Source organism: Cedecea sp. AS113, from assembly GCF_037152415.1.
In the GTDB taxonomy this organism is placed as follows: domain Bacteria; phylum Pseudomonadota; class Gammaproteobacteria; order Enterobacterales; family Enterobacteriaceae; genus Cedecea.
Genome location: NZ_JBBCMI010000016.1, coordinates 1 through 111676, shown reverse-complemented (window position 1 = coordinate 111676; position 111676 = coordinate 1). Strand labels below are relative to the sequence as shown.

At 52.8% G+C, this 111676-nt stretch carries 105 protein-coding genes, 1 rRNA gene and 1 riboswitch; of the genes, 56 read left to right on the top strand and 50 right to left on the bottom strand.

Features of this window, described 5'->3' with window-relative positions:
• A 5S ribosomal RNA gene (gene rrf, locus WFN87_RS17955) occupies nt 1–104 on the top strand; the annotation flags it as partial.
• 89 nt (nt 105–193) lie between these two features.
• Here rrf and mobB read toward each other — a convergent pair.
• A complete protein-coding gene (gene mobB, locus WFN87_RS17950) occupies nt 194–718 on the bottom strand; it encodes a molybdopterin-guanine dinucleotide biosynthesis protein MobB (protein ID WP_336709084.1) in 525 nt (174 codons plus the stop codon).
• A complete protein-coding gene (gene mobA / locus WFN87_RS17945; RefSeq protein WP_336983454.1) occupies nt 700–1284 on the bottom strand; it encodes a molybdenum cofactor guanylyltransferase MobA in 585 nt (194 codons plus the stop codon). Before mobA ends, mobB begins: the two co-directional genes overlap by 19 nt.
• A gap of 73 nt (nt 1285–1357) precedes the next feature.
• Here mobA and WFN87_RS17940 point away from each other — a divergent pair, with 73 nt between their 5' ends.
• From WFN87_RS17940 to dsbA, 3 genes are all read left to right on the top strand, one after another.
• Nucleotides 1358–1627 carry a YihD family protein gene (locus WFN87_RS17940; protein ID WP_008457378.1) on the top strand — a complete coding sequence of 90 codons (270 nt, stop codon included), beginning with the start codon at nt 1358–1360 and terminating at the stop codon, nt 1625–1627.
• An 84-nt stretch (nt 1628–1711) separates the two neighbouring features.
• Nucleotides 1712–2698: a serine/threonine protein kinase gene (locus tag WFN87_RS17935; protein WP_336983455.1), complete on the top strand. Its 987-nt coding sequence runs from the start codon at nt 1712–1714 to the stop codon at nt 2696–2698.
• 27 nt (nt 2699–2725) lie between these two features.
• Entirely contained in the window at nt 2726–3349 is a 624-nt protein-coding gene (dsbA, locus tag WFN87_RS17930; RefSeq protein WP_336983456.1) for a thiol:disulfide interchange protein DsbA, read from the top strand.
• A 15-nt stretch (nt 3350–3364) separates the two neighbouring features.
• Here dsbA and WFN87_RS17925 read toward each other — a convergent pair whose 3' ends face one another.
• Nucleotides 3365–4273, bottom strand: a complete 909-nt coding sequence (locus WFN87_RS17925) for an acyltransferase (protein ID WP_166879432.1) — start codon at nt 4271–4273, stop codon at nt 3365–3367.
• 446 nt (nt 4274–4719) lie between these two features.
• On the opposite strand from WFN87_RS17925, the gene polA reads away from it, so the two are divergent.
• Together polA and WFN87_RS24170 are read left to right on the top strand one after the other, a co-directional pair.
• Nucleotides 4720–7506: a DNA polymerase I gene (polA, locus tag WFN87_RS17920; RefSeq protein WP_336983457.1), complete on the top strand. Its 2787-nt coding sequence runs from the start codon at nt 4720–4722 to the stop codon at nt 7504–7506.
• A gap of 165 nt (nt 7507–7671) precedes the next feature.
• Nucleotides 7672–7719 carry a spot 42 RNA, inhibition of DNA synthesis gene (locus WFN87_RS24170; protein WP_071892919.1) on the top strand — a complete coding sequence of 16 codons (48 nt, stop codon included), beginning with the start codon at nt 7672–7674 and terminating at the stop codon, nt 7717–7719.
• Between the two features lie 119 nt (nt 7720–7838).
• On the opposite strand, the gene yihA is transcribed toward WFN87_RS24170, so the two are convergent.
• Nucleotides 7839–8474, bottom strand: a complete 636-nt coding sequence (gene yihA, locus WFN87_RS17915) for a ribosome biogenesis GTP-binding protein YihA/YsxC (protein WP_008457383.1) — start codon at nt 8472–8474, stop codon at nt 7839–7841.
• A 449-nt stretch (nt 8475–8923) separates the two neighbouring features.
• Here yihA and yihI point away from each other — a divergent pair, with 449 nt between their 5' ends.
• Both yihI and hemN read left to right on the top strand, forming a co-directional pair.
• A complete protein-coding gene (gene yihI / locus WFN87_RS17910) occupies nt 8924–9439 on the top strand; it encodes a Der GTPase-activating protein YihI (protein WP_008457385.1) in 516 nt (171 codons plus the stop codon).
• Between the two features lie 190 nt (nt 9440–9629).
• Complete coding sequence (gene hemN, locus WFN87_RS17905) at nt 9630–11003, top strand: oxygen-independent coproporphyrinogen III oxidase (RefSeq protein ID WP_336983458.1); 1374 nt, start codon at nt 9630–9632, stop codon at nt 11001–11003.
• Between the two features lie 28 nt (nt 11004–11031).
• Here hemN and WFN87_RS17900 read toward each other — a convergent pair whose 3' ends face one another.
• The 4 genes from WFN87_RS17900 to glnA form a co-directional block, all read right to left on the bottom strand.
• Nucleotides 11032–11154: a YshB family small membrane protein gene (locus WFN87_RS17900; RefSeq protein ID WP_008457389.1), complete on the bottom strand. Its 123-nt coding sequence runs from the start codon at nt 11152–11154 to the stop codon at nt 11032–11034.
• Nucleotides 11155–11266: 112 nt separating this feature from the next.
• Nucleotides 11267–12682 (bottom strand): nitrogen regulation protein NR(I), encoded by a 1416-nt coding sequence (gene glnG / locus WFN87_RS17895; RefSeq protein ID WP_008457391.1) that lies wholly within the window; start codon nt 12680–12682, stop codon nt 11267–11269.
• Nucleotides 12683–12690: 8 nt separating this feature from the next.
• Nucleotides 12691–13740 (bottom strand): nitrogen regulation protein NR(II), encoded by a 1050-nt coding sequence (gene glnL, locus WFN87_RS17890; RefSeq protein ID WP_008457392.1) that lies wholly within the window; start codon nt 13738–13740, stop codon nt 12691–12693.
• Between the two features lie 137 nt (nt 13741–13877).
• The gene (gene glnA / locus WFN87_RS17885; protein ID WP_008457394.1) at nt 13878–15287 is read right to left on the bottom strand and encodes a glutamate--ammonia ligase; all 1410 of its coding nucleotides are present in this window, start codon (nt 15285–15287) and stop codon (nt 13878–13880) included.
• A 376-nt stretch (nt 15288–15663) separates the two neighbouring features.
• Here glnA and typA point away from each other — a divergent pair, with 376 nt between their 5' ends.
• From typA to fabY, 5 genes are all read left to right on the top strand, one after another.
• Nucleotides 15664–17487: a ribosome-dependent GTPase TypA gene (typA, locus tag WFN87_RS17880; protein WP_336983459.1), complete on the top strand. Its 1824-nt coding sequence runs from the start codon at nt 15664–15666 to the stop codon at nt 17485–17487.
• A 148-nt stretch (nt 17488–17635) separates the two neighbouring features.
• Nucleotides 17636–18232: a glucose-1-phosphatase gene (yihX, locus tag WFN87_RS17875; protein ID WP_166995819.1), complete on the top strand. Its 597-nt coding sequence runs from the start codon at nt 17636–17638 to the stop codon at nt 18230–18232.
• A complete protein-coding gene (locus tag WFN87_RS17870; protein ID WP_008457398.1) occupies nt 18229–19101 on the top strand; it encodes a virulence factor BrkB family protein in 873 nt (290 codons plus the stop codon). The genes yihX and WFN87_RS17870 overlap by 4 nt, the downstream gene beginning before the upstream one ends.
• Entirely contained in the window at nt 19098–19535 is a 438-nt protein-coding gene (dtd, locus tag WFN87_RS17865) for a D-aminoacyl-tRNA deacylase (protein ID WP_336983460.1), read from the top strand. The genes WFN87_RS17870 and dtd overlap by 4 nt, the downstream gene beginning before the upstream one ends.
• 37 nt (nt 19536–19572) lie before the next feature.
• Nucleotides 19573–20514, top strand: a complete 942-nt coding sequence (fabY, locus tag WFN87_RS17860) for a fatty acid biosynthesis protein FabY (protein ID WP_008457400.1) — start codon at nt 19573–19575, stop codon at nt 20512–20514.
• 13 nt (nt 20515–20527) lie between these two features.
• On the opposite strand, the gene WFN87_RS17855 is transcribed toward fabY, so the two are convergent.
• Nucleotides 20528–22210, bottom strand: a complete 1683-nt coding sequence (locus tag WFN87_RS17855) for an AsmA family protein (RefSeq protein WP_336983461.1) — start codon at nt 22208–22210, stop codon at nt 20528–20530.
• A gap of 122 nt (nt 22211–22332) precedes the next feature.
• Nucleotides 22333–23724 (bottom strand): nucleobase:cation symporter-2 family protein, encoded by a 1392-nt coding sequence (locus WFN87_RS17850; RefSeq protein WP_336983462.1) that lies wholly within the window; start codon nt 23722–23724, stop codon nt 22333–22335.
• A gap of 228 nt (nt 23725–23952) precedes the next feature.
• On the opposite strand from WFN87_RS17850, the gene gltS reads away from it, so the two are divergent.
• The gene (gltS, locus tag WFN87_RS17845) at nt 23953–25155 is read left to right on the top strand and encodes a sodium/glutamate symporter (RefSeq protein ID WP_213716157.1); all 1203 of its coding nucleotides are present in this window, start codon (nt 23953–23955) and stop codon (nt 25153–25155) included.
• On the opposite strand, the gene recG is transcribed toward gltS, so the two are convergent.
• Genes recG through gmk form a run of 5 tightly spaced genes read right to left on the bottom strand, consistent with a single transcriptional unit; the run spans nt 25152 to nt 31023 of the window.
• On the bottom strand, nt 25152–27233 hold the full coding sequence (recG, locus tag WFN87_RS17840; protein WP_336819421.1) for an ATP-dependent DNA helicase RecG: 2082 nt from the start codon (nt 27231–27233) through the stop codon (nt 25152–25154). The two genes, gltS and recG, sit on opposite strands and share 4 nt — an antisense overlap.
• 3 nt (nt 27234–27236) lie before the next feature.
• A complete protein-coding gene (trmH, locus tag WFN87_RS17835; protein WP_336983463.1) occupies nt 27237–27926 on the bottom strand; it encodes a tRNA (guanosine(18)-2'-O)-methyltransferase TrmH in 690 nt (229 codons plus the stop codon).
• Between the two features lie 4 nt (nt 27927–27930).
• Nucleotides 27931–30051 (bottom strand): bifunctional GTP diphosphokinase/guanosine-3',5'-bis pyrophosphate 3'-pyrophosphohydrolase, encoded by a 2121-nt coding sequence (spoT, locus tag WFN87_RS17830; protein WP_166995804.1) that lies wholly within the window; start codon nt 30049–30051, stop codon nt 27931–27933.
• Between the two features lie 18 nt (nt 30052–30069).
• Nucleotides 30070–30345, bottom strand: coding sequence for a DNA-directed RNA polymerase subunit omega (gene rpoZ / locus WFN87_RS17825; RefSeq protein WP_008457417.1), 276 nt, complete (start codon nt 30343–30345; stop codon nt 30070–30072).
• Between the two features lie 54 nt (nt 30346–30399).
• Nucleotides 30400–31023, bottom strand: a complete 624-nt coding sequence (gene gmk, locus WFN87_RS17820) for a guanylate kinase (protein WP_008457418.1) — start codon at nt 31021–31023, stop codon at nt 30400–30402.
• 257 nt (nt 31024–31280) lie between these two features.
• Here gmk and ligB point away from each other — a divergent pair, with 257 nt between their 5' ends.
• Nucleotides 31281–32969 (top strand): NAD-dependent DNA ligase LigB, encoded by a 1689-nt coding sequence (gene ligB, locus WFN87_RS17815; protein WP_336983464.1) that lies wholly within the window; start codon nt 31281–31283, stop codon nt 32967–32969.
• Here the strand turns inward: ligB and WFN87_RS17810 are convergent.
• Nucleotides 32966–33583 carry a trimeric intracellular cation channel family protein gene (locus tag WFN87_RS17810; RefSeq protein WP_008457422.1) on the bottom strand — a complete coding sequence of 206 codons (618 nt, stop codon included), beginning with the start codon at nt 33581–33583 and terminating at the stop codon, nt 32966–32968. The two genes, ligB and WFN87_RS17810, sit on opposite strands and share 4 nt — an antisense overlap.
• A 186-nt stretch (nt 33584–33769) precedes the next feature.
• On the opposite strand from WFN87_RS17810, the gene WFN87_RS17805 reads away from it, so the two are divergent.
• On the top strand, nt 33770–34159 hold the full coding sequence (locus WFN87_RS17805; protein WP_008457423.1) for a hypothetical protein: 390 nt from the start codon (nt 33770–33772) through the stop codon (nt 34157–34159).
• Nucleotides 34160–34204: 45 nt separating this feature from the next.
• Here the strand turns inward: WFN87_RS17805 and WFN87_RS17800 are convergent, their stop codons facing one another.
• Nucleotides 34205–35068, bottom strand: coding sequence for a YicC/YloC family endoribonuclease (locus WFN87_RS17800; RefSeq protein ID WP_008457425.1), 864 nt, complete (start codon nt 35066–35068; stop codon nt 34205–34207).
• 125 nt (nt 35069–35193) lie between these two features.
• Between WFN87_RS17800 and rph the strand changes: the two genes are divergently transcribed.
• Both rph and pyrE read left to right on the top strand, forming a co-directional pair.
• On the top strand, nt 35194–35910 hold the full coding sequence (gene rph, locus WFN87_RS17795) for a ribonuclease PH (protein WP_008457427.1): 717 nt from the start codon (nt 35194–35196) through the stop codon (nt 35908–35910).
• Between the two features lie 64 nt (nt 35911–35974).
• A complete protein-coding gene (gene pyrE, locus WFN87_RS17790) occupies nt 35975–36616 on the top strand; it encodes an orotate phosphoribosyltransferase (RefSeq protein WP_008457428.1) in 642 nt (213 codons plus the stop codon).
• 37 nt (nt 36617–36653) lie between these two features.
• Here the strand turns inward: pyrE and slmA are convergent, their stop codons facing one another.
• The 3 genes from slmA to coaBC all read right to left on the bottom strand — a co-directional run bounded on the left by slmA (nt 36654) and on the right by coaBC (nt 39018).
• A complete protein-coding gene (gene slmA, locus WFN87_RS17785; protein ID WP_008457430.1) occupies nt 36654–37250 on the bottom strand; it encodes a nucleoid occlusion factor SlmA in 597 nt (198 codons plus the stop codon).
• A 120-nt stretch (nt 37251–37370) separates the two neighbouring features.
• Nucleotides 37371–37829 (bottom strand): dUTP diphosphatase, encoded by a 459-nt coding sequence (gene dut / locus WFN87_RS17780; protein WP_336983465.1) that lies wholly within the window; start codon nt 37827–37829, stop codon nt 37371–37373.
• On the bottom strand, nt 37807–39018 hold the full coding sequence (gene coaBC / locus WFN87_RS17775; RefSeq protein ID WP_008457434.1) for a bifunctional phosphopantothenoylcysteine decarboxylase/phosphopantothenate--cysteine ligase CoaBC: 1212 nt from the start codon (nt 39016–39018) through the stop codon (nt 37807–37809). The genes dut and coaBC overlap by 23 nt, the downstream gene beginning before the upstream one ends.
• A 165-nt stretch (nt 39019–39183) precedes the next feature.
• Between coaBC and radC the strand changes: the two genes are divergently transcribed.
• The 4 genes from radC (at nt 39184) to mutM (ending at nt 41378) form a co-directional block, all read left to right on the top strand.
• Nucleotides 39184–39861, top strand: a complete 678-nt coding sequence (gene radC / locus WFN87_RS17770) for a RadC family protein (protein WP_336709077.1) — start codon at nt 39184–39186, stop codon at nt 39859–39861.
• A gap of 214 nt (nt 39862–40075) precedes the next feature.
• Nucleotides 40076–40312 (top strand): 50S ribosomal protein L28, encoded by a 237-nt coding sequence (rpmB, locus tag WFN87_RS17765; RefSeq protein ID WP_008457442.1) that lies wholly within the window; start codon nt 40076–40078, stop codon nt 40310–40312.
• A gap of 20 nt (nt 40313–40332) precedes the next feature.
• Nucleotides 40333–40500, top strand: coding sequence for a 50S ribosomal protein L33 (gene rpmG / locus WFN87_RS17760; RefSeq protein ID WP_002436700.1), 168 nt, complete (start codon nt 40333–40335; stop codon nt 40498–40500).
• Between the two features lie 68 nt (nt 40501–40568).
• Nucleotides 40569–41378, top strand: a complete 810-nt coding sequence (gene mutM / locus WFN87_RS17755; protein WP_166995796.1) for a bifunctional DNA-formamidopyrimidine glycosylase/DNA-(apurinic or apyrimidinic site) lyase — start codon at nt 40569–40571, stop codon at nt 41376–41378.
• Here mutM and coaD read toward each other — a convergent pair whose 3' ends face one another.
• Nucleotides 41379–41858 (bottom strand): pantetheine-phosphate adenylyltransferase, encoded by a 480-nt coding sequence (coaD, locus tag WFN87_RS17750; protein WP_008457448.1) that lies wholly within the window; start codon nt 41856–41858, stop codon nt 41379–41381. It lies immediately after the preceding gene.
• Between the two features lie 8 nt (nt 41859–41866).
• Nucleotides 41867–43144 carry a lipid IV(A) 3-deoxy-D-manno-octulosonic acid transferase gene (waaA, locus tag WFN87_RS17745; protein ID WP_166879358.1) on the bottom strand — a complete coding sequence of 426 codons (1278 nt, stop codon included), beginning with the start codon at nt 43142–43144 and terminating at the stop codon, nt 41867–41869.
• 372 nt (nt 43145–43516) lie between these two features.
• Between waaA and rfaQ the strand changes: the two genes are divergently transcribed.
• The 7 genes from rfaQ to WFN87_RS17710 all read left to right on the top strand — a co-directional run bounded on the left by rfaQ (nt 43517) and on the right by WFN87_RS17710 (nt 50773).
• Nucleotides 43517–44584, top strand: a complete 1068-nt coding sequence (rfaQ, locus tag WFN87_RS17740) for a lipopolysaccharide core heptosyltransferase RfaQ (protein ID WP_336983466.1) — start codon at nt 43517–43519, stop codon at nt 44582–44584.
• On the top strand, nt 44584–45708 hold the full coding sequence (locus WFN87_RS17735; RefSeq protein WP_336983489.1) for a glycosyltransferase family 4 protein: 1125 nt from the start codon (nt 44584–44586) through the stop codon (nt 45706–45708). The genes rfaQ and WFN87_RS17735 overlap by 1 nt, the downstream gene beginning before the upstream one ends.
• A complete protein-coding gene (gene rfaP, locus WFN87_RS17730) occupies nt 45701–46498 on the top strand; it encodes a lipopolysaccharide core heptose(I) kinase RfaP (protein WP_336983467.1) in 798 nt (265 codons plus the stop codon). Before WFN87_RS17735 ends, rfaP begins: the two co-directional genes overlap by 8 nt.
• Nucleotides 46499–46518: 20 nt before the next feature.
• Complete coding sequence (waaB, locus tag WFN87_RS17725; RefSeq protein ID WP_336983468.1) at nt 46519–47586, top strand: lipopolysaccharide 1,6-galactosyltransferase; 1068 nt, start codon at nt 46519–46521, stop codon at nt 47584–47586.
• 14 nt (nt 47587–47600) lie between these two features.
• Nucleotides 47601–48611, top strand: a complete 1011-nt coding sequence (locus WFN87_RS17720) for a glycosyltransferase (protein ID WP_336983469.1) — start codon at nt 47601–47603, stop codon at nt 48609–48611.
• 98 nt (nt 48612–48709) lie between these two features.
• Nucleotides 48710–49483: a glycosyltransferase family 25 protein gene (locus tag WFN87_RS17715; RefSeq protein WP_336983470.1), complete on the top strand. Its 774-nt coding sequence runs from the start codon at nt 48710–48712 to the stop codon at nt 49481–49483.
• Between the two features lie 39 nt (nt 49484–49522).
• Complete coding sequence (locus WFN87_RS17710) at nt 49523–50773, top strand: O-antigen ligase family protein (RefSeq protein ID WP_336989465.1); 1251 nt, start codon at nt 49523–49525, stop codon at nt 50771–50773.
• A 34-nt stretch (nt 50774–50807) separates the two neighbouring features.
• Here the strand turns inward: WFN87_RS17710 and rfaC are convergent, their stop codons facing one another.
• From rfaC to rfaD, 3 genes are read right to left on the bottom strand one after another with little or no spacing between them, the layout of a single operon-like run.
• Nucleotides 50808–51773, bottom strand: coding sequence for a lipopolysaccharide heptosyltransferase RfaC (gene rfaC / locus WFN87_RS17705; RefSeq protein WP_336983472.1), 966 nt, complete (start codon nt 51771–51773; stop codon nt 50808–50810).
• Nucleotides 51773–52822: an ADP-heptose--LPS heptosyltransferase RfaF gene (gene rfaF, locus WFN87_RS17700; RefSeq protein ID WP_336983473.1), complete on the bottom strand. Its 1050-nt coding sequence runs from the start codon at nt 52820–52822 to the stop codon at nt 51773–51775. The genes rfaC and rfaF overlap by 1 nt, the downstream gene beginning before the upstream one ends.
• A gap of 16 nt (nt 52823–52838) precedes the next feature.
• Nucleotides 52839–53771: an ADP-glyceromanno-heptose 6-epimerase gene (rfaD, locus tag WFN87_RS17695; RefSeq protein WP_336983474.1), complete on the bottom strand. Its 933-nt coding sequence runs from the start codon at nt 53769–53771 to the stop codon at nt 52839–52841.
• A gap of 215 nt (nt 53772–53986) precedes the next feature.
• On the opposite strand from rfaD, the gene kbl reads away from it, so the two are divergent.
• Nucleotides 53987–55183 carry a glycine C-acetyltransferase gene (gene kbl, locus WFN87_RS17690; protein WP_166995775.1) on the top strand — a complete coding sequence of 399 codons (1197 nt, stop codon included), beginning with the start codon at nt 53987–53989 and terminating at the stop codon, nt 55181–55183.
• Nucleotides 55184–55193: 10 nt separating this feature from the next.
• Nucleotides 55194–56219, top strand: coding sequence for an L-threonine 3-dehydrogenase (gene tdh, locus WFN87_RS17685; protein WP_008457475.1), 1026 nt, complete (start codon nt 55194–55196; stop codon nt 56217–56219).
• Nucleotides 56220–56258: 39 nt separating this feature from the next.
• Here the strand turns inward: tdh and WFN87_RS17680 are convergent, their stop codons facing one another.
• Genes WFN87_RS17680 through gpmM form a run of 3 tightly spaced genes read right to left on the bottom strand, consistent with a single transcriptional unit; the run spans nt 56259 to nt 60017 of the window.
• Entirely contained in the window at nt 56259–57149 is an 891-nt protein-coding gene (locus tag WFN87_RS17680; RefSeq protein WP_336983490.1) for a divergent polysaccharide deacetylase family protein, read from the bottom strand.
• Nucleotides 57150–57197: 48 nt separating this feature from the next.
• The gene (envC, locus tag WFN87_RS17675) at nt 57198–58460 is read right to left on the bottom strand and encodes a murein hydrolase activator EnvC (protein ID WP_336983475.1); all 1263 of its coding nucleotides are present in this window, start codon (nt 58458–58460) and stop codon (nt 57198–57200) included.
• A 9-nt stretch (nt 58461–58469) separates the two neighbouring features.
• Complete coding sequence (gpmM, locus tag WFN87_RS17670) at nt 58470–60017, bottom strand: 2,3-bisphosphoglycerate-independent phosphoglycerate mutase (protein ID WP_336709070.1); 1548 nt, start codon at nt 60015–60017, stop codon at nt 58470–58472.
• Between the two features lie 247 nt (nt 60018–60264).
• Between gpmM and WFN87_RS17665 the strand changes: the two genes are divergently transcribed.
• The 5 genes from WFN87_RS17665 (at nt 60265) to cysE (ending at nt 63406) form a co-directional block, all read left to right on the top strand.
• Nucleotides 60265–60696, top strand: coding sequence for a rhodanese-like domain-containing protein (locus tag WFN87_RS17665; RefSeq protein ID WP_166995768.1), 432 nt, complete (start codon nt 60265–60267; stop codon nt 60694–60696).
• A gap of 21 nt (nt 60697–60717) precedes the next feature.
• Nucleotides 60718–60969, top strand: coding sequence for a glutaredoxin 3 (gene grxC, locus WFN87_RS17660; protein WP_008457480.1), 252 nt, complete (start codon nt 60718–60720; stop codon nt 60967–60969).
• Between the two features lie 56 nt (nt 60970–61025).
• Nucleotides 61026–61493, top strand: coding sequence for a protein-export chaperone SecB (gene secB / locus WFN87_RS17655; RefSeq protein ID WP_008457481.1), 468 nt, complete (start codon nt 61026–61028; stop codon nt 61491–61493).
• Nucleotides 61493–62512, top strand: a complete 1020-nt coding sequence (gpsA, locus tag WFN87_RS17650; RefSeq protein ID WP_336983476.1) for an NAD(P)H-dependent glycerol-3-phosphate dehydrogenase — start codon at nt 61493–61495, stop codon at nt 62510–62512. The genes secB and gpsA overlap by 1 nt, the downstream gene beginning before the upstream one ends.
• 78 nt (nt 62513–62590) lie before the next feature.
• Nucleotides 62591–63406, top strand: coding sequence for a serine O-acetyltransferase (cysE, locus tag WFN87_RS17645; RefSeq protein ID WP_008457483.1), 816 nt, complete (start codon nt 62591–62593; stop codon nt 63404–63406).
• On the opposite strand, the gene trmL is transcribed toward cysE, so the two are convergent.
• From trmL to cpxR, 3 genes are all read right to left on the bottom strand, one after another.
• Nucleotides 63403–63876 carry a tRNA (uridine(34)/cytosine(34)/5-carboxymethylaminomethyluridine(34)-2'-O)-methyltransferase TrmL gene (gene trmL / locus WFN87_RS17640; RefSeq protein WP_008457484.1) on the bottom strand — a complete coding sequence of 158 codons (474 nt, stop codon included), beginning with the start codon at nt 63874–63876 and terminating at the stop codon, nt 63403–63405. The genes cysE and trmL overlap by 4 nt on opposite strands.
• Before the next feature lie 102 nt (nt 63877–63978).
• On the bottom strand, nt 63979–65349 hold the full coding sequence (gene cpxA / locus WFN87_RS17635; RefSeq protein WP_008457485.1) for an envelope stress sensor histidine kinase CpxA: 1371 nt from the start codon (nt 65347–65349) through the stop codon (nt 63979–63981).
• Entirely contained in the window at nt 65346–66044 is a 699-nt protein-coding gene (gene cpxR, locus WFN87_RS17630) for an envelope stress response regulator transcription factor CpxR (protein WP_008457487.1), read from the bottom strand. The genes cpxA and cpxR overlap by 4 nt, the downstream gene beginning before the upstream one ends.
• Nucleotides 66045–66195: 151 nt before the next feature.
• Here cpxR and cpxP point away from each other — a divergent pair, with 151 nt between their 5' ends.
• From cpxP to WFN87_RS17605, 5 genes are all read left to right on the top strand, one after another.
• Nucleotides 66196–66705, top strand: a complete 510-nt coding sequence (cpxP, locus tag WFN87_RS17625; protein WP_336983477.1) for a cell-envelope stress modulator CpxP — start codon at nt 66196–66198, stop codon at nt 66703–66705.
• A gap of 123 nt (nt 66706–66828) precedes the next feature.
• A complete protein-coding gene (fieF, locus tag WFN87_RS17620; protein ID WP_008457498.1) occupies nt 66829–67731 on the top strand; it encodes a CDF family cation-efflux transporter FieF in 903 nt (300 codons plus the stop codon).
• A gap of 182 nt (nt 67732–67913) precedes the next feature.
• Nucleotides 67914–68876: a 6-phosphofructokinase gene (pfkA, locus tag WFN87_RS17615; RefSeq protein ID WP_008457500.1), complete on the top strand. Its 963-nt coding sequence runs from the start codon at nt 67914–67916 to the stop codon at nt 68874–68876.
• 151 nt (nt 68877–69027) lie between these two features.
• A complete protein-coding gene (locus WFN87_RS17610; protein ID WP_008457502.1) occupies nt 69028–70017 on the top strand; it encodes a sulfate ABC transporter substrate-binding protein in 990 nt (329 codons plus the stop codon).
• A 100-nt stretch (nt 70018–70117) separates the two neighbouring features.
• Nucleotides 70118–71422: an SLC13 family permease gene (locus WFN87_RS17605; RefSeq protein ID WP_336983478.1), complete on the top strand. Its 1305-nt coding sequence runs from the start codon at nt 70118–70120 to the stop codon at nt 71420–71422.
• Between the two features lie 47 nt (nt 71423–71469).
• On the opposite strand, the gene tpiA is transcribed toward WFN87_RS17605, so the two are convergent.
• Complete coding sequence (gene tpiA, locus WFN87_RS17600) at nt 71470–72237, bottom strand: triose-phosphate isomerase (protein ID WP_336983479.1); 768 nt, start codon at nt 72235–72237, stop codon at nt 71470–71472.
• Between the two features lie 108 nt (nt 72238–72345).
• Nucleotides 72346–72945: a DUF1454 family protein gene (locus WFN87_RS17595; protein ID WP_166879449.1), complete on the bottom strand. Its 600-nt coding sequence runs from the start codon at nt 72943–72945 to the stop codon at nt 72346–72348.
• Nucleotides 72946–73062: 117 nt separating this feature from the next.
• Between WFN87_RS17595 and WFN87_RS17590 the strand changes: the two genes are divergently transcribed.
• The gene (locus WFN87_RS17590; protein WP_336983480.1) at nt 73063–73482 is read left to right on the top strand and encodes a DUF805 domain-containing protein; all 420 of its coding nucleotides are present in this window, start codon (nt 73063–73065) and stop codon (nt 73480–73482) included.
• A 1-nt stretch (nt 73483) separates the two neighbouring features.
• On the opposite strand, the gene fpr is transcribed toward WFN87_RS17590, so the two are convergent.
• The 4 genes from fpr to WFN87_RS17570 all read right to left on the bottom strand — a co-directional run bounded on the left by fpr (nt 73484) and on the right by WFN87_RS17570 (nt 77837).
• Nucleotides 73484–74230: a ferredoxin--NADP(+) reductase gene (gene fpr / locus WFN87_RS17585; RefSeq protein ID WP_008457514.1), complete on the bottom strand. Its 747-nt coding sequence runs from the start codon at nt 74228–74230 to the stop codon at nt 73484–73486.
• 99 nt (nt 74231–74329) lie between these two features.
• The gene (gene glpX, locus WFN87_RS17580; protein WP_213716132.1) at nt 74330–75340 is read right to left on the bottom strand and encodes a class II fructose-bisphosphatase; all 1011 of its coding nucleotides are present in this window, start codon (nt 75338–75340) and stop codon (nt 74330–74332) included.
• A gap of 106 nt (nt 75341–75446) precedes the next feature.
• The gene (glpK, locus tag WFN87_RS17575; RefSeq protein WP_008457520.1) at nt 75447–76961 is read right to left on the bottom strand and encodes a glycerol kinase GlpK; all 1515 of its coding nucleotides are present in this window, start codon (nt 76959–76961) and stop codon (nt 75447–75449) included.
• 21 nt (nt 76962–76982) lie between these two features.
• Nucleotides 76983–77837, bottom strand: a complete 855-nt coding sequence (locus tag WFN87_RS17570; protein WP_336983481.1) for an MIP/aquaporin family protein — start codon at nt 77835–77837, stop codon at nt 76983–76985.
• A gap of 435 nt (nt 77838–78272) precedes the next feature.
• Between WFN87_RS17570 and zapB the strand changes: the two genes are divergently transcribed.
• Complete coding sequence (gene zapB / locus WFN87_RS17565; protein WP_008457532.1) at nt 78273–78512, top strand: septal ring assembly protein ZapB; 240 nt, start codon at nt 78273–78275, stop codon at nt 78510–78512.
• Nucleotides 78513–78575: 63 nt separating this feature from the next.
• Here the strand turns inward: zapB and rraA are convergent, their stop codons facing one another.
• From rraA to priA, 7 genes are all read right to left on the bottom strand, one after another.
• The gene (gene rraA / locus WFN87_RS17560) at nt 78576–79061 is read right to left on the bottom strand and encodes a ribonuclease E activity regulator RraA (RefSeq protein ID WP_008457535.1); all 486 of its coding nucleotides are present in this window, start codon (nt 79059–79061) and stop codon (nt 78576–78578) included.
• Between the two features lie 95 nt (nt 79062–79156).
• Nucleotides 79157–80083 (bottom strand): 1,4-dihydroxy-2-naphthoate polyprenyltransferase, encoded by a 927-nt coding sequence (gene menA, locus WFN87_RS17555; protein WP_008457540.1) that lies wholly within the window; start codon nt 80081–80083, stop codon nt 79157–79159.
• A 77-nt stretch (nt 80084–80160) separates the two neighbouring features.
• Nucleotides 80161–81495 (bottom strand): HslU--HslV peptidase ATPase subunit, encoded by a 1335-nt coding sequence (hslU, locus tag WFN87_RS17550; protein WP_336983482.1) that lies wholly within the window; start codon nt 81493–81495, stop codon nt 80161–80163.
• Between the two features lie 9 nt (nt 81496–81504).
• Nucleotides 81505–82035, bottom strand: a complete 531-nt coding sequence (hslV, locus tag WFN87_RS17545; protein WP_008457544.1) for an ATP-dependent protease subunit HslV — start codon at nt 82033–82035, stop codon at nt 81505–81507.
• Between the two features lie 89 nt (nt 82036–82124).
• Entirely contained in the window at nt 82125–83168 is a 1044-nt protein-coding gene (ftsN, locus tag WFN87_RS17540; RefSeq protein ID WP_166879279.1) for a cell division protein FtsN, read from the bottom strand.
• A gap of 89 nt (nt 83169–83257) precedes the next feature.
• Complete coding sequence (gene cytR / locus WFN87_RS17535) at nt 83258–84292, bottom strand: DNA-binding transcriptional regulator CytR (protein WP_008457548.1); 1035 nt, start codon at nt 84290–84292, stop codon at nt 83258–83260.
• Nucleotides 84293–84453: 161 nt separating this feature from the next.
• On the bottom strand, nt 84454–86652 hold the full coding sequence (priA, locus tag WFN87_RS17530) for a primosomal protein N' (protein WP_336983483.1): 2199 nt from the start codon (nt 86650–86652) through the stop codon (nt 84454–84456).
• 206 nt (nt 86653–86858) lie between these two features.
• On the opposite strand from priA, the gene rpmE reads away from it, so the two are divergent.
• Entirely contained in the window at nt 86859–87074 is a 216-nt protein-coding gene (gene rpmE, locus WFN87_RS17525) for a 50S ribosomal protein L31 (RefSeq protein ID WP_008457552.1), read from the top strand.
• 105 nt (nt 87075–87179) lie between these two features.
• On the opposite strand, the gene metJ is transcribed toward rpmE, so the two are convergent.
• Nucleotides 87180–87497 carry a met regulon transcriptional regulator MetJ gene (metJ, locus tag WFN87_RS17520; protein ID WP_008457553.1) on the bottom strand — a complete coding sequence of 106 codons (318 nt, stop codon included), beginning with the start codon at nt 87495–87497 and terminating at the stop codon, nt 87180–87182.
• A gap of 276 nt (nt 87498–87773) precedes the next feature.
• On the opposite strand from metJ, the gene metB reads away from it, so the two are divergent.
• The 3 genes from metB (at nt 87774) to metF (ending at nt 92490) form a co-directional block, all read left to right on the top strand.
• Nucleotides 87774–88934, top strand: a complete 1161-nt coding sequence (gene metB / locus WFN87_RS17515; protein WP_039289182.1) for a cystathionine gamma-synthase — start codon at nt 87774–87776, stop codon at nt 88932–88934.
• Nucleotides 88935–88936: 2 nt separating this feature from the next.
• Nucleotides 88937–91369, top strand: coding sequence for a bifunctional aspartate kinase/homoserine dehydrogenase II (locus tag WFN87_RS17510; RefSeq protein ID WP_336983484.1), 2433 nt, complete (start codon nt 88937–88939; stop codon nt 91367–91369).
• A 230-nt stretch (nt 91370–91599) separates the two neighbouring features.
• Nucleotides 91600–92490: a methylenetetrahydrofolate reductase gene (metF, locus tag WFN87_RS17505; RefSeq protein ID WP_336983485.1), complete on the top strand. Its 891-nt coding sequence runs from the start codon at nt 91600–91602 to the stop codon at nt 92488–92490.
• Nucleotides 92491–92560: 70 nt separating this feature from the next.
• Here the strand turns inward: metF and WFN87_RS17500 are convergent, their stop codons facing one another.
• The 3 genes from WFN87_RS17500 to argE form a co-directional block, all read right to left on the bottom strand.
• Nucleotides 92561–94294 carry a phosphoethanolamine transferase CptA gene (locus WFN87_RS17500; protein ID WP_336983486.1) on the bottom strand — a complete coding sequence of 578 codons (1734 nt, stop codon included), beginning with the start codon at nt 94292–94294 and terminating at the stop codon, nt 92561–92563.
• A gap of 340 nt (nt 94295–94634) precedes the next feature.
• Nucleotides 94635–97286 carry a phosphoenolpyruvate carboxylase gene (ppc, locus tag WFN87_RS17495; protein ID WP_166879269.1) on the bottom strand — a complete coding sequence of 884 codons (2652 nt, stop codon included), beginning with the start codon at nt 97284–97286 and terminating at the stop codon, nt 94635–94637.
• 235 nt (nt 97287–97521) lie between these two features.
• Nucleotides 97522–98673, bottom strand: a complete 1152-nt coding sequence (argE, locus tag WFN87_RS17490) for an acetylornithine deacetylase (RefSeq protein ID WP_034808745.1) — start codon at nt 98671–98673, stop codon at nt 97522–97524.
• A 186-nt stretch (nt 98674–98859) separates the two neighbouring features.
• Here argE and argC point away from each other — a divergent pair, with 186 nt between their 5' ends.
• The 5 genes from argC (at nt 98860) to oxyR (ending at nt 104518) form a co-directional block, all read left to right on the top strand.
• Entirely contained in the window at nt 98860–99864 is a 1005-nt protein-coding gene (argC, locus tag WFN87_RS17485) for an N-acetyl-gamma-glutamyl-phosphate reductase (protein ID WP_166995753.1), read from the top strand.
• A gap of 16 nt (nt 99865–99880) precedes the next feature.
• Nucleotides 99881–100657, top strand: a complete 777-nt coding sequence (gene argB / locus WFN87_RS17480) for an acetylglutamate kinase (RefSeq protein ID WP_156107012.1) — start codon at nt 99881–99883, stop codon at nt 100655–100657.
• 30 nt (nt 100658–100687) lie between these two features.
• Complete coding sequence (locus WFN87_RS17475; RefSeq protein ID WP_336983487.1) at nt 100688–101905, top strand: argininosuccinate synthase; 1218 nt, start codon at nt 100688–100690, stop codon at nt 101903–101905.
• 78 nt (nt 101906–101983) lie between these two features.
• Nucleotides 101984–103357, top strand: a complete 1374-nt coding sequence (gene argH, locus WFN87_RS17470) for an argininosuccinate lyase (RefSeq protein WP_008457569.1) — start codon at nt 101984–101986, stop codon at nt 103355–103357.
• Nucleotides 103358–103600: 243 nt separating this feature from the next.
• Nucleotides 103601–104518: a DNA-binding transcriptional regulator OxyR gene (oxyR, locus tag WFN87_RS17465; protein ID WP_008457571.1), complete on the top strand. Its 918-nt coding sequence runs from the start codon at nt 103601–103603 to the stop codon at nt 104516–104518.
• On the opposite strand, the gene sthA is transcribed toward oxyR, so the two are convergent.
• Nucleotides 104501–105901, bottom strand: a complete 1401-nt coding sequence (gene sthA, locus WFN87_RS17460; protein WP_008457573.1) for a Si-specific NAD(P)(+) transhydrogenase — start codon at nt 105899–105901, stop codon at nt 104501–104503. The two genes, oxyR and sthA, sit on opposite strands and share 18 nt — an antisense overlap.
• A gap of 196 nt (nt 105902–106097) precedes the next feature.
• Here sthA and fabR point away from each other — a divergent pair, with 196 nt between their 5' ends.
• Nucleotides 106098–106739 (top strand): HTH-type transcriptional repressor FabR, encoded by a 642-nt coding sequence (gene fabR / locus WFN87_RS17455; protein WP_039289193.1) that lies wholly within the window; start codon nt 106098–106100, stop codon nt 106737–106739.
• A gap of 11 nt (nt 106740–106750) precedes the next feature.
• Complete coding sequence (locus WFN87_RS17450; RefSeq protein ID WP_008457577.1) at nt 106751–107107, top strand: YijD family membrane protein; 357 nt, start codon at nt 106751–106753, stop codon at nt 107105–107107.
• A 40-nt stretch (nt 107108–107147) separates the two neighbouring features.
• Here the strand turns inward: WFN87_RS17450 and trmA are convergent, their stop codons facing one another.
• Entirely contained in the window at nt 107148–108248 is a 1101-nt protein-coding gene (trmA, locus tag WFN87_RS17445) for a tRNA (uridine(54)-C5)-methyltransferase TrmA (protein ID WP_008457579.1), read from the bottom strand.
• Nucleotides 108249–108372: 124 nt separating this feature from the next.
• A riboswitch (cobalamin riboswitch) is annotated at nt 108373–108560 on the top strand.
• A 69-nt stretch (nt 108561–108629) separates the two neighbouring features.
• On the opposite strand from trmA, the gene btuB reads away from it, so the two are divergent.
• Complete coding sequence (btuB, locus tag WFN87_RS17440) at nt 108630–110477, top strand: TonB-dependent vitamin B12 receptor BtuB (RefSeq protein ID WP_336983491.1); 1848 nt, start codon at nt 108630–108632, stop codon at nt 110475–110477.
• On the top strand, nt 110422–111273 hold the full coding sequence (gene murI, locus WFN87_RS17435) for a glutamate racemase (RefSeq protein WP_336983488.1): 852 nt from the start codon (nt 110422–110424) through the stop codon (nt 111271–111273). The genes btuB and murI overlap by 56 nt, the downstream gene beginning before the upstream one ends.
• Nucleotides 111274–111676 lie beyond the last annotated feature (403 nt).

Genomic DNA, 111676 nt, shown 5'->3' with positions numbered 1-111676 from the left:
AGCGCGGTGGTCCCACCTGACCCCATGCCGAACTCAGAAGTGAAACGCCGTAGCGCCGATGGTAGTGTGGGGTCTCCCCATGCGAGAGTAGGGAACTGCCAGGCATCAAATCAGCATTAACCCCGACCGAAAGGCCGGGGTTTTTTGCTTTTTAAAGATTAAAACAGACCATAAGCCGCATATTTTCTCCGTATTACTGCAGTTCTACCCATTCATAGATAAAATCAGCGATCTCCTCTGCATTATTAAGATCCAATACAGGGACAGAAGCGGTGAGCGGCACATCGCTGGCTATAGCAATGACATGCCGATCGATCTCTAATGCTTCAGCTTTATGGCCAGTTTCCTGCCTGAATAAAAGGATCTTAGCCACGGCTTCGTGTTTGAAACCTTCGACCAGAATTAAATCCAGTTTGCGGTTATCCATTCTTGAGGCGAGATAATGTAAATCCAGATTAGGCTCTTCGGGGGTTTCAGTCATTAGTGCCCAGCGCTTCTGGCTGGCAACAATGGTCTGCGCGGCGCCAGCTTTACGGAGTTCATAGCTATCCTTCCCGGGTTTGTCCACATCCATATCATGATGCGTGTGCTTAATGAGTCCGGGCCTGATGCCTTTATCCAATAGCAGTGGGATTAGCTGCTTCAGTAATGTGGTTTTTCCTGTTCCGCTCCAGGCTGAAATAGCCAGTAAAGGCGGCGTTATCCTTTTTTCTGCCATTGTGAAAGCTCATCGAGAGTATTTATATTGGTAAAACAAGCAGCCTGGCCATCAAAAGAGACTGAATGTCCTCCTGCGCTCAGTAAGAAATGCATCACTCGCCTTTCGCCAGCGAGCAGATATTCTCTCAATGGCAAACAAAGCGAATGATGAAGCAAAGCTACGCCGGGGTGATCCCGTAGCCCATCATTTGCCCATATTGCCAACGCGCTCCCACGCGCTTGCCAAAGCCTGAGTGCAACATCGGCAGGAATATTGGGGGTATCGCAAGGGCAGAATAGCAGCCACTCACTTTCAGTTTGTTCCATCACGGCTAACATACCGGCCAATGGTCCCTGGTAACCACTCATTGAGTCCTGAATAACCGAAATCCCGCTTTGCTGATAGATCTCAAGGTTTCTGTTGGCACTGATGACAACATCGCCTACCTGTGGTTTTAATACATTGAGGACGTGCTGGAAAAGTGGCTGGCCGTTAAGCAGGGCTAATCCCTTATCATTGCCGCCCATTCTGCTTCCCCTGCCACCGGCTAGCACAACGCCGGTGACTTCTGTTAATCGCTGCACGAATATCGCCTCTTTTAATGTGGGTTTGAGCCTGCTAACGTGTTGTCTTTCACATGTGATAAGGGACACCAACATGAAATGTAAGCGCCTTAACGAACTTCTTGAGCTGCTTCAGCCTGCATGGCAAAAAGAGCCAGATCTGAACCTGATACAATTCTTGCAGAAATTGGCCGCTGAGTCAGGCTATCGCGGTGAACTGGCTGAGCTCACTGACGATGTACTGATCTATCACCTGAAAATGCGTGATTCTGCAAAAGATGATGCGATCCCTGGCCTTAAAAAAGATTATGAAGAAGACTTCAAAACGGCACTGCTGCGCGCTCGCGGTGTCATTAAGGAATAAAAGAGTAAAAGCTTGTAAGTCGAAACACTTAAGCGGTTTTGAAATGTTATCCTGAAGCATTCGTATTTACTTCCGGTTGCCGGGATGACAGACAACGCATTTAATTTCCAGACCCTACATCCGGATACAATCCTCGATGCTCTTTTTGAACAAGGCATTCGGGTGGATTCGGGACTGACACCGTTAAACAGTTTTGAAAACCGCGTTTATCAATTCCAGGATGAAGAACGCCAGCGTTTTGTGGTCAAGTTTTATCGCCCACATCGCTGGTCCGCGGCGCAAATTGAAGAAGAACATCACTTTGCGCTGGAACTGCTAGCCGATGAAGTGCCTATGGCTGCACCTCTTTGTTTTGCTGGAAACACTCTTCTGCAGCATCAGGGCTTTATGTTTGCCGTGTTCCCAAGCCTGGGAGGGCGGCAATATGAAACTGATAACATCGACCAGATGGAATGGGTGGGCCGCTATCTTGGCCGCATTCATCAAACGGGTCGTCGGCAGCTCTTTCAGCATCGTCCAACCTTTGGTCTGGATGAATATCTCTTCCAGCCGCGCGAGCTATTTGAAAATAGCGAGCTCATTCCCCGCGCTCTTAAGAAAGATTTTCTGACTGCAACGGATGCGTTGATAGAGGAAGTTAAACGCACCTGGCACACTGATTTTGAACCACTGCGCCTGCACGGCGATTGCCATCCTGGCAATATCCTCTGGCGCGACGGACCGCTGTTTGTTGACCTTGATGATGCTCGTAATGGCCCAGCGGTGCAGGATATCTGGATGCTGCTTAATGGAGATAAAGCCGAACAGCGGATGCAGTTAGAAACCATTATTGAAGCTTACGAAGAGTTTTCGTCATTTGATACCAGCGAGCTAACCCTGATTGAACCGTTGCGCGCTATGCGCATCGTCTATTATCTCGCGTGGCTAATGCGACGCTGGGATGACCCCGCATTCCCCCGAAATTTCCCGTGGTTTAGTGAAGAAGATTTCTGGAGAAGACAGACTGTAAGCTTTACAGAGCAGGTCCGGGTTCTACGAGAACCTCCATTACAATTAACGCCAATGTATTAATCAGTAAAATTCAGGAGAGAGTTGATTATGAAGAAGATTTGGCTGGCGCTGGCAGGCATGATCCTGGCATTTAGCGCCTCTGCGGCACAGTTTACCGACGGTAAGCAGTACATCACCCTGGATAAACCGGTGGCTGGTGAACCACAGGTATTAGAATTTTTCTCATTCTACTGCCCACACTGCTACCAGTTTGAACAGGTTCTTCATGTGTCTGATAACGTGAAGAAAAAACTGCCTGAAGGCACCAAAATGACCAAGTATCACGTTGAGTTCCTTGGCCCATTAGGTAAAGATCTGACTCAGGCCTGGGCTGTTGCTATGGCGCTGGGCGTAGAAGATAAAATAACCTCCCCAATGTTTGAAGCCGTTCAGAAAACTCAAACCGTGCAGAATGATGCCGACATCCGCAAAGTGTTCATCGACGCGGGTGTGAAACCGGAAGGGTACGATGCGGCCTGGAACAGCTTTGTGGTGAAATCTCTGGTTGCTCAGCAAGAAAAAGCGGCAGCCGATCTCCAACTGCAGGGCGTCCCGGCTATGTATGTTAACGGCAAATATCAGCTGAATATGCAGGGCATGGACACCAGCAGCATGGATATCTTCGTGCAGCAGTATGCTGACACCGTGAAATACCTGGTTGAGAAGAAATAAGATTAAAAAAGCCGGTCATTGACCGGCTTTTTTATCCCCAGAGAGTAGCGTTTCCAGCTGCTTATCTTTCTCGCTCCACAGCATATTCAGCCAGAGCTGAAAACGGCGCTTAAAGCTTTTATCGTTAACATAATCTCCGTGAAGCTCTTCGGTAATCGGCACCAAAGAAACCCGCACAACGATTTTTGTCATTTTGCCTGAAAGCATATCGTAGAACGGCAGAAGACTATTGTCCGGGTAACACAGCGTAACGTTCAGCATCTTATCAAACTGTTTGCCCAGCACATTCATCGCCATCGCTATACCTGCCGCTTTCGGCGGTAACAGGTAGTTAAACGGTGAACGGGTCTGCTTCTTTTTCTCAGCAGTGAAGCGCGAGCCCTCAACGAAATTCACAATAGTGGTAGGGTGAGCACGAAACTTCATGCATGAACGACGGGTCGTTTCGACATCTTTACCCCTGCGTTCAGGATGACGCAGCAAATAAGCTCTTGAATAACGTTTCATAAACGGCATATCCAGCGCCCAGCAGGCCAGCCCCATAAAAGGAACCCAGGCAAGCTGCTGCTTAAGAAAATACTTGTTCATGGGGATATGTTTGCGGAATAACACGCAAAGGATCACGATATCTGCCCAGCTCTGATGGTTGCTGATTAACAGATACCAGTTCTTTTTATTCAGGCCTTCTAATCCCTCGACATCCCATTTCAAATAAGGATTGAGGCGCAGCAGCAATGCGAGCCCTTCGCACCAGCAGTACATCATGAAATCAGCGAATACCGAGATCGAGCGCCAGATAGACGGAACGGGCAGCATCAGCTTAACGATCCCGGCTAAAATGATAGGAACAGAGCAGGCAACCGTGACCAGAATAGTCAGTGCAATGCTTAACACCAATGTGATCGCGGCGAGTAATCTCGACATAGGTAATGTTTTTGCTGGTTAGGGTGTATGGAATGCTGATATTAGCGGCAATAAGGGGCGGATCTTACCAGAAAACCGATAATGGCGACTCGCCAAATGAACAGGATTTTCACCGATCGCATTTATGGGGAGAACAGTGGCCCGTTTTTCTTACTCGCCTGAGTATATATCCACATCAAACGATCGTTGGTTAATTCAGTAAGGCTAAACTCACATTCATTTAACTTACTGAAATTAAAATGTATTTAATAAAGGATCAATAAAAATAATGCCGTGAAATTAGTTAGTTAAAAAAATATACACAAAGTTATCCACAAAAACGATCTCACGCAGGATCCCCCAATCCTGGAATTCTTTTCAGCATATTGCGCCCAATAGTTCATGTTTTTGGCCAGGCTATGGCATCCTTTAGCAATACATTAATCACAGGCATGGAACGGAACATTATGGTCCAGATCGCAGACAACCCGCTTATCCTCGTTGATGGCTCTTCCTATCTTTATCGGGCATATCATGCCTTCCCACCGTTGACGAACAGCCGTGGCGAGCCAACAGGGGCGATGTACGGTGTGCTGAACATGCTGCGTAGCCTGATTTTGCAATACCAGCCGACGCACGCTGCCGTAGTGTTTGATGCCAAAGGCAAAACGTTCCGTGATGAGCTGTTTGAGGACTATAAATCGCACCGTCCCCCAATGCCGGACGATCTCAGAGCGCAGATTGAGCCGCTGCATGCGATGGTTAAAGCGATGGGCCTGCCTTTACTGGCCGTCTCAGGTGTTGAAGCTGATGATGTTATCGGTACGCTGGCGCTGGAGGCTGAAAAAGCCGGCCGCCCGGTATTGATCAGTACCGGTGATAAAGACATGGCGCAGCTTGTGACGCCGGGCGTGACGCTGATTAACACTATGACCAATACCATCCTTGGGCCGGAAGAGGTACTGACCAAATACGGCGTACCTCCGGAGCTGATTATCGACTTCCTGGCGCTGATGGGGGACTCTTCGGACAATATTCCTGGCGTACCGGGCGTGGGCGAGAAAACAGCGCAGGCGCTGCTTCAGGGGCTGGGTGGGCTGGATACGCTTTACGCCAATCCTGAAAAAATTGCCGAACTCACCTTCCGTGGCGCGAAAACGATGGCCGCTAAGCTGGAGCAAAGCAAAGAGCTGGCCTACCTCTCCTATAAGCTCGCCACCATTAAGACCGACGTTGAGCTGGAACTGGGCTGCGAGCAGCTTGAAGTCCAGCAGCCGGCGGCAGACGAACTGCTGACACTCTTCAAGCAGTATGAATTCAAACGCTGGATAACCGACGTAGAGGCCGGGAAATGGATGCAGGCCAAAGGGGCTAAGCCGGCCGCACAACCGCAGAAAGCCGGTGAGGTTGAAGCCGAACCTGAAGTGCCAGCCAGCCAGCTCTCTTATGACAACTACGTCACTATCCTGGACGAGCGCGTACTGCTTGAATGGATTGAGCGGCTGAAAAAAGCGCCGCTGTTTGCGTTTGATACCGAGACCGACAGCCTGGACAACGTCAGTGCCAATCTGGTCGGGCTTTCCTTTGCGACAGAACCGGGTGTGGCCTGCTATATCCCCGTTGCGCATGACTATCTCGATGCGCCGGAGCAAATTTCTCGCGAACGTGCGCTGGAACTACTTAAGCCGCTGCTGGAAGATGAGAAGGCGCTGAAAGTCGGGCAAAACCTGAAATACGACCGTGGCATCATGCAGAACTATGGCATTGAACTGCGGGGTATCGCTTTTGACACCATGCTGGAATCCTACACGCTGGACAGCGTCGCAGGCCGCCATGATATGGACAGCCTGGCCGATCGCTGGCTGAAGCACCAAACCATCTCGTTTGAAGAGATTGCCGGCAAAGGCAAAAAACAGCTGACCTTTAACCAGATCGATTTGGAAACTGCCGGGCGCTATGCGGCAGAAGATGCGGATGTCACCCTGCAGCTGCACCTGAAGATGTGGCCGAAACTCGAGAAGGTTGCAGGCCCATTAAGCATCTTTAAAAACGTTGAAATGCCGCTGGTGCCGGTAATTTCGCGCATTGAACGCAACGGCGTGAAAATCGATCCGGCTATTTTGCACGCGCATTCTGGTGAGCTGACTAAGCGCCTGGCCGAGCTTGAACGCAAAGCTCATGAAATCGCCGAAGAAGAATTTAATCTCTCTTCTACAAAGCAGCTGCAAACCATTCTCTTTGAAAAGCAGGGAATTAAGCCGCTGAAGAAAACGCCGGGCGGAGCGCCTTCTACGTCCGAAGAGGTGCTTGAAGAGCTGGCGCTGGACTATCCGCTGCCGAAAGTGATCCTGGAATACCGTGGCCTTGCGAAGCTGAAATCCACCTATACCGACAAGCTACCGCTGATGATTAGCCCGATAACCGGGCGCGTGCATACGTCTTATCACCAGGCAGTTACGGCCACCGGGCGTTTATCTTCTACCGATCCTAACCTGCAGAACATTCCTGTTCGCAACGAAGAAGGGCGCCGTATTCGCCAGGCCTTTATTGCGCCTGAGGACTACGTGATTCTTTCTGCGGACTACTCGCAAATTGAACTGCGTATCATGGCCCACCTCTCCCGCGATAAAGGCCTGTTAAGCGCCTTTGCCGAAGGCAAAGATATCCACCGTGCCACCGCTGCGGAAGTGTTTGGTCTGCCGCTAGAAAGCGTCACCGGCGAACAGCGTCGCAGTGCGAAGGCAATTAACTTTGGTCTGATCTACGGCATGAGCGCCTTTGGCCTTTCCCGCCAGCTCAATATTCCGCGGAAAGAGTCCCAGAAGTATATGGATCTCTACTTCGAGCGTTATCCGGGTGTGCTGGAGTATATGGAGCGTACGCGTGCTCAGGCGAAAGATCAGGGTTATGTTGAGACGCTGGATGGCCGCCGTCTCTATCTGCCGGACATCAACTCCAGCAACGGTGCTCGCCGCGCCGGCGCGGAACGTGCTGCGATTAACGCCCCTATGCAGGGTACTGCCGCCGATATTATCAAGCGCGCGATGATTGCAGTCGACGGCTGGCTGGAGACAGACAAGCCACGTGTGAAAATGATCATGCAGGTGCACGATGAACTGGTGTTCGAAGTGCACAAAGATGACGTGGAAGCGGTGTCTAAAAAGGTGCATGAGCTGATGGAAAGCAGCATGAAGCTCGACGTGCCGTTGCTGGTGGAAGTCGGCAGTGGCAAAAACTGGGATGAGGCGCATTAATCGACAATTGCTCAGGTCATGTTTTTGTAACTAAGCAACATAAGTCATAGCTTTTTGTGATGATGATTCAAGAATGTGATGCAAAAAGTGAAAAAAAACTACAAAAAATGCTTTTTTGAGCGATTAAAAAGGAGTAAAGTTATTCGCGTAGGGTACAGAGGTAAGATGTTCTATCTTTCAGACCTTTTACTTCACGTAATCGGATTTGGCTGAATATTTAGCCGCCCCAGTCAGAAATGACTGGGGCGTTTTTTATTGCGCGAAAGAAAAGAAAAACGCGGCAGGGCCGCGTTGTGAACTGAGAGTGAGCAGACGATCCTTGAAGGGACGAATTACTCTTCAGCCGCTTCCTCTTCCACCGCCGGCGGAAGATCGTTGTACCAGCTATCCAGCTTCAGGCGCAGTTTATCAACGCCGGTTTTCTTCAGGGAAGAGAACGCCTCGACCTCGATATTTCCACCAAACGCCAGAATCGCTTCACGCACCATATTCAGCTGTGCTTTACGCGCGCCCGATGCAAGCTTATCGGCTTTGGTCAGCAGCAGCATGACTTCGATATTGCTGGCTACTGCCCACTCAATCATCTGCTGATCGAGATCTTTCAGTGGATGACGGATATCCATCAGCACGACCAGGCCTTTCAGACTGTTACGCTTTTGCAGGTATTCCCCCAGCGCGCGCTGCCATTTGTGTTTCACCTCTTCCGGGACTTCGGCATAGCCGTAGCCAGGTAAATCTACCAGGCGTTTGCCTTCGGCAACTTCAAACAGGTTGATGAGCTGCGTACGGCCAGGGGTTTTACTGGTACGCGCCAGGCTTTTCTGATTGGTCAGCGTGTTCAGCGAGCTGGATTTCCCCGCGTTAGAGCGGCCTGCGAAAGCAACCTCAATACCGGTATCAGAAGGCAGATGGCGAATGTCCGGTGCGCTGAGCACGAACTTAGTCAGTTGATAGTTCCAGTTTTTCAAAACGGTTGTCTCCGTCAGGTAATCATTTGCCGGGGATTATACCTGAACGAGCAGAAAACGCCGTGTTTCTCGCCAGAAGCAGAAGGCTTACAGCGAAGTGGATTGATTTTGTAAGTCATTTGCTATGGTAAATGGCAGATATCCCGGTGAATATTGGCAACGATTTATTCAAGAGTGCTTTATTTTCAAATAATTAACTGATTAGTTCATTGTGGGGGAAGCCATGAACGTGGGCGGCCACCTTGTTAATAACAAGCGTAGCGGTAAAGTGAGTGTGTCGGCGAAGGAAGGACAGGGTTGTCTCAAGCTAACATGGAATATTTGCTCCTTTACGGGGGCCAGAATAAGAAAAAGGCGACGGGTTAACCTGTCGCCTTTTTTCTTTGCTTGCTTTCTGCTAGATTCCGCCGCAATTCTATACTGAATAAAATGGCTTAAGACGACTTATCATGAAGCAACCAAACTCGGCACCACAAGGTAAAAAACCGGCAAAAGCACGCCGTAAATCACGCGAAGAGCTTGACCAGGAAGCGCGTGAGCGTAAGCGCCAGAAAAAACACAGCGGCCACGCAGCGGGGAGCCGCGCGAATGGTGGCAATCAGGCGAAAGGCGGCAAATCATCGGGTCAGGCGAAAGACCCTCGCATTGGCAGTAAAAAACCTATTCAACTGGGCGTAACCGATGCAGCACCGGTCGCTAAACAGCACAAACCGAAGAGCGAGAAACCTATGCTAACACCACAGGCTGAGCTGGATATGCTGGAAAACGATGAGCGCCTGGATGGGCTGCTGGAGCGTCTGGAAGCAGGCGAAACCCTTAGCAAGGAAGAGCAGTCCTGGGTGGATGCGAAGCTCGACCGCATCGATGCACTAATGGAACAGCTCGGCATCGCCTGGGAAGACGATGAAGAGGAAGAAGAAGAAAAAGCGGATGATTTGATGCGTCTGCTGAAGGGCGGTAACTGACGTTTACTCCTATGGGATTACCTGTTCTTATTATGGTTATTCCGCTGGTGTGTTATCTGCTGTGGTTATTCGTTAAACTACGGCGGCTGTCGCGGCTGCAGAATTCGCTGCGGCGAAGGGTTATGGCTCGTGGAATGAGCGGGCCAGCTTCGCCTCGTCGGCGCCGGCGACAACACCGCAAGGAGTGAGTATGTCTGAGCAGTTAATCGACTGGGATCTGGCTCTGATCCAGAAATATAATTATTCAGGGCCGCGTTACACCTCTTATCCAACCGCACTGGAATTTTCTGAAGCCTTTGGCGAACCGGCATTTTTGCAGGCGGTTGCCCGTTACCCGGAGCGGCCGCTGTCGCTTTATGTGCATATCCCGTTCTGCCACAAGCTTTGCTATTTCTGTGGCTGCAATAAAATTGTGACCCGCCAGCAGTACAAGGCCGACCAGTATCTCGATGCTCTGGAGCAGGAAATCATCCATCGCGCGCCGCTGTTTGCGGGCCGGCAGGTTAGCCAGCTGCACTGGGGCGGCGGGACGCCAACTTATCTGAGCAAAGCGCAAATAAGCCGCCTGATGGCGCTGTTGCGTGGCAATTTCCATTTTAATGATGACGCGGAACTGTCTATTGAAGTTGACCCGCGTGAAATTGAACTGGATGTGCTCGACCATCTTCGGCAGGAAGGCTTTACCCGCCTTAGTATGGGCGTTCAGGACTTCAATAAAGAAGTGCAGCGCCTCGTCAACCGCGAGCAGGACGAAGCGTTTATCTTCGCGCTGATCGAACGTGCGCGGGCGTTGGGGTTTACTTCCACCAACATTGACCTGATTTACGGCCTGCCAAAGCAAACGCCGGAAAGCTTTGCCTTCACGCTCAAGCGCGTAGCCGAGCTAAGCCCGCATCGCCTTAGCGTTTTCAACTATGCGCACCTGCCGACGCTATTCGCCGCCCAGCGCAAGATTAAAGACGCTGATTTACCGAGCGCGCAGCAGAAGCTGGATATCCTGCAGGAAACCATCGACTCGCTGACGGGGTCTGGTTACCAGTTTATCGGGATGGATCACTTTGCCCGCCCGGACGATGAACTGGCGATTGCCCAGCGGGAAGGCAAACTACACCGTAATTTCCAGGGGTATACCACTCAAGGGGATACCGATCTGCTGGGGCTTGGCGTGTCGGCAATTAGCATGATTGGCGACTGTTACGCGCAGAACCAGAAAGAGCTAAAGCGCTATTATCAGCAGGTGGATGAGCAGGGCAATGCGCTGTGGCGTGGCCTGGCGCTCACGCGGGACGATTGCATTCGCCGCGATGTTATCAAGGCGCTGATCTGCAACTTCCAGCTTAACTTCGCCGACATTGAGCAGGTATGGTCGCTGACGTTTGCGGATTACTTTGCCGAGGACTTAGGCCTGCTGGCGCCGCTGGCGAAAGATGGGCTGGTGGAGGTCAGTGAGCAGGGGATTCAGGTGACCGGCAAGGGACGCCTGCTTATTCGCAACATTTGCATGTGTTTTGATGCCTATCTGAGGCAAAAGGCGCGCCTGCAGCAGTTTTCCAGAGTGATATAAAAAAGGCGGGGTTTCCCCGCCTTCTCTTTTAGCTAAAGAAGCTCACCAGTAACGCGCACATCACCGCGGCTACTGCCGTCTGCGGCGAATGGCCAGCGGCTGCACCAGCTTCAGCGCCGCGCGTGACCATGTGAATTACGGATTCCAACATAACTGACTCTCCTGCCTGAACGCGCCCGATCATACTTAACCCGGCGCGGCAGTAAAGTACAAAATAGCAGCAATTTGCGGGCTGATTTGCTTCTTTACAAAATGGCCGAACGTTACTCCATACCCAGCTCTTTTAGCTTACGAGTCAGCGTGTTTCGGCCCCATCCTAGCAGGCGAGCCGCTTCTTGTTTATGCCCCTGAGTATGTCTCAGCGCAGTGGTTAGCAGCGTGCGTTCCATTTCCGGCTGAGCCTCAGAAAGCAGATCCTGATGGCCGGAGCGCAACGCTCGTTCCGCCCACTGTGCTAACAGCATGGCCCAGCTGTCCGGGTTGGTCTGCGTGACCCCGCCGCTTTCGGTCACTGTCGTTTCAAACAGCTCGCTCGGGAGATCCTGAATAAGCACTTCCTGACCCGCTGCCATGACCGTCAACCAGCGACAGGTATTTTCCAATTGGCGCACGTTGCCGGGCCAGGCGAGACGCGTTAAGGCGTTTTCCGTTTCCGGATGCAGCAGCTTTGCTTCCACGCCCAGTTCGCGCGCGGCCACTTGCAGGAAATGGCGTGCCAGACGCGGAATATCTTCCCGACGCTCGCGAAGCGGAGGCAGATGCACGCGGATGACGTTCAGACGGTGGAACAAGTCCTCACGAAACTTGCCTTCCTGTACCCGCTGCTCAAGGTTCTGGTGGGTTGCCGCAATGATGCGGACATCCACTTTTACCGCCGCGTAGCCGCCCACGCGGTAAAACTGTCCGTCGGCCAGCACGCGCAGCAAACGAGTCTGAACGTCCAGCGGCATATCACCTATTTCGTCGAGAAACAGCGTGCCGCCGTCAGCCTGTTCGAAGCGCCCCTGGCGAATCTGGTTGGCGCCGGTGAAAGCCCCTTTTTCATGCCCGAACAGCTCTGACTCGATTAAATCTTTGGGAATAGCCGCCATATTGAGCGCGATAAACGGCGATTTAACCCGCGGGCTGTGGCGGTGCAGCGCGTGCGCCACAAGCTCTTTACCGGTCCCGGATTCGCCGTTAATCAGTACGCTGATGGAGGAGCGCGACAGACGGCCAATAATACGAAACACGTCCTGCATCGCCGGGGCTTCGCCGATGATGTCGGTCGTTGGCCCGTTATCCGGCGCATTTCGCGGCTGCTGCTGTTCCTGATAGTGGCTGATAGCGCGTTCAACCAGCGCTACCGCCTCGTCGATATCAAACGGTTTTGGCAGATAATCGAAAGCCCCTTGCTGATAGGCGCTAACGGCTGCGTCTAAATCCGAATGCGCGGTCATGATGATGACCGGCAGCATCGGGTGGCGCTGCTTAATCTGCTTTAACAGGGCAAGACCGTCCATGCCGGGCATACGAATGTCCGACAGCAACACGTCCGGGGTTTTGGTCGCCAGCGCGTCCAGCACCTCATTGCCACTCTCAAAGGTGGTGCAGCTTAATCCGGCTCCGGTTAACGCGCGCTCAAGGACCCAGCGGATGGAGCTATCGTCGTCAACGACCCAAACTATCCCTCGTTGCATAATGACCTCTACTTCCGAATAGGCAGGTAAACCGAAAATTCGGTATGACCAGGCCAACTGTTGAATTCGATTTTCCCCGAATGCTGGTCGATGAGGCTACGCGCGATGGAAAGACCCAGCCCGGTGCCGCCTTCTCGCCCACTGACCATCGGGTAGAACAACGTGTCCTGCAAATGTGCCGGGATACCCGGGCCGTTATCTTCAATATCTATGCGTGCCGCGAGGCGGTAGCGAGAACCGTGCAGCGTCAGCTGGAAAGCGGTACGGGTACGCAAGATAATCTCGCCCCCTTCGCTACCCAGCGCCTGCAGCGCATTGCGTACGATATTCAGTAAAACTTGCTCAATTTGGTCAGGGTCGTGCGCAAACTCCGGCAAACTCGGATCGTAATCCCGCACAAGAGTGACGTTATCCGGCAGCTCCATCGACACGAGTTTCACCACGCGTTCGGCAACTTTATGAATGCTTTCGGTGACGTGCATGCCCGGCTGCTGAGGCCCTAGCAGACGATCCACCAGATTACGTAGGCGGTCCGCCTGCTCAATAATGACTTTGGTGTACTCCGTCAGCGACGGGTCGGGGAGCGCTTTACTCAGCAGTTGCGCCGCGCCACGTAAGCCGCCTAACGGATTTTTAATCTCATGCGCAAGGCCACGAACTAAATCTCGGGCAGCAATCTGCTGCGCGTGTTGCAGCTGTTCCTGACTCAATCGGCGCTGATTATCCATCGGCGCCATTTCCATCAGGATGTACCCTTCCGGCAGCTTTTGTGCCGTCAGAGAAAGAATGTGCGATCGGCCATCAATGACCAGCGTTACTTCGTTGTCGGTAAACCCCTGGCCTGCCATCAGGCTTTCCTGCATGACGCCAATATTCAACGAGAAATAACTCAATAGATCCGGCAAAGGTGTGCCGTACAGCTTGCGTGAACTCTGCGCCAGCAACTGCTGAGCCGCAGGGTTGGCGTAGTGAACCGCCAGCTCGTCATCCACGAGCAGGATGCTGTTGATGAGAGAATTCAGAATCTGCCCAGCATCGGGCAGCGCGCCAGTTGCCATACAGCAGTCTCCGTGCACCGTTTTAGTGCATTATAGTCTTTGAGTGACAAAAAACAGCGTCACAGGAGGATCCGATGGAGAAAAAAGCCCATCCGAAGATGGGCCAAAGTTTCCACGGCAACAAAAAACAACTTCAATTAGACGCTGTAGTACAGCTCGAACTCTACCGGATGCGGAGTCATGCGCACGCGGTCGTTTTCTTCAGTGCGCAGAGCGATGTAAGCATCGATAGCGTCGTCGGTGAATACGCCGCCCGCAGTCAGGAACTCACGGTCTTCGCTCAGTGCATTCAGTGCTTCTTCCAGAGAGCCAGCAACCTGTGGGATCTCTTTCGCTTCTTCTGGCGGCAGGTCATACAGGTTTTTATCCATGGCTTCGCCTGGGTGGATCTTGTTCTTAATACCGTCCAGACCGGCCATCAGCAGCGCTGCGAAGCACAGGTATGGGTTAGCCGCTGGGTCCGGGAAGCGCACTTCGATACGACGTGCTTTCGGAGACGCAACCACCGGGATACGGATAGAAGCAGAACGGTTACGGGCAGAGTAAGCCAGCATAACTGGAGCTTCGTAGCCTGGGACCAGACGCTTGTAGGAGTTGGTGGTTGGGTTCGCCAGGGCGTTGATCGCTTTAGCGTGTTTGATAACACCCCCGATGTAGTACAGCGCTTGCTCAGACAGGCCAGCATATTTGTCACCGGAGAACAGGTTTACGCCGTTCTTGGACAGGGACATGTGGCAGTGCATGCCGGAACCGTTATCGCCAAACATTGGTTTTGGCATAAAGGTCGCGGTTTTGCCGTAAGCGTGAGCCACGTTGTGTACAACGTATTTGTAGATCTGAATTTCATCAGCTTTTTTGGTCATGGTGTTGAAGCGGGTTGCCACTTCGTTCTGACCAGCGGTCGCCACTTCGTGGTGATGAGCTTCAACAACCAGGCCCATCTGCTCCATGGTCAGACACATAGCAGAACGCAGGTCCTGAGAAGAGTCGACCGGTGGCACTGGGAAGTAACCGCCTTTCACCGCTGGACGGTGGCCTTTGTTACCGCCTTCGTATTTGGTGCCGGTGTTCCATGCGCCTTCGATATCATCGATAGCTACGTGGGAGCCGGAGATAGAGCTGCCGAAACGAATGTCGTCGAACAGGAAGAATTCTGGCTCTGGCCCGAACAGAACGGTGTCTGCGATGCCGGTAGAGCGCAGGTAGTCTTCAGCGCGTTTTGCAATAGAACGCGGGTCACGGTCGTAGCCCTGCATAGTGCCTGGCTCGAGAATGTCACAGCGGATAATCAAGGTAGAGTCCGCGAAGAACGGGTCGATTACCGCCGTCGTTGGGTCTGGCATCAGCACCATGTCGGATTCGTTGATACCTTTCCAGCCACCAATCGAGGAGCCGTCAAACATTTTGCCTTCTTCGAAGAAGTCAGCATTTACCTGATGAGCAGGAATAGTGACGTGCTGTTCTTTACCTTTAGTGTCGGTAAAGCGCAGATCAACAAACTTAACTTCATGCTCATTCAGCATCGTCAAAACGTGTTCAGCGGACATACTTAAACTCTCCCGGATTGGTGTAGTCGTCGTGGTAACGAGGTAATCAAACACTTCTTAATGTGGCTTTTCGCCATAAAATGTTTAAAGCGAAATCTGTGCCAACTTTTAAATCACCCTAAAAAGGCGCTATCATGCGCACCATAGTGCAAAAGGGCTGCACCAGGATGAATAATTTGCACCAATATAGTGCTTCAGTATGAAACCTGAGCACCATATTGGTGCAATTTACGTTATGGCTCCCTTTTTAGCTCCGTGAAAGCGATCACAAACCCTTACTTTCTGCATTGTTTGTAAAGGTTCTTTGTGATCCTGTTCTGTCCTTCGATTAATACGTGTACAATAACGCGCTATTTCTAATGCCTGAGGCAAAGTTGTGATCGAAAATCTGCGTAATATCGCCATCATCGCGCACGTTGACCACGGTAAAACTACCCTGGTTGATAAGCTGCTGCAGCAGTCTGGTACCTTCAGTGAGCGTGCTGAAACTACTGAACGCGTGATGGACTCCAATGACCTGGAGAAAGAGCGTGGGATTACCATCCTCGCTAAAAACACCGCTATCAAATGGAATGACTATCGTATCAACATCGTTGATACCCCAGGACACGCCGACTTCGGTGGTGAAGTTGAGCGCGTAATGTCAATGGTTGACTCCGTTCTGCTGGTGGTTGACGCAATGGATGGCCCAATGCCGCAGACGCGCTTCGTAACCAAGAAGGCGTTTGCCCATGGTTTGAAGCCGATCGTGGTTATCAACAAAGTTGACCGCCCTGGCGCGCGTCCTGACTGGGTTGTGGATCAGGTCTTCGACCTGTTCGTTAACCTTGATGCGACCGACGAACAGCTCGACTTCCCAATCATCTATGCATCCGCACTGAACGGCATCGCGGGTATGGATCACAATGATATGGCGGCGGATATGACGCCACTGTACCAGGCCATTGTCGATCGCGTACCGGCACCAAGCGTTGACCTCGATGGTCCACTGCAGATGCAAATTTCCCAGTTGGACTACAACAACTACGTTGGCGTAATCGGCATCGGCCGCATCAAACGCGGTAAAGTGAAGCCAAACCAGCAGATCACTATCATTGATAGCGAAGGGAAAACCCGTAACGGTAAAGTCGGTAAAGTACTGACTCACCTGGGTCTGGAGCGTATCGAGTCTACCGAAGCTGAAGCTGGCGACATCATCGCTATCACCGGCCTGGGCGAACTGAACATCTCCGACACCATTTGCGATCCGCAAAATGTTGAAGCGCTGCCAGCGCTGTCCGTAGATGAACCAACCGTTTCCATGTTCTTCAACGTCAACACCTCTCCGTTCTGCGGTAAAGAAGGTAAGTTCGTGACCTCTCGTCAGATTCTGGATCGTCTGAACAAAGAGCTGGTTCACAACGTTGCGCTGCGCGTTGAAGAAACCGAAGATGCGGACGCATTCCGCGTTTCCGGTCGTGGTGAACTGCACCTGTCTGTTCTTATCGAAAACATGCGTCGTGAAGGTTTCGAGCTGGCGGTATCCCGTCCGAAAGTTATCTTCCGCGAAATCGACGGCCGTAAACAAGAGCCGTTCGAGAACGTGACTCTGGACGTTGAAGAGCAGCATCAGGGTGCCGTGATGCAGGCGCTCGGTGAGCGTAAAGGCGACCTGAAAAACATGAATCCAGACGGCAAAGGCCGCGTGCGTCTTGACTACGTTATCCCAAGCCGTGGTCTGATCGGCTTCCGTAACGAATTCATGACCATGACCTCCGGTACCGGTCTGCTGTACTCCACCTTCAGCCACTATGACGATATCCGTCAGGGCGAAGTGGGCCAGCGCCAGAACGGCGTACTGATCTCTAACGGTCAGGGTAAAGCGGTTGCGTTTGCGCTGTTCGGTCTGCAGGATCGCGGCAAGTTGTTCCTGGGCCACGGGGCTGAAGTTTACGAAGGCCAGATCATCGGTATTCACAGTCGTTCTAACGACCTGACCGTAAACTGCCTGACCGGTAAGAAGCTGACCAACATGCGTGCTTCCGGTACTGACGAAGCGACCACCCTGGTTCCTGCGCAGAAAATGACCCTGGAGCAAGCTCTGGAGTTCATCGATGATGACGAACTGGTAGAAGTGACTCCGCTGTCCGTGCGTATCCGTAAGCGCCACCTGACTGAAAACGACCGTAAACGTGCGGGTCGTGGTAGCAAAGAAGCTTAAGTTTCTTTTCTGCAGTCTGCTGAAGCCCTGCCTGTAAAGGCGGGGCTTTTTTATTTCTGCCTTAGAATGCGCAACCTCGCCTTCCTCTGATAGTCAAAGTCAGCCTTTCCCGCTACAGTTATTTCTCCATGTCGGAAAGGAGGTGCGCATGCTGTATATCTTTGATTTAGGTAACGTCATCGTTGATATCGACTTTAATCGCGTGCTCGGCGTCTGGAGCGATTACAGCCGGGTGCCGTTAGCCAACCTGCAGAAAAGTTTCGCGATGGGAGAAACCTTCCATCAGCATGAACGTGGGCAGATAACGGACGAAGTGTTTGCCGAACGCTTATGCCACGAGATGGACGTGGCGCTGAGCTACGAGCAGTTTGCCGCGGGCTGGCAGGCGATTTTCATTGGCCTGCGCAAAGAGACCATTGGCGTCATGCAGAAGCTGCGCGAGCAGGGGCATCGCGTGGTGGTGCTTTCCAACACCAACCGCCTGCATACGGGTTTCTGGCCTGATGAATACCCGGAAGTGGCGCAGTCGGCCGATAAAATCTACCTCTCCCAGGAAATGGGGATGCGCAAGCCGGACGCGGAAATCTACCTTAAGGTGCTAGAGGAAGAAGGCTTCTCTGCCGATCAGGCCGTATTCTTCGATGATAATGCCGACAATATTCACGGTGCACGAGCGTTGGGCATCACCAGCATTCAGGTGATCGACAAGCAGACTATCCCCGACTGGTTTGCTAAACAGGGATGATTAAAAGCGTGCCCCGTAAAACTGTGCATCGCCTCAGGCCTCTCTGGGCCTGGGGCAAACTGCTGTGGCAGCGTATCGACCAGGACAACATGACGACCCTGGCGGGTAACCTTGCCTATGTGTCATTGCTGTCTCTGGTGCCGCTGGTGGCGGTTGTCTTTGCGCTGTTTGCCGCCTTCCCGATGTTTGCCGATATCAGCGTTCAGCTGCGCCACTTCATTTTTGCCAATTTTATGCCCGCCACTGGCGATGTAATTCAGCGTTACATCGAACAGTTTGTCGCTAACTCCAACAGAATGACGGCGGTGGGGGCCATTGGTCTGATCGTCACCTCGCTGCTGCTGATGTATGCGGTAGATAGCGCGTTGAACACTATCTGGCGCAGTAAGCGCGCGAGGCCAAAGGTGTACTCCTTTGCCATTTACTGGATGATCCTGACGCTCGGGCCGCTGCTGGCCGGGGCCAGCCTGGCGATAAGCTCTTACCTCCTTTCTCTACGCTGGGCCTCAGAACTCAACAGCATGCTTGATGAAGTCCTGCGTATTTTTCCTCTGCTGCTGTCCTGGCTTGCGTTCTGGCTGCTCTACAGCCTGGTGCCGACGACCAGCGTGCGGGCAAAGGACGCCATGATAGGCTCGCTGGTTGCCGCGCTGCTGTTTGAACTGGGTAAGAAGGGATTTGCCCTCTATATCACCATGTTCCCCTCTTACCAGCTGATTTACGGCGTGCTGGCGGTGATCCCCATATTATTTGTCTGGGTCTACTGGACCTGGTGTATCGTGTTGCTGGGGGCGGAAATCACCGCTTCGTTGGGCGACTACCGTAAATTGCGACAGGCTGCAGAGCAGGAAGAACTGGAAGAACAATGATTGCATTAATTCAGCGCGTTACCCGTGCCAGCGTCACCGTGGAGGGTGAAGTGACGGGTGAAATTGGTCCCGGACTTTTGGTGTTGCTGGGTGTCGAAAAAGAAGATAACGAACAGAAAGCCAATCGCCTGTGCGAGCGTGTATTAGGGTATCGAATTTTCAGCGACGAGCAGGGCAAGATGAACCTGAACGTCCAGCAGGCGGGCGGCAGCCTGCTGGTGGTGTCTCAATTTACGCTGGCGGCGGACACGGAACGCGGGATGCGTCCGAGCTTCTCCGGTGGCGCAGCGCCACAGCAGGCTGAAACCCTTTATGAATATTTTGTCGAGCGCTGCAAACAACAAGGTATCGACGCCCCAACCGGGCGTTTCGCCGCCGATATGCAGGTTTCGCTAATTAATGACGGGCCGGTGACGTTCTGGCTGCAGGTGTAACCCTCGCCATCCGGCTCGCGCAACGAGAGAACAATGTATGTATCACCTTCGTGTGCCACAAACAGAAGAAGAACTAGATCGTTATTACCAGTTCCGCTGGGAAATGTTGCGCAAACCGCTGCATCAGCCAAAAGGTTCCGAGCGCGATGCCTGGGATGCAATGGCGCATCATCAGATGGTGGTCGATGAAGAGGGCAATACCGTTGCCGTGGGCCGCCTCTATATCAATGCCGATAACGAAGCCGCGATTCGCTTTATGGCGGTGCACCCGTCGGTTCAGGATAAAGGCTTAGGGACGCTGGTGGCGATGGCGCTGGAGTCCGTGGCGCGCCAGGAAGGCGTTAAGCGCGTGACCTGTAGCGCACGTGAAGATGCCGTTCCATTTTTTGCAAAGCTTGGCTTTGTGAATCAAGGGGAAATCACCACCCCGCAAACCACGCCGGTACGCCACTTCCTGATGATTAAGCCGGTCGCTACGCTTGATGACATCTTGCATCGGGGCGACTGGTGCGGACAGCTTCAACAGGCCTGGTACGAACATATTCCGCTGAGCGAGAAAATGGGCGTGCGTATTCAGCAGTACACTGGGCAAAAATTTATCACCACGATGCCGGAAACGGGCAACCAAAACCCGCACCACACGCTTTTTGCGGGGAGTTTGTTCTCGCTGGCCACGTTAACCGGCTGGGGGCTTATCTGGCTGATGCTGCGTGAGCGGCATCTCGGCGGGACGATTATTCTGGCCGATGCCCATATCCGTTATAGCAAACCGATCACCGGAAAACCGGGGGCTACGGCTGACCTGGGGTCGCTGAGTGGCGATCTCGACAGGCTGGCCCGGGGCCGCAAAGCTCGCGTAGCGCTTGAAGTCGAGCTTTACGGCAATGACACGCCCGGCGCGGTGTTTGAAGGCGTCTATCTGGTGCTGCCAGCTAAGCCGTTCGGCCCTCTGGAAGAGGGCGGAAACGAAGAGGAATAGGTTAGGATACAAGCTACGCGCCGGGCACATCTCCGTGGCGCATAGTCTGCTGAATCTGTTGCCCACTGGCGCTGGTGGCCTGCAAGGTGCCATTTACGGTGGGCTTCAGCGCAGTACCTGCGGCCACCTGCCCGGTCGCCGAAAGCTGCAGATTTCCGTTCCCCTCGAGCGGCAGAGCGGGCCAGCCCCAGGCGTGTAACACATTCACCGGCACGCTCTGGCCCTTCAGGCTAACGCTCACCGCACGCAGAGGCGTCTGGCTTACGTTTGCCCTGGCTTCCAGTAAGCCTTCACCCGCGAACGCACTTAGCTCCGTGATCGCGATCTGGCTCTGGTTCGCCGTCAGCGACAGCGACGGGCGCCGCACGTCAATGCGGTTAAAGGTGGCCGCCGCGGCATTAAACGAGGCATTGCCGGACCAAATACCCCACTGATGATCTCGTGCCAGCTGGATATTGGTGGCGGTGCCATCCAGCCCGGTGAGCTGGAATGGCCAGTTCGGGTCGATATCGATAACCAGATTACGGTTTGCCGAAAACTTTTTCACCGTAACGCTGTTCAACCAGTCAGGCAGTTTCTCCATCCACAGGGCCTTCCAGTTGGACGGGAGTGTGTATTCCAGCCCGCCTACGACCACTTCATCCATCACCGCTTGATTACCGTCGCGCAACCATTGCCCGGAAGCTCGAACCAGGCCGCCCTCCCAGCGCGAACTAAATTGCCGGAGCGTGGCACCTGCCGGGGCAAAATCGACGTTCACGATCGGATCCTGCAAATGCAGAGAACCGTTAATGAATTCGCTGGCGTTCATCGACAGCTGGCCGTCATCGCTTTGCCATCCCCCGTTCGCCAGCGACAGATTCCGCAGGCTAAGGGCAAGGTCGCTTACCGCCCACTCTTTCCCTTCCAGTCGTGCATCGGTTATTTCAAGGCGATCGATAGTTAACGAGGGAACAGATGTTACTGGCGCAAGAAAATCGGTGAGTGATTTTGCCGTTTGAAGGCGAATGTCATTGAGGCGCAGGCTGCCCACCTGCCATGAGCCGTCGGCGTTGCGGTGGGCATTACCCGTCAGCGAGCCGCGAGCAACGTCCGCCCCGATAGTGGTCAGCGTGACCTGTTCATTATCCAGCGTCCCTTGCAGCAGGACGTTGCTGGCGTTAATCCCGTTGAGCGTCAGAGAACCTGCGCTGAAAGCGATAGTGGCCTTGTTACCCAGCACTTTTCCGGCCTGCGGCAGCCAGGGGGCCACGCCGCCTTCAACGCGCTGGGCGCTGAGATTCCACTCGCTATCCGGGCTGTTAATCGCCATACCCTGCAACTGCAGCTTATCTGCCTCAAGCGGGAGTGGAACCGCATTTGCGCTGAGATTTAACGTCCCTTGCTGGAGCAAAATAGTGTCGACATAGAGAGGCTGAGAAAACTGGCGCGTACTCAGGCCAATATCCACGCTCTTCGCGACCAGAGTCGCAGGCTGGCCGGTGCGGCCAAAAGTAACGTTATGGAACACCAGATGGGTGGGCGAAGACCAGTCATGCGCCATCTCATTGAAAGAGAGGTGGTAGCTCGTTTTTTCATTCACCCAACTGCTGATTTGGCCCGCGCCCCAGCGGGTTTGCAGCAGGATGTAAAAGGCAACCAGCGCCAGTATCACAAGGCCCAACAGGATAAGAACCAGCTTTCCGAGGAATTTCATTGCCTTCCACCCCTTTCAGTTTCGCTAAGGGTGTTATGCCCGATTTACCGCTGTAGCTCAAGGAGGGGATTGTCAAAGGAGATTTCGCGCCGGCAAAAAATCATTGCCGGCGCGTATGGGCGTTACTCTTTTTCTGGCGGGAAAATCAGATTAAGCACGATGGCCGTGATCCCACCGGCAGCAATGCCCGAAGAGAGTAGGGTTTTCAGCCAGTCAGGCGCGAACTGAAGGATCAGTGGCTGCTGGGACACGCCAAGGCCAACGGCGAGCGACAGGGCGATGATCATAATCGCACGGCGATTCAGCGGTTCGCGGGAGACAATACGCACCCCGGAAGCGGCAATGGTGCCGAACATCACAATCGTTGCGCCGCCGAGAACAGGTTCAGGAATATGCTGTACAAAGCCGCTTACTGCCGGGAACAGGCCCAGCAAGATCAGCATCAGGGCGACAACAAAGCCCACATAGCGGCTGGCAACGCCGGTCAATTGAATAACCCCGTTGTTCTGGCCAAAGCAGGAATTCGGAAAGGTATTGAACACGGCAGAAACGCAGGAATTCAGACCATTAGCCAGTACGCCGCCCTTCAGGCGTTTCATGTACAGCGGGCCGGAAACGGGCTGTTCGGAGACGTCGGAGGTGGCGGTGATGTCGCCGATGGTTTCCAGCGAGGTCACCATAAACACCAGCATCAGCGGGATCAGCAGGCTCCAGTCGATGCCAAGTCCGTAATACAGCGGCGTAGGAACCATGATGAGGTCGGTGTTCGCGGCCTGAGTCGTGGCTGGCAGCATGTCCAGAGCCCAGGCGAGCAGATAGCCCACGGCCATCGCGATGACCAGGGACGCGACGCGCAGGTACGGATTACGCTGGCGGTTCAGCAGGATAATAACCAGCAGAACTGCGCCTGCCAGCAGCAGATTTTTCGGTGCGCCGAAAGTGTGATCGGCCATGGCGCCATAGCCACCGCCGATAGAGGTCAGCCCAACCTGAATCAGGGACAGACCGATAATCATGACCACCACGCCGGAAACCAGAGGAGTGATGATACGACGAGCAAGATGCAGCACGCGTGAAATCAGCATTTCCGTGCAGCTGGCAAGCATCAGCGTGCCAAAGAGTGCCGCCATCATCGTCGGCACGTCCGCACCGCCATTTTTCAGCGCCATGCCGCCCATAATCAGCGGAGAGACAAAGTTAAAGCTGGTGCCCTGAATCGACAGCAAACCTGAACCTACTGGCCCCCAGGCTTTGATTTGAATAATCGAAGCCACGCCAGAGGCAAACAAAGACATGCTGATAATGTGCTGTGTGTCCGATGCCGGTAACCCCAACGCCTGGCAAATTAACAATGCCGGTGTAATCACAGCCACAAACATCGCCAGCAGGTGTTGGCAGGCGGCAAAAAGGGTTTGTGGCAGCGGCGGGCGGTCTTCAAGGCGATAAATTAGTTCGCTCGGGCGAGTCTGCGCAACCGGTTGCGCATTATCTGACTCTACGGCATTCACGGACATCAGTGACGATCTCATGGCTGGAAAAGCGCTAATTTTAACGGACTGAACGGCAAAAGCAAACGATTGCTAGCTTGATGGGATAAGAGCGAAATGTCATGAATTGAGCATTAGTTATAACGAAGGCGCATTTTTTGGTTAAAATGCGCCGGCTGATTTCATCCATGAAGGAAATAACAGCGAAGGATAATTAAGCGCGAATGATGGATGCGCAATAAAAGGAGCCCTGCAATGTTTCATCTTGATACCCTTTCTACCCTGGTGGCCGCCACGTTAGTGCTGCTTCTGGGGCGTAAAATGGTCCACTCGGTCCCTTTCCTCAAAAAATACACTATTCCTGAACCCGTGGCCGGTGGGCTGCTGGTGGCGATAGCCCTGCTTGTCCTGAAAAAGAGCATGGGCTGGGAAATTGAGTTTGATATGAGCCTCAAAGATCCTTTGATGCTCGCTTTCTTTGCCACAATCGGCCTGAATGCGAATATCGCCAGTTTGCGCAAAGGCGGGAAGGTGGTGGGGATTTTCCTGTTTATCGTCGTTGGGCTACTGGTCATGCAGAACGCCATTGGCATCGGTATGGCCAGCATGTTGGGGCTCGATCCGCTGATGGGGCTGCTGGCCGGTTCGATAACGTTGTCCGGCGGGCACGGTACCGGTGCAGCCTGGGGCAAACTCTTTACCGAACGCTATGGTTTCCAGAATGCGACGGAAGTCGCTATGGCCTGTGCGACTTTTGGCCTGGTGCTGGGCGGTTTAATTGGTGGCCCGGTTGCCCGCTACCTGGTTAAACATTCGTCTACGCCGAATGGTGCGCCTGAAGACAACGAGATCCCAGGCGCGTTTGAAAAGCCAGATGTCGGGCGGGTCATTACCTCTTTGGTGATGATTGAAACCATCGCCCTGATTGCTATCTGCCTGACGGTAGGGCGTGTCGTTGCTGGGTTATTGCAGGGCACACCTTTTGAGCTGCCGACGTTTGTCTGCGTGCTGTTTATTGGCGTGATTCTCAGTAATTTGCTCGCGGCCGTGGGTTTCTATCGTGTCTTCGAACGGGCAGTTTCCGTACTGGGCAACGTCAGCCTTTCGCTGTTCCTGGCGATGGCGTTAATGAGCCTTAAACTTTGGGAACTGGCCTCTCTGGCGTTACCGATGCTGGCTATTCTGGCCGTACAAACGTTGTTTATGGCGCTGTACGCCATTTTTGTCACCTGGCGTTTGATGGGCAAAAACTACGATGCGGCGGTGCTGGCCGCTGGTCACTGTGGTTTTGGCATGGGCGCCACACCGACGGCGATTGCTAATATGCAGGCGATTACCGAGCGATTTGGTCCGTCGCATATGGCATTTTTGGTGGTGCCGATGGTGGGGGCGTTCTTTATCGACATCGTGAATGCGGTGGTGATCAAGCTGTTCCTGATGCTACCGCTGTTTGCTTAAGCGTTGGAGTAACGCTCGGTTTCCGGCATCCAGCGTTCGATCAGCGCCTTAGCCTGTTCAGGATAGCGTTCGTGGATATGGCGCGCCAGGCGCTGAACCTGCGGGATCATTCCCTGGTCCCGCAGCAGATCGGCCACTTTGAATTCTGCGTTACCCGTCTGGCGAGTTCCTAGCAGCTCGCCAGGCCCGCGGATCTCCAGGTCTTTTTGCGCAATCACAAAACCATCATTACTGTCTCTCAGCACCTGCAGGCGAAGCTGTGCCGTTTTGGATAGCGGGGATTTATACAGCAGCACGCAGTGAGAGGCCACGGCGCCACGGCCAACACGGCCGCGGAGCTGGTGGAGTTGCGCAAGCCCTAAACGCTCAGGATTTTCGATGATCATCAGGCTGGCGTTGGGCACATCCACGCCGACTTCAATCACCGTGGTGGCGACCAGAAGATGCAGTTCGCCCTGCTTGAAGGCCTGCATTACCGCCTGTTTTTCCTGTGGCTTCATGCGCCCGTGTACCAGACCAACGTTAAGCTCCGGGAGGGCGGTTTTTAGCTCTTCCCAGGTCACTTCCGCAGCCTGGGCTTCCAGCAGTTCAGACTCTTCAATCAGCGTACAAACCCAGTATGCCTGACGTTTTTCGTCGCGGCAGGCGTTGCGTACTCGCTCAATTATCTCGCTGCGGCGGGTGTCCGCTATTGCCACGGTAGTGACTGGCGTTCGTCCCGGCGGCAATTCATCGATGACTGAGGTATCGAGGTCAGCATAGGCAGTCATCGCCAGCGTGCGTGGAATCGGCGTTGCGGTCATGATCAGCTGATGAGGATGGAAGCCCTGAATCTGACCTTTTTCCCACAGCGCCAGGCGTTGATGCACGCCAAAACGGTGCTGCTCATCAATGATAACCAGCGCCAGCCCGGCAAACTGAACCTGCTCCTGGAAAATAGCGTGAGTGCCAACCACCATCGAAACCTGGCCGCTGGCAATGGCTTCCTGTTGCGCAATCCGGGCTTTGCCTTTTTGCTTCCCTGCCAGCCAGCCTACCTCGATACCTAATGGTTCAAACCACTGACGGAAGTTATTGGCGTGTTGCTCAGCCAGCAATTCTGTGGGGGCCATCAGGCCAACCTGCTTACCGTGTGCGATAGCACGAAGGGCTGCCAGGGCGGCAACCAGCGTTTTACCGGAACCTACGTCGCCCTGCACCAGACGCATCATAGGTACGTCCAGCGCCATATCTCGTTCTATTTCTGCGACGACTCGCTCCTGAGCTCCGGTAGGCTTAAAGGGCAGGGCAGCAAGTAACTGGTTTTTTAGTGCGTCGTGATTAACCAGCGGTAGCGCATGATAGCGCTGTGCCCCGGCTCGTAGCGCCAGCATACTCAGATTATGGGCAAGTAGCTCTTCGAGGATTAATCTCTGCTGAGCCGGGTGTTTACCGGTTTCCAGATCGGCCAGTTTCATGTCCGGCGGCGGCCTGTGCAAGGTGCGTAATGCCTCCGGCAGGCTCATCATGCCCTGACTCAGTTCGGCGGGCAGAAGTTCGGTAATTGCGCAGGTATCCAGCAGCTCGAGTGCCTGATCGGTCAACTTACGTAGCGTAGCCTGGCGGATTCCCTCGGTCGTCGGGTAAACCGGCGTGAGCGTTTCCTGCAGATCCGGCGTACTGAGGTCGCCCTGAATGCGGTATTCAGGGTGGAACATCTCGGCACCGTATTTGCCGCGTTTGGCTTCACCGTAGGCGAGCACGCGCTTGCCGGCAGAAAGGCTGTTTTTCATCGCGGCGTTGAAATTGAAAAAACGCATCGTGAGAATGCCGGTGCCGTCGCTAATCTGGCAGGTCATCATCCGGCGTCCGCCGAAGGTGATATTGCTGTTCAGCACTTCGCCTTCCACCGTGGCGTACAGGCCCGGCTGAAGGTCGTTAATGGGGTAAAGATGGGTACGGTCTTCGTAGCGAAGCGGCAGGTGCAGCAGCAGATCCTGGATGGTATGCAGGCCTATTTTGGCCAGCTTTCCGCTCTGGCTGGCGCCTACTCCGGCAAGCGTGCTTAGCGGTATGGCATCCAGCAGGCGGCCTTTCATGGCTTATTTCGCCGACTGCATCGTGGCCCACCATGCGGCATCAGCTTCTATCTCACCGTGCTGATTCACATGTGGGTACGGTAAGCCTTTCCGGCGGGAAACGTTCGCCAGCACAGGATAGCCACCTTCAAACAGCAGTCTCTGCTGCTCAGCTTCCGGTAACGTACTGTTTTCACGCTGATACATGCCTGCGTTTTGGCGCTGGCGCTGGGCTTCGTACAAAATCAGCGCCGAGGCGACGGACACGTTCAGGGATTGCACCATACCGATCATAGGAATAATGATGTCCTGATCGGCAAGCGCGAGCGCCTCTTCGGTAATGCCGGTTTTTTCCTGACCCATCAGAATGCAGGTGGGGCGAGTGTAATCTATCTCACGGAAGTCGACGGCTTTATCGGAAAGATGAGTCGCCAGAATTTGCATGCCGCCGCTTTTGAGCTGCCGGACGGCTTCGCCGATAGTTTTGTGTGTTTTGACTTGAACCCAGGAATTACTTCCTGCGGCGGAAGACGCCATGGTGCGCATACGGCTCCCTGGCCAAACGGCGTGCACTTCATGCACGCCTACGGCGTCGGCGGTACGGATGATGGCGGAGACGTTATGGGGCTTGTGCACCTGCTCCATACAAACGGTCAGGTCCGGCTGGCGTCTGGCGAGCATCTCGCAAATACGCGCATAACGTTGAGGATTCATAACTCTAGTTTCTGTTGCGGGTCACTTTAATCACATCCGGCATCACGCGAATCTTGCGCATGATGTTCGCCAGATGGACGCGATCCCGGGCTGTCAGGCGAATGAAGGCGCTGTATACGCGGCCGTCTTTCTCTTCGGTGTTCAGGCTCTGGATGTTAGAGCCCGCAGTGTTTATTGCCGCGGTCAGGTTTGCCAGCGCACCCTGGTGGTTAAACATGTCCACCTTGATCTCGGTGATAAACTCTTGCTCGATCTCTTTATCCCATTCCACGGCCATAAACTTCTCGGGCTCTTTCTGGTAGCCACGAATGTTTCGACAAGACTCATGATGGATAACCAGCCCTTTACCTGGGCTGACGTGAGCGACGATAGGATCTCCCGGAATTGGGCGGCAGCACTTGGCAAAGGTAATCAGAACGCCGTCTGCACCTTTGATTGGCAAGTTGCTGTGATTTGCTGAAGGCGCTGTGCCTGACTGAGCAGCAACCGGTGATTCCCCTTGCAGGTTTTTCGCCACGACGACGCTCATTGCGTTCCCGAGGCCAATTTCGGCCAGCAGGTCGTCAAGTGACGCAAGCTTCATGCGGTCCAGTTCACGCTGGAGATTTTCGGCAGGAATTTCAGCCAGTTTACGGCTGCCACCGAGCGCATGGTTGAGCAGGCGACGCCCTAAACTGACGGAATCATCACGCTTCAGATTTTTCAGCATTTGGCGAATTTTGGCGCGAGCTTTGGAACTGACAACAAAATTAAGCCATGCGGCGTTTGGACGCGCCCCGGGTGCGGTGATGATTTCGATAGTCTGCCCGCTGGTCAACGACTGTGAAAGCGGGTAAGGCTGGCGATCGACGCGAGCGCCTACGCAGGCGTGACCGATATCGGTATGTACCGCGTAGGCGAAGTCCACCGGCGTTGCACCTGCGGGCAGCTCTACAATGCGGCCTTCCGGGGTGAAAACGTAAATCTCATCCGGGAACAGATCGGATTTTACGCTCTCGATGAATTCAAATGAACTACCGGCGCTTTGCTGCAGCTCCAGCAGGCTTTGCATCCAGCGCTGAGCGCGGATTTGTGCCGTCGTGCTGCTTTCGCCTTGCTCTTTATAAGCCCAGTGCGCAGCAACCCCCATTTCCGCCATCTGATCCATGTCTTCAGTACGGATTTGCACTTCAACCGGGACGCCGTGCGGCCCAATCATTGAGGTGTGCAGGGACTGATAGCCGTTCGCTTTCGGGATGGCGATATAGTCTTTCACCCGCCCTGGACGAGGTTTATAGAGGCTGTGCATCTGCCCGAGGACGCGATAGCAGGTATCCATGTCATGGACAATGACGCGAAACGCGTAGATATCCATGATCGAATGGAAACGCTGTTCTTTGAGCGTCATCTTGCAGTAAATGGAGTAAAGGTGCTTTTCGCGACCGCTAACGCGGCAGGCAATGCCTGCCTCCTGAAGACGCCCGTCGATTTCAGAGAGGATTTTTTGAATCATCTCTTTGCGGTTACCTCGCGCCGCTTTTACCACTTCTTTAATAACGCGGTAGCGGTTCGGATAAAGCGCTTCAAAGCCAAGCTCTTCCAGTTCGGTTTTCAGGTGATGAATACCGAGACGGTGAGCGAGTGGGCTATAAATTTCGAGGGTTTCACGGGCAATACGGCGGCGTTTATCTGGGCGCAATGACCCAAGCGTGCGCATATTGTGCGTGCGGTCGGCAAGCTTGATCAAAATGACGCGAATATCCTGCACCATCGCCATGATCATTTTGCGGAAGTTTTCGGCCTGAGCCTCTTTCTTATCGCGGAACTTCAGTTTATCTAGCTTAGAAACCCCTTCCACCAGTTCGGCAACGCTTTTGCCAAACAGCTGTTCCATATCCTGGTAGGTGGCCGGGGTGTCTTCAATCACGTCATGCAGAAGCGCTGCCATTAGCGTTTCATGGTCGAGTTTCATCTCGGCCAGGATACAGGCAACGGCGACGGGATGGGTGATATAGGGTTCACCGCTTGAACGTGTTTGTCCCTCGTGAGCATCACGTGCGACAAGGTATGCCTGCCGGAGGCGCTTAATTTGCTCCTCTGGCAGATAGTTTTGAATCAGCTGATTCAGGCTTTCAAACAGATACAAGGGCTACCCGCAGGCTAATTAACGACGACCTTCAGCAATAGCAGTCACGGCCTGCAGTTCTGCGGCTTCCTGCTCTTGCTGTTCCTGGCGCTCACGAACATCGAGAATCTGGTTGGTGATCAACCCTTCTTCGATTTCACGCAGTGCGATAACGGTCGTTTTATCGTTTTCTTCCGGTACCAGCGGATCTTTACCGCCAACCTGCATCTGACGAGCGCGACGCGCGGCCACAAGTACCAGGTCAAAACGGTTACCAATTTTCTCTACAGCGTCCTGAACGGTTACGCGTGCCATAATTAAAATGCTCCACAGGTGAAGAAATGACTGGGCATGATACTGAAACTGGTGTCAGTCTGCCAATAGTTTGCTGATTAAAGCGTCATGTCGCATCTTTTGGCGACCCATTCGTAGACGCTCGGCACGAATGATTATCTTTAAATCAGACAGGGCAGTGTCGAAGTCATCATTAACGATAAGGTAATCATACTCCGCATAGTGACTCATTTCTGCAACGGCTTGCGCCATGCGTTTTGCAATCACCTCTTCGCTATCCTGACCGCGACCACGCAGGCGCCGGTCCAGCTCGTCTTTTGACGGCGGCAGAATAAAGATACTGCGGGATTGCGGCATTTTCTTACGAATTTGCTCTGCACCCTGCCAGTCGATATCTAAAAACACATCTACGCCGGTCGCCAGCACATTTTCGATCGCCTGGCGGGATGTACCGTAGTAGTTACCAAATACTTCCGCGTGCTCAAGAAAAGCGTCTTCAGCGATCATCTGCTGGAATTCGTCTTTGCTGACAAAGAAGTAATGTTCCCCGTGATTTTCACCTGGGCGTTCACCGCGAGTGGTGTGCGAGATGGAAACCTGGGTGTCATACAGCGGTTGCGTCTTTAACAAAGCCTGGATGAGGCTGGATTTACCCGCGCCACTTGGAGCGGAAACAATATAAAGCGTGCCTTGAGCCATGAGTTCTAACTTAATCGGTATGCATAAAGGGAAGAGCGTCTACCGGCATATTATACACACCGCTGCCCCAGTACGTAGGTTTTGTCATTGCCAGGTACGTTTTTTCTCGTGTTTTACGCGATGTTTTCCACCTTTTTGTCATTCTCGATGCAACGAGATTAGTTTTTAGGGACGTATCTCGTACGCAGGATCTTTCATGCTCGCGATTGATGCTGGACACGGTTATACCTCCCCGGAGAAAGGAAATGGAGGGTGGTATGAAAGGGGTCGCGTTAGCAGTTTTTGTCATTTTACTGGGGGTTTCATCAACGGTAATGGCATCGTGTCCAGCATGGTCTGATGTCAGAACACAGAAGGAGATTGAACGCCTTACGCACCAGCTATCCCTCTGGGATGACGCCTATTACCAGCAGGGAAAAAGTTTGGTGAGCGATGCCGTTTACGATGACTTAAAGGAGACATTGTCTGTCTGGAGGCGCTGCATTAAACAGGGGCAAGAGGCGGAATCTGCAAGGATGGGAGCAGCAGGAAACTCGTCTCATCCTGTTGCGCATACAGGGCTGAAAAAGTTACCGGATAAACGTGCAGTCGAGCTATGGGCTGCAGGCCGACAGAACTTATGGGTTCAGCCCAAAGTAGATGGGGTGGCTATCACACTGGTCTATCAACAAGGGCGGCTGGTGAAAATGCTAAGCCGTGGCAATGGCATTAAAGGAGAGGACTGGACGCATAAAGCTGCCGGTATTGATGCCATACCCCTTCATCTTGCCGGATCTCTTGCGAACAGTGTGCTGCAAGGCGAGCTTTTCCTGAAACGGGAAGGCCATATTCAAAGCCTGGCTGGAGGTGTGAATGCGAGATCTAAAGTTGCCGGGGAAATGCTTCGTACCGGGGCGGTTAGCGATCCAGACGCGCTGGGCATTTTTATCTGGGCATGGCCAGATGGCCCCAAAAGCCATGCTGAAAAAGGCAGTATATTGCGTGATGCCGGGTTTTCTCTGACGGCTCTATGGTCCCGGCCTGTAACAAACATTGATGAAATTGCCCGCTTACGTGAGGGGTGGTTTCGCCAGTCTCTTCCCTTTGTCACGGATGGCATTGTGATTCGTCAGGAACGTGAACCCGAGGCTAAATTCTGGCAGCCGGGGCAGGGGGAGTGGGCCATCGCGTGGAAATATCCTCCTGCTGAGCAAATCGCCGTGGTCCATAACGTTGATTTTGCCGTAGGGCGAACGGGTAAGGTGTCCGTCGTGCTTGAATTGGAAGAGGTTCAGCTCGACGATAAACGTGTTCGACGAGTGAATATCGGTTCACTAAAGCGCTGGCAGGAATGGGATGTTGTGGCCGGTGATAAAGTAAAAATAAGTCTGGCGGGACAGGGAATACCTCGGATGGACGAAGTCGTCTGGCGCGTCAGCCAGCGAGACTCATCCATACCGGAAATGGTGGCTTTTACACCGGTGACTTGCCTTTATGCTTCATCTGAATGCGCAGAACAATTTATTGCCCGTCTGACGGGGATGAGCCAAAAGCAAGTTCTGGATTTGGCTGGCGTTAGTCAAAGCACCTGGCGCCATTTACACATGACGTCACGCTTTCAGCACGTTTTTTCATGGCTGGATTTGAACAAGACAATTCTGTCTGGTTTACCGGGAATTTCAGTGAAAAAAGCCGAGCTGTTATGGCATCAGTTTTCTCTGTCCCGAAAACAGCCGTTTATCCGCTGGGTATTGGCCTTAGGGATGCCGCTGCCGCGAAGTTCGCATGCCGTTCTTAAAGACAAGCACTGGCAGCAGCTTGGCGACTGGGATCAATCCCGATGGCAAACTTTACCCGGAGTGGGGGCTAAGCGGGCAAGTCAGTTAGTCGATTTTATGAAGCATCCACAGGTGATTGCCCTGGCCGCCTTCCTTGGCCAGCATAACATCCCGGGTTTTGGTCATTAGTGATCGGCGTGTTTGTAATGGAATACAGGTAGACCAAGCCGCAGGCGCAGTGCCAGTAGCCGAGAGCTAAAGCCGAACAATAAGGTTGCTATAACCACGACGTCATGGCTGCTGACGTAGTGCTGCAGCGCGATATACAGCACGGCTGAAGCAAAGGCGATACCAGCGTACAGTTCTTTCTGGAACACGAGGGGAATTCGTTTGCAGAACATATCTCTTAGCACACCGCCAAAGACGCCGGTGACAACGGCGGCAATGGTTGCAATGATTGGGCCTTCGCCCATATCCAAAGCAACCTGCGCACCGATAATAGAAAAGACAACGAGACCCAGCGCATCCAGTACCAAAAAGAGTTTGCGTAGGTGCGGCATTACGGGAGCCATGATGGTTGTGAGTACTGCCGCAACGGCAACAATCACTACGTACTCAGGGTGTTTCACCCAGCCGAGGGGATAGTGGCCCAGCAGAATATCGCGGACAGAACCGCCGCCCAGCGCCGTGGCAGTGGCGATAATAATGACGCCAAACGTATCCATGCGACGACGCCCGGCGGCCAGGGCCCCGGTCATGGCTTCCGCCGTAATACCAATCAAATAAAGAATGTGTAGCAGCATATTTGTCCCCTCAGAATACCGGCAGAGGGTAACGTTTTGTGCACTATGTCACGATTGAGATTTTCTAAGCTGAATGAATATGGATTAGTTTTATTTATCCAAAATATAAAATTTGTCCTTTATATTTGGGTGTTGTCAGGTTCTTTTAAAATTAAATGGATTAGTAGAAGTATTTAAGGAGGCGCAATGAAAATATCGGCGATGTTAAAAGCGCTAGCAAATGGCGTCAATCCAGAAACTGGAGAGGTGCTTGGCGCTAAATCAACAGCCAATAAGCCGGAAGCGATAAGAGCGCTGTTTGCCCTGGCTGAGGAGCTGTCGGTGAGCCCGGAAAAACAGAAAAAGCCCAGGCTAACCCCTGAGGAGAGACAGCAGCGTAACCTTGCCGAAGGGCGTCCGGCTAAGTCTCACTTTCCCTGGGCCGAAGAAGAGAAACTGATCCTTGCAGAGCGATTTGAGCAAACTGGCGCTATCGAAACCCTGGGGGATGAGTTTGAACGTTCTCCGAGAGCGGTAGCTATTCAGCTTGAAAAGATGAGGCTTATCACTGCGGAGCAGCTATTGGCGTATACCTAGTACGCATCAAAAGAAAAAGCCTGCTGAACGCAGGCTTATGTCACGCTATTCGATATTCTGAATCTGTTCGCGCATCTGCTCGATCAGGACTTTCAGCTCGATAGCTGAATTGGTCACGTCGGCATTGATAGACTTGGAGGCCAGAGTATTCGACTCGCGGTTAAACTCCTGCATCATAAAGTCGAGGCGACGACCAACGGCTTCTTTCTTTTTCAGGATGTTGTAGGTCTCTTTGACGTGGGCTTCCAGACGGTCCAGCTCTTCCGCGACGTCAATGCGCTGTGCCATCAGCACCAGTTCTTGTTCAAGGCGGTTGTTCTCAAGCTGAACTTCGGCCTCTTCCAGCTTGTTAACCAGGCGCTCGCGCTGCCATTTCACTACTTCTGGCATTTGAGCACGGACTTTAACCACTTCGGCGCTGACGCCTTCCAGGCGTTGTTCAATCAGCCCTTTCAGGGCCTGACCTTCGGTTTCACGGGCAACAATAAAGTCGTCCAGGGCGCCATCAAGGGCGGAAAGGATTTCAGCGGTAATCGCATCAAGATCCTGCTCCTGAGCGGCCATCACGCCTGGCCAGCGTAGAATATCAACCGGGTTGATTTCACCTTCATCGCTTTGCATTTTGACCCAGTTAGCGGCCTCAACCAGCTGCTTAGCCAGCTTTTCATTAAGAATCAGCGATCCTTGTGAACGGGCATCGGGCTCAAAGCGCAGGTTGCACTCAATTTTTCCGCGGGTGAGGCGGTTGCGAATGCGCTCACGAGCAACAGGCTCAAGACTGCGGAACTGTTCCGGCATGCGGATATACGTTTCAAGATAGCGCTGGTTTACCGAGCGTAATTCCCAGGAGGCGGAGCCCCATTCACCTTTTACTTCACGCCGGGCGTAGGCGGTCATACTGCGGATCATAGTACGTACCCGTTTTCAGCTAATGTATGGGGGGATTATAGCCATCAGGGGTCTTGCAGGATAGGAATAAGCGCCTGAAGTCCGTATAATGCGCAGCCACATTCGTTTTAGCCGGAGAAAAGCCCATGCGTCCATCAGGTCGTAGCGCCGAACAAGTGCGCCCAGTTACCCTGACCCGTCATTACACTAAACACGCTGAAGGTTCCGTGCTTGTCGAGTTCGGTGATACCAAAGTGTTGTGCACCGCGACCCTTGAAGAAGGCGTGCCTCGCTTTCTGAAAGGCCAGGGTCAGGGCTGGATCACCGCTGAATACGGCATGCTGCCGCGTGCAACCCATAGCCGTAATGCCCGTGAAGCGGCAAAAGGCAAACAAGGTGGCCGTACTCTCGAGATTCAACGTCTCATCGCCCGTTCATTACGCGCAGCGGTGGATCTAAAAGCATTAGGTGAATTTACTATCACCCTCGACTGCGACGTTCTGCAGGCCGACGGCGGCACTCGCACCGCGTCCATCACCGGTGCCTGTGTAGCGCTGGCCGATGCGTTAAACGGTCTGGTCGCTTCTGGCAAACTGAAAACTAATCCTATGAAAGGGATGGTTGCGGCGGTTTCCGTTGGTATCGTCAACGGTGAAGCTCTCTGCGATCTGGAATATGTCGAAGACTCGGCAGCCGAAACCGACATGAATGTTGTCATGATGGAAGACGGGCGCATGATTGAGGTGCAGGGTACTGCGGAAGGTGAGCCGTTCTCCCACGAAGAGTTATTGGCGCTACTGGCGTTGGCTCGAGGGGGCATTGATTCCATCATCGCGTCGCAGAAGGCGGCGTTAGAAAATTAATTTTTTAAAAGCGACTGAGAAGTCGCTTTTTTATGTCCGTGTCACAATGCTAAGGAGCAAATCCATGAAACCGTATCAGCGCCAGTTTATTGAGTTTGCGCTTAACAAACAGGTACTCAAGTTTGGCGAATTCACGCTGAAATCCGGGCGCACTAGCCCCTATTTCTTCAACGCCGGGCTGTTTAATACCGGGCGCGATCTGGCGTTATTAGGGCGTTTCTATGCTGCCGCTCTGATGGACTCCGGCATCGATTTTGATCTGCTCTTTGGCCCGGCTTATAAAGGTATTCCTATCGCGACAACGACCGCGGTGGCACTGGCTGAGCATCACGAGCGCGATGTGCCTTACTGCTTTAACCGCAAAGAAGCGAAAGATCATGGCGAAGGCGGTAATTTGGTGGGCAGTGCGCTTCAGGGCCGCGTTATGCTGGTGGACGACGTGATAACGGCTGGGACCGCTATTCGTGAGTCAATGGAGATCATTGCCGCGAACGGTGCGAGCCTTGCCGGGGTGCTTATTTCTCTTGACCGACAGGAGCGTGGCCGTGCGGATATCTCCGCCATTCAGGAAGTTGAGCGCGACTATCAGTGCAAAGTCATTTCGATCATCACGCTCAAAGACCTGATTTCTTACCTGGAAGAGAAGCCAGAAATGGCGGACAAGCTGGCTGCAGTGCGTAAATATCGCGAAGAGTTCGGCGTCTAAGTCGGAAAATAAATAAGGGCCTTCCGGCCCTTATTGACTAGTAAAGCTGAGCAGCAATCAGCGGCCAGCGGGTATCAAAATCATCCGTAGGCAGATAGCGGAAATCACTTCTCACAAATCGTGACAGCATTCCTTCACAGAAAGCCAGTAGCTGGCTCGCCAGCAAGGATTCATCGGTGCTAAACCCTTCGCCTTCGCGCATTTTCTTTTCACGCATGACCTGGCGCAGCTGAACCTCAATGCGTTCAAATAGCTGGTTGATGCGATCCTGCAGGCGATCCTGCTCAAACATCAGCGCGTGCCCGGTGAGGATACGCGTCAGACCTGGGTTCCGTTCACCAAAACCCAACACCAAAAGTACGATCAACCGCAGGCGGGCCAGCGTGTCTTTTTCATCTTTTAGAATCAGGTTAATGCGGGTAATCAGGCTATCTTCGATAAACTCAATCAGGCTATCGAACATTTTCATTTTGCTGGGAAAATGCCGATAAAGTGCGGCTTCGGACACGCCAACGGTTGCCGCTAGTTTAGCGGTCGTAATGCGTTGGCTGCCGTCGCTGGATTCGAGCATTTGGGCCAGAGACTGAAGTATTTCCTCGCGACGATTCCTTTTCGCGGTCTGTTTTTCTGCCATGTTCTAAAATACCCCTGAAAAATACCTTGTCAGGTAAGCACCGAACCGCGCCCACAAACGCTTGGTTTGCGGTCTGTTTTAACGTTATCTACGCGGTAGGGTTACGTTGATAAAACGGTATTACTGGCGGCCTGAATGACCAAATCCGCCTTCGCCACGGTCGCTGACGTCAAAATCTTCAACCAGGTTAAATTCGGCCTGCACAACAGGTACAAAGACCATCTGCGCAATGCGTTCGCCGGGCTGAATGGTGAAGCTGTCCTGGCCGCGGTTCCAGACAGAAACCATCAGCTGGCCTTGATAATCGGAGTCAATCAGCCCCACCAGGTTACCCAGCACAACACCGTGTTTGTGGCCCAGGCCGGAACGAGGCAGGATGACCGCTGCCAGAGAGGCGTCAGCAATGTGAATAGCCAGGCCGGTTGGCAGCAGCGTTGTTGCACCAGGTGCAAGTTCTACGGCGTCATCCAGGCAAGCGCGCAGGTCAAGACCGGCAGAGCCGGAGGTGGCGTAAGTTGGTAACGGGAATTGCTGACCAACTCGCGGGTCCAGAATTTTAACGTCGATTTTTTTCATCATAGCGGGTAACGATCTCGTCCAGTAAAAGGTGGCCAAGGAGTGCTTTACGCTCAAGCGGTAAGACTTTGTCTCCCTCCTGCCAGAAAAGGTGCAATGCGTTATTATCGCTATTAAACCCTTGATTATTCTGAGATACGTCATTAGCGCAGATCAGATCCAGGTTTTTAGCGGCACGCTTTTTCCGGGCGTATTCTTCCACATTATTTGTTTCGGCGGCAAACCCTACTACATAGGGACGTCCTTCAGAAAGCGCCGCAACACCCGCAACAACATCCGGGTTTTTGACCATTTTTAGCGTAATTTCATCGCCTTGCTTTTTAATTTTCTCGTCAGCAACCACGGCTGCTCGATAGTCGGCAACGGCGGCACAGCCAATGAATATATGCTGCCCGGTGACGCGTTTTTGGACCACTTCATTCATTTCCAGCGCCGTAGTGACGTCAATGCGGTTGACCCATGCCGGAGTAGGCAGATTTACCGGGCCTGAAATCAGGGTTACGTTTGCCCCGCGCGCTGCCGCTGCGGCGGCTATAGAAAACCCCATCTTTCCTGAGCTGTCGTTAGTAATGTATCTGACGGGATCCAGGCGTTCGCGCGTTGGGCCGGCGGTAATCATGACGTTCAGATGTTGCAGATCTTTGACTACGGAGAAATGTTCAACGGCCATATCAACCAGCGTTAGCGGATCTAACATTCGGCCTGGTCCAATATCACCGCAGGCCTGACTTCCGCTATCCGGGCCCCAAATCAGGAGACCACGAGCGCTTAGCACGTCCAAATTATGTTGAGTGGCGGCCGCGCGGAACATTTGTTGGTTCATTGCCGGAACAACGGCAACCGGTGCGGCGGTTGCCAGGCAAATAGTGCTGACCAGGTCGTTTGCCATGCCTGCGGTCACGCGCGCAATCAGGTCTGCTGTCGCAGGTGCGAGTATCACTAAATCTGCCCATTTGCCGAGTTCGATGTGGCCCATGGCGGCTTCTGCTGCGGGGTCTAGCAAACTGTCGGACACAGGATAACCGGACACTGCTTGCAAACTTAGTGGCGTGATGAAGGCCTTCGCCGCCTCGGTCATTACCACTCGTACATCCGCTCCGCGATCGCGCAGACGACGAACCAGCTCAGGTGTTTTATAGGCCGCAATACCGCCGCTCACACCAAGAACAATTTTCTTGCCGGAAAGTCCCATCATGATTTTTATCCGTTGGAAGTCACAGTCGAATGGCCATTTTATCACAATCCCTGACAGGCGACTTTTTGCAGTTTGCGAGGCACTACGCAAGACCAAAACCCGCTCATCGCCTGATAATAAAAAAGGCCGCATCATGAAAGTGTTAAGAGAGGGAGAGGTGCGATGGACAGGGATAATGAGATTGAAAACGCGTATTTACCCAGGGAAAAGCTGCTGCAATTCGGTGTGGGTGCTCTCACCGATACTGAGCTGCTTGCGCTCTTTTTACGTACGGGCCACCAGGGAATGCACGTTTTGGTTTTTGCCAATATGCTGCTGCGTGAGTTTGGTTCCCTGCACCGCTTGTTGTCGGCAGATTATTCCCATTTCAAGGGCGTGAAGGGGATTGGTGAAGCGAAATACACTCAACTAAACGCGATTGCCGAGCTGGCGAGGCGTTATTACTCGTCTCAGGGTATCAAAGAACTCTCATTGCTTACGCCTGGAAAGGTGCGGGAGTATGTGCAGAGTCAGTTGACGACCGAGCAGCGTGAAATCTTTATGGTGCTGTTTTTGAATAATCAGCATCAGGTTATTAAATGTGAGCGGTTGTTTGCCGGAACGCTAAGTCACGTTGAAGTTCACCCGAGAGAAATTGTCCGTGAAGCGATGAAATGCAACGCCGGTGCCATTATACTGGCGCACAACCACCCGTCAGGTAAGGCCGAACCCAGTAAAGCAGACCGGGCTATTACGGAACGCATCGTGAAAGTTTGCCTGTTTATGGAAATTCGAGTGCTTGATCATCTGGTTATTGGTCACGGAGAATACGTTTCTTTCGCTGAACGAGGGTGGATTTAAGCCATCAGGCGCGATCCATTGGGATCTTTGTCTGTTCGGGACTTGAGCACATGCCTCACACAGCGTATACTACGCCACCTTTGAGAATCTCGGGTTTGGCATTATGCGCCTGGCACTGTGGTTCACATTGAACCGCCAGGGACCAGGCTTGCAGCCTGACGAGGCGCCTAACCCTATACGAAGCTCGAGCTAATTTGATTTTTGGAGAATAGACATGTCCCGAGTCTGCCAAGTTACTGGCAAGCGTCCGGCGACCGGTAATAACCGTTCCCACGCACTGAACGCGACTAAACGCCGTTTCCTGCCGAACCTGCACTCTCACCGTTTCTGGGTTGAGAGCGAGAAGCGTTTTGTCACCCTGCGTGTATCTGCTAAAGGTATGCGTGTAATCGATAAGAAAGGCATCGATACAGTTCTGTCCGAACTGCGTGCCCGTGGCGAAAAGTACTAAGTACTTAGAGGAAATAAATCATGGCTAAAGGTATTCGTGAGAAAATCAAGCTGGTTTCTTCTGCTGGTACTGGTCACTTCTATACCACCACGAAGAACAAACGTACTAAGCCGGAAAAACTGGAACTGAAAAAGTTCGATCCAGTTGTCCGTCAGCACGTTGTATACAAAGAAGCCAAAATTAAATAATTCTGGTAACTTTGTTGAAGAAACCCGGCTCAGGCCGGGTTTTTTTATGCCTGCTTCCCGGAGGAGAGATGCCTGAATTACCAGAGGTAGAAACCAGTCGTCGCGGTATTGAGCCGCACCTGGTGGGTGAAACCATCCTGTATGCCGTTGTGCGCAATGCTCGACTGCGCTGGCCGGTTTCTGATGAAATACATGCTCTGAGCGATAAGCCGGTGTTGAGCGTACAGCGGCGGGCGAAGTATTTGCTGCTGGAGCTACCGGATGGCTGGATCATCATTCATCTGGGAATGTCCGGCAGCCTGAGGATCCTCGCGGAAGAACTTCCTGCGGAAAAGCACGATCATGTCGATCTGATCATGAGTAACGGCAAAGTTCTGCGCTATACCGATCCCCGCCGCTTTGGCGCCTGGCTGTGGGTCAAAGAGCTGGAAGGGAGCAATGTATTGTCTCACCTTGGTCCGGAGCCTTTGAGCGACACATTCAGTGCAGAATACCTGCGCGAAAAATCGGCCAAAAAGAAAACGGCTATCAAGCCCTGGCTAATGGATAACAAACTGGTTGTTGGGGTGGGGAATATCTATGCCAGCGAATCCTTGTTCGCAGCGGGGATCCATCCCGACCGTAGCGCACAGTCGCTATCAAAAAAAGAGTCTGAAACTCTGGTCGCAGCTATCAAAGCTGTATTGCAACGCTCAATAGAACAAGGTGGAACCACTTTAAAAGACTTCCTTCAGTCCGATGGCAAACCCGGCTATTTTGCTCAGGAGCTGCAGGTATATGGCCGGGAAGGAGAGCCTTGCAGGGTATGCGGTACGCCGATTTCCGCCGCTAAGCACGCCCAGCGTAGCACTTACTATTGTCGCCGCTGTCAGCGATAGCTATTTAAGCCTTTCGATAAGCGCTTTACAGACATGCTCTGGCAGGAAGTGGGCGACATCTCCGTGATGGCGCGCCACTTCTTTGACAAGGGAAGAAGAGACAAACGACCACTCTTTAGATGGCATCAGGAACACGCTTTCCAGTTCAGGCATGAGATGGCGGTTCATGTGGGCCAGCTGCATTTCATATTCAAAATCAGCCGCGGTACGCAACCCACGCACCAGCACGTTCGCCTGCTGGTTACGTGCAAAGCTTGCCATTAAATCGCTGAAACCGAGAACCTGAACGTTGGGTAAATGCGCAAGTGCCTGCTGCGCCAGCGCAACGCGTTCATCCAGGGTGAACAAGGCATTCTTGCTGGGGCTTGCTGCAATCGCAAGGATCACCTGGTCAAACATACTGGCTGCACGGGTAACGATATCAATATGGCCGTTGGTGATGGGATCGAAAGTCCCCGGATAGATTGCCCGCTTTTGCATATCTGACCTTAGTGTGTTTTAGGGGGGAGATAAGGTTCCAGTAGCTGTAACAGGCGCTGCAATGCACCCTGGTTCTGGTAAAGCACTTCCACAGCATGGCGCCCGTAGAAGTTACGATAATCCTCATCTGTGAGCAAAGACGCAATCTCTTTTACTAATGACTGCTCGTCCGTCACGGTGATTAGGCCATCTGCCTGCGACAGGCGCGCGCAGATATCTTTGAAGTTAAAGGTATGTGGACCCATTAACACTGGAATAGCATGTGCGGCTGGTTCGAGGGGATTATGGCCACCACGCTCAACTAACGAGCCGCCAACAAAAGCCAGATCGGCAATCCCGTACAGTAACATTAACTCACCCATAGTATCGCCAATGACGACCTGCGTACTGGAAGACGGTACCTCTCCAGAAGAGCGAGTTATGTAGCTTAATCCAGCATTTCTGACCAGATTGATGGCATCCGGGAAGCGTTCCGGGTGGCGTGGTACAAGGATCAGCAGTAAGTTAGGAAACTGCTTTAAAAGCGACTGATGAGCTTGCACGACGATGCTTTCTTCGCCTTCGTGCGTGCTGGTAGCTATCCAGACCGGGCGGTGCGGTGCCCACTGCCGGCGCAGCGTCACGGCTCGAGCGGCCAGCTGCGGTGTCACCGAAATATCAAACTTAAGGCTACCGGTAACCGTCAATTGGCTCCGTTTTGCACCTAGTGAGATGAAGCGTTCACCATCTTCTTCGTTCTGTGCGGCGATAAGCGTAATGCGCTGCAGCAGCGTTCTGACAAAGTCACCAAGTTTTGCGTAGCCCTTTGCCGAGCGTGCGGAAAGCCTGGCATTGGCAATCACTAATGGGATATAGCGTTTGTGCAGCGCGGCTATCAGGTTTGGCCAAAGTTCGGTTTCCATAATCAGTACCAGCTTTGGATCGACTTTATCTAGGAAGCGGTTGAGCGCACACGGCAAATCGTAAGGCAGATAGACGTGCTGGACGTCTTCTCCGAAAGCGGACATGACCCTTTCTGAGCCGGTTGGTGTCATTGTCGTGACGGTAATCGGCAATTCTGGATAGCGGTGGCGAAGCGCGCGAACCAGAGGTATGGCGGCCAGCGTTTCCCCAACGGAAACCGAATGCAACATAATACCACCTGGCTTGAGCGGCTTTTTATAGAAGCCGTAGCGCTCGCCAATGCGTTTGCGGTATGCAGGAGCTTTACGACCGCGCACCCATAATCGCAGCCAGATGAGTGGCTGTATGAGGTAAAGCAGTACGGTGTAAAGCAATTGGAGCATAGGATACGGCTGGCATTATGAATGTGCTGGGGATTCTATGTATTTAACCTGAGCTTTGCCATTACTTTTGCGGAAATTGGGCGAAAACCAGGTTGATGGCTTGTGTCAAAGGTATGTATTGCCAGGCAATGGTTGGATTGAGCAGTTGTGCAAAAGTCAAAAGTGAATGGTCTTTGAGTTTAAGGAAAATAAATTATTTTAATTCATATATTTATCAATGAATTGTCTTGGCTTGCGTATCCTTCGGAATGGGAGCGATAAGTGGTACACTACACATAAAAATGAACACGTTGTCAGTGAACAGGTAGCTGTGGAGCCTGGGGCGGTAGCGTATTTTTTATTTTTCAGTATTGCTGATATTAAGAGCTGACGGTGAATACGACATTTAAAAGAATTTTAGTGATTAAAATGCGCTTTCACGGCGACATGTTGCTGACAACGCCTGTGATCAGTACCCTTAAGCGCAACTATCCTGAAGCAAAAATAGATGTCCTGCAGTATCAGGATACCCTTCCCATTCTTTCTGGAAATCCAGAAATAAATGCGCGCTATGGTATAAGCAACAAAGGCGTTAAAACAGGAAAGAAAATCAGTAATTTTCTTTCCTTGATTCGCCGCTTGCGGAGCAATCATTATGACCTGATTGTTAACCTGACCGATCAGCGGAGCGTGGCATGGATGGTTCGCTGCCTTGGGCCGGCAGTAAAAATTTCCCAGGATTACGCTCACCGGCAGTCTTCATTCTGGAAAAAAAGCTTCACTCACCTTGCCCCTGTCGTTGGTAAACATGTCGTTGAAGCTAGCCTCTCAGTGCTCTCTCCTTTAGGAATTACGGATTTTTTTACAGAAACAACGCTGTACTACACTGAGGCCGATTGGCAAAAGATCCGTGAAGTGCTTGATGCTGAAAGCGTTGCTGACAAGTATGTTGTCATTCAGCCCACGGCCCGACAGCTCTTTAAGTGTTGGGACAACGATAAGTTTTCTCAGATCATTGATTACTTGCAGGATGAAGGATTCCCGGTTGTATTGACCTCTGGACCGGGTCGGGACGATCTCGCCTGCGTTAATGAGATAGCTCAAGGATGCAAAATAATGCCCGTTGTGGCGCTTGCCGGCAAAACAACCTTCCCGGAGTTGGGCGCTTTAATCGATCATGCAGCATTGTTTATTGGGGTGGACTCAGCGCCTGGGCATATTGCTGCGGCGGTAAAAACGCCTGTCATTAGCCTGTTTGGTGCAACGGACCATGTTTACTGGCGTCCATGGACAGAGCAAATTACGCAATTCTGGGCAGGTAACTATCAATCTATGCCGTCCCGTGCTCAACTCGACCGCAATAAAAAATATATGTCGGTGATCCCTGCTGAGGATGTGATTGCCGCCATTTCTAAAATGCTTCCTGCCGCTGCGGCGCTATCACCAAGAGACGAAGCATGATGACAGTTGCTTTTTGTCTGTATAAATATTTTCCCTTTGGCGGCCTGCAGCGCGATTTTATGCGTATCGCCGGGGCTGTTGCATCGCGTGGGCATAACGTCCGGGTTTATGTGCAGTCCTGGCAGGGCGAGAAACCTGATGCCTTTGATATCGTCATCGTTCCTGTGCGGTCAAAAACGAACCACGGTCGTAATGCTGAATATTATCAATGGGTGAAGGCTCATCTGAGTCAGCATCCGGTAGACCGCGTAGTGGGTTTTAATAAAATGCCGGGTCTCGATGTTTATTATGCAGCAGACGTTTGTTACGCCGAAAAAGTAGCACAAGAGAAAGGTTTCTTTTATCGCCTGACCGCCCGATATCGGCATTATTCACAGTTTGAAAAAGCCACATTCGAGCAAGGAAAATCAACCAAGTTGCTGATGCTGACTGATAAGCAAATTGCTGATTTTGAAAAACACTATGGTACGGAATCTTCGCGTTTTCTGATCCTGCCTCCAGGTATTTACCCCGATCGTCGATTCGACAACCATCCGCAGGGTAGCCGGGAGCGTTACAGAGAAAAAAACGGCATTGGTGTGAATGGCTACCTCGTTTTGCAGGTAGGCTCCGATTTCTCGCGTAAAGGCGTTGATCGCTCTATTGAAGCGTTGGCTGCTTTGCCTGAGGCCATCCGTAGTCGAACCACTTTGTTTGTTGTCGGGCAGGATAAACCCGGGCGGTTTAAGACATTAGCGCAGAAACGTGGCGTAGAGAGCCGGGTTAGTTTCTTCTCCGGAAGAGATGACGTCTCTGAACTGATGATGGCTGCGGATGTTTTGATTCATCCTGCCTACCAGGAAGCTGCCGGTATTGTCTTGCTTGAGGCGATAGCTGCCGGATTGCCAATCCTTGTGACGGAAGTTTGCGGCTATGCACATTATATTGCAGACGCTGAGTGTGGGGTTGTTATCAAAGAACCGTTTAGCCAGGCATCGCTTAATGCGGCTTTATCTGACGTTCTGGGTAATGCAGAGCAGCGCCTGAGCTGGGCGAGTCACGCTCGTCATTATGCCTCAACCCAGGATATTTATAGCCTGGCCGAAAAGGCAGCAGATATCATAGTGGGAGAGCCGCGTGGTTGAGTTAAAAGAACCTTTTACCTCTCTTTGGAAAGGAAAGGACGTTTTTGCTGAAGTCAGAAAACTTCAGGGGGAAATTTTCCGCGAACTGGAAACACGCCGCACGCTACGTTTCGAGGCCGCAGGAAAAAGCTATTTCTTAAAATGGCACCAGGGAACGTCTATCAAAGAAGTGATAAAAAATCTTATTTCGCTGCGAATGCCGGTTTTAGGGGCCGATCGCGAGTGGAAGGCGATTCACCGGCTGAAAACTCTGGATGTCGACACGATGCAGGGCGTTGGTTTTGGTGAAAAGGGGTTAAACCCAATCAACAAAACGTCGTTCATCATTACTGAAGATTTAACGCCTACGATCAGTCTCGAAGATTACTGTGCTGATTGGGCGACGAATCCACCTGACGTAAAAATCAAGCGGATGCTGATTGAGCGTGTAGCCACAATGGTACGTAAAATGCACGGTGGTGGCGTAAATCATCGGGATTGTTATATTTGCCATTTCTTATTGCATCTCCCCTTTTCTGGTCGGGAAAGCGAACTGAAGGTTTCGGTGATTGACCTGCATCGTGCGCAGATTCGAACAAAAGTTCCTCGACGCTGGCGGGATAAAGATCTCATTGGACTCTATTTTTCATCGATGAACATTGGGCTGACACAGCGTGATATTTGGCGCTTTATGGTGACGTATTCTAATCAGCCACTTAGAGGTGTGCTAGAAACGGAACATGCATTGCTGGCTAAAGCAGAAGATAAAGCGGAAAAAATTCGTGAGCGTACAATTCGTAGATCTCTTTAATTTATTGATGTGTGAAAATCATGAAAATAGCTTTTGTCGGTGAGGCCGTTTCTGGATTTGGTGGAATGGAAACGGTAATTAAAGGCGTCATTAATGCTTTTCAGAATAAAGAACAACCTGATGACTGCAGCATGTTTTTCTTTTGCCGTAATGACAAAATGGACAAGCAATGGCTGGAGAATATTGATGTTAATTATTCTTTTAGCAATCAGAGGATATCCTTTTTCCGAAAGTTGAAACATGTTTCTGCTTTTAGCAAATGGATAAAAGGATATCGCCCTGATGTAGTTATATGCATTGATGTGATTTCCTGCTTACTGGTAAATCAAGCCAGGAAAAAAGCGGGTGTAAATTTTAAAATTTTCTCTTGGCCACATTTCTCACTTGACCATAAAAAGCATGCTGAATATATCGTCTACGCTGATCGGCATTTAGCAATAAGTTCAGGTATCAAGAAACAAATGCAGATGCGAGGGGTTTCGGCATCAGACATTACATTAGTGTACAACCCTGTGAGTCGAAAACCAGACATTATACACGCGCCGGAGAACGGTGAGGTAACCACTTTTCTCTATGTAGGAAGGATGAAATTTGAAGGCCAAAAGAGAATCAAAGATTTGCTTGATGGCCTGGCAAGGGCTGATGGTCAGTGGAAGTTGCATGTCATAGGGGATGGTTCTGATTTTTCAAAATGTAAGGAATATGGTAAGCAGCTCAATATTGACGCCAATATTATCTGGCATGGCTGGCAAGCAGATCCTTGGGGCTTGGTGAAAAATAAAATAAAGTCAGTGAATGCGCTATTGTTAACCTCATCATTCGAAGGTTTTCCTATGACTTTGCTTGAAGCGCAATCTTATGGTATTCCGTGCATCAGTTCTAATTGCGTGACCGGCCCTGAAGATATTATTCAGAATGGCATTAATGGATATTTATATGAGCCATCCGATCTCAATGAATTTATCGGTTTGTTAGATAAAACCATTTCTGGAGATATAATTATAAATCGCAAAAATATACCTTCAACAATATCTGATTTTTATGATGAAGCATACTTTGATAGAATTAATTCGGCTATACTTTATTAAATGTTGAGTGCAAAATGAATTTTTCTTATTTTGACGAGTCCAATGTAATTCGCGATAAAATTGAATTTGATTTTCAGGATGATAATAATCTTGATGCGTTGGCTATTTCGTTTGGTACAGATAAAAATTTCCTGCTAGGATGTGGGGTTGCTATTACTTCAATATTGATTAGTAATCCTCAGCATAAATTCTCATTTCATATTTTTACCGATGAGTTCTCTACGCAAGACAGCGATGAATTTTCAATATTAGCTAAGAGATATAAAATAAAGCTAACTATTTATATTATTGATAGCAGCGAATTGAATGGTTTACCAATAACAAAAAATTGGACTAAGGCGATTTACTATCGATTTATAATTTTTGATTATTTCAATAAAAAATGCGACCGGGTGTTGTATCTCGATTCCGATATTGTTTGTCAGCATTCGTTGGATGAGCTTATTCATCTGGATTTGGATGACAACATTGCCGCAGTAGTTGCAGATGAGTCGAAAGAATGGTGGGAGAAACGAGCGAACCAGTTACGTTCCCCTGCTATTAAGAACGGATATTTTAACTCAGGTGTTCTCTTGGTTGACCCTAATAGGTGGGTTAGCCAAGAAATAACTAAAAAGGCACTGGCTCTGCTTAACGATCGCGAGGTTCAGGAATACATATCGTATCCTGATCAAGATATTATAAATATCTTGCTTGCAGGCCACTTGTATTTTTTAAATATAAAATACAATACACAGTTCAGCCTCAATTATGAATTAAAAGAAAAAGTTGATATCCCAATAAAAACAGAAACTGTTTTTATTCACTATATAGGGCCCACTAAACCTTGGCATGCTTGGGGGAATTACATATCAAGCCAGCCATTTATGCATGCAAAAAAACAGTCGCCATGGAATAATAAAAAACTCCTTGAACCTGTTACCGCAACACAAAGCCGTTACGCTGCGAAGCATTTCTCCAAGCAAAAAAAATACCTTCTTGCTATGGTCTGCTGGGCTAAATATTATTTTTATAAACTCCAGTGACTTTTTAATAAAGAAATGAACCGTTGCGTTAATGAGATTAAACGATTCTGTTTGGTTTGATTTTTATTGTAAATATGACCATGTTAGGGTGATTCATAATGACTGTCCCAGTTTATGTTGTTTCTTTATTAAGAGATGATGAAAGAAGAAACAGAATTAAAAATATATTTTCTGATTTAAATATTGATTTCGTTTTTTTTGATGCTGTTGACGCTAAAGATCCACGTAATAAATCAATAATAGAAAGTATGAGAGTTGCTGGGGAAAGTGCTGATATGACCGATGGTGAAATTGCATGCACACTTAGCCACCAGTTTATATATAAGGATATTGTAGATAAATCATATGAATGGGCAGTCATTCTTGAAGATGATGTGATTGTGGATTCTCGTTTTGCAAAATTCCTATCTTCTTTCAACGAAAATGAATATGATAAATTAAATAATAATAACCTTTACTTACTTGGCGGACAAAAAGGATTGCACGATTATCCAGTGCTTGGGTTGAGCCATTTTAGTAAAATCAATGTAAGTACCTGTACTTTTAAAAGAGTGACCTTCAACAGAGGAAAAATCCGTAGAACATGTAGTTATTTAATGAATAAAGATATGGCACGTAATCTTCTTAAGCTGACGCAATCCTATGGCACTTATCGAGCTGATAGCTGGTTTTTGATGGATGAAAAAAATATAATAAATGATTTCTATCTTGATGAAATCATAGAACATCCAATACTCAATGGGACTAATAGTCATCTTGAAAGCGAACGAGCACTAGTGGCCGAAAAAAAACGTCCGCGTAGTTATATTCAAAAGAAAATGAAAGTAACTCGTTCATGGATAAAAGTTTTCTTTTTCTCATTTTTTAAATAAAAAATTATTCATTTTAATTTAAAAGCTAACATGGGTTTAATGATGAGCTTTATAAAATTCATTGGGTGTGGGTTTATATTCGCTTTGTATTTGATTGGTGTAATATTCATCCCTATTGATCTAAATACAACAACCAAAATAATAAATGCAACAGGCGTTTTATCATTCTTTGTTGTGATATTTAGCCCATGGCATAATTACAGGAAAAGCATTGTTATATTAACATTGGGCCTTTTACTTTTGGGGGCTATAGATCTGATCTGGTATGGAATTTATAAAACCGGTGATGTGATTTACAAAAATGGTTATAGAGGTTATTTAGAAGCAGGAAAGCTTCTGGTTTTTAGTTCATTTACTTTTCTTGCATTAAGCAACATTCGTTTTAGAGTAATATCCAGATTTCATGTGCCGGTTATCTTCCTCACCCAAATAATAATGTTTAGCCGTGCATTTTATCAGTCTTTATATTTGCATTCAGAAAGAATAGCTCTATCAGCGATGGATGGTAACAGTGGCGAAATGGGCGCGGCGACGATTGCAGCTTATGTCGTAACGTTCTTTGGACTATATTCTGCTATTGTTTTTATTAAGTTAGAATCAAAATATAAATGGTTTATCTTTTATGCAAGCTTTGCATTGAGCTTTACAGCAATTATGATGACGGAGACTCGGGCGGCTATTGTTGTCTATCCTGCCATGGTAATAGCTATATTATTCATAGAATATGGCCGACAGAGACAATTTGTAATAAAAAGCTTAAGTGGTTTTCTTGTTTTATTTTTATGCTGCGGATTGTTGTTCAATAAAGAAATTGACAGGCGTTTTAATGAATTGAAAAGTGATGTCTCATTATTTACAAAATCAAACGATAGCATGTCTTCCGTGGGAGCTCGTTTTTCTATGATCCTTGCAGGGTTTAAAAGCGCTCCTCATGGAATAGAATGGCAGTCTCTTGAGCAGCGAGCTGCTAATATTCTTGATTTAAGTAAAAAAGACAGCCGATATGAGGGAGCTGCTCAGTTTCTGAATGTTCATATGCACAATGAAATTGCTGAAGCATTATCTACCAAAGGCATATTTGGTGTCGTATTCTTGGTGATTTTTTATTCTTCGCTAATATATTATTGTATCCGCGAGAAGAAGTATTTATTGTTGGTTTTCCCTGCAACCATTATGCTGTTTGGGATAAGTGATGTTATCACGCACGATAAGCCTATCCCCGCTTCCTGGATAGTATGCCTGCTGCTGTCTGTTTTGTTCTTAAGCAATCAGGACAGAAAAAATATTTAAATGCATTGGGAGTGGATAATATATCCACTCTATTTCATTCTGAAATTGCTTTGAGCTTGCTATTAACATATTCAGGATTAAGTAGTTCTAAATTATTCTTAGGAGAACGGCAAATTTTTTGATTTTTCCCATACCCGCCAATGAGCCCCGGATCTGTCGGTCCGTAAAGCGTTACATTCGGGCGGTCTAATGCTGCGGTAAGATGGCTTAAGCCTGTATCAACGGAAACGACATATTTTGCCCCCGCTAATACTTTAGCCACTTCTTCAAGCGTCATTTTCGGTAAGACGTCTACGAAATCAAACCCTTCAGCCAATCGTTTTGCCCTTGCTTCTTCATGTGGCGCTCCCCATGGAAGCTTAATGCGAATCCCTGAACCCTCCTGCAGGCTAATGAGCTCACGCCAGTGCCTCTCGGGCCAGTGTTTATCATCTCGTGTCGTCGCATGTAAGAATACGGCATATTGGCCATTACCCGCGTTCAGCAAGTTCAGGAAATGCTGCGCAATTGCATAATCGCCCTGCCGATCGGATTGGGTATACCCCAAACTCTTAGCAAAAAGCTCACGTACGCGCTCAACTGCGTGTTGCTGCTTGGCCACGCTGTGTCTTACGTTGTAGAACAGACTGGCTAATGGCTCACGTGCGCTGTTCCAGTCCATGCCGTGCTTGATACCCTGCGCCTTGCGTGTGACCAACGCCGCACTCTTTACGAGCCCCTGGGCGTCGATAATGCAGTCATATTTTCTGGCCTTCAGTGCCTGATAGAATGCTTCACGTTCGGCGCGTGTTTTAGAAGCAAACCAGCTTTTACGCCAGCGACGGATCGCAACCGGAAAGACTTTATCCACGGCGGGGTGCCAGCTCGGAATCTGGGCAAAGCCTTCTTCAACTACCCAGTCGAATTTAATACCTGGAATGGCATGCATCGCATCCGTCAGCGCAGGAAGTGAATGAAGAACATCGCCCATCGAAGACGTTTTAACGAGAAGGACGCGCATTAGTCTTCCTTGCTGCTGGTTAGCAGTTCAGTCAATGTAACCAGCACGCTTTCTGGTGTGATATCGATCAGGCTTTGATGATAGCCCTCAGCGGCATCGCCTTTACGCACTTTATGGTAGCCGCTGATCAAGCGAATAACTCTCGCTTTGTGGGAAAGTGGTGGGGTGAAATCCGGGCTGCTGGGGCCATAAAGTGCGACCAGAGGACGGTTGAGCGCAGCTGCGACATGCATCAGGCCGGAATCATTGGTGACCACACCCTCGCAAGCGGCAAGCAATATCACGGCCTGTTCAAGCTGGGTATCCCCGGCAAGGTTACTGCACCATGCCTGCTGTTCAGTGGTGAGAGCAGCAAGAATCTCTTTACCTGCGTCCTTATCCTTGGCTGAGCCGAAGAGCACAACCTGATAGCCCGCATCGATGAGTTTTGCTGCGAGCGCGGCGTAATGATAGTGCGGCCAACGTTTTGCCGGGCCGAACTCTGCTCCAGGGCAGAAACCAATCATCGGACGCTGTGGATCAAGATTAAAAGCAGCGCAAGTCAGTGTTTTTTCACCTTCACTAACATGTAGTTGAGGCCACAGGAGCGGCTGCGGGAGGTCTTTAGCCGACTGCATTATGCCTTTTTCATAACCCAGGGCGACGTAGCGCTCTACCATCAATGGCCAGGCTTGTTTGTCCAGCTTACGGCTGTCATTCAGCAGGCCGTAACGCATCTCGCCCAACCAACCCGTACGGTGAGGTATGTTGGCAAAAAAAGGCACCAGCGCGGACTTAAACGAGTTTGGCAGAACGTACGCATGGTCATAGCGTTTGTCCCGCAGGCTGCGTCCAAGGCGACGACGCTCTGCGATTTGCAACGCACCGTGACCCAAAGGCATGGCGATGGCTTCGTTCACTTCCTGCATACGCGATAATAGCGGACGGCACCACGCGGGTGCCATCACGTCAATGATCGCCTGGGGATAACGCGCCTTGAGCGTGCGATAAAGACTTTGCGACATCATCATGTCGCCCACCCATGACGGGCCAATCACCAGAATTTTCATGCTTTTCCTGTGCAGCTTATGCGTCGCGATTTAACCATTTCATGTATTCCGCAACCCCTTGGGCAACGGTTTTGAACGGCTTGTCGTAACCCGCAGCGCGCAGATTGGTTAAGTCAGCTTCAGTATAAGCCTGATAGCGACCTTTTAGCTTTTCCGGGAAAGGAATGTACTCGATGCTGCCTTTGTTGTGATACGCCAGCGCTGCGTCTGCCACGGCCTGGAAGGATTCCGCACGACCGGTACCGCAGTTGAAAATACCGGAAACGCCATTTTGCCAGAACCAGAGGTTAACGGCGGCAACATCACCCACATAGATGAAGTCACGCTTGAAGCCGTCGCTGCCTTCAAACAGTTTTGGGTTCTCACCGTTATTCAACTGAGTATTGAGATGGAATGCCACGCTCGCCATGCTGCCTTTGTGGCCTTCGCGCGGCCCGTAGACGTTAAAGTAGCGGAAGCCGGTCACCTGAGAGTTTGCTTCTGGCAGGATCTGGCGAACATATTCATCAAACAGGAATTTTGAGTAACCGTACACGTTTAGCGGCTGTTCATATTCGCGGGATTCGATGAAATCTGCATTGCGCCCGCCGTAGGTGGCGGCAGAAGAGGCATACAGGAACGGAATTTCGCGCTCCAGGCAGTAGTGCAGGATTTCTTTAGAGTACTGATAGTTGTTGTCCATCATGTACTTGCCGTCCCACTCGGTCGTGGACGAGCAAGCCCCTTCATGGAAGATGGCGTCGATATCACCGAACTCTTCCCCGGCCATAATTTGGATCAGGAAGTCTTCCTTATCCATGTAGTCGGTGATGTCCAGATCAACCAGGTTAACAAATTTGGTCCCATCCTTCAGGTTATCTACCACCAGGATATCGCGATAGCCTTTTTCGTTCAGTGACTTAACAATGTTGCTGCCGATCATGCCGGCGCCGCCAGTAACGATAATCATAAATTTAACCTTCAAAAAGTGGGGCTTTCAGGCCATATACCCGATGCGCTAATGGCTCTTATCATACCATTACATTGAAAGACCCGCCTAATGAGCGGAAGTTTTTCACCCTCGTGATTTATCCTGCAAAAATCAGATTCACTGAAGCGTAATCTCGTCTCCTGGTATAGGTTTGGGTAATATATGCCAAAACTTGCCATGCCTGGAGAATCGCGATGCGCGAAGATTTTTACCAACAGCTGACTTCCCAACTCGAAACCGCTCGAGCAGAAGGGCTTTTTAAAGAAGAACGTATTATCACCTCCGCCCAGCAGGCGGACATCACCGTCGCGGACGGTAGCCACGTTATTAACTTCTGCGCCAACAACTATCTGGGTCTTGCTAACCATCCGCAGCTGATTGAAGCGGCTAAACAGGGGATGGATAAACACGGTTTTGGGATGGCTTCGGTCCGCTTTATTTGCGGTACTCAGGACAGCCATAAACAGTTGGAAAGCAAGCTGGCCGATTTCCTGGGAACGGACGATGCGATTCTTTACTCTTCCTGCTTCGACGCCAATGGTGGCCTGTTTGAGACGCTGCTCGGGCCGGAAGATGCCATCATTTCTGACGCACTGAACCATGCCTCAATTATCGACGGTGTGCGCCTGTGTAAAGCACAGCGTTATCGCTATGCCAACAACGATATGCAGGAACTGGAAGCTCGCCTGAAAGAGGCTCGTGCGGCCGGTGCTCGCAATGTGATGATTGCCACCGATGGCGTGTTCTCAATGGACGGTGTGATTGCCAACCTGCAGGGCGTTTGCGATCTGGCGGATAAGTACAATGCGCTGGTTATGGTCGATGACTCCCACGCCGTGGGCTTTGTTGGTGCCAATGGGCGCGGTACGCACGAATACTGCGATGTCATGGACCGGGTTGATATTATTACCGGCACGCTGGGTAAAGCGCTGGGCGGTGCTTCTGGTGGCTATACCGCAGGTCGCAAAGAAGTTATCGAATGGCTTCGCCAGCGTTCCCGTCCTTACCTTTTCTCAAATTCACTCGCGCCAGCCATTGTTTCCGCCTCTATCAAGGTACTGGAAATGCTGGAGTCAGGCGAAGAGCTGCGTGAGCGTCTGTGGTCAAATGCTCGTCTGTTCCGTGAAAAAATGAGCGCTGCCGGATTTACGCTTGCAGGTGCAGATCACGCCATTATTCCAGTGATGCTTGGTGAAGCAGTTGTGGCGCAAAACTTTGCGCGCGAGCTGCAAAAAGAAGGTATTTATGTCACCGGTTTCTTCTACCCGGTGGTGCCAAAAGGTCAGGCGCGTATTCGCACCCAAATGTCGGCGGCGCATACTCCTGAGCAAATTGAACGTGCGGTAGATGCGTTTACGCGCATCGGTAAGCAATTAGGCGTTATCGCTTAAGGGAGCGGTCATGAAAGCATTAGCAAAACTGAAGGCGGAAGAAGGCATCTGGATGACGGATGCTCCCAAGCCGGAAATGGGTCATAACGATCTGCTGATCAAAATTCGTAAAACGGCGATTTGCGGGACCGACGTCCATATTTACAACTGGGACGAATGGTCGCAAAAAACCATTCCTGTTCCTATGGTTGTGGGCCACGAATACGTGGGTGAAGTGGTCGGCATAGGCCAGGAAGTGAAAGGCTTCAAGATTGGCGATCGCGTTTCCGGCGAAGGGCACATCACCTGTGGACACTGTCGTAACTGCCGTGGTGGGCGTACCCACCTGTGCCGTAACACTACCGGCGTGGGTGTGAACCGCCCTGGCTGTTTTGCTGAGTATTTGGTTATCCCGGCGTTTAATGCGTTCAAGATCCCGGACAATATCTCAGACGACCTGGCTTCCATCTTCGACCCGTTCGGCAACGCAGTGCACACGGCACTTTCGTTCGACCTGGTGGGCGAAGATGTGCTGGTCTCCGGCGCGGGCCCTATCGGGATCATGGCGGCGGCAGTAGCAAAGCATGTCGGTGCGCGTAACGTAGTGATTACCGACGTGAACGAATACCGCCTCGAGCTGGCGCGTGAAATGGGAATCACTCGTGCGGTCAACGTCAGCAAAGAAAGCCTGCAGGACGTGATGAGCGAGCTGGGGATGACCGAAGGGTTTGACGTGGGTCTGGAGATGTCCGGCGCACCACCGGCGTTCCGCACCATGCTTGACACCATGAATCACGGTGGCCGTATTGCGATGCTGGGGATCCCGCCGTCAGATATGTCTATCGACTGGACCAAAGTTATCTTTAAGGGGTTGTTTATTAAAGGCATCTATGGCCGCGAGATGTTTGAAACCTGGTACAAGATGGCCGCCCTGATTCAGTCTGGCCTGGATCTGTCCCCGATTATCACCCACCGCTTCTCTATTGATGAGTTCCAGAAAGGCTTTGACGCGATGCGCTCCGGGCAGTCCGGCAAAGTTATCCTGAGCTGGGATTAATCATTGAACCAGAGGGCATCGCGCCCTCTGGTTTTTCAATCAGGCCTGTTTGGCCCAACCCTGCCACTGATGCTGGAGATATTTCACCAGCGCGCTTTGGGCAATACTTTCACTGATGACTTTAAAGTAGGTGGTGGCGTACACCGGCTCAAGAGGCTGTTTCGGTTTACACACCTTCACGCCACGGAACGGGTTACGCGGCGGTGGCAGTTTCCCCGGCTGAGTATTATTCGGCGTTGAGGTATCTACCTGTGGCTCATTAAGCAGGCTGCTCGGCCGCACCAGCGTGATGTCCGGTGGCAGGTTGTACACCATCTGCTGGAGGACACGAACCGTTGAGGGGTGGGGGTGACCGATGGCGATTGCTGACCCGGTTTTGCGAGCAAGCTGGATAGCGCGATTGAACTGAAAGCGGATATCCGCTTCGTTCTGAGTATCGTCGAGGAACACTTTCCGCTTAATCACTTTGACGCGAGTGCCGGCCGCGGCGCGCGTGGCCTGGCTGTTACCGATGGTCATGCTGTCCAGGAAATAGAGATTGTACTGCTCCAGCGACAGCATCACTTTTTGCATACCGAACAGGCTGGAGGTCATCGCGCTGCCCATATGGTTATTCATCCCAACTGCATAAGGGACTTTGTTCACCGCGTCGCGGATAATTCTCTCGATTTCGCTGCTGCTCATGTCCGGGCGGAGCGTATCTTTCTCTAGCGGTTGTTTGCTAAGTGGCGCCATCGGCAGATGGATCAGAACTTCGTGCCCGGCATTATGGGCTTTAGTGGCCATTTCGCGAGCGTGTGGTGCGTTGGGTAGCACGGCGACAGAGACGTTAGTCGGCAGGGCCAGAACCTGGTTTTCCTGTTGAGGACGATAGCCGAAGTCGTCGATGACGATTGAGAGCTTACCGGCCCACGCGGAGGTTGCCAGCATTAGCCCGCTGGCGGCGGCGAAAAAAACGGTGCGGAACTGAGGCAAAACTTATCTTCCCAACCACGGTTGTGGATTCACTGCCTGGCCCTGGCGACGAATTTCGAAATAGAGTGACGGACGGCCCTGGCCGCCACTGCTACCGACCAGTGCAATAGGTTGTCCGGCACGTACCTGGGTGCCGACGCTGACCAACGCGCTCTGGTTGTAGCCGTAGAGACTCATATCGCCTTTACCGTGTTCAATGACGACAACAAGACCATAGCCCTGAAGCCAGTCGGCAAGGATCACGCGTCCGTCGGCAATGGCTTTAACTTCTGTGCCTTCTGACGCCGCAATAACGATACCTTTCCAACGTAGTTCACCTTGCAGCTGTTCGCCATAGCGATGCAGTAACGAACCGCGAACCGGCCAGTATGCCTGCCCACGTGGCGCACCCAGGCCACCTGTTCTCGACATTAATGAACGTTCGCTTTCGGTTGGCTTGTATGTTGTGCCTTTGTTGGAGGCTTCCTGCTGTTTATTACGAACCTGCTCTGCTTCGCGTGCCTCACGCTCGGCTCGAGCTTTTGCCGCTGCTTCTGCACGGGCTATCTGATTTTGTAAGCGCGTCTGGTTCTGGCGCATCTCACTCAGCTTCTGCTGATCCTGCTGAATGGAGGATTCCAGGCCTGCCAGCGTCTTTTTGCGTTCGTTGCGGGCGCTCTCCAGCTTGGCCTGTTGCGCCTGCTGGTCATACAGCAAGGTTTGCTGCTCGCTTTGCTTACTTTCCAGCTCGGTTTTCTGCTGTGCGGCTTCTGCTTTGGTCTGTGTTAACGCTTCGATAGTCTGCTGACGCGCAGCATTAAGGTAACCGAAATAGGCCTGCAGGCGCTGGCCACGCTGGCTTTCTTCGCCGCTAAGAATCAACTGAATACCAGTATGCTGACCCTGACGAAACGCCGCATCTAGCTGAGCAGCCAGGTTACGTTCCTGGGTTGCCTGCTGTTTTTGCAGTTTGGCGAGGGAGTTGTTCAGCGTCGCGATTTGATTGTTTAAATCGGCGAGGGTGTTCTGGGTTTCGCGCAGCTTACGGCTGGCCGCGGAAATCGCTTCTTCCTGAGCTTTGAGCTGAGCGAGTAAAACGGAGCGTTGCTGCTGCTGCTGACGCACCGCACGCTCTTTGGCAGCGATATCCTGTTGAATGGATTGCAGCTGCTGCTTGTCGTCAGCGTGGCTGGAAAAAGGCCATAACAACACGCCAGCGCTAAACACGCTGGCGTAGATAACGGGCTTCACAGCCCATGTCTTTGAAAAAATCGCCTTTCCCCTCATGGGGAGGGATTATTCCACGATGAACAGCGGCTTGCCAGTCATCTCGTGCGGGATTTCCATTCCCATCAGGCTCAACATGGTTGGCGCGATGTCCGAAAGCTTGCCGCCAGCGACAGCTTTCAGGTTTTTTTCACCCACATAGATCAGCGGGACCGGCAGGCTGGTGTGCGCGGTATGGGCCTGGCCGGTAGCCGGGTCGCGCATTTGCTCAGCGTTACCGTGATCTGCAGTGATCAACAGCTGACCGCCAACGGCCTCAACGGCTTTAACCACCTGAGCGACACAGTTGTCGAGGGCTTCAACGGCGGAAATCGCAGCATCATAGACGCCGGTGTGGCCAACCATGTCACCGTTCGGGTAGTTGCAGATGATGGTGTCGTACTTGCCGCTGTTGATGGCACTCAGCAGCTTATCGGTCAGTTCAGCAGAGCTCATTTCAGGCTGCAAATCGTAGGTCGCCACTTTCGGAGAATTCACCAGGACGCGATCTTCACCCGCGAACGGCTCTTCAACGCCGCCGTTGTAGAAGAAGGTCACGTGAGCGTATTTCTCGGTTTCGGAGATGCGTAACTGAGTTTTATTGTGTTTCGCCATCCACTCACCGAAAGTATTGGTCAGTGACGCTGGTGGGTAAGCGCAGGCCGTTTTAATGTCTGCGGCATATTCAGTCAGCATCACGAAGTCGCCAAACTGCACCACTTTTTTGCGGCTGAAGCCGTCGAAATCGCCGTTAACAAAGGCGCGAGTGATCTGGCGGGCACGGTCAGCACGGAAGTTCATGAAGATTAATGCATCGCCGTCGTTCATAGCAGATTCGGCTTCACCTGCGGCGCGAATCACGGTTGGCTTAACGAATTCATCGTTTTCGTCACGAGCGTAAGCGGCTTCCAGACCAGCAACCGCATTGTCTGCCTGGAATTCCCCTTTGGCCTGAGTCATCAGGTCGTAAGCCAGCTCAACGCGATCCCAGCGGTTGTCGCGGTCCATAGCGTAGTAACGGCCAATCAGGGTGGCAACGCGGCCTTTGCCCAGCTCAGCGAACTTGTCGGCAAATTTCTTCAGGGAAGACTCTGCGCTGCGTGGCGGCGTGTCACGGCCATCAAGGAAAGCATGCAGATAAATAGCTTCAGCGCCTCGCTCGGCCGCCAGCTCGATCATCGCCAGAATATGGTCTTCATGGCTGTGAACGCCACCGGGAGAAACCAGACCCATGATATGTACCGCTTTACCGGCGGCAACGGCTTTGTCTACCGCACAGGTCAGGACCGGGTTAGCAAAGAAAGCACGTTCTTTAATTTCAACGTCCAGGCGAGTCAGATCCTGGTAGACGATGCGGCCGGCACCGAGGTTGACGTGGCCCACTTCGGAGTTACCCATTTGCCCGTCTGGCAGGCCGACTTCCAGGCCTGATGCGTTGATCAGGGTATGCGGGCGCTGGGCCCACAGGCTATCCATCACCGGCGTTTTAGCATTAAGAATCGCGTTATCCTGCTGCTCTTCGCGGTGGCCATAGCCATCGAGAATGACCAGGACCATAGGTTTTTTAGTAACCGACATTGCAACAACCTCTGAGTCTAAGACAAAATTTGCGTAATTTTACTACAGCCGATCCGGGCGAATAGCCGCAGAAGATCAAAGAAAGAGGTTGGATAGCGATCGGATTTCATCAGTCTGGTTCTTTTTTTCCGTAACAGCCCGCAGAATCCACATAACATTATTCAGACTGGCTGTAATTGCCACAACGCGAAGGTATACTCCCCACCTGGTTTTCTCATCATTACTTAGTCGGGAGTTATTACCCCCCATGCAAGAAATTATGCAATTCGTTGGTCGCCACCCCATACTTAGTCTGGCGTGGGTTGGCCTGCTGGCCGCGGTACTTTTCATGACCTTTAAAGGCCTGGCCTCTAAAGTTAAAGTGATCACTCGTGGTGAAGCTACTCGCTTAATTAACAAAGAAGATGCGGTGGTGGTTGATGTGCGCCAGCGTGACGACTTCCGTAAAGGCCACATTGCAAATTCACTGAACGTGCTGCCAACTGAAATCAAAAACGGCAACTTGGGTGAACTTGAAAAGCATAAAGCGAAGCCCATTATTGTGGTATGCGCTAACGGTGTTTCTTCACAAGAATCAGCGGCTTTGTTGCACAAGGCTGGTTTTGAGCAGGTTGCGCTGCTAAAAGAAGGTATTGCCGGCTGGAGCGGGGAAAACCTGCCGCTGGTTCGCGGTAAATAATCTGGAAAACTGAGGTAAACCATGGCGAATATTGAGATCTATACCAAAGCGACTTGTCCTTTTTGCCACCGTGCAAAAGCCCTGCTGAACGAAAAAGGCGTGGCGTTTCAGGAATTACCTATTGATGGTGATGCCGCTAAGCGGGAAGAGATGATCAAACGCAGTGGTCGCACCACGGTACCGCAGATTTTTATTGACGCACAGCACATTGGCGGTTGCGATGACTTGTACGCACTGGATGCGCGTGGTGGACTCGATCCCCTGCTGAGCTAGTGCGGTTTGTCTGCCGTGTATCGCAGAGTAAGGACGTTTAAATTTAAGGGTTAACAATGTCAGAACAAAACAATACAGAAATGGGTTTCCAGATTCAGCGTGTTTACACCAAGGATGTCTCTTTCGAAGCACCTAACGCACCGCACGTTTTCCAGAAAGACTGGCAGCCGGAAGTAAAACTGGATCTGGATACTGCATCCAGCCAACTGGCTGAAAATGTTTATGAAGTTGTGCTGCGCGTAACCGTGACCGCTACGCTGGGTGAAGACACCGCTTTCCTGTGTGAAGTTCAGCAGGCGGGTATCTTCTCCGTTGACGGTATCGAAGGCACGCAGCTGGCGCATTGCCTGGGCGCATACTGCCCGAACATTCTGTTCCCATATGCGCGTGAATGTATCACTAGCCTGGTTTCTCGCGGCACTTTCCCGCAGCTGAACCTTGCACCGGTTAACTTCGATGCGTTGTTCATGAATTATCTGCAGCAGCAAGCTGGCGAAGGTGCTGAAAACCATCAGGATGCCTGATGAACAGCCTTAATGCTTCAATGACTGTTATCGGTGCCGGCTCTTACGGCACCGCTCTTGCAATCACCCTTGCGAGAAATGGCCACCACGTTGTGTTGTGGGGTCATGATGCCAAACATATTGCCACGCTGCAGGCCGATCGCTGCAATGCGGCTTTCCTGCCCGATGTCCCTTTTCCCGACACTTTACATCTTGAGAGTGATTTAGCCCTAGCGCTGGCCGCCAGCCGTAATATTCTGGTGGTTGTACCGAGCCATGTGTTTGGGCAAGTGTTGCGCCAAATCAAGCCGCTGATGCGCCCGGATGCACGTATTGTGTGGGCGACAAAAGGTCTGGAAGCTGAAACGGGTCGTCTACTGCAGGATGTTGCCCGTGAGGCGCTGGGGGATGATGTTCCCCTGGCCGTCATTTCTGGCCCAACATTCGCGAAAGAGCTGGCAGCAGGTTTACCGACGGCGATTGCGCTTGCGGCAACCGATGACCCGTTTGCGGATGACCTCCAACATCTTCTGCACTGCGGTAAAAGCTTCCGTGTCTACAGCAATCCTGATTTCATCGGCGTTCAGCTTGGCGGTGCGGTTAAAAACGTTATCGCTATTGGCGCAGGGATGTCGGACGGCATCGGGTTTGGCGCCAATGCGCGTACCGCGCTTATCACCCGTGGTCTCGCGGAGATGACTCGCCTTGGCAGCGCGCTCGGTGCTTCGCCGGAAACCTTTATGGGCATGGCCGGCTTGGGCGATCTGGTGCTGACCTGTACCGACAACCAGTCCCGCAACCGTCGCTTTGGCATGATGCTCGGTCAGGGAATGGATGTAGATGGAGCACAGCAAAAGATTGGCCAGGTGGTTGAAGGCTATCGCAATACCAAAGAAGTGCGCGAGCTGGCGGCTCGGGTAGGCGTCGAAATGCCAATAACCGAGGAAATTTATCAGGTATTGTATTGCGGAAAAAATGCGCGCGAGGCAGCATTAACGTTGCTTGGTCGTACTCGTAAGGATGAACGAAGCGGCAAATGAAGGATCGCTTAATACACCGCAATAACTGAAACGTCCCGACCCTGGTGTCGGGCGTTGTTTTTCTGTCTGGAGAGAGCAATGTCGTCTGAAGAACTGGATTTGGTGTGGAGCAATATTAAAGCCGAAGCGCGAGCGCTTGCGGATTGTGAACCCATGTTGGCCAGTTTTTATCATGCGACGCTCCTCAAGCACGATAATCTTGGAAATGCGCTCAGCTACATGTTGGCCAATAAGCTGGCTTCGCCGATTATGCCGGCCATTGCCATTCGCGAAGTGGTTGAAGAGGCCTACGCTGCCGATCCGCAGATGATTGCCTCTGCCGCTTGCGACATCCAGGCGGTGCGTACGCGTGACCCCGCGGTAGACAAGTATTCAACGCCGCTGCTTTATCTTAAAGGCTTCCATGCGCTGCAGGCGTATCGCATTGGCCATTGGCTTTGGCTGCAGGGGCGACAGGCGCTGGCTATCTTCTTGCAGAACCAGGTCTCCGTCTCTTTCCAGGTTGATATTCACCCTGCGGCAAAAATTGGGTGCGGGATTATGCTTGACCATGCCACCGGGATTGTCATTGGTGAGACTGCGGTCGTCGAAAACGATGTGTCTATTCTGCAATCGGTCACGCTGGGCGGTACCGGTAAAACCAGTGGCGATCGCCATCCGAAAATCCGCGAAGGCGTAATGATTGGTGCGGGTGCCAAGATCCTCGGCAATATTGAGGTTGGAACCGGCGCAAAAATTGGCGCAGGCTCCGTCGTGCTCCAGCCTGTTCCGCCGCATACAACGGCAGCTGGCGTGCCGGCGCGAATCGTGGGTACGCCGGGAAGTGACAAGCCAGCGATAGATATGGATCAGCACTTCAACGGCGCAGGCTTTGAATACGGCGACGGCATTTAGCTTCTGAGAACAGCGCCCTGATACCCTAGCTGGCGCCAGGCTTCATAGACCACTACGGACACCGAGTTAGAGAGGTTCATGCTGCGGCTGTCCGGCATCATGGGAATGCGAATCTTTTGTTCTGGCGGCATGGCGTTCAGTATCTCAGCGGGTAGCCCGCGAGTTTCCGGGCCAAACATCAAATAATCTCCAGCCTGATAGCTCACAGCACTGTGGGCGGGTGTTCCTTTGGTTGTTAAAGCAAACAGGCGCTGAGGGTTTTCGGCTTCCAGAAAGGCGTTATAGTCGCGATGGCGCAGCACTGTCGTAAATTCGTGATAATCCAGCCCGGCGCGACGCAGGCGTTTATCATCCCAGGGAAAGCCCATTGGCTCGATGATGTGCAGGCGGAAACCAGTGTTGGCGCACAGGCGGATAATGTTCCCGGTATTGGGCGGAATTTCTGGCTCAAACAAAACGATATTTAACATACAACCCCCATCAACTAGGGGCGCAGAATAGCAAAATAGCGCCTGAGCAGAAATGAAAACAGGCTCCGTAGAGCCTGGTATTGCGAATGTTTATCCTGTTTGTCAGCGGTGATAAAGCGGCAGCCAGAGCGTCAGACGCAGGCCGCCCAGCGGGCTGTCGTCAGCTTTTACCCAGCCACGATGCTGCTGCACGGCGGTTTCCACGATAGCCAGACCGAGACCTGTCCCCCCCGACTCGCGATCGCGCGCTTCATCCGTACGATAAAACGGACGGAAAATCTGCTCTCTGTCTTCCGGACTGACGCCCGGGCCGTCATCGTCAACGGTGACGGTAATGCCCTGATTATCGACGGAGAAATTCACAGCTATCTTGGTGTGCGAGTAACGCAGAGCATTGCGAACAATATTCTCCAGCGCACTTTCCAGGGCATTTGGGTTACCGTACATCAGCCACGGACCCGGCGGATAGGTGACTTCCAACGACTTACCCATTTGCTCTGCTTCAAACGCAGCGTTATCCAGCATTTCTGCCCAGATTTGGTTCGCTTTCATTGTTTCGCTGACCAGCGCATTTTTTTGCTGATTGCGCGACATCACCAGCAGGTCATTAATCATGCCGTCCAGACGCTGGGCTTCTGTTTCTATGCGCCCCAACTCTTTGCTTTCACCGCTGCGGCGACGCAGTAGCGCGGTTCCAAGCTGCAGGCGGGTCAGCGGCGTGCGGAGTTCATGGGAGATATCCGACAACAACCTCTGCTGCGCCGTCATCATTCGCTCCAACGCAGTCACCATTTGGTTGAAGCTCGCGCCCGCGGCCTGGAATTCCTGTGGCCCAGCCTCGAGTTCTGGATGCTGGCGTAGGTTGCCCTGGGCGACTTCATCTGCTGCATTCTTGAGCTTGCGGGCAGGTTTCGCGAGGCTCCAGGCCAGCCAAAGTAATAGCGGAGAACTTACCAGCATGGTGACAATTAGCAGTAGTAAAGGCCGGTCGAACAGCAGGTTGATAAAGTCAGATTGAGAGCTGCTGGCCGGGCGAATCAGGTAAAGTTGGTAGTTATCTTCACCATCTCGCACCGAAAATGGGCCAACCAGCTCAACTCGCCCATATTTCTTTTTCTGGGGATGATCGGCGTTATCGGACTGGCCGATAAAGTTACGGATGATCTGCATTTCGTTGCGTTGGGCGCCAATGACGCGCCCTTCGCTGGTGACCAGCAGCAAACGCTGGCCTGGAGGTGCCCATTTGTCGATGGCACGGAACAGACGCCGCCACCACATCAAATCATTCGGTGGATCGGTTGCCAGTTCAGCTTCGACGTGTTGCTCAATCATGTAGCCCTGACGTTGCTCATTTTCCATCAGCTCGGTCATCTGGCGTGAATCCAGCTTCGGCAGCATCAAAACTAACATCAGTACCAGAGCCAGTGTCAGCCAGAAGATGGCAAAAATGCGCGCGGTAAGGCTACTTATCATGAAGCGGAAACCATCAGATAGCCGCGACCACGTAAGGTTTTAAACCACGGATGACCGTCTTTGCGATCCGGCAATTTACGACGCAAGTTGGAAATATGCATGTCTATGGCGCGGTCGAACGGTGTTAAGCGTTTACCCAATACTTCCTGGCTCAGATGTTCACGAGAAACCACCTGGCCCAGATGCTGAGCGAGGAGATACAGCAGCGTAAACTCTGTGCCGGTTAAGTCCAGCGCTTGTCCGTCGAAACTCGCTTCCTGGCGGCCTGGATTGAGGCTCAGCCCATCGACTTCTACCGTCGGTGAACTGCTGTCGCTGTTTTGTTGCTGCTCGCTCCAGTGTGAACGACGCAGGATGGCGCGAATACGGGCGACCAGCTCACGATCGTTAAAGGGTTTTGGTAAGTAGTCATCGGCACCCAGCTCAAGGCCGAGTACACGGTCAAGTTCGCTACCGCGAGCGGTAAGCATAATGACGGGTGTCTGGTGTGTCTGGCGAAGTTCTTTCAACGTATCAATACCGTTTTTCTTGGGCATCATTACGTCAAGCAATAACAGGTCGATGCTGTCGTCCAGAAGCGTCAACGCTTGCTCACCATCGTGAGCAACAATCACGTCAAAACCTTCCATGTCGAGCAATTCCTTTAGCAGGGAAGTCAGCTCTCGGTCATCATCAACTAACAGGATTTTATTCATTGTGAAATTACCTCCGAGGCAGAAATTACGTCATCAAGGCGCGCTAATCCATGACTTTACGTTGTTTTACACCCCCTGACGCTAGTTTGCAGCGGGAATCGTAGACTGGCTCTCGTTGAATCGCAGCACACACAGATTTCGGGAGCAAGTGATGCGCAATGTTACCGCTGTCGTCATGGCCTCAACACTGGCATTGATCTCTTTAGCCAGCTCGGCCGATGATTTGCCGACCGGCGTTAACTGGCCACAAAGCGATAATCTGGCAAAACGAAACAACGCTCAGAACCACATGTTTGACGGCATAAGTTTGACTGAGCAACAGCGCCAACAGATGCGAGATCTTATGCACCGGGCAAGGCATGATAGCCCACCCGTTAATGTTAGCGAAATGGAGATCATGCATCGTCTGATCACCGCCGATAAATTTGATGAAGTGGCAGTGAAAGCTCAGGCTGAAAAAATGGCACAAGAACAGGTTGCCCGCCAGGTCGAGATGGCAAAAGTACGCAACCAAATGTACCACTTACTCAGTCCGGAACAGCAAGCCGCTTTAAATGAGAAACACCAGCAGCGCATGGACCATCTCCGTGAACTGTCGGAACTGCAGCAGGGGGTTTCGCTGCAGGCCATGAGTAGTAGCAGTACCCGTAGTAACCAGTAACAAACCCTGTTTTCCTTGCCATAGACACCATCCCTGTCTTCCCCGCCTCACCAGGCGGGTTTTTTTTGCCTGACGCTCAGGTCTGATCCGCTATACTACCGGCATTCACCTGCGGGAGCCCCCATGAATCAACAATATGGGCAGCTGGTTAGCCGGGCTGCAATCGCGGCGACCGTCATGGCGTCGTTGCTACTTTTAATAAAAATTTTCGCCTGGTGGTATACCGGCTCGGTCAGTATTCTGGCGGCGCTGGTGGACTCACTGGTCGATATCGCAGCTTCATTGACGAACTTGCTTGTGGTGCGTTATTCACTCCAGCCAGCAGACGAAGAACATACATTCGGTCACGGCAAAGCGGAATCGCTGGCCGCTCTCGCACAAAGCATGTTCATCTCAGGCTCGGCCCTGTTCCTGTTTTTAACCGGTATTCAGCATCTGGCTGACCCTTCACCGATGAAAGATCCTGGCATTGGCGTGGCGGTGACGATTGTGGCACTGATAAGCACCTTAGTTTTGGTGACCTTCCAGCGCTGGGTGGTACGAAAAACACAAAGCCAGGCCGTCCGGGCCGATATGCTTCATTATCAGTCTGATGTTATGATGAATGGCGCAATTCTTATTGCGCTGGCCCTTTCCTGGTACGGTTGGCATCGTGCTGATTCGCTGTTTGCTTTGGGTATTGGCGTGTACATTTTGTATAGCGCGCTGCGAATGGGTTATGAAGCCGTGCAATCGCTGCTTGATCGGGCGTTACCAGACGAGGAACGTCAGGCTATTATTGATATCGTGAACGCGTGGCCCGGTGTCAGAGGGGCTCACGATCTCCGAACGCGGCAGTCAGGGCCGACCCGCTTTATACAGCTTCATATTGAGATGGAAGATAATTTACCGCTGGTTCAGGCGCATGTTGTGGCTGAACAGGTGGAGCAGGCGATTCTGCAGCGTTTCCCAGGATCGGATGTGATTATCCACCAGGATCCTTGCTCTGTTGTTCCGACGGGACGGCAGGGGCATTTCGAGCTTTAGTTTTACGTTGGAAAGTTGGCGCTGACTGGCAGTTTTTGCATAATGTACCGCCATTTGGCCTGACCTGAATCAATTCAGCTGGGAGCCGTTGTTATACTATTTGGGCAGCGTCGAAGTTTCGGATTGCCCGCAGCGTTTTCCGGCAACAGGATTAATTTTGCTTTCAAAGTTCAGAGGTAGTCATGATCAAAAAAATTGGTGTGTTGACGAGTGGCGGTGATGCGCCGGGCATGAACGCGGCTATCCGCGGTGTGGTGCGTGCAGCGCTGTCAGAAGGTTTGGAAGTTATGGGTGTCTATGATGGCTACCTGGGTCTGTACGAAGATCGCATGGTGCAGCTGGACCGCTACAGCGTGTCCGACATGATCAACCGTGGCGGTACATTCCTCGGCTCCGCTCGCTTCCCTGAGTTCCGCGATGAAAACATTCGCGCCGTGGCTATCGAAAACCTGAAAAAACGCGGCATTGATGCGCTGGTGGTTATTGGCGGTGACGGTTCTTACATGGGGGCGATGCGCCTGACCGAAATGGGCTTCCCTTGCATCGGCCTGCCGGGCACCATCGATAACGATATTAAAGGTACCGATTACACCATCGGTTACTTCACTGCGCTGGAAACCGTGGTTGAAGCGATTGACCGCCTGCGCGATACCTCCTCTTCACACCAGCGTATCTCCATCGTTGAAGTGATGGGGCGTTACTGCGGCGACCTGACCCTGGCTGCGGCTATCGCCGGCGGCTGTGAGTTTGTGGTGCTGCCGGAAGTTGAATTCAGCCGTGAAGATCTGGTGGCAGAAATCAAAGCCGGGATTGCGAAAGGTAAGAAACACGCCATTGTGGCTATTACCGAGCACATTTGCGATGTTGATGAACTGGCTAAATACATCGAAACCGAAACCAAACGCGAAACCCGTGCTACCGTTCTGGGCCACATCCAGCGCGGTGGTTCCCCGGTAGCGTATGACCGTATTCTGGCATCCCGTATGGGGGCTTACTCCATCGAGCTGCTGCTACAGGGCTTCGGCGGCCGCTGCGTCGGTATTCAGAACGAAAAACTGGTTCACCATGACATCATCGACGCGATTGAAAACATGAAGCGTCCGTTCAAAGGTGACTGGCTGGATTGCGCTAAAAAGCTGTATTAATCCAGATAGCTGTCAGTAAAAACCGGGCATGGCCCGGTTTTTTATTGCCTGTTATATCGCCAAAAGTTATAGCCAATCTTTTTTTATTCTTTAATCCTTGAAATAGTTTCTGGCAGGCTGGTCGCATCAAACTTCATAAAGAGAGCGTGCGATGAACAAGTGGGGCGTGGGTTTAACATTACTTTTGGCTTCTGGTGGCGTACTGGCGAAGGATATTCAGTTACTCAACGTGTCTTACGATCCGACTCGTGAACTGTATGAAGAATACAACAAAGCGTTCAGTGCTCACTGGAAGCAGCAAACCGGTGATACGGTCACCGTGCGCCAGTCACACGGCGGATCCGGGAAGCAGGCAACGTCGGTCATTAATGGCATTGAAGCCGACGTCGTAACCCTGGCGCTGGCCTATGACGTTGATGCCATCGCCGAGCGCGGGCGCATTGATAAAAACTGGATCAAGCGCCTGCCAGACAACTCTGCGCCATATACATCCACCATCGTATTCCTGGTGCGCAAAGGCAACCCTAAACAAATTCATGACTGGAACGACCTGATCAAACCGGGTGTGTCTGTCATCACGCCAAACCCGAAAAGCTCCGGCGGCGCGCGTTGGAACTATTTAGCGGCGTGGGGTTATGCGCTGCACCATAACAATAACGATCAAGCGAAAGCACAGGACTTCGTTAAAGCCTTATTCAAAAACGTAGAGGTGTTGGACTCCGGTGCCCGTGGTTCGACCAACACCTTTGTTGAGCGCGGCATTGGTGATGTGCTGATTGCGTGGGAAAACGAGGCGTTACTGGCTACCAATGAGTTGGGCAAAGACAAATTTGAGATTGTGACCCCGAGCGAATCTATTCTTGCGGAACCGACTGTGTCCGTTGTGGACAAGGTTGTTGAGAAGAAAGGGACTCAGGCCGTGGCAGAAGCATACCTGAAGTATCTCTACTCACCTGAAGGCCAGGAGATTGCGGCGAAGAATTACTATCGTCCGCGCGATCCTGAAGTCGCGAAGAAATACGAAAAAGAATTCCCGAAACTGAAGCTCTACACGATAGATGAAGAGTTTGGCGGCTGGGCAAAAGCACAGCAGGATCACTTCTCCAACGGCGGCAGTTTCGACCAAATCAGCAAGCGTTAACGTTAAATGGCCCTGCGGGGCCATTTTTGTTTCCACGGTCTGACATTTACTCGCAGAATATCTTCCCGTAGAGTGCTGAAAAACTCTACAGGAGACAGGTATGTCGCTCTGGTTGTCGGACCCTCTAATCCTGCCCGGCATTATTATCCTTATCACCATTGTCCTTTGGGCCACTTCTGCCCTCCCGGAATACCTGACTGCACTGTTATTTTTTGCCGCGGCGATGGTGGCAAAGATAGCCCCGGCCGAGGTGATTTTTAGTGGTTTTGCCTCGTCGGCCTTCTGGCTGGTGTTCAGCGGTTTTGTGCTGGGGATTGCGATTCGCAAAACGGGTTTGGCCGATCGAGTTGCGCGGGCGCTGTCCGCCCGGCTGACCGACTCCTGGCTACATATGGTCGGCAGCGTCGTGCTTCTAAGCTATGCGCTGGCATTTGTTATGCCTTCAAATATGGGGCGCATTGCCCTGTTGATGCCGATTGTTGCGGCGATGGCGAAAAGAGCGTCCATCGGCGACGGCACCCGCGCCTGGTACGGTCTGGCGCTGGCCGTGGGGTTTGGCACTTTCCAGCTCTCGGCGACGATCTTACCGGCGAATGTGCCGAATCTGGTGATGAGCGGAGCGGCGGAAGGGTCTTATGGCCTGCATCTTAACTATCTGCCTTATTTGCTGCTGCACACTCCGGTGCTTGGCATTCTGAAAGGATTAGTGCTGATAGGCCTGATTGCCTGGCTATTTCCTGGCAAACCGCTGCCGCCAAAGCAAATTGAGAGTCCAGGGCCGATGAGCCCTGAAGAAAAACGGCTGGCGTGGCTGCTGGTCGTTGTGCTCGGGCTGTGGGTGACGGAAAGCTGGCACGGCATTGGTCCTGCATGGATAGGGCTGATTGCCGCCTGTGTGACGCTGTTACCGCGAGTGGGGTTTATCTCCGGCGAAGAGTTTGCCAGCGGGGTGAATGTGCGTACCTGCTTCTATGTGGCGGGCATTTTGGCGCTGGCCACGACTGTGACGCATATCGGTCTTGGGGCACTTGTGGGCGAGAAGCTAATGGCGATTATGCCACTGGATGCCAGCAGGCCGTTCACCAGCTTTGCCGCGCTAACCGGTATCACCAGCCTGCTCAACTTCATCGTCACTGCGAACGGCGTTCCCGCGCTCTATACCACTTTTGCCGAAAGCTTCTCACAGGCGACCGGTTTTCCACTTTTGTCGGTGATTATGATTCAGGTGCTGGGTTACTCAACGCCGCTTCTGCCGTATATGGCGTCGCCGATTGTGGTGGCGATGGGGTTGGGAAAAGTCCCGGCAAGGGAAGGGATGAAGCTTTGCCTGGCGCTGGCCGTGGTGACGTTTTCGATTTTGCTACCGCTGGACTATGGCTGGTTCCAACTGCTGCACAAACTCTAAAAAAACGGCTCCGCAAGCGGAGCCGTTCATCAATATTATTGGCGTGATTACGCTTTTTTCGCTTCAGCTGCTGCTTTAACGATAACCGCGAAAGCGTCAGCTTTCAGGGATGCACCACCAACCAGCGCGCCGTCAATGTCTGGCTGAGCAAACAGCTCTGCTGCGTTTTTATCGTTAACGGAGCCGCCGTACTGGATGATCACTTGCTCAGCCACTTTCGCGTCAGCTTTAGCAATGTGATCACGGATAAATTTGTGTACCGCCTGAGCCTGAGCTGGGGTTGCAGATTTACCGGTACCGATAGCCCAGATTGGTTCGTAAGCGATTACCGCACCTTCGAATGCTGTTGCGCCCTGAGTTTTCAGCACGGCGTCGATCTGGCGTGCACAAACTTCTTCGGTTTTGCCCGCTTCGTTTTCAGCTTCGCTTTCACCGATGCACAGAACTGGCACCAGGCCTGCTGCTTTCAGCACGGCGAATTTCTTAGCGATGAACTCATCAGACTCAGCGTGATAGGTACGACGCTCAGAGTGACCGATGATGATGTATTTAGCACCGATATCTTTCAGCATCTCTGCAGAAACTTCACCGGTAAACGCGCCGGACAGGTTAACGTCTACGTTCTGCGCGCCAAGAATGATGTGGCTACCGGAAGCAGCGTGTTTCGCCAGGTCCAGGTACATGGTTGGTGGGGCGATAGCCACGCCGCAGCCTTCCACGCCAGACAGCTCTTTACGCAGGTTAGCAACAAGCTCGTTAACCATGTGTTTGCTGCCGTTCAGTTTCCAGTTACCCATCACTAAAGGATGTCGCATTTTAATTCTCCACGCGGTAAGCAATAAAAAGAATCACTGCCCGTCGGGCAGCTTGGTCTGTGAAACAGTATAGAGAGTCGGCGGGCGAAAGGCTTTGCTTTTTGTCATTTATTCGCCGCTGTTTAGCGTCTCAGATAGCGTTAGCTTAATCGGTTCAACGGCGAAAGTTAGCCCCTTTTCGCCGTTATCTGCCACGACATAGCGAATAGCACCGTCGTTCTGCGCGAAATAGCGTTTATTTTTGCCGTCGCTGAGTAGTTTGGTCAGCTTCTGCTGGCTTTGCGCTTTGGAAAGCGTTGGCGTGAAGCTGCGGATGATCGCAGCCATGTATTCCAGCGCTTTGCCACGGGCGGCTTTTTGCTCCGGCCCCTGAATGGGGAGCCAGGTTATCTGCATCGACTTAATTTTTAGGGTGCCGAGTTCCAGTGCCACAGAAGCATAAAGGTTTTCGTTGATCTTGGTAGCGGCGCGGGTCAGATTGGCTTTGTCACGGCTCTTCTCCACGGCGCGAAATTCGTTCAGCGGTAGCGACGGATTATCAATATCAAATTTGCCACGAAACTGGGTAATGGTCAGATCGAAAGTGGGTGCGCCGGGGAGCAGATAAGGCGCCGCCGGAAGCTGAGAAACTGCGTCTGACGCAGGATCTGCCCGGCTCACCGCCAAAGGCAGCGCCAGCAGCACGAGGGCAGGCAGCAGGTATTTCATCGACACACTTCTCCTGATGGGTTCATCATCCCGATTAAATCGGCAATCCGTTGGCTTGTCAAAACGGGCGGTGACCAGGGTACACTACGCCGCGATAAAATAATAAGGACCTTACCCATGACCATACAGCAATGGTTGTTCTCTTTTAAAGGGCGTATTGGACGCCGCGATTTTTGGATTTGGATCGGCGCGTGGATAGTCGGGCTGGTTATTCTGTTTACCCTGGCCGGGGCCGAAATCATGCCGTATTCCACGGCGGGCTTCTTCCTCACCGGCTCGCTGATTCCAACTGCGGCGGTGATTGTGAAGCGCCTGCATGACAGGGATAAAAAAGGCTGGTGGGCGTTGCTCTTTATTCCTGCCTGGCTGCTGGTGGCAGGCAACTGGGAAACCTTTGGCACCCTGTGGCAGTGGGGATTGGGGCGTTTTATCCCGACGCTGATTTTCGTCATGGTGCTGATGGACCTGGGCGCTTTTATTGGCACCCAGGGTGAAAACCGTTTCGGGAAAGAGACCAGCGAAGTTAAATTCCGCTGATTTACCAGTAATGCTCGGCGGTCATGTGGCCAGGCCTGCGGCGCAGATGTTTGGCCATCTGCCGGGTATCTTTCAAGAGCTGTTGCGTGTCACGCACCATTTGCGGGTTACCGCATAGCATCACATGGCTGGTTTCAATATCCATCGGTAAACCAACGGCGGCCTCCAGCTCACCGCTTTCTATCAGCGCCGGAACACGCCCGGTGAGCGAACCTGCGACCGTTTCGCGGCTGACCACGGTTTGAATACGCAGTTTGCCCTGGTAGCGTTCTTGTAGTTCAAGCATCAGCGGCAGATAGCTTAAATCGTTGGCATAGCGGACCGCATGGAGCAGCACGATATTCTCAAAACGTTCAAGGTCTTTGCCTTCCTGCAGGATTGAAAGATAAGGCCCCAGCGCGGTGCCGGTCGCCAGCATCCAGAGTGTTTTGCACTCAGGAATTTCTTCCAGAACAAAGAACCCGGCGGCTTCGCTTACCAGCTGCACTTCATCGCCAGGCTTGAGCGCATGCAGACGTGGGCTGAGTTTCCCTTCGGGAACGGTGACCAGATAGAACTCGAGATCGGGATTACTGGGGGCATTCACGTAGGAGTAGGCGCGCTGTACGCGTTCGCCGTCAATTTCCAGCCCAAGCTTGGTAAATTGCCCGGCGGTAAACGCATGCACCGGCGCATGAACCGTCAGGCTGAAGAGAGAATCCGTCCAGTTTTGAACTCTGGTAACTTTACCTGTAACCCACTCCGCCATGTTGTACTCCCGTCGTTGCTTTTTACCTATCTTCACCAGAATGTGGCAGCATTTCCAGCCCAAACGAGCCGGAAAGCTCGAACCAACAAACGAGAAACGTTACAGAATATGCTTCTGTACCTCGGTATCTTTACGATCGAGATAATGAATAGACTGAATGCGGCGGATCGTACGGGATTTACCGCGAATCAGCAGCGTCTCCGTGGTGGCCATATTGCCTTTACGGGTGATCCCTTCCAGCAGATCGCCTTTGGTGATGCCGGTAGCGGAGAAAATAACGTTGTCGTTACGCGCCATTTCATCGAGCTTCAGCACGCGTTCAGCCTCAATGCCCATTGCTTTGCAGCGCGCCAGTTCCTGTTCGCCGATGCGGCGGTTTTCTTCACTGTCGCCTTTTACGTGGTGGCGAGCCAGCAGGCGGCCCTGCATGTCGCCGTCCAGCGCGCGGATTACTGCCGCTGAAACCACACCTTCCGGCGCACCGCCGATGCCGTAGAGGACATCCACTTCGCTGTCCGGCATGCAGGTCAAAATAGAAGCCGCTACGTCGCCATCCGGAATAGCGAACACGCGCACGCCAAGCTTTTGCATCTCTTTGATCGTTTCGTCGTGACGTGGCTTGGCCAGAATGGTTACGGTCAATTCGCTAAGCGGTTTTTCCAGCGCAGCGGCGATGCGGTGAAGATTGTCCTCGAGGCTGAGATTAAGGTCGATGACGCCTTTGGCTCCAGGCCCAACAATCAGTTTTTCCATATACATATCGGGCGCATTGAGGAACGTGCCTTTATCTCCCACCGCGAGCACAGCCAGAGCGTTGGCCTGGCCCATCGCCGTCATGCGCGTACCTTCGATGGGGTCAACGGCAATATCTACCGCGTCGCCTTTCCCTGTCCCGACTTTTTCACCAATGTAGAGCATCGGCGCTTCGTCAATTTCGCCTTCGCCAATGACGATCTCACCGTCGATATTGATTTGGTTAAGGACGATACGCATGGCGTTTACCGCTGCGCCGTCGGCGACATTTTTATCGCCGCGGCCAAGCCATTTGTAGCCAGCAAGGGCGGCGGCTTCGGTCACGCGGGAAAATTCGATGGCAAGTTCTCGTTTCATAGCAGACTCATTTAGCAAACAGAATTGCCGGGGAGTTTAGCACAGGCGAGAAAAGGGGCGGGAAAGGCAGAGACTGAAAGGCCCCTTTTCAGGGGCCTTGTAGGGATTATTTCTCTTCGTGATCTTCCCAGGCAAGGGCGCGTTTAACCGCCTTCTGCCAGCCGGCGTAGCGGTAATTACGCTCGGTGGTTTCGATACCAGGGCGGAACTCTTTCTCGATGACGGATTTCTCCTGCAGCTCATCGAGGTTCTGCCAGAAGCCCACGGCCAGACCGGCCAGGTAAGCCGCACCCAACGCAGTGACTTCGCGAACTTCAGGACGCTCAACACGGGTACCCAGAATGTCGGACTGGAACTGCATCAGGAAGTTGTTGGCTACCGCACCGCCGTCCACGCGCAGCGCGTGCAGACGAATACCGGAGTCTGCCTGCATTGCTTCCAGCACGTCACGGGTCTGGTAGGCGATTGATTCCAGAGTGGCGCGAATGATGTGGTTAGAGTTCACGCCGCGGGTCAGGCCGAAAATAGCCCCACGTGCATACGGGTCCCAGTAAGGTGCGCCGAGGCCGGTGAACGCAGGCACAACGTAGACGCCGTTGGTATCCTTCACCTTGTTGGCGAAATACTCGGAGTCGAACGCATCGCCAATCAGCTTCATTTCGTCACGCAGCCACTGAATGGATGCCCCCGCCATGAATACGGCGCCTTCCAGCGCGTAGTTCACTTCACCTTTCGGGCCGCAGGCGATAGTCGTCAGCAGGCCATTGGTGGAGGCCACGGCTTTCTCACCGGTGTTCATCAGCATAAAGCAGCCGGTTCCGTAGGTGTTCTTCGCCATCCCTTCTTTCACGCACAGCTGGCCAAACAGCGCGGCCTGCTGGTCACCCGCGATCCCTGCAATAGGAATACGCGTGCCGCCCTTACCGCCGATGTTGGTCTGGCCATAGACTTCGGAAGACTTGCGCACTTCCGGCAGCATAGCGCGAGGAATGTCCAGCGCTTCCAGCATGCGGTCATCCCAGTCCAGCTCGTGGATGTTAAACAGCATGGTACGAGAAGCGTTGGTGTAGTCGGTGACGTGTACACGCCCCTGAGTCATCTTCCAGATGAGCCAGGTATCCACGGTACCGAACAGCAGTTCACCACGGCGAGCACGCTCGCGGGAGCCTTCGACGTGGTCGAGGATCCATTTAACTTTAGTGCCGGAGAAGTACGGGTCCACCACGAGGCCGGTGTTGTGACGCACGTATTCTTCCATGCCGTTGCGCTTCAACTCTTCACAGATATCAGCGGTACGGCGGCACTGCCAGACGATAGCGTTGTAAATTGGCTTACCGGTTTCGCGCTCCCAAACCACTGTGGTTTCACGCTGGTTGGTGATGCCGATGGCCGCGATTTCGTCTGAGTTGATGTCGGCTTTCGCCAGCACTTCTACCAGCGTGGAGCTTTGGGTGGCCCAGATTTCCATGGGGTCATGCTCTACCCAGCCTGGCTTAGGATAGATTTGCTCAAATTCACGCTGTGCAACGCTAATGATGTTGGCGTCATGATCCAGGACGACGGCACGCGAGCTGGTTGTTCCCTGGTCGAGAGCGACGATGTACTTTTTTTCTGTAGTCATAATCAAGTCCTGAAGTCAGTATTACAGTGCTTTTTGCTGAGAGGTCACCTTGCTGTCCGGCTTGTCTTCTTCGACAACGCAGACGTCGCATGGCAGGTGGCGACCAATCAATTTACGGTAGCCGAATGCGCCGAGGGAAGCGCCGAGAATAGGCGCAAACAGCGGCACCAGGAAGTAAGGAATATCTTTCCCGCCGGTGAAGGCGACGTCGCCCCAGCCAGCCAGCCACGCAAAGGTCTTCGGCCCAAGGTCACGCGCTGGGTTCATCGCAAACCCGGTCAGTGGTCCCATGGACGCGCCGATCACCGCAATCAGCAGGCCAATCAGCAGCGGAGCCAGTGGGCCACGCGGCACGCCGTTGCCATCGTCGGTCAGCGCCAGAATGACGCCCATCAGAATGGCAGTGATCACCATTTCTACGGCGAATGCCTGGACGAAGTTAATGTGTGGGTTCGGATAGGTGGAGAAGATGCCCGCCAAATCCAGGCTTTCTACGCTGCCGCGCACCATATGGTGCGTTTGTTCGTAGTCGAGGAACAGATTGTAATATAAGCCATAAACCAACGCGGCGGCGCAGAATGCGCCAAGGAACTGTGAAAGAATAAACGGCACGACTTTGCGTCCGTCAAAACAAGCGAACAGCCAGAGTGCGATCGTTACTGCCGGGTTAAGATGTGCGCCGGAAACCCCTGCGGTCATATAGATGGCCATTGCCACCCCTAAGCCCCAGATGATGCTGATTTCCCACTGCCCGAACGTGGCACCGGCCACTTTCAATGCAGCAACACATCCCACACCGAAGAAGATCAACAACGCGGTACCCATGAATTCGGCGATGCACTGGCCTTTTAAGGTTGTTGTAGCGGTCTGACTCATAGTGGGGTCCTGAAGGCAAATTGATGATTATTGTTGTCGAGCATCCTTGTCACCTTTATGCCATGTAGGCATGGTGTTAATTTATCGTTAACGAGCACAAACGAGAAATATCGAACTTAAAATGTGCGTGCTGCGTCAAGAAAATGAGCGTTTTCGCGCTAAAAAATGAGCGGTGCCTCATGGGAAAGAGGGGGGAATTACGCGTTTTGTTAACGTGTTTTTTAACAATTCGAATCGACCGTGAACCCTGGCTTTCAGCATAGGCTGAAAAACGTCATGTTACGCAAAGAGCGCGGTAAGCCGCTGGACACGGGCATCCGGGCTACTTACAATCGAGTTACGCTACGTGTTGTGCATACGTTCATAAAGGCGTCGCCGTAGAATCGGGACGAGGATAGCCATCCATCAACGCCTTGCCATTCAGGAGAGTTCGAAATGTCATTTGAAGTGTTTGAGAAACTGGAAGCAAAAGTTCAGCAGGCGGTTGACACGATTACGTTGTTACAGATGGAAATCGAAGAGCTGAAAGAGAAAAATAACGGTCTGGCTCAGGAAGTTCAGCAGGCGCAAAGCAACCATGAAGAGCTGGTGCGTGAAAACAGCAGCCTGAAAGAACAACAGCATGTCTGGCAGGAGCGTTTACACGCGCTGCTGGGCAAAATGGAAGAAGTGTAATTCCTGCTTCCGACAAAAAAAAACGGGCGCCTGAGGCGCCCGTTTTGCTATTCATCGACCGGATTACTCAATATCCAGCGGATCTTCGGAGAGAATGATGCCGGTGTTATCGGCATACAGATGGTCGCCTGAGAAGAAGGTCACGCCACCAAAATTGACGCGCACATCGCTTTCGCCGATGCCTTCTCCCGCGGAGCCAGCCGGGATGGCGGCAATCGCCTGGATGCCAATGTCCAGCTCTTCCAGGTCATCCACCTGTCGCACCGCGCCGTAAACCACAATGCCTTCCCACTCGTTTTGCAGCGCAAGACGAGCCAGTTCCGCATCAATCAGCGCGCGGCGTACTGAACCACCGCCGTCTACCAGCAGGACTCGCCCACGGCCATTCTCTTCGAGCAGATCGTACAGCAACCCGTTGTCCTCGAAACATTTCACCGTGATGATTTGCCCACCAAATGACGAGCGGCCACCAAAGTTGGAGAACAACGGCTCAACGACGTTGACCTCTTCCTGGTAGATGTCACAAAGCTCAGAAGTATCGTATTTCATAGGATTAAGGTTCATTTGCTGCAGGAGTTGTCAGTATATCGCGTTCTGTTAACTGTTGGCAAAATCATCAATTGTTAATTGATATTTGTCAGTCATCACACAACGGTACTGAGGACAACGCCCAGTGCAAACAGCAGATTCGTCAGCAACGCGGCTTTGACGGTGCGTTCCAGCATCGGGCGCATCGCCACGGGATCTTGCTCCCGCATGACGTAGGTAACCTGCTTGAGCAGCAGCGGCGCGGCCAGAACAAATAACCATCCCCACAGGCTCTTGAGCCAGATAAGGTTAAACAGGGCGAGACAGGCCAAAGCCCCGATGAGCAGAGCGGCATGATAGCGGCGTGCAACAATGGGCCCAAGACGTACAGCAAGGGTATTTTTACCGTTCTCACGATCGCTATCGATATCACGCAGGTTATTGATATTCAACACTGCGGTGGCGAGTAACCCACAGGCCGTGGCCGGCAGAATCACCAGCGCCGCCAGCGAATTAGCCTGCAGATACCAGGTACCCGCCACGCTAATCCAGCCAAAGAACACCAGCACTGAGATATCTCCCAGCCCCATGTAGCCATAAGGACGGGTGCCGACGGTGTAGGTAATGGCGGCGACGATAGACAGCAGCCCAAGTAGCAAGAAGCCCATGAAATCGGAGAAGGTATGGCAGGCAAGGGCGACCAGCGACAGACCCGACAAACAAATGAGGATGACGGTGATGACCAGCGCACGTTTCATCTGCGCCTGAGTAATCATTCCTTTTTGCATCCCGCGTAGTGGCCCGAGACGGTCTTCTTTGTCGCTGCCTTTGACCGCGTCGCCATAGTCATTGGCGAGGTTAGACAGGATCTGCAAAAGTCCGGCGGTCAGCAGCGCCAGCAGCGCCACAGCCGGGTCAAAGACACCTTGCCAGTAAGTCAGGGCCGAACCGCAGACGATTGAAGCAAACGCCAGAGGTAGCGTGCGTGGGCGAAGGCTTTCCAGCCAGGCCTGGGTGACACTTGTAGGTTGCGAATCGCTCATTATTTGGTTGCCAGTTTAGATAAAAAAATGGAGGGCATAAGCCCTCCATTTCAAATGAAGAAAATGCGTTAGCCGGATTATAGGATAAAACGGCTCAGGTCTTCATCTGCAACCAGCTCATCAAGATGTTTACCGACGTATTCGGCATCGATCAGGATGGACTGACCATCTAACTCGCTGGCGTCATAGGAGATATCTTCCATCAGACGTTCAAGCACGGTGTGAAGGCGACGTGCCCCGATGTTTTCGGTAGATTCGTTTACCTGCCAGGCAGCCTGAGCAATACGACGAATACCGTCCTCGGTAAAGTCGATGTTCACGCCTTCAGTTGCCATCAGCGCTTTGTACTGTACGGTCACGGAGGCGTTAGGTTCGGTCAGGATGCGCTCGAAATCGTCTACGGTCAGCGCCTGCAGCTCAACGCGGATAGGCAAACGCCCCTGCAGCTCAGGAATCAGGTCTGACGGGCTCGCAACCTGGAACGCGCCGGAAGCGATAAACAGGATGTGGTCAGTTTTTACCATGCCGTGCTTGGTGGATACGGTGCAGCCTTCTACCAGCGGCAGCAGGTCACGCTGTACACCTTCGCGGGACACATCTGGGCCGGAGCTGTTGCCGCCGCGCTTACAAATTTTGTCGATTTCGTCGATAAACACGATCCCGTGCTGCTCAACTGCGTCGATGGCGTCCTGCTTCAGCTCTTCCGGGTTCACCAGCTTCGCCGCTTCTTCTTCCACCAGCAGCTTCATCGCATCTTTGATTTTCAGCTTGCGTGGCTTTTGCTTCTGGCCGCCCAGGTTCTGGAACATGGACTGCAGCTGGCTGGTCATCTCTTCCATGCCAGGAGGTGCCATGATTTCTACACCCATCGGTGCAGCGGCGAGATCGATTTCGATCTCTTTATCATCCAGTTGGCCTTCGCGCAGTTTCTTGCGGAACGACTGGCGAGCAGCCGATGGCTCCTGCTGGGCTTCCGCCTGACCCCAGTTGTTCTTCGCCGGTGGGATCAGCACGTCGAGAATACGCTCTTCGGCCATTGCTTCAGCGCGGTAGCGGTTCTTCTCGATAGACTGCATGCGCACCATTTTGACTGCGGCATCGGTCAGATCGCGGATAATGGAGTCCACTTCTTTGCCCACATAGCCGACTTCGGTGAATTTGGTCGCTTCAACTTTGATGAACGGCGCGTTGGCCAGTTTTGCCAGGCGGCGGGCAATTTCGGTTTTACCCACGCCGGTTGGGCCGATCATCAGAATGTTTTTAGGGGTAACTTCATGGCGCAGCTCTTCATCAAGCTGCATACGGCGCCAGCGGTTACGTAAGGCGATAGCGACGGAGCGCTTAGCGTTGTCCTGGCCGATAATGTGTTTATTCAGCTCGCTAACAATTTCGCGTGGGGTCATTTCAGACATGGGAGATCCTTACGCTTTAGACGGTAATTCTTCGATGGTATGGAAGTGGTTGGTATAAACGCAGATATCACCTGCAATATCCAACGCTTTCACAGCGATATCGCGCGCGCCCATTTCGGTATTTTCCAGAAGGGCGCGGGCTGCGGCCTGGGCGTACGGGCCGCCGGAGCCAATGGCAATCAGATCGTTTTCAGGCTGGATGACGTCCCCGTTACCGGTGATGATCAGCGACGCGCTTTCGTCGGCCACGGCCAGCAGCGCTTCAAGCTTGCGCAGCATGCGGTCGGTACGCCAGTCTTTCGCCAGCTCAACGGCGGCTTTCACCAGGTGACCCTGATGCATTTCCAGCTTGCGCTCAAACAGTTCGAACAGCGTGAAGGCATCCGCAGTACCGCCGGCAAAACCCGCGATCACTTTATCGTTGTACAGGCGACGTACTTTTTTGACGTTACCTTTCATGACGGTATTACCCAGCGTGGCCTGGCCATCGCCGGCAATAACCACATGGCCGTTACGACGTACACTTACTATTGTTGTCACGATCGGACCCCTTTTGCATCAGCTAAACAGGAGCCCTGCGCGGTGCGCAGGGCCTAATGCCATTATAAATGGGGGGCAATTTTGGGGTTTCAACCCCCGGCGGCAAGACGAATACAGCTGGTATGCCCAGCCATCTTCAGCCGATTGATGGTGCCATCGGCATTGTCTTTACCTTTGATTGGCCCAATAACGACGCGGTTCCAGCCGTTGTTGGTGGTAATGCGGGAGTCAAAGCCTTCAAACGCCAGCTGAGCACGAACGGTTTCCGCCTGCTCGCTGCCTTTAAATGAACCACACTGCACCATCCAGCGTTTTTCATCTTTTTTCTCCTGAGCAGCAGGAGCCTGCTTAGCCACTTCTGGCTCACGCGTAATTGGTGCAGGCTGAGCTTCACGCTGAACCGGTTTTGTTTGCTGTGGCGCTTTTTGCTGGCTGTGCGGTGGCGTTTGCAGCAGATCCTGATACGGCTGCTGATTATTTGCCGTAGAGGTTTTCGGCTGTTGCTGCGGCACAGTTTTTGGCTGTTGATAAGGCTGCGTGGTTTGTTGCGTGTTACGCGGCTGCTGGTATGGCTGTTCCGCTACACGCTGCTGAACGCGAGGCTGCTGCGTCTGCGTGTTCCACTGCTGCTGTTGCACAGGCTGAGTTTGCTGCACAATCTGTTTCTGGCGCTGCAGCGTTTGCTGGCGCTGGGCAGGGGTTTGCTCATTCCACGGGACTTCATTTAGCTGCGTAGGCTGTTGGCGCATATCCGCCTGCATTTGCTCCAGCAACTGGCGCTGTTCGTTGGTTAGCTGGCTTTGGTTCATGACTTCGCCGCCGGCGGTAGGTTCAGTAGGCGCACGTACGCCAGGCTGGCGGTTTTCCAGCTCTTTAATGTAACGCCAGCGCTCTTCCGGTTTTGGCGGCAAGCCATTGCCGGTCACTTTGTGGCCAGGGAGCGCGTCAATCTCTTCTTTCTTATGGTGAGTAATAAAGTAAAGAGCGCCGACAAAGGCCACCACGACTGCGGCCGCAATGGCAACCATCGTTGGAGAGACGGAGGGCAGACTACGTTGCTTTTTGCGGGGTGTACTTTTTTTGCGCCGCGTCCCTGCCGATTGCCCGCGGCTTACATAATCTCGTTGTGCCACTATCGTTTCGCTGTCTTTATTCGTTTATCAGTCCGCCATGTTACTTAAGGGGCGGGGCTTTGACCAGTTTATGCAGTCTTAAAAACGGCTCAATTTCTGCTGCCGGGCGCGGCAGTGCTGCCTCGCTCAATAAGATCGCAGTCCAGCAGGCGTGAGCCGCTGTTAACGTTTTGGCCGTTCATGTTGTCCAGCAATAGCAGCATAGCTTCCTTACCAATATCGAAACGGGGTTGTGCGACGGTGGTGAGGGGCGGGTCACAGAACTGCGACAGGGCAATATCGTCGAAGCCCATAATCGATAAATCTTCCGGGACTTTAAGCCCGCTGCGCTTTGCCTGAGAAAGCGCCCCTAGCGCCATCACGTCGCTATGGCAAAAAATGGCGGTTGGGGGTTCGGGCAGGGCAATAAGCTGTGCCAGCGCTGCGGCGCCTGCTTCATAGGTAAAATCACCGCGCGCAATATAGTGAGGATCGACGACGATGCCGTTGCGGCGCAGTGCCTGAACGTATCCCTGTAAGCGATAATGGCAAAGCGGCATTTCTTCAGGCCCGGCAATACAGGCAATGCGCTGATGCCCGAGCTCTTGCAGATAGTAAACGGCGTTAAAGGCGGCGGTCAGATTGTCGATATGCACCGTGGGCAGTTCCAGCTCAGGGGCAAACTCATTGGCCATGACCATCGGCGGCAGATTGCGTTGCTCTTCTTTGCTGGCGTCAAACGGCAGGCGTGAGCCCAGCAGCAGCATGCCATCAATTTGTTTGGTGATGATCAGGTCGATGAAGGTTTTTTCCTGCTGATTTTGGTGGGCGCAATCGCCAATCAGCACGAGATAGCCGTGTGAAGCTGCGGTAACTTCAATCCCGCGAATGATTTCGCTGAAAAACGGATCGCAGATATCCGGCACGATGACCAGAATAGTGCGTGATTCGCTGCGTTTGATGTTACGCCCCAGAGAATGAGGCAAATACCCCACTTCAATCGCCGCCTGTTCCACGCGATTACGGGTACTTTGTGAAACTTTGTCCGGGTTCATTAAGGCGCGGGATACCGTTGCAGTAGACACTTTTGCCTGCACGGCGACATCTTTCATGGTGGCATTCACCACCGGTTTCTTCGGCTTCACTTCTTCTCCTCACATGCACGCCGCCATCGTCAACACTCCTGTGTGTCTGACAGTCATCACATTCTTAGCAGAAGTTGGCTGTAAGCGGTTACAAATTTTTCACAAGAAATGTGATGAGTATTAGATTTTTCGATCGGCTTCGCATAACCAGCCCGATTGTGCTACCCGTCGATAGGGTCAACATCCAGCATCCATTTCACTTTCCGGGCTTCGGGGAGCGTGTTGATCAGCGTGAGTGAATGGCTGACCAGTTTTTGCAGGCGCCCGCGCGATGGATGCTGCAACAAGATTTGCCAGCGAAAACGCCCGCCGCGTTTGGGCTGCAGCGAGGGAACTGGCCCCATGATCCAGAGCTGCTCATCGCGCAGCGGGCTGGCCTCCAGCAGATTACGCAATTGCTGCAAAAATAGCGGGGCCTGGTGGTTGTTCTGATCTTCGGCCCGAATCAATACATGGCTGGTGTACGGCGGCAAAAATACCGTTTGGCGCTCGCTCAATGCCTGGCTGGAAAACGCATCGTAGCCTTTGGTCAGCAGGGTTTGCAGCAAAGGGTGTTCAGGATGGTGCGTTTGCAGCAGGACTTCACCTTGCTTACCGGCTCGTCCCGCTCGACCAGAAACCTGGACGTAGAGCTGGGCAAAGCGTTCGGCGGCACGGAAATCTGCGGAAAAAAGCGCGCCGTCTACGTCGAGTAAGGCGACCAGCGTGACATCAGGGAAGTGGTGCCCTTTAGCCAGCATTTGTGTGCCGATAAGAATTCTCGCGCCGCCCCGGTGCACTTCGGCCAGCTGCTGTTCCAGTGCGCCTTTGCGGCTGGTGGTATCGCGGTCGATGCGGGAAATCGGTACGTTCGGGAACAGCGGCTCAAGGCTGTGTTCAAGCTGTTCGGTCCCCATTCCCACCGGAACCAGATGCGTGGAGCCGCACTGCGGGCACTGCTGCGGGATCGCGCGCTGGCTGTCGCAATGATGGCAACGCAGATGGCGATGGCCCTGGTGCAGCGTGTAGTAATGATCGCACCGTGCGCATTCCGCAATCCAGCCGCATTCGTGGCAGAGCAGGGCAGGTGCGAAGCCGCGGCGGTTAAGGAAAAGGATCACCTGGTTATCTGCGGCAAGATGCTCGCCTATCTTTTTGAGCAGTGCAGGGGCTAAGCCGGCTTTGAGCTGCTGCCCTTTCAGGTCGACAACCTGCTGGTGAGCCGGGCGTGCGTTTCCGGCACGTTTAGTCAGGCGTAGCTGGCGATATTTTCCCACCTGAACATTGTGCAGAGTTTCTAATGCTGGCGTTGCCGAGCCGAGAATGATCGGAATGTTTTCGGCATGCGCCCGGTAAACGGCTAAATCGCGAGCGTGATAGCGCCAGCCTTCTTGCTGTTTATAGGAGCTGTCATGTTCCTCATCGATGACGATGACGCCGAGACGGCAGAACGGCGTGAACAGAGAAGAACGGGTACCAATGACGATGGCCGCCTCACCGCTGCGTGCTTTTAGCCACACGCTGAGCCTTTCACTGTCATTCAGCCCGGAGTGCAGGACTTCAACCGGCGCGTTAAAACGCTCCCGGAAGCGGGCGATAGTTTGCGGAGTCAGGCCAATTTCGGGCACCAACACTAAAGCCTGCTTGCCCTGCGCCAGCACATTTTCAAGCACACTGAGGTAAACCTCAGTTTTGCCGGAGCCGGTGATGCCGGCGAGCAGCCAGGCGGAGAAATGGTCAGATTCGCTGTGGATAGCCCCCACGGCGGTGGCCTGTTCCGTATTCAGTCTCAGCCGCTCACCGGCAACGGCATAGCTTGCCCGCCAGTCTTCTTCCGCAGGCGCCGCGCTTTTTAAATCACACAGGCCTTTTGTTCTCAGCGCCTGTAACCCCGGCTCACTGATTTCCAGCTCGCCGATTTGATGCCGCCAGACGATATTGTGCCGCAGCGCCGCCAGTGCCTGCTGCTGTTTAGGCGCGCGTTTGAGACTGTTCAGATCAACGGCTTTTCCTTCTTCCGTAGCAAACCAGTACCAGAGCGGAGCATGGTGCGCAGGTTTCCCCTGGCGAAGAAGAATTGGCAGAGCGTGAAAGAGCACTTCGCCAATCGGGTGATGATAATACTCCGCAGCCCACAGCAGCACGCGCCAGAGTGACGGCGTGAACAGCGAGCGCCCATCGAGAACTTCACCAACGGGCTTGAGTTTTTCCAGCGGCAGATCGCTCGACTGGCTGACCGACATGACGATACCGACAGCTTCGCGTTGCTTGCCAAACGGCACCTGTACGCGGCAGCCTGCGCTAACCTGCACGCCTTCTGGCAGCAGATAGTCGAAGGTACGGGCCAGCGGAACCGGCAGTGCAACGTGGGCTACGGGCATGAAAGCATCCAGGCTGAAAAAAATGACGTATTAGTGTACACTGAGCGCTTGCAAAATTGCGGATCAGTTTGCACCGGGTGAGCAATTTCTGTATGATTCGCCGCCTTTGATGCGCAGTTTTGGTATCAAAAAACCTAATTTATTAACATCGCGTGGTGTCTGGCGTTAGGGCTGGAAGAGCGACGCGGCCTTTACCGAGGTTTACCATGAAAAAAGATATCCATCCTAAATACGAAGAAATTACTGCAAACTGCTCTTGCGGTAATGTTATCAAGATCCGCTCCACCGTAGGTCACGATCTGAACCTGGACGTATGTGGTCAGTGCCACCCGTTCTACACTGGTAAACAGCGTGATGTTGCTACCGGCGGCCGTGTTGATCGCTTCAACAAGCGCTTCAGCGTACCAGGCGCGAAGAAATAAGTTTCGCACTCTGGAAAGAGAAAGGCGCCTGAAGGCGCCTTTTTTGTGTCTGTTATCCGGTAACGCAATAAGAAAAGGCGCCCGCAGACGCCTTAACATCAGATCTTAATATTCCCACGTATCCGGATCGATCCCCAGTTCACGCATAATGACCTTCGCATCTTCCGGGATTTCATCGCTGCGCTCTTTACGCAGGTCAGCATCGTTCGGCAGCGGCTGGCCGGTGAAGGCGTGCAAAAAAGCTTCACACAGCAATTCACTGTTGGTCGCATGACGCAGGTTATTCACCTGGCGACGCGTGCGCTCGTCGGTGAGGATCTTCAACACTTTCAGAGGAATGGAAACCGTAATTTTCTTTACTTGTTCACTCTTCTTACCGTGCTCAGCGTAGGGGCTGATATATTCGCCGCTCCATTCAGCCATGAGATACCTTAATCCTCTTAATCTATGAAAACGTGCCAAAGCCGGGTAAATCCGCGGCGTTGACGATTATCTCTTTTAGTGTACAGCACAGGATAACCCTTTCCTGAGCGTGAAACTCAGACATATACACTCTAAAACGCATAATTTTAACGGCTATTTGCCTTTTGCTCAATCTATACGCAAAGAGGTTTAGATGTCCAGATGTATTGACGTCTATACTGCGGTTGTTTACTCTGAGGCCTGACTTTTATTCGACCAGCAAGGATCGGGCACACCATGACGCGTAAACAGGCAACCATCGCAGTTCGTAGCGGTTTGAATGATGACGAGCAATACGGCTGCGTCGTTCCACCTATTCACCTGTCCAGCACCTATAACTTTACCGGCTTTAATGAACCGCGTGCCCATGATTATTCACGCCGGGGTAACCCAACGCGCGACGTAGTACAGCGGGCGTTAGCGGAGCTGGAAGGCGGGGCTGGGGCAGTAATGACCAATACCGGCATGTCGGCCATTCATCTGGTCACCACCGTATTCCTGAAACCCGGCGACCTGCTGGTGGCGCCTCACGACTGCTATGGTGGCAGCTACCGCCTGTTCGATAGTCTGGCAAAACGTGGGGCTTACCGCGTTTTATTCGTCGATCAGAATGATGAAGAGGCTTTAAACTCTGCGCTGGCGGAAAAACCAAAGCTGGTACTGGTAGAAAGTCCAAGTAATCCATTGTTGCGCGTCGTGGATATTGCGAAAATCTGTGCCGCAGCGCGTGAAGCGGGTGCGATTAGCGTGGTGGATAACACCTTCCTGAGCCCGGCACTGCAAAACCCGCTGGCGCTGGGGGCCGATCTGGTTCTGCACTCTTGCACCAAGTACCTCAACGGCCATTCGGATGTGGTTGCGGGCGTTGTTATTGCAAAAGATCCTGCCACGGTCACCGAACTGGCATGGTGGGCGAATAACATTGGCGTCACCGGCAGCGCATTTGACAGCTACCTGCTGTTGCGTGGCCTGCGCACTCTGTCGCCACGTATGGAAGTGGCTCAACGTAATGCTCAGGCCATTGTTGAGTTTCTCAAGCAGCAACCGTTGGTGAAAAAGCTGTATCATCCTTCACTGCCGGAAAACCAGGGCCACGAGATTGCGGCCCGTCAGCAAAAAGGGTTTGGCGCGATGCTGAGCTTTGAGCTCGACGGTGACGAGCAAACGCTGCGTCGTTTCCTGGGGGCGCTGTCGCTGTTTACCCTGGCGGAATCGCTGGGGGGCGTGGAAAGCTTGATTTCCCACGCCGCAACCATGACACATGCGGGCATGGCGCCGGAGGCACGAGCTGCCGCCGGCATTTCTGAAACGCTGCTGCGCGTTTCAACAGGTATAGAAGATAGTGAAGATTTAATTGCCGATCTGGAAAATGCCTTCCGGGTCGCTGCCGAGGGGTAAGCATGAGTGTTTCAGCACCAGCAGGGACGCCGGTTCGTCAACTGCACAAGTTTGGGGGCAGCAGTCTTGCCGATGTGAAATGTTACCTGCGCGTGGCGGGTATCATGACCGAATATTCCAGACCGGGTGACATGATGGTGGTTTCGGCCGCCGGCAGTACCACTAACCAGTTGATTAACTGGCTTAAGCTGAGCCAGAGCGACAGGCTTTCCGCGCATCAGGTTCAGCAAACGCTGCGCCGCTATCAGAGCGACCTTATTAGCGGTTTATTGCCGCCGGAAGTGGCGGATGGCCTGATTGCCGGGTTTATCCACGACCTTGAGCGCCTTGCTGTTCTGCTGGACGGTAAAATGAACGATGCCGTTTATGCAGAGGTTGTTGGTCACGGGGAAGTCTGGTCGGCGCGTTTGATGGCTGCGGTGCTGAATCAGCAGGGCGTTGAAGCCGCCTGGCTGGACGCCCGCGATTTTATGCGTGCTGAACGTGCGGCCCAGCCACAGGTTGACGAAGGCCGTTCCTGGCCGCTGCTGCAAAACTTGCTTGCCCAGCACCCGAATAAACGCCTGGTTGTGACCGGTTTTATCTGCAGCAATGAAGCGGGTGAAACTGTGCTGCTGGGGCGTAACGGTTCTGACTATTCAGCGACGCAGATTGGCGCGCTGGCTGGCGTTTCTCGCGTAACTATCTGGAGCGACGTGGCCGGGGTTTACAGCGCGGATCCGCGTAAAGTGAAAGATGCCTGCCTGTTGCCTCTGCTACGCCTGGATGAAGCCAGCGAGCTGGCTCGTCTTGCCGCGCCGGTGCTACACGCTCGTACATTACAGCCCGTATCCGGCAGCGATATCGACCTGCAACTGCGCTGCAGCTATTCACCAGAGCAAGGTTCGACCCGTATTGAGCGCGTTCTGGCGTCCGGCACGGGTGCCCGGATTGTCACCAGTCACGACGATGTTTGCCTGATCGAATATCAGGTGCCGTCGCATCAGGATTTCAAGCTGGCGCAAAAAGAGCTGGATATGATCCTCAAGCGCGGTCAGGTGCGTCCACTGTCGATTGGCGTGCATCCCGATCGTAATTTACTGCAGCTTTGCTACACCTCGGAAGTCGCCAACAGCGTGCTGCAACTTCTCCAGAATGCCAGCCTGCAGGGCGAGCTTCGTCTGCGTGAAGGCCTGGCGCTGGTGGCAATGGTCGGGGCCGGCGTTTGCCGTAACCCGCTGCATAGCCACCGTTTCTGGCAGCAGTTGAAAGATCATCCCGTGGAGTTTATCTGGCAGTCGGAAGACGGCATTAGCCTGGTGGCCGTGCTGCGCGTAGGCCCAACGGAAAGCCTGATTCAGGGGCTACACAAGTCGCTGTTTCGTGCTGAGAAGCGTATTGGTCTGATGCTGTTCGGCAAAGGCAACATCGGTTCCCGCTGGCTTGAGCTGTTTGCCCGCGAACAGGAAATTCTCTCCGCCCGTACCGGGTTTGAATTTGTGCTGGCTGGCGTGGTGGACAGCAGCCGTAGCTTGCTGAATTACGACGGTCTGGATGCCAGTCGCGCGTTGGCCTTCTTCAATGATGAGGCAGTTCAGCAGGACGAAGAGTCGCTGTTCCTGTGGATGCGGGCTCATCCGTATGATGATTTAGTGGTACTGGACGTGACCGCCAGCGAGCAACTCGCCGATCAATACCTGGACTTCGCCAGCCATGGCTTCCATGTGATCAGCGCCAATAAGCTTGCCGGCGCAGGGAACGGCCAGAAGTATCGCCAGATTCGTGATGCGTTTGAGAAAACGGGCCGGCACTGGCTGTATAACGCCACGGTGGGCGCAGGGCTGCCGGTTAACCATACGGTTCGCGACCTGCGTGACAGCGGCGATGCTATTCTGGCTATCAGCGGTATTTTCTCGGGGACGCTTTCATGGCTGTTCCTGCAGTTTGACGGCACAGTGCCGTTTACAGAACTGGTTGATCAGGCCTGGCAGCAGGGGCTAACCGAGCCAGATCCGCGCGTGGACCTGTCCGGTAAAGACGTCATGCGTAAGCTGGTGATCCTGGCCCGTGAGGCGGGTTATGACATCGAGCCGGATCAGGTTCGTGTGGAATCTCTGGTGCCCGCAGGTTGTGAAGGCGGCTCCATTGACCATTTCTTTGAAAACGGTGATGAGCTGAACGAGCAAATGCTGCAGCGGCTCGAGGCTGCCCAGGAGATGGGGCTGGTGCTGCGTTATGTGGCCCGGTTTGATGCGAACGGCAAGGCTCGCGTGGGGGTTGAAGCCGTGCGGGCAGAGCATCCGCTTGCCGCTCTGCTGCCGTGTGACAACGTCTTCGCGATTGAAAGCCGCTGGTACCGTGACAACCCGCTGGTGATCCGCGGGCCTGGCGCCGGGCGCGATGTTACCGCCGGGGCCATTCAGTCCGATCTGAACCGCCTGGCACAACTGCTGTAGTTTCTTTCCCGCACTCTCTTTCTTTGGAAGAGAGTGCGTTTTACTGCATGTCCCTTTCTCTGTTTCTCCTGAAAAAAATTCATCTTATGTGAGAATTCCTCCACATTTTGTGGTGACATTTTCATTGACGCCTTTCGCCTTTTCGGTCATCTTTCTATCTGGACGTCTAAACGTCTGGATAGCAATAAAACGCCACCACACGATAACGATGCGATTGACGAGGTAAGGGTATGAGCTTTTTTCACGCGAATCAGCGGGAAGCGCTGAACCAGAGTCTGGCCGAAGTGGCCGGGCATATTCATGTTTCCTTTGAGTTTTTCCCGCCGCGCAGCAGTGAAATGGAACAAACCCTGTGGAAGTCTATCGACAGGCTAAGCATCCTGAAGCCAACGTTTGTTTCCGTGACCTACGGGGCGAACTCCGGCGAGCGTGACCGTACCCACAGCATCATCAAAGGCATCAAAGAGCGTACCGGCCTTGAAGCAGCCCCGCATCTGACCTGTGTCGATGCAACGCGAGATGAACTGCAGGCGATTGCGCAGGACTACTGGAACAACGGCATCCGCCATATCGTTGCATTGCGTGGTGATCTACCGCCTGGCAGCGGTAAGCCGGATATGTATGCTTCTGACCTGGTGGGGCTGCTCAAGGAAGTCGGCGACTTTGATATTTCCGTTGCGGCCTATCCGGAAGTCCATCCCGAAGCCAAAAGCGCCCAGGCGGATTTACTCAGCCTGCGCCGTAAAATTGAAGCCGGTGCTAACCGCGCGATTACTCAATTCTTCTTTGATGTTGAAAGCTATCTTCGCTTCCGCGATCGCTGCGCGGCCACAGGCATTGATGTCGAGATAATCCCGGGTATTCTGCCTGTCTCAAACTTCCGGCAGGCGAAGAAATTTGCCGATATAACTAACGTGCGTATTCCGTCGTGGATGGCACAAATGTTTGAAGGCCTGGATAACGATGCCGAAACCCGCCAGTTGGTGGGCGCGAACATTGCCATGGATATGGTGAAAATCCTGAGCCGGGAAGGCGTGAAGGATTTCCACTTCTACACGCTTAACCGGGCGGAAATGAGCTATGCGATCTGCCACACTTTAGGCGTTCGACCCAAGCTGTAGACATTGATTTCACATAAAAAAAGCCCCGTTCAACTGTGAGCGGGGCTTTTTACTTTACGGGCTAAAAGCGTTACTGATTACTGCCGCTATCGCCGTAAGGCAGCGCATCGTAATCCCGCAGCGCATTTTTATCATACGGGTTACCAATCCAGCGGGTCGCTTCGACAAACTGCGGGCTGGTGATGGCCCGTGTTGCGTCGTAGCCGTCATAGCTTAAACCGGCTAAATCAGACCAGGTATGAATCAGTTCTGAGCTGCTGTATTTGCGGTTTATATCTCCCGAGAAGTCACGCGGGTGGGCCTGCTGCCAGGTCGGTGACGTCCAGACGATGAACGGGATGGTGTACATATGACGCGTAGGTTTGTTTTCGTTACGCCCCTGGGTCTGATGCGGCGGTGTGTCGTAAACCTCTTCCCCGTGGTCAGAGAAATAGAGCAGGAAGCCGTTAGGATCGCTGGCCTTGTAGTCTTTGATCAGCGTGGAAACCACGTGGTCATTAAACAGGTTGGCGTTATCGTAACTGTTGTAGGATTCTTGCTGATCTTTGGTTAATCCAGCCGGTAAATCGTCCGTTTTACCATCAAACTTGTTCCAGTTTTCCGGGTAGCGGAAGTCATACCGAATATGCGTGCCGAGCAGGTGCACAATAATGAATTTTTTCGGTGCAGGGTCGGCCAGAACCTCTTTAAACGGCGCGAGGACGTTCGTGTCGTATTCGCGCGCGCTCTGGGTACGCTGCTGGTTCATATAATATTGTTTGTCGGTCTGCTTCGAGAATACGGCCAGCATGGTGTTGCGTTCGGTCATGGTCTGCTGGTTAGTGATCCAGAAGGTTTTGTACCCGGCCTGCTTCATCAGGTTCATCAGCGAAGGCTTAGTCAGGTAGAGGTCCGGATCTTTCTCGTCTGCAAACGTCAGCGCCTGCTGCAGAATTTCAATGGTGTAAGGACGTGAAGTGACGACGTCATTAAACACCGTCATTTGCGGGTCAGTTTTATGCAGCTCATCCAGCTCTGGCGTTGTCTGGCGGTGGTAGCCGTACAGGCTCATGCGGCCACGCTGCGTTGACTCACCAATAACCAGTACCAAAGTGCGCGGCGCATTACCGGAGGCGTCTTTCAGGTTAGCCAACGGCGGCAGCGCATTGTTGGACGTTAGCAGGTTATTCAGGCTGTCCAACTGCTGGCGATATTCGGTATAGGCGACGATAAACTGCCAGGGGGCCGCAGGCTCAAGGCGATAAGAAATACTGGAGAAGGATTCGCCAAGGCTGCGTTTGTTGATAAGCCACTCTTTACCCACCGGATTGAGCACCAGGCCGAACAGGATGGCGAAGGAAACCAACCAGCGCCACGGGTTTGGAATATAAACCGGGCGCAGACGGGTCCAAAGAAAGATGGCACCCAGCGTATAGGCAACCGCAATGAGCAGCAGCTTCAGGCTGAAATACTGACTCAGGTATTCGCTGGCCTCGCTGGCGTTTGTTTCGAACATCACAAACAGAACGCTTTGCGAGAACTCCTGCCCGTAGACGACGTAGTAACCCAGGGCGGCGATTGAGGCTGCCCAAAGGATAACGCCAATAACGGCGGCAATAATGCGCGTACGCTGTGGAAACAGAAATACAGGAATAAACCACAGAGAGCTAAACAGTAAGGAGTCACGCAGCCCCGTTGTACCGCTGTAGCCTGTTGTTAAGATGGCAATCTGCAAAACCGAGGAAAAATACCAAAAGTAGAGTAAAACCCATCCAAGGGCTTTAATGCTGAACTTCCGTTCAGACTGTTTCAATGTGAAGTGCATACTCTTGCCTGTGCTATTAAATTATCATTAACCGTAATGAGAAAACCTTAAGTAAGCCTTAGTTATGAACGCTACGGTGGCTTGTACTCACGAAAAAAGTCACCCATTGCTGGGTGACTTTTGCGCACAATATAGAAAATGTGTCGGAATAATGACAGCGTAATTTCAGGCTTGTTCCGGGGATATTTATACGGCCAATGCTTTTGGTTTTTTGTTGTTTATTTGTTGAAGATGGCGGGGGCAATAAACGTGTTAAGCGCGTTGAGTGGCGATGAGCGTTTTCACTAGTTAGAAATAAAAACCCCCGCGTTTGCGGGGGAAATGACGAAGCTAAAAAATCTTAGCCGGTATTACGCATCCCGGCGGCAACCCCGGCGATGGTGACCATCAGGGCTTGCTCTACGCGGGCATCAGGCGCTTCGCCTTTCTCTTCCGACTGGCGCGAGCGGTGCAGCAGTTCGGCCTGCAGGACGTTCAGCGGATCGGTATAGATATTACGCAGGGTAATCGACTCGGCAATCCACGGTAAATCTTCCATCAGGTGTGAGTCGTTGGCGATATCCAGCACGACTTTGATGTCGGCTTCCAACTGGTCACGTAGCTGTTTGCCCAGTTTCCACAGCTCTGGCTTCACCAGGCGCTGATCGTAGTATTCCGCCAGCCAAAGGTCGGCTTTGGCAAACACCATCTCCAGCATGCCAAGGCGAGTGGAGAAGAACGGCCAGTCGCGGCACATTGTTTCCAGCTCGCTTTGCTTGCCTTCTTCCACGACCTTTTGCAGCGCCGCGCCTGCGCCCAGCCAGGCCGGCAGCATCAGGCGGTTTTGGGTCCAGGCGAAGATCCACGGGATCGCACGTAAAGATTCTACCCCGCCGTTTGGACGACGTTTAGCTGGGCGAGAGCCCAACGGCAGTTTGCCCAATTCCAGCTCCGGCGTGGCGGAACGGAAATACGGCACGAAGTCTGTGTTCTCGCGAATATAGCCGCGATACATCTCGCAGGACGTCGCAGAAAGTGAGTTCATGATCTGAATCCACTCTTTCTTCGGCTCTGGCGGCGGCAGCAGGTTAGCTTCAAGGATCGCGCTGGTGTAGAGCGACAGGCTGCTGATGGTGATTTCTGGCAGGCCGTATTTAAAGCGAATCATCTCACCTTGCTCGGTGACGCGCAGGCCACCTTTCAGGCTGCCTGGTGGCTGAGAAAGCAGAGCTGCGTGCGCTGGCGCACCGCCACGGCCAATGGAGCCGCCGCGCCCGTGGAATAACGTCAGGGCGATACCGGCTTTCTCACAGGTTTTGATCAGCGCATCTTGCGCTTCATATTGCGCCCAGGATGCGGCCATCACGCCAGCATCTTTCGCCGAGTCGGAATAGCCAATCATCACCATCTGTTTGCCCTGGATAAAGCCACGGTACCAGTCGATATTCAGCAACTGGGTCATGACGTCGTCGGCGTTATTCAGGTCGTCGAGGGTTTCAAACAGCGGCGCAACCGGCAGGGCGAAGGTACAGCCCGCTTCTTTCAGCAGCAGGTGAACGGCCAGCACGTCTGACGGCGTCTTGGCCATCGAAATAACGTAGGCAGCAATGGAACCGCGTGGCGCTTCGGCTACCACTTTGCAGGTTTCCAGCACTTCCTGAGTGTCAGCGCTTGGCTCCCACTGGCGAGGCAGCAGAGGGCGCTTGGAGTTCAGTTCGCGGATCAGGAAGGCTTGTTTATCAGCCTCTGACCAGCTTTCGTAGTCGCCGATGCCAAGATAGCGGGTCATTTCGCCCAGCGCTTCGCTGTGGCGCGTGCTTTCCTGGCGAATATCAATGCGTACCAGCGGCACGCCGAAGCATTTCACGCGGCGCAGGGTGTCCAGCAACTGCCCGTTAGCGATGATGCCCATGCCGCAGGCCTGCAGGGATTGATAACAGGCGTAGAGCGGATCCCAAAGCTGCTCGTTTTGAATGAGCAGACCTTCCGGCTTCGGCAGACGCTGGCCTTTCAGGCGGGCTTCAAGCCAGGCCTGGGTGGAGAGCAGCTGCTGGCGCAGGCCTTTCATGATGTGGCGGTAAGGTTCCTGGCCCGCATCCGGCCCTGCCAGTTCGCTAAGCTCCGCCGTGCATTCCACCATCGACAGCTCGGAAACCAGGACCGCGATATCGCGCAGGAACAGGTCGGTGGCTTTCCAGCGGCTGAGAAGCAGGACGTGACGGGTGATTTCGGACGTTACGTTCGGGTTGCCGTCGCGGTCGCCGCCCATCCAGGAGGTAAAGCGTACCGGGACGAAGTCCACCGGCAGTTTGTAATTCAGATTCTCTTCGAGCTGTTCGTTAAGCTCACGCAGGTAGTTTGGCACCCCTTCCCACAGACTGTTTTCTACCACCGCGAAGCCCCATTTGGCTTCGTCGACCGGGGAAGGGCGATGCTTACGAATTTCGTCGGTATGCCATGCCTGAGCAACCAGCTGGCGCAGGCGGCGCATGATTTGGTTGCGCTCGTAGTCGGCGAGATCGCTGTGGTCGAGCTGCTTCAGACAGCTGTTCACTTCGACCAGTTTATGAATCAGGGTACGGCGAGTGATCTCGGTAGGGTGAGCGGTGAGCACCAGCTCCAGAGAGAGAGACTCAACGGCTGCCCGAATGTCTGCTTCGCTGATGCCCGGCTGACTTTTCAGTTTTTGCAGCGTTTTAGCGATGACTTCTGGGTTGCTGGCCGCTTCGCCCGTCGCGGAGATGCTGTGGTACTGCTCTGCGGTGTTGGCAAGATTAAGAAACTGGCTAAAGGCGCGGGCGACGGGGAGCAGTTCATCATTTGAGAGGTTCTGCAGCGTGCTCAGCAGCTCCTGACGATTGGCTTCATTACCGGCGCGGGAGGACTTGGATAACTTACGGATCGTTTCTACGCGGTCGAGGATATTTTCTCCCAGCGCATCTTTGATGGTATCTCCGAGCAGTTTTCCGAGCATGCTGACATTACTTCGCAAAGCAGAATAGCGTTCGTTCATATGACTCCAGCCCAATCTATTATGTAACTTAATTTCACCCGTGAAGGTTCAACACCGCCTTTTATAAAGCCACGTCATAAACCATTCGTCAATTGCTACGAAATCGTTTCAGCAAACGAGGAAATGACGCGAATTTATGAAATTTAATTACCAACTTCGCATATAAGCATTTCTTATAGGAATACTGATTATTCCAGATTAAAAAGGGGGTAAAACCCCCTTTTACCGCGATTAATTAATGCCAACAAAAATGATGCACTACCTGAGTGATTAACTCCCGGGTTGGCTTGATGAAGCGGGTATCGATGTATTCATCCGGCTGGTGAGCCTGGTTGATGGAGCCAGGACCAAGCACCAGCGTTGGGCATACGGTCTGGATAAACGGTGCTTCGGTGCAGTAGTTCACCACTTCCGTTTGCGCGCCGAGCAGTTTCTCAACGACCTGCACGAGCTGGTGGTCCGGCGGGCATTCGTAGCCTGGGATCGGCGGATGAAGTTCAGAGACAGTCAGGCGACCAGGCCAGCGCTGGCTTACCGGTTCTAATGCTTCGGTCAGTAAACCGTTCAGATCGTTTAATGTCATACCCGGCAGCGGGCGAATGTCCATGTGAAGTTCGCAACATGCACAAATGCGGTTTGCCGCGTCGCCGCCGTTAATGTGCCCTAAGTTGAGGGTTGGATACGGCACGGTGAAGGCGTCATGGTGATAGCGATCTTTCAGCGTATTGCGCAGCGTGAGAATGTGGCCGATGGCATCATGCATCAGTTCAATGGCGTTAACGCCTCGCGCCGGATCGCTCGAGTGGCCGGACTGCCCCAGAATACGAATGGCGTTAGACAAGTGTCCTTTGTGCGCACGTACCGGCTGTAGCGATGTCGGTTCACCGATGATCGCACAGTCCGGGCGAAGCGAGGTTGTTTCAGCGAAATAGCGTGCACCTGCCATGGTGGTCTCTTCATCGGCGGTGGCCAATATGTAGAGCGGCTTTTTCAGGGTTGTCACATCCACGTCGCGCAGGGCATCCAGAATGAACGCGAAGAACCCTTTCATGTCGGCGGTACCCAGGCCGTAAAGCTTGTTGTCGTGCTCGGTCAGGGTAAACGGGTCCCGCGTCCAGCGGCCATCGTCGAACGGCACAGTATCGGTGTGCCCTGCCAGTAACAGGCCGCCAGCGCCCTGGCCGCTGCTCGCCAGCATATTGAATTTATTGCGAGTGCCTGGCACAGGCTGAATTTCGACGTTAAAACCGAGGTCGCGGAACCAGCCCGCCAGTAAATTGATTAAAGACTCATTGCTTTGATCCAGCGCGCTGTCGGTGGCGCTGATGGAAGGTGTCGCGATCAGGGCGCGGTAGATCTCGATAAAAGGCGGTAATTTCATCTTCACTGTTGACAGGCCTTAGGTTAGGATAGTATCAATATTCATGCATTAATTGTGAATAAAAATACAATAACGTTGAGCGTAAAGGAACAGTTAAGCGTTCCGGTGAATAAAAAACCACGCTAACGGACGTGGGTGAAAGCGTCAGGCTGGCACTCTGAGCAGACCGAAAAGACAAGGTGAACGACCCAGATGTTGAATACGCTGATTGTGGGTGCAAGCGGTTATGCAGGCGCAGAGCTTGTAAGCTATTTGAATCGCCATCCTGATATGAACATAACCGCTTTGACGGTTTCAGCGCAAAGTTCAGATGCAGGAAAATTGATATCTGATTTGCATCCGCAGTTAAAGGGCATTGTTGATCTGCCGCTGCAGGCGATGTCCGACATCAGCGAGTTCAGCGAGGGTGTGGATGTGGTGTTCCTCGCCACCGCCCACGAAGTCAGCCACGATCTGGCTCCGCAGTTCCTGGCGGCAGGCTGCGTGGTGATCGATCTCTCAGGCGCGTTCCGCGTTAACGACCCGGCGTTCTATGAACGTTATTACGGTTTTACCCATCAGCATCCTGAGCTGCTGGAAAAAGCGGTTTATGGCCTGGCCGAATGGCAGGGTGCTGCGCTCAAAGAGAGCAATTTAATTGCCGTGCCGGGCTGCTATCCGACGGCGTCTCAGCTGGCGCTGAAGCCGCTGATTGATGCCGATCTGCTGGATTTGAACCAGTGGCCGGTGATCAACGCCACCAGCGGCGTCAGCGGTGCCGGGCGCAAGGCCGCGATTTCCAACAGCTTCTGCGAAGTTAGCCTGCAGCCTTACGGCGTTTTTAATCATCGCCATCAACCAGAAATCGCTACCCATCTTGGCGCGTCGGTGATTTTCACCCCGCACCTCGGCAATTTCCCGCGTGGCATTTTGGCGACGATTACCTGTCGCCTGAAAGCTGGCGTTACGCAGCAGCAGATTGCGGAGACGTTTAGCCAGGCTTACGGCGACAAGCCGCTGGTTCGCCTGTACGAAAAAGGCGTTCCGGCGCTGAAAAATGTGGTTGGCCTGCCGTTCTGCGACATCGGCTTTGCCGTGCAGGATGAGCACCTGATTGTTGTTGCCACCGAGGATAACCTGCTGAAAGGTGCCGCGGCGCAGGCAGTACAGTGTCTTAATATTCGTTTTGGCTTCGCCGAAACGCAGTCCCTTATTTAACCGTCGGTCGGGTGAAATGATGAATCCTTTAATTATCAAATTGGGCGGCGTGCTGCTGGATAGCGAAGAGGCGTTGGAGCGCCTGTTTACCGCGCTGGTGAACTATCGCCAGTCCCATCAGCGTCCGCTGGTGATTGTTCACGGCGGCGGTTGCCTGGTGGATGAGCTGATGAAGAAGCTGGCGCTGCCGGTACAAAAGAAAAACGGCCTGCGTGTGACGCCTGCCGACCAGATTGACATTATTACCGGTGCGCTGGCGGGCACGGCCAACAAGACTCTGCTGGCCTGGGCGAAGAAGCATGGCATTAACGGCGTTGGCTTGAGCCTCGGTGACGGGGATAGCGTTACGGTGACTCAGCTTGACGAAGCGCTTGGTCACGTCGGCCTGGCTAAACCGGGTTCGCCAAAACTGATTAATACGCTGCTGGAAAACGGCTTCCTGCCGATTGTTAGCTCCATCGGTGTGACCACTGAAGGCGAGCTGATGAACGTCAATGCGGATCAGGCGGCAACGGCGCTGGCCGCAACGCTCGGCGCGGATTTGATTCTGTTGTCCGACGTGAGCGGTATCCTGGACGGTAAAGGTCAGCGCATCGCTGAGATGACGGCGGCCAAAGCCGAACAGCTGATTGAGCAAGGCATTATTACCGACGGCATGATTGTGAAAGTGAACGCGGCGCTGGATGCGGCCCGTACCCTGGGACGCCCGGTGGATATTGCCTCATGGCGCCACGCGGATCAGCTACCCTCTTTATTCAACGGTGTGGCTATCGGCACCCGGATTCTGGCATAGACAAAGAATAGTTTTAACAAGGACAAGACAATGCAAAATCACGGCATCAAAAAAATCGTTCTCGCATACTCTGGCGGCCTCGACACTTCAGCCATCATTCCATGGCTGAAAGAAAACTACGGCGGCTGCGAAGTGGTCGCCTGCGTGGTGGATATCGGTCAGGATCGTGAAGATCTGAAAGGCGTTGAGCAGAAAGCGCTGCGCTCCGGGGCGTCTGAGTGCTACGTGGTCGATGCACGTGAAGAGTTTATCAGCGACTATGTTTACCCTGTACTGCAGACCGGGGCGCTGTATGAAGGCAGCTATCTGCTCGGCACTTCTATGGCGCGTCCGCTGATCGCTAAAGCGCTGGTGGATGTGGCGAATAAAGTGGGCGCAGATGCGCTGTGCCACGGTGCAACCGGTAAAGGTAACGACCAGGTGCGTTTTGAATCTACCTGGGCCGCGCTGGCTCCGCATCTGAAGGTCGTTGCCCCGTGGCGTGAGTGGAACCTGCGTTCCCGTGAAGCGCTGCTCGATTACCTGAAAGAGCGTGATATCCCGACGACTGCCTCACTGGAAAAAATCTACAGCCGTGACGAAAACGCCTGGCACATTTCTACCGAAGGCGGCGTGCTGGAAAGCCCGTGGAATGCCCCGAACAAAGACTGTTGGGTATGGACCGTTGACCCGCAGGAAGCACCGGATCAGGCTGAACAGGTCACTGTGACCGTTAAGCAGGGCAAGGTTGTGGCCGTGAACGGCGAAGCAATGAGCCCATTCAAGTGTCTGGAAACCCTGAACGCTATCGGGGCCAGGCACGGTATTGGCCGTATCGATATCGTTGAAAACCGTCTGGTGGGTATTAAGTCTCGTGGTTGCTATGAAACCCCAGGGGGCACCGTTATGATGGCTGCTCTGCGTGGCGTTGAGCAGCTGGTGCTGGATCGTGACTCTTTCAAATGGCGTGAGCAGTTGGGTCTCGAAATGTCCTACGTCGTGTACGATGGCCGCTGGTTTGCACCTCTGCGTAAATCTCTGCAGGCATCTGCCGAGTCGCTGGCGGAAGAAGTGAACGGCGAAGTTGTGCTGCAGCTGTATAAAGGCCAGGTGACGGCGATTCAGAAAAAATCCCCGAACAGCCTCTACAGCGAAGAGTTTGCGACCTTTGGCGAAGATGAAGTTTACGATCACAGCCACGCGGGCGGCTTTATCCGTCTGTTCTCGCTCTCTTCCCGTATCCGTGCGCTGAACGAACTTAAGAAGTAATTTTTTACCCTCACGTGTTCCCAGGCCGGGAATGCGTGAGGGGCAAACGAATATCAATATGATGAATGGAGCATGATTATGGCACTTTGGGGTGGGCGTTTTACTCAGGCAGCCGATCAACGGTTTAAGCAATTCAATGACTCTTTACGCTTTGACTATCGCCTGGCTGAGCAAGACATCGTAGGTTCTGTCGCCTGGTCCAAAGCGTTGGTCACCGTGGGCGTGCTGACTGAAGCTGAGCAACAGCAGCTTGAGCAGGCCCTGAAAGTCTTGCTGGAAGAAGTGCAGGTTAACCCGCAGGCTATTCTGGAAAGCGACGCGGAAGATATTCACAGCTGGGTGGAAGGCAAGCTGATCGATAAAGTCGGTGCGCTGGGTAAAAAACTCCACACTGGCCGTAGCCGCAACGATCAGGTCGCCACCGACCTGAAGCTGTGGTGCAAAATGCAAATCAGCGAGCTGCTGGCTGCCACCCGCCAGGTACAGCAAGCATTAATTGAAACAGCCGAAGCCAATCAGGATGCGGTGATGCCGGGTTATACACACCTGCAGCGCGCGCAGCCGGTCACTTTTGCTCACTGGTGCCTGGCGTACGTCGAGATGCTGGCGCGCGATGAAAGCCGTTTGCAAAGCACTCTGCAGCGCCTGGACGTCAGCCCTCTGGGCAGCGGCGCGCTGGCAGGCACCGCCTATGAAATTGACCGCGAACAGCTTGCCGGCTGGTTAGGTTTTGCTTCCGCGACCCGCAATAGCCTCGACAGCGTTTCTGACCGCGATCATGTGCTGGAACTGCTGTCCAACGCTTCTATCGGCATGGTTCACCTGTCCCGTTTTGCAGAAGATCTGATCTTCTTCAACACCGGGGAGGCCGGTTTTGTTGAGCTGTCCGATCGCGTGACTTCTGGTTCCTCCCTGATGCCGCAGAAGAAAAACCCGGATGCGCTGGAGCTGATCCGCGGCAAGTGCGGCCGCGTGCAGGGCGCCCTGACCGGTATGATGATGACCCTCAAAGGCCTGCCGCTGGCGTATAACAAAGATATGCAGGAAGACAAAGAAGGCCTGTTCGACGCCCTCGATACCTGGCTTGATTGTCTGCATATGTCCGTGCTGGTGCTGGACGGCATTCAGGTTAAACGTCCTCGCTGCCAGGAAGCCGCTGAGCAAGGCTATGCCAACGCCACCGAGCTGGCGGATTACCTTGTTGCTAAAGGCGTGCCGTTCCGTGAAGCTCACCACATTGTCGGCGAGGCTGTCGTGGAAGCGATTAAACAAGGTAAAGCGCTGGAAGCCTTAACCCTGGCCGACCTGCAGAAATTCAGCGCGGTTATTGGCGACGACGTTTATCCGATTCTGTCGTTGCAATCCTGCCTCGACAAGCGCGCCGCGAAAGGCGGTGTTTCACCTAAGCAGGTTGCTCAGGCTATCGCCGACGCGAAACAGCGCCTGGTCTAATCCCCTCGAAATTTGAACAAAAAAAAAGCGGACATACTGTCCGCTAAAAGTTCACGTTGGCTTTAATAATTCGTCAGGTTCAGAGAACAGAGAGTCTCTGCAGCCGCGCGTCGTTCCGGGGTAAGTCAGAGCGATGCGCCTTGCTGTTGCTGGCTATTATTCACCAACATTGCTTGATAGGGATAATCGTTCGTTGCTATGCTATCTATCGCCATGAACTATCGTGGCGCAGGAGGATAGAGAATGAATATTCGAGATCTTGAATACCTGGTGGCGCTGGCCGAGCACCGCCATTTTCGTCGGGCAGCGGATGCCTGTCACGTTAGCCAGCCGACCCTGAGCGGCCAGATTCGCAAGCTGGAAGATGAACTGGGCGTTATGCTGCTGGAGCGTACCAGCCGTAAAGTGCTGTTCACCCAGGCGGGGTTGCTGCTGGTGGATCAGGCGCGGACGGTGCTGCGTGAAGTCAAAGTACTGAAAGAGATGGCAAGCCAGCAGGGCGAAGCCATGTCCGGCCCGCTGCATATTGGCCTGATCCCAACCGTGGGGCCTTACCTGCTCCCGCAAATTATTCCTATGCTGCATCAGACTTTCCCTAAGCTGGAAATGTATCTGCATGAAGCCCAGACCCATCAGCTGCTGGCGCAGCTCGACAGCGGCAAGCTGGACTGTGCCATTCTGGCGCTGGTAAAAGAGAGCGAAGCGTTTATCGAGGTGCCGCTGTTTGATGAGCCGATGGTGCTGGCGGTTTATCAGGATCACCCATGGGCGAACCGTGACCGTGTGCCGATGTCCGATCTGGCCGGTGAAAAGCTGCTGATGCTGGAAGACGGGCACTGCCTGCGCGATCAGGCTATGGGCTTTTGCTTTGAAGCGGGCGCGGATGAAGATACCCATTTCCGGGCAACAAGCTTAGAGACGCTGCGTAACATGGTGGCTGCAGGAAGTGGCATCACGCTTTTGCCAGCCCTGGCTGTGCCGCATGAACGCCAGCGAGACGGCGTAGTTTATCTGCCGTGTTATAAACCAGAACCGCGTCGTACCGTCGGCCTGGTTTATCGTCCGGGATCGCCGCTGCGCAGCCGCTATGAGCAGTTGGCAGAGGCCATCCGCACGCAGATGGATGGCCATTTCGACTCAGCGCTAAAACAGGCGATTTAAGCCGTTAAGCGCCGCTACCCGATAGGCTTCTGCCATTGTTGGGTAGTTAAAGGTGGTGTTAACGAAGTACTCAATGGTGTTACCGCCACCTTTCTGCTCCATAATCGCCTGGCCGATGTGAATGATTTCGGCCGCGCGCTCGCCAAAGCAGTGGATCCCCAGAATCTCTTTCGTCTCACGGTGGAACAGAATTTTCAGCGTCCCAACGTTCATACCCACGATTTGCGCCCGCGCGAGATGTTTAAACTGCGCCCGGCCCACTTCGTAAGGTACTTTCATCGAGGTTAGCTGTTGTTCCGTTTTGCCCACGGAGCTGATTTCTGGAATGGTGTAGATGCCGGTCGGAATGTCTTCGATCAGATGCCCCGTGGCTTCCCCTTTCACCAGCGCCTGAGCGGCGATACGGCCTTGATCGTAGGCTGCTGAAGCCAGGCTTGGATAACCGATCACGTCACCCACCGCGTAAATATGCGGCAGCGCGGTCTGGTACATGCTGTTGACCTTGATGAGTCCACGGCTGTCGGCTTCGAGCCCGATATTTTCCAGCGCCAGTGAATCTGTATTCCCGGTACGTCCGTTGGCGTAAAGCAGGCAATCCGCCTTCACTTTTTTGCCGGACTTCAGAGAGACAATCACGCCGTCGTCCACGCCTTCAATCTTCTCAAACTCTTCGTTGTGGCGAATAACCACGCCGCTGTTCCAGAAGTGATAGGAAAGTGAATCCGACATTTCCTGATCGAGGAAAGCCAGCAGGCGATCGCGAGTGTTGATCAGATCAACTTTGACGTTCATCCCGCGGAAGATCGATGCGTACTCACAGCCGATCACCCCGGCACCATAGATGATCACGTGGCGCGGTTCGTGATGCAGGCTGAGAATTGAGTCGCTGTCGTAGATACGTGGGTGGGTAAAATCAACTTCTGGCGGGCGGTAAGGGCGAGAACCGCAGGCAATGACAAACTTCTCGGCGGTGTAGGTTTCGACCGACCCATCGTGGCACAGAAGTTCGACAGTGTGCTCATCCACAAAGTGCGCATCGCCCTGCAGCATCTCGCAGCGGTTACGCTCGTAAAAGCCCTGGCGCATGCGGGTTTGCTGGTTAATCACGCTGTCGGCGTGGTTCAGGATGTCGGCAAAAGAGGAGCGAAGAAGGTGAGTGTGGTCGCTGTATAACGGGTTTTGATTGAATTCAATAATGCGGCTGACGGCGTGGCGGAGGGCTTTCGAAGGGATGGTGCCCCAATGGGTGCAACCGCCGCCGACATTGTGGTAGCGCTCAATCACCGCTACCCTGGCTCCTTGTTTCACCAGCCCCATGGCGGCACCTTCGCCTCCGGGACCGGAACCAATCACTATTGCGTCATAATCGTAGGTTTGTGGCATGGTAAGGCTTACCTGTTTTTATACATAAAGGCAACACGATGGTAACATCAACCAGGAATTTCCCCAATTCTCGTTGTGCTTTTTCCCGCCTGGGCAGGTCAATGTTCCGTAAACAATCATTCACAATACACTATAAAAGCGGTAGCTTGATTCTCTGATATAGTTCCAGCTCTGTTTGAAGGATTCAGGCAATATGATGGGTGTAAGAGCGCAACAAAAAGAGAGAACCAGGCGTTCTTTAGTCGAGGCAGCATTTAGCCAGCTAAGCGCCGAAAGAAGCTTTGCCAGCCTGAGCCTGCGTGAAGTTGCCCGCGAAGCCGGTATTGCGCCAACGTCATTTTATCGCCATTTCCGCGATGTTGATGAACTCGGTCTTACAATGGTAGACGAAAGTGGCCTGATGCTGCGGCAGTTAATGCGGCAGGCGCGGCAGCGCATCGCCAAAGGCGGCAGCGTGATCCGTACCTCAGTGTCAACGTTCATGGAGTTTATCGGCAATAACCCTAACGCTTTCCGCCTGTTGTTGCGTGAACGTTCAGGCACGTCTGCGGCGTTTCGTGCCGCGGTTGCCCGTGAAATTCAGCACTTCATTGCGGAACTTGCCGACTATTTAGAACTCGAAAATCGCATGCCTCGCAGCTTCACCGAAGCGCAGGCGGAAGCGATGGTCACGATTGTTTTTAGTGCAGGTGCCGAAGCGCTGGACGTTGATATTGAACAGCGTCGCCAGCTCGAAGAGCGACTGGTGTTGCAGCTACGTATGATCTCGAAAGGGGCTTACTACTGGTATCGCCGGGAACAAGAAAAAATGGCACTGGCTCATTTATCCGAAGAGTGAAGGAACGAGCAATGAAACAGTTACAAGATAGAGGTACGCTGGCGCTGGCGTTAATCGCTGGTCTGTCGATTAACGGATCTTTTGCCGCGCTGTTCAGCTCGGTTGTTCCGTTCTCGATATTTCCTATTATTGCTCTGGTGCTGGCGGTTTGTTGCCTGCATCAGCGCTATCAGAACCGTACGATGCCGGTTGGGTTACCGAGCCTTGCTGCAGCCTGTTTTGTGTTAGGTGTGTTGCTTTATAGTTCAGTGGTTCGCGTTGAATACCCGGCGATTGGCTCTAACTTTATCCCTTCGATTCTGTCGGTGGTTGTGCTGTTCTGGATTTTGTTTAAAGTTCGCTCCCGCAAATCAGAAGCGGCTGAGTAAGCCCGATAAATAGCAAAAAGGACGCCGAGGCGTCCTTTTTCTATTTGCGCGTGAGCAGTACGCCGCATTCCATGTGATGCGTGTACGGGAACTGGTCAAACAGCGCCAGACGGGTGATGCTGTGAGTCTGGGATAATGTTTCCAGGTTCTCGCACAGCGTCTGTGGATTGCAGGAGATATAAAGGATGTGCGGGTAGGCCTGAACCATTTTTACCGTGTCAGCATCCAGGCCGCTGCGCGGCGGATCGACAAAAATGGTTTCGCACTGATAGCTTTTGAGATCGATTCCCTGCAGGCGGTTAAACTCCCTTACGCCGTTCATCGCCTGGGTAAACTCTTCCGCCGCCATGCGGATAATCTGCACGTTATCAATATTGTTGGCTGCGATGTTGTACTGCGCCGCAGCCACGGACGGTTTAGCGATTTCGGTCGCCAGCACACGGTCGAAGTTGCGGGCCAGAGCCAGCGAGAAGTTGCCGTTCCCGCAGTAGAGTTCCAGCAGGTCGCCGCTTGAATTTTCTGTCGCGCTCAGCGCCCATTCCAGCATCTGAATATTCATGGCCGCGTTTGGCTGAGTGAAGCTGTTCTCAACCTGGCGGTAAATCATCTCTTTACCGGCAACCGGCAGGCGTTCGTCGATAAAATCCTGGTCCAGCTCAATCTTGGTTTTTGTTGCACGGCCAATCAAATGCACGTTAAAGCCGCGGGCGCGCAGGCTGTCGCGCAGCGCCTCGGCATGCTGCTGCCATTCATCATCCAGCTTGCGGTGGTAGAGCAAAGACACCACGGCCTGATTGCTCAGGGTAGTCAGGTAGTCAATCTGGAACAGCTTGTGGCGCAGGGCTGGAATATCGCGGACGCCATCCAGCATAGCTGGCATCAGGGCGTTAATCAGCTCGCTGGCCGCCGGGAAGCTGTTGACCCGGATACGGCTTTTAGTCTGCTGATCGAACATGATGTGATACAGGTCATCACCTTCATGCCAGATGCGGAACTCAGCTCGCATGCGGTAGTGACTTACCGGTGAGCGGAATACCTCCGGGGCCGGTGCGGCAAAAGGCGCCATCATGCCTTCGAGGCGAGTGACTTTTTCCGCCAGTTGCGCGTCGTACTGATCTGTCGGGAGGTGTTCAGGGGTCATGGCTAGCCATCCAGTCGGTCAATGAATACAAACTACGCGGCGATTGTAGGGATTCGCCCCGGGATGTCCAGCCCGATCGTGTTAAGAAGTTCAGCCGGAAGTCTGGACATCCGTATAAGCCTAACGGTAGCATGGCTTTTCCGGCCTCCTGAGAGTGAAAAGGGAACCCAGTGTGATTCTGGGGCTGACGCGCAGCGGTAAGGAACGGCAAGATGAACGCACTCAGCAGACACTGCTTTATTATATAAGCGGGAAGTCCTCATCTTATTTAAGCCCCCAAGCCCGAAGACCTGCCGGAACGACGTCGCAAGTGATATGGCTATCGCGTGCTATTTGCCATATCTGCGGCATCCTGGTCGAAAGCGGGTGCTTATATAAATGATGATAAAGAAGGTTTCGCTGTTGACGGCTCTGTCCGCAACGGCTTTTTCAGTTTGGGCGCAGGAAAGCAACACTGACAATACCCTGGTAGTGACTGCGAATCGTTTTCAGCAGCCGGTGAATAGCGTTCTGGCGCCGACTTCGGTGGTCACGCGTGAAGATATTGATCGCTGGCAGTCAAAAGATTTAAACGACGTGATGCGAAGATTGCCGGGCGTGGATATTGCTCAGAACGGCGGCCTTGGTCAGCTCTCCTCAGTGTTTATTCGCGGGACTAATTCCAGCCATGTGCTGGTGCTGATTGACGGCATCCGCCTTAATCAGGCCGGCGTGACCGGCTCTTCCGACCTCAGCCAGATTCCAGTCTCTCTTGTTCAGCGCGTAGAGTACATCCGTGGGCCTCGTTCAGCTGTCTATGGCTCTGATGCTATCGGCGGTGTCATCAACATTATCACCACCCGAGATAAAGACGGCACAACGCTGACGGCGGGAGTGGGCTCAAACGGCTACCAGAACTATGACGCCAGCACGCAGCAAAAGCTGGGGGATAGCACTCGCGTGACTCTGGCTGGCAACTATGAGTACACCAAAGGTTTTGACGTTGTGGCTGAGGGTAATACCGGCGGCCTGCGTCAGCCCGATCGCGACGGCTTTATGAGTAAATCTCTTTACGGAGCGCTTGAGCACAGCTTTTCTGAGCAATGGAGCGGCTTTGTGCGTGGCTACGGCTACGATAACCGTACGGCCTATGACGGCCTTTATAGCAGCTTTACGCCAAACCAACTGGTGGACACCCGTCAGCTCTACAGTCAGACATGGGACGCGGGACTGCGCTTTAATAACGATATCTTCCACTCACAGCTGATTTCCAGCTACGGCCATAGCAAAGATTACAATTTCGATCCGCGCCTCGGTCGCTACGACTCAAGCGCTACCCTGGATGAAATCAAGCAGTACAACCTGCAGTGGACTAACTCTGTTGATCTCGGCGCAGGAAATGTTGGGGCGGGCGTTGACTGGCAGAAGCAAAGCACTGAACCGGGTACTAACTATGTAACTGACGGCTACGACCAGCGTAATACCGGCGTCTATCTGACAGCGCTGCAAAAGCTGGGTGATTTCACCTTTGAAGGCGCCGCGCGTAACGATAACAACTCAGAGTTCGGTAATCACGGCACCTGGCAGAGTAGTGCGGCATGGGAATTTGTTGAGGGGTATCGCTTTATTGCCTCCTACGGTACGGCGTTTAAGGCGCCAAACCAGGGGCAGCTGTTTGGCTTCTACGGGAACAGAGATCTGAATCCAGAAGAAAGCCGTCAGTGGGAAGGCGCATTTGAAGGGTTAACTTCCGGTGTGAACTGGCGCGTTTCGGGTTACCGCAACCTTGTTGATAACCTGATCGACTTCAACAGCGGGACGAACAGCTATTACAACGTAGGCAAGGCCAATATCAAAGGCATTGAAGGGACGGCTTCCTTTGATACCGGGCCAGTGCAGCACAGCGTTAGCTATGACTATGTTGACGCTCGCAATGGCCTGACCGATGCACCGCTGGCGCGTCGCGCTAAGCAACAGGTGAAGTACCAGCTTGACTGGGCGCTCTACGATCTGGACTGGAGCGTAACTTATCATTACCTGGGCTCACGCTACGACACCGATTTCAATACCTATCAAACCGTGAAAATGGGCGGTGTCAGCCTGTGGGATGTTGCCTTGTCGTATCCAGTCACGTCACAGCTGACCGTTCGTGGTAGAATAGCTAACCTGTTCGATAAAGATTACGAGACGGTTTATGGCTACCATACTGCAGGACGGGAATACTACTTGTCTGGCAGCTACTCCTTCTGATGCACATCCCACCGTGCTGGTTTTTGACTCCGGCGTTGGTGGGCTGTCCGTCTACAATGAGATTCGGCAGCTTCTGCCGGATCTTCATTACATCTACGCCTTCGATAACGTGGCGTTTCCATACGGCGAAAAGAGCGAAGAGTTTATCGTCGACCGGGTGGTCTCAATAGTGACTGCTGTCCAGCAGCATTATCCTTTATCCCTCGCTGTTATTGCCTGTAATACCGCAAGCACTGTTTCCCTCCCTGCTTTACGCGAAAAGTTCGACTTCCCTGTTGTTGGCGTTGTGCCTGCGATTAAACCGGCTGCGCGTTTGACGACAAATGGGGTTGTGGGTCTGTTGGCAACACGCGGCACGGTCAAGCGTCCTTATACCCACGAGCTTATCTCCCGATTTGCTACCGAATGCAAAATTGAGATGCTGGGGTCTGCCGAACTGGTGGAGTTGGCGGAGGCGAAGCTTCATGGTGAGCCTGTACCGCTGGACGAGCTGCGTAAAATCCTGCGGCCGTGGTTACGGATGTCGGAGCCGCCGGATACCGTTGTATTAGGCTGCACGCATTTCCCTTTATTACAGGAAGAACTGTTGGAAGTGTTACCTGAGGGGACGAGGCTGATCGATTCCGGTGCCGCGATTGCAAGGCGTACCGTTTGGTTACTGGAACATGAAGCGCCTGAAGCGGCGTCTGCAGATCCGAATATTGCCTATTGTATGGCATTCACGCCTGAAACTGCGCAATTAATGCCCGTTTTACAACGTTACGGCTTTGAAAGGCTCGAAAAACTGTCACTTTAGTGCCGTTTTGAGTAAAAAAACGACGCTTGAAAGTTTTTTTCAAATTAGGGGTTGTCAGGCTCTGAGAACTCCCTATAATGCGCCTCCACTGACACGGTGAAGCGGCTTCGAAAGCGGCTTCACAACCCGGTAGTCAGTCAGACGAAAGCGAAAATAAACGCTTGACTCTGAAAGAGGAAAGCGTAATATACGCCACCTCGAGTTAGCAAGCGAAAGCGACTGACTCACTGCTCTTTAACAATTTATCAGACAATCTGTGTGGGCACTCGCAGGATTGATATCTCAGCATCTCCGGATGCAAACAAATATCAAGTCTTGAAGAGTGACTACTGATTTTATAAACAGTTTTAATTCTTTGAGCATCAAACACTTTTAAATTGAAGAGTTTGATCATGGCTCAGAT

Excerpts from the sequence above, each read along its gene's own strand:
- fpr (WP_008457514.1), bottom strand. The coding sequence starts at position 74,230 with ATGGCGGAGTGGGTTACAGGTAAAGTTACCAGAGTTCAAAACTGGACG.
- menA (WP_008457540.1), bottom strand. The coding sequence starts at position 80,083 with ATGAGCGATTCGCAACCTACAAGTGTCACCCAGGCCTGGCTGGAAAGC.
- WFN87_RS17900 (WP_008457389.1), bottom strand. The coding sequence starts at position 11,154 with ATGTTGGAATCCGTAATTCACATGGTCACGCGCGGCGCTGAAGCTGGT.
- envC (WP_336983475.1), bottom strand. The coding sequence starts at position 58,460 with ATGAGGGGAAAGGCGATTTTTTCAAAGACATGGGCTGTGAAGCCCGTT.
- oxyR (WP_008457571.1), top strand. The coding sequence starts at position 103,601 with ATGAATATTCGAGATCTTGAATACCTGGTGGCGCTGGCCGAGCACCGC.
- tdh (WP_008457475.1), top strand. The coding sequence starts at position 55,194 with ATGAAAGCATTAGCAAAACTGAAGGCGGAAGAAGGCATCTGGATGACG.
- zapB (WP_008457532.1), top strand. The coding sequence starts at position 78,273 with ATGTCATTTGAAGTGTTTGAGAAACTGGAAGCAAAAGTTCAGCAGGCG.
- priA (WP_336983483.1), bottom strand. The coding sequence starts at position 86,652 with ATGCCCGTAGCCCACGTTGCACTGCCGGTTCCGCTGGCCCGTACCTTC.
- WFN87_RS17570 (WP_336983481.1), bottom strand. The coding sequence starts at position 77,837 with ATGAGTCAGACCGCTACAACAACCTTAAAAGGCCAGTGCATCGCCGAA.
- WFN87_RS17855 (WP_336983461.1), bottom strand. The coding sequence starts at position 22,210 with ATGAAATTCCTCGGAAAGCTGGTTCTTATCCTGTTGGGCCTTGTGATA.
- WFN87_RS17605 (WP_336983478.1), top strand. The coding sequence starts at position 70,118 with ATGTCGCTCTGGTTGTCGGACCCTCTAATCCTGCCCGGCATTATTATC.
- cysE (WP_008457483.1), top strand. The coding sequence starts at position 62,591 with ATGTCGTCTGAAGAACTGGATTTGGTGTGGAGCAATATTAAAGCCGAA.
- trmH (WP_336983463.1), bottom strand. The coding sequence starts at position 27,926 with ATGAATCCTCAACGTTATGCGCGTATTTGCGAGATGCTCGCCAGACGC.
- btuB (WP_336983491.1), top strand. The coding sequence starts at position 108,630 with ATGATAAAGAAGGTTTCGCTGTTGACGGCTCTGTCCGCAACGGCTTTT.
- grxC (WP_008457480.1), top strand. The coding sequence starts at position 60,718 with ATGGCGAATATTGAGATCTATACCAAAGCGACTTGTCCTTTTTGCCAC.
- metB (WP_039289182.1), top strand. The coding sequence starts at position 87,774 with ATGACGCGTAAACAGGCAACCATCGCAGTTCGTAGCGGTTTGAATGAT.
- yihX (WP_166995819.1), top strand. The coding sequence starts at position 17,636 with ATGCTGTATATCTTTGATTTAGGTAACGTCATCGTTGATATCGACTTT.
- cpxA (WP_008457485.1), bottom strand. The coding sequence starts at position 65,349 with ATGATAAGTAGCCTTACCGCGCGCATTTTTGCCATCTTCTGGCTGACA.
- WFN87_RS17925 (WP_166879432.1), bottom strand. The coding sequence starts at position 4,273 with ATGTCGAGATTACTCGCCGCGATCACATTGGTGTTAAGCATTGCACTG.
- WFN87_RS17450 (WP_008457577.1), top strand. The coding sequence starts at position 106,751 with ATGAAACAGTTACAAGATAGAGGTACGCTGGCGCTGGCGTTAATCGCT.
- rfaD (WP_336983474.1), bottom strand. The coding sequence starts at position 53,771 with ATGATTATCGTTACTGGCGGCGCCGGCATGATCGGCAGCAACATTGTT.
- fieF (WP_008457498.1), top strand. The coding sequence starts at position 66,829 with ATGAATCAACAATATGGGCAGCTGGTTAGCCGGGCTGCAATCGCGGCG.
- WFN87_RS17810 (WP_008457422.1), bottom strand. The coding sequence starts at position 33,583 with ATGCTGCTACACATTCTTTATTTGATTGGTATTACGGCGGAAGCCATG.
- WFN87_RS17935 (WP_336983455.1), top strand. The coding sequence starts at position 1,712 with ATGACAGACAACGCATTTAATTTCCAGACCCTACATCCGGATACAATC.
- metF (WP_336983485.1), top strand. The coding sequence starts at position 91,600 with ATGAGCTTTTTTCACGCGAATCAGCGGGAAGCGCTGAACCAGAGTCTG.
- slmA (WP_008457430.1), bottom strand. The coding sequence starts at position 37,250 with ATGGCAGAAAAACAGACCGCGAAAAGGAATCGTCGCGAGGAAATACTT.
- mutM (WP_166995796.1), top strand. The coding sequence starts at position 40,569 with ATGCCTGAATTACCAGAGGTAGAAACCAGTCGTCGCGGTATTGAGCCG.
- tpiA (WP_336983479.1), bottom strand. The coding sequence starts at position 72,237 with ATGCGACATCCTTTAGTGATGGGTAACTGGAAACTGAACGGCAGCAAA.
- argB (WP_156107012.1), top strand. The coding sequence starts at position 99,881 with ATGATGAATCCTTTAATTATCAAATTGGGCGGCGTGCTGCTGGATAGC.
- glpX (WP_213716132.1), bottom strand. The coding sequence starts at position 75,340 with ATGAAACGAGAACTTGCCATCGAATTTTCCCGCGTGACCGAAGCCGCC.
- waaB (WP_336983468.1), top strand. The coding sequence starts at position 46,519 with ATGAAAATAGCTTTTGTCGGTGAGGCCGTTTCTGGATTTGGTGGAATG.
- rpmG (WP_002436700.1), top strand. The coding sequence starts at position 40,333 with ATGGCTAAAGGTATTCGTGAGAAAATCAAGCTGGTTTCTTCTGCTGGT.
- rraA (WP_008457535.1), bottom strand. The coding sequence starts at position 79,061 with ATGAAATACGATACTTCTGAGCTTTGTGACATCTACCAGGAAGAGGTC.
- WFN87_RS17500 (WP_336983486.1), bottom strand. The coding sequence starts at position 94,294 with ATGCACTTCACATTGAAACAGTCTGAACGGAAGTTCAGCATTAAAGCC.
- glnG (WP_008457391.1), bottom strand. The coding sequence starts at position 12,682 with ATGCAACGAGGGATAGTTTGGGTCGTTGACGACGATAGCTCCATCCGC.
- WFN87_RS17850 (WP_336983462.1), bottom strand. The coding sequence starts at position 23,724 with ATGTCCGTGAATGCCGTAGAGTCAGATAATGCGCAACCGGTTGCGCAG.
- glpK (WP_008457520.1), bottom strand. The coding sequence starts at position 76,961 with ATGACTACAGAAAAAAAGTACATCGTCGCTCTCGACCAGGGAACAACC.
- argH (WP_008457569.1), top strand. The coding sequence starts at position 101,984 with ATGGCACTTTGGGGTGGGCGTTTTACTCAGGCAGCCGATCAACGGTTT.
- WFN87_RS17720 (WP_336983469.1), top strand. The coding sequence starts at position 47,601 with ATGAATTTTTCTTATTTTGACGAGTCCAATGTAATTCGCGATAAAATT.
- rpmB (WP_008457442.1), top strand. The coding sequence starts at position 40,076 with ATGTCCCGAGTCTGCCAAGTTACTGGCAAGCGTCCGGCGACCGGTAAT.
- WFN87_RS17735 (WP_336983489.1), top strand. The coding sequence starts at position 44,584 with ATGACAGTTGCTTTTTGTCTGTATAAATATTTTCCCTTTGGCGGCCTG.
- gpmM (WP_336709070.1), bottom strand. The coding sequence starts at position 60,017 with ATGTCGGTTACTAAAAAACCTATGGTCCTGGTCATTCTCGATGGCTAT.
- hemN (WP_336983458.1), top strand. The coding sequence starts at position 9,630 with ATGTCTGAGCAGTTAATCGACTGGGATCTGGCTCTGATCCAGAAATAT.
- polA (WP_336983457.1), top strand. The coding sequence starts at position 4,720 with ATGGTCCAGATCGCAGACAACCCGCTTATCCTCGTTGATGGCTCTTCC.
- WFN87_RS17715 (WP_336983470.1), top strand. The coding sequence starts at position 48,710 with ATGACTGTCCCAGTTTATGTTGTTTCTTTATTAAGAGATGATGAAAGA.
- WFN87_RS17595 (WP_166879449.1), bottom strand. The coding sequence starts at position 72,945 with ATGAAATACCTGCTGCCTGCCCTCGTGCTGCTGGCGCTGCCTTTGGCG.
- WFN87_RS17710 (WP_336989465.1), top strand. The coding sequence starts at position 49,523 with ATGATGAGCTTTATAAAATTCATTGGGTGTGGGTTTATATTCGCTTTG.
- secB (WP_008457481.1), top strand. The coding sequence starts at position 61,026 with ATGTCAGAACAAAACAATACAGAAATGGGTTTCCAGATTCAGCGTGTT.
- rfaC (WP_336983472.1), bottom strand. The coding sequence starts at position 51,773 with ATGCGCGTCCTTCTCGTTAAAACGTCTTCGATGGGCGATGTTCTTCAT.
- trmA (WP_008457579.1), bottom strand. The coding sequence starts at position 108,248 with ATGACCCCTGAACACCTCCCGACAGATCAGTACGACGCGCAACTGGCG.
- ppc (WP_166879269.1), bottom strand. The coding sequence starts at position 97,286 with ATGAACGAACGCTATTCTGCTTTGCGAAGTAATGTCAGCATGCTCGGA.
- dsbA (WP_336983456.1), top strand. The coding sequence starts at position 2,726 with ATGAAGAAGATTTGGCTGGCGCTGGCAGGCATGATCCTGGCATTTAGC.
- cpxR (WP_008457487.1), bottom strand. The coding sequence starts at position 66,044 with ATGAATAAAATCCTGTTAGTTGATGATGACCGAGAGCTGACTTCCCTG.
- WFN87_RS17680 (WP_336983490.1), bottom strand. The coding sequence starts at position 57,149 with ATGCTGGCAACCTCCGCGTGGGCCGGTAAGCTCTCAATCGTCATCGAC.
- rfaF (WP_336983473.1), bottom strand. The coding sequence starts at position 52,822 with ATGAAAATTCTGGTGATTGGCCCGTCATGGGTGGGCGACATGATGATG.
- recG (WP_336819421.1), bottom strand. The coding sequence starts at position 27,233 with ATGAAAGGCCGCCTGCTGGATGCCATACCGCTAAGCACGCTTGCCGGA.
- argC (WP_166995753.1), top strand. The coding sequence starts at position 98,860 with ATGTTGAATACGCTGATTGTGGGTGCAAGCGGTTATGCAGGCGCAGAG.
- glnL (WP_008457392.1), bottom strand. The coding sequence starts at position 13,740 with ATGGCAACTGGCGCGCTGCCCGATGCTGGGCAGATTCTGAATTCTCTC.
- WFN87_RS17870 (WP_008457398.1), top strand. The coding sequence starts at position 18,229 with ATGATTAAAAGCGTGCCCCGTAAAACTGTGCATCGCCTCAGGCCTCTC.
- dtd (WP_336983460.1), top strand. The coding sequence starts at position 19,098 with ATGATTGCATTAATTCAGCGCGTTACCCGTGCCAGCGTCACCGTGGAG.
- rph (WP_008457427.1), top strand. The coding sequence starts at position 35,194 with ATGCGTCCATCAGGTCGTAGCGCCGAACAAGTGCGCCCAGTTACCCTG.
- trmL (WP_008457484.1), bottom strand. The coding sequence starts at position 63,876 with ATGTTAAATATCGTTTTGTTTGAGCCAGAAATTCCGCCCAATACCGGG.
- gpsA (WP_336983476.1), top strand. The coding sequence starts at position 61,493 with ATGAACAGCCTTAATGCTTCAATGACTGTTATCGGTGCCGGCTCTTAC.
- pfkA (WP_008457500.1), top strand. The coding sequence starts at position 67,914 with ATGATCAAAAAAATTGGTGTGTTGACGAGTGGCGGTGATGCGCCGGGC.
- WFN87_RS17510 (WP_336983484.1), top strand. The coding sequence starts at position 88,937 with ATGAGTGTTTCAGCACCAGCAGGGACGCCGGTTCGTCAACTGCACAAG.
- waaA (WP_166879358.1), bottom strand. The coding sequence starts at position 43,144 with ATGCTCCAATTGCTTTACACCGTACTGCTTTACCTCATACAGCCACTC.
- WFN87_RS17610 (WP_008457502.1), top strand. The coding sequence starts at position 69,028 with ATGAACAAGTGGGGCGTGGGTTTAACATTACTTTTGGCTTCTGGTGGC.
- metJ (WP_008457553.1), bottom strand. The coding sequence starts at position 87,497 with ATGGCTGAATGGAGCGGCGAATATATCAGCCCCTACGCTGAGCACGGT.
- rpoZ (WP_008457417.1), bottom strand. The coding sequence starts at position 30,345 with ATGGCACGCGTAACCGTTCAGGACGCTGTAGAGAAAATTGGTAACCGT.
- WFN87_RS17800 (WP_008457425.1), bottom strand. The coding sequence starts at position 35,068 with ATGATCCGCAGTATGACCGCCTACGCCCGGCGTGAAGTAAAAGGTGAA.
- yihI (WP_008457385.1), top strand. The coding sequence starts at position 8,924 with ATGAAGCAACCAAACTCGGCACCACAAGGTAAAAAACCGGCAAAAGCA.
- pyrE (WP_008457428.1), top strand. The coding sequence starts at position 35,975 with ATGAAACCGTATCAGCGCCAGTTTATTGAGTTTGCGCTTAACAAACAG.
- fabY (WP_008457400.1), top strand. The coding sequence starts at position 19,573 with ATGTATCACCTTCGTGTGCCACAAACAGAAGAAGAACTAGATCGTTAT.
- WFN87_RS17805 (WP_008457423.1), top strand. The coding sequence starts at position 33,770 with ATGAAAATATCGGCGATGTTAAAAGCGCTAGCAAATGGCGTCAATCCA.
- coaD (WP_008457448.1), bottom strand. The coding sequence starts at position 41,858 with ATGCAAAAGCGGGCAATCTATCCGGGGACTTTCGATCCCATCACCAAC.
- gltS (WP_213716157.1), top strand. The coding sequence starts at position 23,953 with ATGTTTCATCTTGATACCCTTTCTACCCTGGTGGCCGCCACGTTAGTG.
- cpxP (WP_336983477.1), top strand. The coding sequence starts at position 66,196 with ATGCGCAATGTTACCGCTGTCGTCATGGCCTCAACACTGGCATTGATC.
- WFN87_RS17665 (WP_166995768.1), top strand. The coding sequence starts at position 60,265 with ATGCAAGAAATTATGCAATTCGTTGGTCGCCACCCCATACTTAGTCTG.
- ligB (WP_336983464.1), top strand. The coding sequence starts at position 31,281 with ATGAAAGGGGTCGCGTTAGCAGTTTTTGTCATTTTACTGGGGGTTTCA.
- rpmE (WP_008457552.1), top strand. The coding sequence starts at position 86,859 with ATGAAAAAAGATATCCATCCTAAATACGAAGAAATTACTGCAAACTGC.
- radC (WP_336709077.1), top strand. The coding sequence starts at position 39,184 with ATGGACAGGGATAATGAGATTGAAAACGCGTATTTACCCAGGGAAAAG.
- WFN87_RS17940 (WP_008457378.1), top strand. The coding sequence starts at position 1,358 with ATGAAATGTAAGCGCCTTAACGAACTTCTTGAGCTGCTTCAGCCTGCA.
- sthA (WP_008457573.1), bottom strand. The coding sequence starts at position 105,901 with ATGCCACAAACCTACGATTATGACGCAATAGTGATTGGTTCCGGTCCC.
- WFN87_RS17590 (WP_336983480.1), top strand. The coding sequence starts at position 73,063 with ATGACCATACAGCAATGGTTGTTCTCTTTTAAAGGGCGTATTGGACGC.
- murI (WP_336983488.1), top strand. The coding sequence starts at position 110,422 with ATGGCTACCATACTGCAGGACGGGAATACTACTTGTCTGGCAGCTACT.
- kbl (WP_166995775.1), top strand. The coding sequence starts at position 53,987 with ATGCGCGAAGATTTTTACCAACAGCTGACTTCCCAACTCGAAACCGCT.
- gmk (WP_008457418.1), bottom strand. The coding sequence starts at position 31,023 with ATGGCTCAAGGCACGCTTTATATTGTTTCCGCTCCAAGTGGCGCGGGT.
- WFN87_RS17475 (WP_336983487.1), top strand. The coding sequence starts at position 100,688 with ATGCAAAATCACGGCATCAAAAAAATCGTTCTCGCATACTCTGGCGGC.
- coaBC (WP_008457434.1), bottom strand. The coding sequence starts at position 39,018 with ATGGGACTTTCCGGCAAGAAAATTGTTCTTGGTGTGAGCGGCGGTATT.
- mobB (WP_336709084.1), bottom strand. The coding sequence starts at position 718 with ATGGCAGAAAAAAGGATAACGCCGCCTTTACTGGCTATTTCAGCCTGG.
- hslU (WP_336983482.1), bottom strand. The coding sequence starts at position 81,495 with ATGTCTGAAATGACCCCACGCGAAATTGTTAGCGAGCTGAATAAACAC.
- glnA (WP_008457394.1), bottom strand. The coding sequence starts at position 15,287 with ATGTCCGCTGAACACGTTTTGACGATGCTGAATGAGCATGAAGTTAAG.
- fabR (WP_039289193.1), top strand. The coding sequence starts at position 106,098 with ATGGGTGTAAGAGCGCAACAAAAAGAGAGAACCAGGCGTTCTTTAGTC.
- dut (WP_336983465.1), bottom strand. The coding sequence starts at position 37,829 with ATGATGAAAAAAATCGACGTTAAAATTCTGGACCCGCGAGTTGGTCAG.